The organism is Pseudoalteromonas rubra (assembly GCF_005886805.2).
Lineage (GTDB): Bacteria > Pseudomonadota > Gammaproteobacteria > Enterobacterales > Alteromonadaceae > Pseudoalteromonas > Pseudoalteromonas rubra_D.
In genome coordinates, this window is the sequence record NZ_CP045429.1 from 3,514,434 (window position 1) to 3,629,776 (window position 115,343).

At 48.5% G+C, this 115,343-nt stretch carries 102 protein-coding genes (2 of these 102 cut by a window edge); 61 read left to right on the plus strand and 41 right to left on the minus strand.

The genetic code is table 11. The features are described 5' to 3' along the window. Nucleotides 1-1,012, minus strand: the 5' portion of a protein-coding gene (locus tag CWC22_RS15280) for a hypothetical protein (RefSeq protein WP_138538611.1). The gene continues 524 nt to the left of window position 1, outside the view; 1,012 of the gene's 1,536 nt are visible here — the first part of the coding sequence; its start codon is at nt 1,010-1,012; its stop codon lies off the left edge, out of view. Between the two features lie 387 nt (nt 1,013-1,399). On the opposite strand from CWC22_RS15280, the gene CWC22_RS15285 reads away from it, so the two are divergent. Both CWC22_RS15285 and CWC22_RS15290 read left to right on the plus strand, forming a co-directional pair. Further along, nucleotides 1,400-2,668: a sterol desaturase family protein gene (locus CWC22_RS15285; protein WP_125562796.1), complete on the plus strand. Its 1,269-nt coding sequence runs from the start codon at nt 1,400-1,402 to the stop codon at nt 2,666-2,668. Nucleotides 2,669-2,712: 44 nt separating this feature from the next. Beyond that, a complete protein-coding gene (locus CWC22_RS15290) occupies nt 2,713-3,456 on the plus strand; it encodes a DUF1295 domain-containing protein (protein ID WP_138538610.1) in 744 nt (247 codons plus the stop codon). Between the two features lie 222 nt (nt 3,457-3,678). Here the strand turns inward: CWC22_RS15290 and CWC22_RS15295 are convergent, their stop codons facing one another. The 6 genes from CWC22_RS15295 to CWC22_RS15320 form a co-directional block, all read right to left on the minus strand. Further along, nucleotides 3,679-5,517: a winged helix-turn-helix domain-containing protein gene (locus CWC22_RS15295; protein ID WP_138538609.1), complete on the minus strand. Its 1,839-nt coding sequence runs from the start codon at nt 5,515-5,517 to the stop codon at nt 3,679-3,681. Between the two features lie 62 nt (nt 5,518-5,579). Beyond that, on the minus strand, nt 5,580-5,957 hold the full coding sequence (locus CWC22_RS15300) for an MmcQ/YjbR family DNA-binding protein (protein ID WP_125562802.1): 378 nt from the start codon (nt 5,955-5,957) through the stop codon (nt 5,580-5,582). A 62-nt stretch (nt 5,958-6,019) separates the two neighbouring features. Continuing rightward, the gene (locus CWC22_RS15305) at nt 6,020-6,667 is read right to left on the minus strand and encodes a GNAT family N-acetyltransferase (protein WP_230090580.1); all 648 of its coding nucleotides are present in this window, start codon (nt 6,665-6,667) and stop codon (nt 6,020-6,022) included. Between the two features lie 114 nt (nt 6,668-6,781). Then, nucleotides 6,782-7,237, minus strand: coding sequence for a GNAT family N-acetyltransferase (locus CWC22_RS15310; protein ID WP_138538608.1), 456 nt, complete (start codon nt 7,235-7,237; stop codon nt 6,782-6,784). 202 nt (nt 7,238-7,439) lie between these two features. Continuing rightward, a complete protein-coding gene (locus CWC22_RS15315; RefSeq protein WP_138538607.1) occupies nt 7,440-10,739 on the minus strand; it encodes a VPS10 domain-containing protein in 3,300 nt (1,099 codons plus the stop codon). Nucleotides 10,740-11,146: 407 nt separating this feature from the next. Continuing rightward, complete coding sequence (locus CWC22_RS15320) at nt 11,147-11,788, minus strand: LysE family translocator (RefSeq protein WP_138538606.1); 642 nt, start codon at nt 11,786-11,788, stop codon at nt 11,147-11,149. 206 nt (nt 11,789-11,994) lie between these two features. Between CWC22_RS15320 and CWC22_RS15325 the strand changes: the two genes are divergently transcribed. After that, entirely contained in the window at nt 11,995-14,322 is a 2,328-nt protein-coding gene (locus CWC22_RS15325) for a TonB-dependent receptor (RefSeq protein ID WP_138538605.1), read from the plus strand. Between the two features lie 49 nt (nt 14,323-14,371). Here the strand turns inward: CWC22_RS15325 and CWC22_RS15330 are convergent, their stop codons facing one another. Continuing rightward, complete coding sequence (locus tag CWC22_RS15330) at nt 14,372-14,725, minus strand: GFA family protein (protein ID WP_138538604.1); 354 nt, start codon at nt 14,723-14,725, stop codon at nt 14,372-14,374. Nucleotides 14,726-14,862: 137 nt separating this feature from the next. Here CWC22_RS15330 and CWC22_RS15335 point away from each other — a divergent pair, with 137 nt between their 5' ends. The 5 genes from CWC22_RS15335 to CWC22_RS15355 all read left to right on the plus strand — a co-directional run bounded on the left by CWC22_RS15335 (nt 14,863) and on the right by CWC22_RS15355 (nt 21,643). Next, nucleotides 14,863-15,480 carry a response regulator gene (locus tag CWC22_RS15335; RefSeq protein WP_171045082.1) on the plus strand — a complete coding sequence of 206 codons (618 nt, stop codon included), beginning with the start codon at nt 14,863-14,865 and terminating at the stop codon, nt 15,478-15,480. Nucleotides 15,481-15,614: 134 nt separating this feature from the next. Next, a complete protein-coding gene (locus CWC22_RS15340; protein WP_138538602.1) occupies nt 15,615-17,735 on the plus strand; it encodes a dockerin type I domain-containing protein in 2,121 nt (706 codons plus the stop codon). 59 nt (nt 17,736-17,794) lie between these two features. Then, nucleotides 17,795-18,436: a cohesin domain-containing protein gene (locus tag CWC22_RS15345; protein WP_138538601.1), complete on the plus strand. Its 642-nt coding sequence runs from the start codon at nt 17,795-17,797 to the stop codon at nt 18,434-18,436. A 401-nt stretch (nt 18,437-18,837) separates the two neighbouring features. After that, a complete protein-coding gene (locus CWC22_RS15350; protein WP_138538600.1) occupies nt 18,838-20,937 on the plus strand; it encodes a hypothetical protein in 2,100 nt (699 codons plus the stop codon). Between the two features lie 61 nt (nt 20,938-20,998). Continuing rightward, on the plus strand, nt 20,999-21,643 hold the full coding sequence (locus CWC22_RS15355; protein WP_171045081.1) for a cohesin domain-containing protein: 645 nt from the start codon (nt 20,999-21,001) through the stop codon (nt 21,641-21,643). 25 nt (nt 21,644-21,668) lie between these two features. Here the strand turns inward: CWC22_RS15355 and CWC22_RS15360 are convergent, their stop codons facing one another. From CWC22_RS15360 to ctlX, 3 genes are all read right to left on the minus strand, one after another. Then, complete coding sequence (locus tag CWC22_RS15360) at nt 21,669-21,920, minus strand: TIGR03643 family protein (protein WP_138538598.1); 252 nt, start codon at nt 21,918-21,920, stop codon at nt 21,669-21,671. Nucleotides 21,921-22,385: 465 nt separating this feature from the next. Next, a complete protein-coding gene (locus CWC22_RS15365; protein ID WP_230090581.1) occupies nt 22,386-23,846 on the minus strand; it encodes an alanine/glycine:cation symporter family protein in 1,461 nt (486 codons plus the stop codon). Nucleotides 23,847-23,885: 39 nt separating this feature from the next. Further along, nucleotides 23,886-24,800 (minus strand): citrulline utilization hydrolase CtlX, encoded by a 915-nt coding sequence (gene ctlX, locus CWC22_RS15370; RefSeq protein WP_125562826.1) that lies wholly within the window; start codon nt 24,798-24,800, stop codon nt 23,886-23,888. Between the two features lie 246 nt (nt 24,801-25,046). Here ctlX and CWC22_RS15375 point away from each other — a divergent pair, with 246 nt between their 5' ends. Both CWC22_RS15375 and CWC22_RS15380 read left to right on the plus strand, forming a co-directional pair. Further along, entirely contained in the window at nt 25,047-26,738 is a 1,692-nt protein-coding gene (locus CWC22_RS15375) for a molecular chaperone HscC (protein WP_138538596.1), read from the plus strand. After that, entirely contained in the window at nt 26,731-27,483 is a 753-nt protein-coding gene (locus tag CWC22_RS15380) for a J domain-containing protein (protein WP_138538595.1), read from the plus strand. The genes CWC22_RS15375 and CWC22_RS15380 overlap by 8 nt, the downstream gene beginning before the upstream one ends. On the opposite strand, the gene CWC22_RS15385 is transcribed toward CWC22_RS15380, so the two are convergent. Then, nucleotides 27,480-28,436: a bile acid:sodium symporter family protein gene (locus CWC22_RS15385; protein WP_138538594.1), complete on the minus strand. Its 957-nt coding sequence runs from the start codon at nt 28,434-28,436 to the stop codon at nt 27,480-27,482. The two genes, CWC22_RS15380 and CWC22_RS15385, sit on opposite strands and share 4 nt — an antisense overlap. Nucleotides 28,437-28,578: 142 nt before the next feature. Here CWC22_RS15385 and CWC22_RS15390 point away from each other — a divergent pair, with 142 nt between their 5' ends. The 3 genes from CWC22_RS15390 (at nt 28,579) to CWC22_RS15400 (ending at nt 32,809) form a co-directional block, all read left to right on the plus strand. After that, on the plus strand, nt 28,579-29,571 hold the full coding sequence (locus CWC22_RS15390) for a winged helix-turn-helix domain-containing protein (protein ID WP_171045080.1): 993 nt from the start codon (nt 28,579-28,581) through the stop codon (nt 29,569-29,571). A gap of 118 nt (nt 29,572-29,689) precedes the next feature. Next, nucleotides 29,690-30,445 carry a DsbC family protein gene (locus CWC22_RS15395; RefSeq protein WP_138538592.1) on the plus strand — a complete coding sequence of 252 codons (756 nt, stop codon included), beginning with the start codon at nt 29,690-29,692 and terminating at the stop codon, nt 30,443-30,445. Nucleotides 30,446-30,583: 138 nt separating this feature from the next. Continuing rightward, nucleotides 30,584-32,809, plus strand: coding sequence for a tetratricopeptide repeat protein (locus CWC22_RS15400; RefSeq protein WP_195879829.1), 2,226 nt, complete (start codon nt 30,584-30,586; stop codon nt 32,807-32,809). On the opposite strand, the gene CWC22_RS15405 is transcribed toward CWC22_RS15400, so the two are convergent. Together CWC22_RS15405 and CWC22_RS15410 are read right to left on the minus strand one after the other, a co-directional pair. Further along, a complete protein-coding gene (locus CWC22_RS15405; RefSeq protein WP_138538590.1) occupies nt 32,806-33,126 on the minus strand; it encodes an antibiotic biosynthesis monooxygenase family protein in 321 nt (106 codons plus the stop codon). The two genes, CWC22_RS15400 and CWC22_RS15405, sit on opposite strands and share 4 nt — an antisense overlap. Further along, nucleotides 33,123-33,455: an NIPSNAP family protein gene (locus tag CWC22_RS15410; RefSeq protein WP_138538589.1), complete on the minus strand. Its 333-nt coding sequence runs from the start codon at nt 33,453-33,455 to the stop codon at nt 33,123-33,125. The genes CWC22_RS15405 and CWC22_RS15410 overlap by 4 nt, the downstream gene beginning before the upstream one ends. An 80-nt stretch (nt 33,456-33,535) precedes the next feature. Between CWC22_RS15410 and CWC22_RS15415 the strand changes: the two genes are divergently transcribed. Then, nucleotides 33,536-34,237 (plus strand): ArsR/SmtB family transcription factor, encoded by a 702-nt coding sequence (locus tag CWC22_RS15415; protein WP_138538588.1) that lies wholly within the window; start codon nt 33,536-33,538, stop codon nt 34,235-34,237. Here the strand turns inward: CWC22_RS15415 and CWC22_RS15420 are convergent. Both CWC22_RS15420 and CWC22_RS15425 read right to left on the minus strand, forming a co-directional pair. Then, on the minus strand, nt 34,215-34,589 hold the full coding sequence (locus CWC22_RS15420) for a PH domain-containing protein (RefSeq protein ID WP_125562847.1): 375 nt from the start codon (nt 34,587-34,589) through the stop codon (nt 34,215-34,217). The genes CWC22_RS15415 and CWC22_RS15420 overlap by 23 nt on opposite strands. Before the next feature lie 80 nt (nt 34,590-34,669). Beyond that, on the minus strand, nt 34,670-34,852 hold the full coding sequence (locus CWC22_RS15425) for an alternative ribosome-rescue factor A (protein ID WP_138538587.1): 183 nt from the start codon (nt 34,850-34,852) through the stop codon (nt 34,670-34,672). Nucleotides 34,853-35,049: 197 nt separating this feature from the next. Here CWC22_RS15425 and CWC22_RS15430 point away from each other — a divergent pair, with 197 nt between their 5' ends. The 4 genes from CWC22_RS15430 (at nt 35,050) to CWC22_RS15445 (ending at nt 38,696) form a co-directional block, all read left to right on the plus strand. Beyond that, complete coding sequence (locus CWC22_RS15430; RefSeq protein ID WP_138538586.1) at nt 35,050-36,036, plus strand: alpha/beta fold hydrolase; 987 nt, start codon at nt 35,050-35,052, stop codon at nt 36,034-36,036. Nucleotides 36,037-36,118: 82 nt separating this feature from the next. Next, nucleotides 36,119-37,156 carry an NAD(P)H-dependent flavin oxidoreductase gene (locus tag CWC22_RS15435; RefSeq protein WP_138538585.1) on the plus strand — a complete coding sequence of 346 codons (1,038 nt, stop codon included), beginning with the start codon at nt 36,119-36,121 and terminating at the stop codon, nt 37,154-37,156. Nucleotides 37,157-37,282: 126 nt separating this feature from the next. Next, nucleotides 37,283-38,095 (plus strand): ABC transporter permease, encoded by an 813-nt coding sequence (locus CWC22_RS15440; protein WP_138538584.1) that lies wholly within the window; start codon nt 37,283-37,285, stop codon nt 38,093-38,095. Nucleotides 38,096-38,351: 256 nt separating this feature from the next. Then, entirely contained in the window at nt 38,352-38,696 is a 345-nt protein-coding gene (locus CWC22_RS15445; RefSeq protein ID WP_125562855.1) for a hypothetical protein, read from the plus strand. A gap of 149 nt (nt 38,697-38,845) precedes the next feature. Here the strand turns inward: CWC22_RS15445 and CWC22_RS15450 are convergent, their stop codons facing one another. Further along, nucleotides 38,846-39,922 (minus strand): ChaN family lipoprotein, encoded by a 1,077-nt coding sequence (locus CWC22_RS15450; protein WP_138538583.1) that lies wholly within the window; start codon nt 39,920-39,922, stop codon nt 38,846-38,848. Between the two features lie 425 nt (nt 39,923-40,347). On the opposite strand from CWC22_RS15450, the gene CWC22_RS15455 reads away from it, so the two are divergent. The 5 genes from CWC22_RS15455 to CWC22_RS15475 all read left to right on the plus strand — a co-directional run bounded on the left by CWC22_RS15455 (nt 40,348) and on the right by CWC22_RS15475 (nt 47,753). After that, the gene (locus CWC22_RS15455; RefSeq protein WP_138538582.1) at nt 40,348-40,668 is read left to right on the plus strand and encodes a DUF6482 family protein; all 321 of its coding nucleotides are present in this window, start codon (nt 40,348-40,350) and stop codon (nt 40,666-40,668) included. A 360-nt stretch (nt 40,669-41,028) separates the two neighbouring features. After that, nucleotides 41,029-41,328: a DUF3088 family protein gene (locus tag CWC22_RS15460; protein ID WP_138538581.1), complete on the plus strand. Its 300-nt coding sequence runs from the start codon at nt 41,029-41,031 to the stop codon at nt 41,326-41,328. A 120-nt stretch (nt 41,329-41,448) separates the two neighbouring features. Continuing rightward, a complete protein-coding gene (locus tag CWC22_RS15465) occupies nt 41,449-41,937 on the plus strand; it encodes a DUF523 domain-containing protein (protein ID WP_138538580.1) in 489 nt (162 codons plus the stop codon). Between the two features lie 200 nt (nt 41,938-42,137). After that, entirely contained in the window at nt 42,138-45,455 is a 3,318-nt protein-coding gene (locus CWC22_RS15470) for a leucine-rich repeat domain-containing protein (protein ID WP_138538579.1), read from the plus strand. Nucleotides 45,456-45,944: 489 nt separating this feature from the next. Next, the gene (locus CWC22_RS15475) at nt 45,945-47,753 is read left to right on the plus strand and encodes a cytochrome c peroxidase (protein ID WP_138538578.1); all 1,809 of its coding nucleotides are present in this window, start codon (nt 45,945-45,947) and stop codon (nt 47,751-47,753) included. A 117-nt stretch (nt 47,754-47,870) separates the two neighbouring features. On the opposite strand, the gene CWC22_RS15480 is transcribed toward CWC22_RS15475, so the two are convergent. Beyond that, the gene (locus CWC22_RS15480; protein WP_125562870.1) at nt 47,871-48,527 is read right to left on the minus strand and encodes a hypothetical protein; all 657 of its coding nucleotides are present in this window, start codon (nt 48,525-48,527) and stop codon (nt 47,871-47,873) included. Between the two features lie 226 nt (nt 48,528-48,753). Continuing rightward, entirely contained in the window at nt 48,754-49,323 is a 570-nt protein-coding gene (locus CWC22_RS15485) for a hypothetical protein (RefSeq protein WP_138538577.1), read from the minus strand. A 265-nt stretch (nt 49,324-49,588) separates the two neighbouring features. Between CWC22_RS15485 and CWC22_RS15490 the strand changes: the two genes are divergently transcribed. The 6 genes from CWC22_RS15490 (at nt 49,589) to CWC22_RS15515 (ending at nt 54,135) form a co-directional block, all read left to right on the plus strand. Continuing rightward, nucleotides 49,589-49,819, plus strand: a complete 231-nt coding sequence (locus tag CWC22_RS15490; RefSeq protein ID WP_125562872.1) for a helix-turn-helix domain-containing protein — start codon at nt 49,589-49,591, stop codon at nt 49,817-49,819. A gap of 122 nt (nt 49,820-49,941) precedes the next feature. After that, entirely contained in the window at nt 49,942-51,342 is a 1,401-nt protein-coding gene (locus CWC22_RS15495) for a DEAD/DEAH box helicase (protein WP_138538576.1), read from the plus strand. A gap of 117 nt (nt 51,343-51,459) precedes the next feature. Next, nucleotides 51,460-52,851 (plus strand): ATP-dependent RNA helicase DbpA, encoded by a 1,392-nt coding sequence (gene dbpA, locus CWC22_RS15500; RefSeq protein WP_125562876.1) that lies wholly within the window; start codon nt 51,460-51,462, stop codon nt 52,849-52,851. A gap of 163 nt (nt 52,852-53,014) precedes the next feature. Further along, nucleotides 53,015-53,272: a type B 50S ribosomal protein L31 gene (locus tag CWC22_RS15505; protein ID WP_010384175.1), complete on the plus strand. Its 258-nt coding sequence runs from the start codon at nt 53,015-53,017 to the stop codon at nt 53,270-53,272. A 5-nt stretch (nt 53,273-53,277) separates the two neighbouring features. Then, nucleotides 53,278-53,415 carry a type B 50S ribosomal protein L36 gene (gene ykgO / locus CWC22_RS15510; RefSeq protein WP_046003577.1) on the plus strand — a complete coding sequence of 46 codons (138 nt, stop codon included), beginning with the start codon at nt 53,278-53,280 and terminating at the stop codon, nt 53,413-53,415. 315 nt (nt 53,416-53,730) lie between these two features. Then, nucleotides 53,731-54,135, plus strand: coding sequence for an ExbD/TolR family protein (locus CWC22_RS15515; protein WP_125562878.1), 405 nt, complete (start codon nt 53,731-53,733; stop codon nt 54,133-54,135). 35 nt (nt 54,136-54,170) lie between these two features. Here CWC22_RS15515 and CWC22_RS15520 read toward each other — a convergent pair whose 3' ends face one another. Together CWC22_RS15520 and CWC22_RS15525 are read right to left on the minus strand one after the other, a co-directional pair. Further along, nucleotides 54,171-54,929 (minus strand): substrate-binding periplasmic protein, encoded by a 759-nt coding sequence (locus CWC22_RS15520; RefSeq protein ID WP_138538575.1) that lies wholly within the window; start codon nt 54,927-54,929, stop codon nt 54,171-54,173. A gap of 102 nt (nt 54,930-55,031) precedes the next feature. Continuing rightward, a complete protein-coding gene (locus CWC22_RS15525) occupies nt 55,032-55,418 on the minus strand; it encodes a hypothetical protein (protein WP_138538574.1) in 387 nt (128 codons plus the stop codon). Between the two features lie 225 nt (nt 55,419-55,643). Between CWC22_RS15525 and CWC22_RS15530 the strand changes: the two genes are divergently transcribed. Beyond that, nucleotides 55,644-56,492, plus strand: coding sequence for a spondin domain-containing protein (locus tag CWC22_RS15530; RefSeq protein WP_138538573.1), 849 nt, complete (start codon nt 55,644-55,646; stop codon nt 56,490-56,492). 227 nt (nt 56,493-56,719) lie between these two features. Further along, nucleotides 56,720-57,934, plus strand: a complete 1,215-nt coding sequence (locus CWC22_RS15535; protein WP_171045079.1) for a serine hydrolase domain-containing protein — start codon at nt 56,720-56,722, stop codon at nt 57,932-57,934. Between the two features lie 56 nt (nt 57,935-57,990). Here the strand turns inward: CWC22_RS15535 and CWC22_RS15540 are convergent, their stop codons facing one another. Continuing rightward, nucleotides 57,991-59,076, minus strand: coding sequence for a linear amide C-N hydrolase (locus CWC22_RS15540; protein ID WP_138538571.1), 1,086 nt, complete (start codon nt 59,074-59,076; stop codon nt 57,991-57,993). A 217-nt stretch (nt 59,077-59,293) separates the two neighbouring features. Here CWC22_RS15540 and CWC22_RS15545 point away from each other — a divergent pair, with 217 nt between their 5' ends. Continuing rightward, nucleotides 59,294-61,777, plus strand: a complete 2,484-nt coding sequence (locus CWC22_RS15545; RefSeq protein WP_171045078.1) for a family 20 glycosylhydrolase — start codon at nt 59,294-59,296, stop codon at nt 61,775-61,777. Here the strand turns inward: CWC22_RS15545 and CWC22_RS15550 are convergent. Then, nucleotides 61,774-62,712 (minus strand): LysR family transcriptional regulator, encoded by a 939-nt coding sequence (locus tag CWC22_RS15550; RefSeq protein WP_138538569.1) that lies wholly within the window; start codon nt 62,710-62,712, stop codon nt 61,774-61,776. The two genes, CWC22_RS15545 and CWC22_RS15550, sit on opposite strands and share 4 nt — an antisense overlap. Before the next feature lie 103 nt (nt 62,713-62,815). Between CWC22_RS15550 and chrA the strand changes: the two genes are divergently transcribed. From chrA to CWC22_RS15565, 3 genes are all read left to right on the plus strand, one after another. After that, complete coding sequence (gene chrA, locus CWC22_RS15555; protein ID WP_138538568.1) at nt 62,816-63,964, plus strand: chromate efflux transporter; 1,149 nt, start codon at nt 62,816-62,818, stop codon at nt 63,962-63,964. A gap of 164 nt (nt 63,965-64,128) precedes the next feature. After that, complete coding sequence (locus CWC22_RS15560) at nt 64,129-64,962, plus strand: mechanosensitive ion channel family protein (protein WP_138538567.1); 834 nt, start codon at nt 64,129-64,131, stop codon at nt 64,960-64,962. A gap of 131 nt (nt 64,963-65,093) precedes the next feature. Next, nucleotides 65,094-67,814 (plus strand): methyl-accepting chemotaxis protein, encoded by a 2,721-nt coding sequence (locus CWC22_RS15565; protein WP_138538566.1) that lies wholly within the window; start codon nt 65,094-65,096, stop codon nt 67,812-67,814. Here CWC22_RS15565 and CWC22_RS15570 read toward each other — a convergent pair. The 3 genes from CWC22_RS15570 to CWC22_RS15580 all read right to left on the minus strand — a co-directional run bounded on the left by CWC22_RS15570 (nt 67,811) and on the right by CWC22_RS15580 (nt 71,256). Beyond that, the gene (locus CWC22_RS15570) at nt 67,811-68,896 is read right to left on the minus strand and encodes a hypothetical protein (RefSeq protein ID WP_138538565.1); all 1,086 of its coding nucleotides are present in this window, start codon (nt 68,894-68,896) and stop codon (nt 67,811-67,813) included. The genes CWC22_RS15565 and CWC22_RS15570 overlap by 4 nt on opposite strands. A gap of 148 nt (nt 68,897-69,044) precedes the next feature. Continuing rightward, nucleotides 69,045-69,293, minus strand: coding sequence for a hypothetical protein (locus tag CWC22_RS15575; protein ID WP_010384156.1), 249 nt, complete (start codon nt 69,291-69,293; stop codon nt 69,045-69,047). Between the two features lie 82 nt (nt 69,294-69,375). After that, nucleotides 69,376-71,256 (minus strand): monovalent cation:proton antiporter-2 (CPA2) family protein, encoded by a 1,881-nt coding sequence (locus CWC22_RS15580; protein WP_138538564.1) that lies wholly within the window; start codon nt 71,254-71,256, stop codon nt 69,376-69,378. A gap of 327 nt (nt 71,257-71,583) precedes the next feature. Between CWC22_RS15580 and CWC22_RS15585 the strand changes: the two genes are divergently transcribed. From CWC22_RS15585 to CWC22_RS15595, 3 genes are all read left to right on the plus strand, one after another. Continuing rightward, complete coding sequence (locus tag CWC22_RS15585; protein ID WP_138538563.1) at nt 71,584-72,765, plus strand: acyltransferase family protein; 1,182 nt, start codon at nt 71,584-71,586, stop codon at nt 72,763-72,765. A gap of 266 nt (nt 72,766-73,031) precedes the next feature. After that, nucleotides 73,032-74,777 (plus strand): hypothetical protein, encoded by a 1,746-nt coding sequence (locus tag CWC22_RS15590; protein ID WP_138538562.1) that lies wholly within the window; start codon nt 73,032-73,034, stop codon nt 74,775-74,777. A gap of 314 nt (nt 74,778-75,091) precedes the next feature. Next, nucleotides 75,092-75,982 (plus strand): DUF2306 domain-containing protein, encoded by an 891-nt coding sequence (locus CWC22_RS15595; RefSeq protein ID WP_138538561.1) that lies wholly within the window; start codon nt 75,092-75,094, stop codon nt 75,980-75,982. An 84-nt stretch (nt 75,983-76,066) separates the two neighbouring features. Here CWC22_RS15595 and CWC22_RS15600 read toward each other — a convergent pair whose 3' ends face one another. Further along, a complete protein-coding gene (locus CWC22_RS15600; protein ID WP_230090582.1) occupies nt 76,067-78,136 on the minus strand; it encodes an alpha/beta hydrolase family protein in 2,070 nt (689 codons plus the stop codon). A 138-nt stretch (nt 78,137-78,274) separates the two neighbouring features. On the opposite strand from CWC22_RS15600, the gene CWC22_RS15605 reads away from it, so the two are divergent. Both CWC22_RS15605 and CWC22_RS15610 read left to right on the plus strand, forming a co-directional pair. Beyond that, on the plus strand, nt 78,275-78,790 hold the full coding sequence (locus CWC22_RS15605; protein ID WP_125562909.1) for a hypothetical protein: 516 nt from the start codon (nt 78,275-78,277) through the stop codon (nt 78,788-78,790). A 3-nt stretch (nt 78,791-78,793) separates the two neighbouring features. Beyond that, on the plus strand, nt 78,794-79,006 hold the full coding sequence (locus tag CWC22_RS15610) for a helix-turn-helix domain-containing protein (RefSeq protein ID WP_010384149.1): 213 nt from the start codon (nt 78,794-78,796) through the stop codon (nt 79,004-79,006). A gap of 49 nt (nt 79,007-79,055) precedes the next feature. Here CWC22_RS15610 and CWC22_RS15615 read toward each other — a convergent pair whose 3' ends face one another. Then, entirely contained in the window at nt 79,056-79,850 is a 795-nt protein-coding gene (locus CWC22_RS15615) for a putative porin (protein WP_138538560.1), read from the minus strand. Nucleotides 79,851-80,020: 170 nt separating this feature from the next. Here CWC22_RS15615 and CWC22_RS15620 point away from each other — a divergent pair, with 170 nt between their 5' ends. The 7 genes from CWC22_RS15620 to CWC22_RS15650 all read left to right on the plus strand — a co-directional run bounded on the left by CWC22_RS15620 (nt 80,021) and on the right by CWC22_RS15650 (nt 88,513). Then, nucleotides 80,021-80,692, plus strand: coding sequence for a response regulator (locus CWC22_RS15620; RefSeq protein WP_125562913.1), 672 nt, complete (start codon nt 80,021-80,023; stop codon nt 80,690-80,692). Next, nucleotides 80,689-82,137: a two-component system sensor histidine kinase CreC gene (gene creC, locus CWC22_RS15625; protein ID WP_138538559.1), complete on the plus strand. Its 1,449-nt coding sequence runs from the start codon at nt 80,689-80,691 to the stop codon at nt 82,135-82,137. The genes CWC22_RS15620 and creC overlap by 4 nt, the downstream gene beginning before the upstream one ends. Before the next feature lie 77 nt (nt 82,138-82,214). Then, nucleotides 82,215-83,558, plus strand: a complete 1,344-nt coding sequence (gene creD, locus CWC22_RS15630) for a cell envelope integrity protein CreD (RefSeq protein WP_138538558.1) — start codon at nt 82,215-82,217, stop codon at nt 83,556-83,558. Between the two features lie 291 nt (nt 83,559-83,849). Then, complete coding sequence (locus CWC22_RS15635; protein WP_125562919.1) at nt 83,850-84,173, plus strand: hypothetical protein; 324 nt, start codon at nt 83,850-83,852, stop codon at nt 84,171-84,173. 139 nt (nt 84,174-84,312) lie between these two features. Beyond that, nucleotides 84,313-86,190 carry a hypothetical protein gene (locus CWC22_RS15640; RefSeq protein WP_138538557.1) on the plus strand — a complete coding sequence of 626 codons (1,878 nt, stop codon included), beginning with the start codon at nt 84,313-84,315 and terminating at the stop codon, nt 86,188-86,190. Continuing rightward, the gene (locus CWC22_RS15645; RefSeq protein ID WP_138538556.1) at nt 86,187-87,884 is read left to right on the plus strand and encodes a HEAT repeat domain-containing protein; all 1,698 of its coding nucleotides are present in this window, start codon (nt 86,187-86,189) and stop codon (nt 87,882-87,884) included. The genes CWC22_RS15640 and CWC22_RS15645 overlap by 4 nt, the downstream gene beginning before the upstream one ends. 242 nt (nt 87,885-88,126) lie before the next feature. Then, nucleotides 88,127-88,513, plus strand: a complete 387-nt coding sequence (locus CWC22_RS15650; RefSeq protein ID WP_125562924.1) for a winged helix-turn-helix transcriptional regulator — start codon at nt 88,127-88,129, stop codon at nt 88,511-88,513. Between the two features lie 3 nt (nt 88,514-88,516). Here the strand turns inward: CWC22_RS15650 and CWC22_RS15655 are convergent, their stop codons facing one another. From CWC22_RS15655 to CWC22_RS15665, 3 genes are read right to left on the minus strand one after another with little or no spacing between them, the layout of a single operon-like run. Beyond that, a complete protein-coding gene (locus CWC22_RS15655) occupies nt 88,517-88,720 on the minus strand; it encodes a tautomerase family protein (protein WP_049865476.1) in 204 nt (67 codons plus the stop codon). Nucleotides 88,721-88,722: 2 nt separating this feature from the next. Continuing rightward, the gene (locus tag CWC22_RS15660) at nt 88,723-89,106 is read right to left on the minus strand and encodes a nuclear transport factor 2 family protein (RefSeq protein ID WP_138538555.1); all 384 of its coding nucleotides are present in this window, start codon (nt 89,104-89,106) and stop codon (nt 88,723-88,725) included. After that, nucleotides 89,106-89,714, minus strand: a complete 609-nt coding sequence (locus CWC22_RS15665) for a glutathione S-transferase family protein (protein WP_138538554.1) — start codon at nt 89,712-89,714, stop codon at nt 89,106-89,108. The genes CWC22_RS15660 and CWC22_RS15665 overlap by 1 nt, the downstream gene beginning before the upstream one ends. A gap of 188 nt (nt 89,715-89,902) precedes the next feature. On the opposite strand from CWC22_RS15665, the gene CWC22_RS15670 reads away from it, so the two are divergent. Then, on the plus strand, nt 89,903-90,802 hold the full coding sequence (locus CWC22_RS15670; RefSeq protein WP_138538553.1) for a LysR family transcriptional regulator: 900 nt from the start codon (nt 89,903-89,905) through the stop codon (nt 90,800-90,802). 21 nt (nt 90,803-90,823) lie between these two features. Here CWC22_RS15670 and CWC22_RS15675 read toward each other — a convergent pair whose 3' ends face one another. Both CWC22_RS15675 and CWC22_RS15680 read right to left on the minus strand, forming a co-directional pair. Continuing rightward, a complete protein-coding gene (locus CWC22_RS15675; protein WP_125562932.1) occupies nt 90,824-91,534 on the minus strand; it encodes a nitrilase-related carbon-nitrogen hydrolase in 711 nt (236 codons plus the stop codon). 16 nt (nt 91,535-91,550) lie between these two features. Beyond that, the gene (locus CWC22_RS15680) at nt 91,551-92,138 is read right to left on the minus strand and encodes an alpha-ketoglutarate-dependent dioxygenase AlkB (RefSeq protein WP_125562934.1); all 588 of its coding nucleotides are present in this window, start codon (nt 92,136-92,138) and stop codon (nt 91,551-91,553) included. A gap of 151 nt (nt 92,139-92,289) precedes the next feature. Between CWC22_RS15680 and rluA the strand changes: the two genes are divergently transcribed. Beyond that, nucleotides 92,290-92,943 carry a bifunctional tRNA pseudouridine(32) synthase/23S rRNA pseudouridine(746) synthase RluA gene (rluA, locus tag CWC22_RS15685; RefSeq protein ID WP_171045077.1) on the plus strand — a complete coding sequence of 218 codons (654 nt, stop codon included), beginning with the start codon at nt 92,290-92,292 and terminating at the stop codon, nt 92,941-92,943. Here rluA and CWC22_RS15690 read toward each other — a convergent pair. Continuing rightward, complete coding sequence (locus CWC22_RS15690; RefSeq protein WP_138538633.1) at nt 92,921-94,243, minus strand: M20 metallopeptidase family protein; 1,323 nt, start codon at nt 94,241-94,243, stop codon at nt 92,921-92,923. The two genes, rluA and CWC22_RS15690, sit on opposite strands and share 23 nt — an antisense overlap. Nucleotides 94,244-94,416: 173 nt before the next feature. On the opposite strand from CWC22_RS15690, the gene CWC22_RS15695 reads away from it, so the two are divergent. Next, on the plus strand, nt 94,417-95,619 hold the full coding sequence (locus tag CWC22_RS15695) for an HD-GYP domain-containing protein (protein ID WP_138538551.1): 1,203 nt from the start codon (nt 94,417-94,419) through the stop codon (nt 95,617-95,619). A gap of 7 nt (nt 95,620-95,626) precedes the next feature. Here CWC22_RS15695 and CWC22_RS15700 read toward each other — a convergent pair whose 3' ends face one another. Beyond that, the gene (locus tag CWC22_RS15700) at nt 95,627-96,736 is read right to left on the minus strand and encodes a general secretion pathway protein GspB (protein WP_138538550.1); all 1,110 of its coding nucleotides are present in this window, start codon (nt 96,734-96,736) and stop codon (nt 95,627-95,629) included. A 9-nt stretch (nt 96,737-96,745) separates the two neighbouring features. Beyond that, nucleotides 96,746-97,660: an ExeA family protein gene (locus CWC22_RS15705; RefSeq protein WP_010384127.1), complete on the minus strand. Its 915-nt coding sequence runs from the start codon at nt 97,658-97,660 to the stop codon at nt 96,746-96,748. A 92-nt stretch (nt 97,661-97,752) separates the two neighbouring features. Between CWC22_RS15705 and CWC22_RS15710 the strand changes: the two genes are divergently transcribed. The 4 genes from CWC22_RS15710 to CWC22_RS15725 all read left to right on the plus strand — a co-directional run bounded on the left by CWC22_RS15710 (nt 97,753) and on the right by CWC22_RS15725 (nt 101,741). Beyond that, nucleotides 97,753-98,856: a tRNA nucleotidyltransferase gene (locus CWC22_RS15710; RefSeq protein WP_138538549.1), complete on the plus strand. Its 1,104-nt coding sequence runs from the start codon at nt 97,753-97,755 to the stop codon at nt 98,854-98,856. Nucleotides 98,857-99,088: 232 nt separating this feature from the next. Then, a complete protein-coding gene (locus CWC22_RS15715) occupies nt 99,089-99,655 on the plus strand; it encodes a hypothetical protein (RefSeq protein WP_138538548.1) in 567 nt (188 codons plus the stop codon). A 356-nt stretch (nt 99,656-100,011) separates the two neighbouring features. Beyond that, a complete protein-coding gene (locus CWC22_RS15720; protein WP_138538547.1) occupies nt 100,012-100,857 on the plus strand; it encodes an alpha/beta hydrolase in 846 nt (281 codons plus the stop codon). Further along, entirely contained in the window at nt 100,854-101,741 is an 888-nt protein-coding gene (locus tag CWC22_RS15725) for a PD40 domain-containing protein (protein WP_138538546.1), read from the plus strand. The genes CWC22_RS15720 and CWC22_RS15725 overlap by 4 nt, the downstream gene beginning before the upstream one ends. A gap of 18 nt (nt 101,742-101,759) precedes the next feature. Here the strand turns inward: CWC22_RS15725 and CWC22_RS15730 are convergent, their stop codons facing one another. The 5 genes from CWC22_RS15730 to CWC22_RS15750 form a co-directional block, all read right to left on the minus strand. Continuing rightward, nucleotides 101,760-102,692, minus strand: coding sequence for a glycosyltransferase family 2 protein (locus CWC22_RS15730; protein ID WP_171045076.1), 933 nt, complete (start codon nt 102,690-102,692; stop codon nt 101,760-101,762). Beyond that, nucleotides 102,649-103,788, minus strand: a complete 1,140-nt coding sequence (locus CWC22_RS15735) for a polysaccharide pyruvyl transferase family protein (RefSeq protein ID WP_138538544.1) — start codon at nt 103,786-103,788, stop codon at nt 102,649-102,651. Before CWC22_RS15735 ends, CWC22_RS15730 begins: the two co-directional genes overlap by 44 nt. A 246-nt stretch (nt 103,789-104,034) precedes the next feature. After that, on the minus strand, nt 104,035-104,718 hold the full coding sequence (locus tag CWC22_RS15740) for a sugar transferase (protein WP_021032901.1): 684 nt from the start codon (nt 104,716-104,718) through the stop codon (nt 104,035-104,037). 2 nt (nt 104,719-104,720) lie between these two features. Then, a complete protein-coding gene (locus CWC22_RS15745) occupies nt 104,721-105,977 on the minus strand; it encodes a WecB/TagA/CpsF family glycosyltransferase (RefSeq protein ID WP_138538543.1) in 1,257 nt (418 codons plus the stop codon). Nucleotides 105,978-106,144: 167 nt separating this feature from the next. Then, the gene (locus CWC22_RS15750) at nt 106,145-106,894 is read right to left on the minus strand and encodes a hypothetical protein (RefSeq protein ID WP_125562958.1); all 750 of its coding nucleotides are present in this window, start codon (nt 106,892-106,894) and stop codon (nt 106,145-106,147) included. A gap of 268 nt (nt 106,895-107,162) precedes the next feature. On the opposite strand from CWC22_RS15750, the gene CWC22_RS15755 reads away from it, so the two are divergent. The 7 genes from CWC22_RS15755 to CWC22_RS15785 all read left to right on the plus strand — a co-directional run. Beyond that, nucleotides 107,163-108,788, plus strand: coding sequence for an LruC domain-containing protein (locus CWC22_RS15755; RefSeq protein WP_230090583.1), 1,626 nt, complete (start codon nt 107,163-107,165; stop codon nt 108,786-108,788). Nucleotides 108,789-108,800: 12 nt separating this feature from the next. Next, nucleotides 108,801-109,421, plus strand: coding sequence for a hypothetical protein (locus CWC22_RS15760; RefSeq protein WP_138538542.1), 621 nt, complete (start codon nt 108,801-108,803; stop codon nt 109,419-109,421). Nucleotides 109,422-109,566: 145 nt separating this feature from the next. Further along, complete coding sequence (locus tag CWC22_RS15765) at nt 109,567-111,066, plus strand: sigma-54-dependent transcriptional regulator (RefSeq protein WP_138538541.1); 1,500 nt, start codon at nt 109,567-109,569, stop codon at nt 111,064-111,066. 252 nt (nt 111,067-111,318) lie between these two features. Next, nucleotides 111,319-112,572, plus strand: coding sequence for a lipopolysaccharide biosynthesis protein (locus CWC22_RS15770; protein ID WP_138538540.1), 1,254 nt, complete (start codon nt 111,319-111,321; stop codon nt 112,570-112,572). A gap of 13 nt (nt 112,573-112,585) precedes the next feature. Further along, nucleotides 112,586-113,608, plus strand: coding sequence for a glycosyltransferase family 2 protein (locus CWC22_RS15775; protein WP_138538539.1), 1,023 nt, complete (start codon nt 112,586-112,588; stop codon nt 113,606-113,608). Between the two features lie 259 nt (nt 113,609-113,867). Continuing rightward, entirely contained in the window at nt 113,868-115,136 is a 1,269-nt protein-coding gene (locus CWC22_RS15780) for a polysaccharide biosynthesis/export family protein (protein ID WP_138538538.1), read from the plus strand. Beyond that, nucleotides 115,133-115,343, plus strand: the start of a protein-coding gene (locus tag CWC22_RS15785; protein WP_138538537.1) for a GumC family protein. 1,181 nt of this gene lie beyond the right edge of the window; 211 of the gene's 1,392 nt are visible here — the first part of the coding sequence; its start codon is at nt 115,133-115,135; the stop codon falls past the right edge of the window. The genes CWC22_RS15780 and CWC22_RS15785 overlap by 4 nt, the downstream gene beginning before the upstream one ends.

Consider the following 115,343-nt stretch of genomic DNA (forward strand, 5'->3'; position numbering starts at 1 on the left):
ACACAGCTCCGTCCGCGGTAATACGCAGCTCAGTAGAGGTAATCTCTGTGGTCAAGCCATCACTACCCAGGTCAACAATAATCGGCACCACGGTGGTACTATTTGGTGCAATGTAATAACTAGGCGCAAAGGCAGCACTGTGATCAACATTGCGGAACTGCTTTTGATAACTGGCACTGCTATAAAGCTGCGTATTTACCGGCTGCGAACCTGGGTTGGTAATGCTAGCCTGATAGATCATATACTCAGGGTGAGTATGAGAGAAGTCAGGCGCTGCAAGGTGAAAGCGCGTAGCATAACTGCCGGATGCAGTCTGGTTTAAACGCAAACTTGCCACCCCATTAGCATGCGTCAAAGTGGGAGCATGACTAAAAAAGGCGTCAACCTGCGCCTCGGTGAGCGTCGAGAAGTCTTGCCCTGGTGAGAACAATTCCACTTCGGCATTGCTTTGATGGCTCCCCTCTTCGAGTGTTATCTCAAGATTGTCCAGGTAGACGGTTTCATTGGGTAAAGCGTAGCTGTCAAGAAACCAGGTAACTTTGTGAATGGCTTTGCCCGCTAGCAAGGTTACCTGGCAGTCATGGGAATAAATACTGTCCTGATAGGTGGGTACTTCATCATTACGTGAAACATAAGACTCGTACACATTGCCATCGGCATATTCTATCTCAAACACACACTGCACTAGGGTGTCGGGGCTGCGGCTTTCACTGTCGGATAGTGGCATCGCGACATCAAACGACGCATTCAAACGACTCACCTCGGGGAGCGTTCGCATGATCAGCGCCTCAGTACCGACCCGATAATGGCCTTCGCTGGTCATCGCCAGACTCTTTGCCCCGCTGATGGGTGACAGCGGAGTTGCTGCAAACTGGCTCAATGCGCCGTCTGCTACAAACAAACCGACATAGCCATCATCAAAATTCTGACTGACCAGTGTTGTTGTGTCTGAAGCCTGAACCGCTGCGGCAGACGCCATCAACCCAAGCAGAGGTAATACATATTTAGTCATTGTTTTCATTTCCTTTTTTATATCCCGCACACCGTATCGGCCTGAACTGAAAAACATTGACCAAACACTCTATTTATATTCCTGAGCATAAAACAGCAGGGAATTTTTATTCCACATCCATTTTCTATTCACATTTAAAAAACACAATGTTAACCACCATTTTCTATTGGGCATTCGCCTACAACCCCTGTATACAAAGGGGGTAAGGTGTAATAGCAAGGAACAGTAAACAAAATTAGTGAAATTAAGGATAAATCAATGTTAATATAAATTTACAAAGTTATTTTATTCCATATGTCGATGCTTATGACATATGCATCATAAAAAGACAGCAAGCCTGTTGGCTGCTGCCCTCAACTAATTAAGACAACACACTAAGGGATTAACATGGATCTCAACTTTACCGAAGAAGTAATGTATACCCTGCCCTTTTATCTGGGCCCGCTTTTTATTCTGGCAACCATCAATTTTTTGCGAAAGCAAAAAAACTACCGCCTCAATGACACCCTAACCAATGCCACTATTGCACTGGGCAATCTGGGCTTGTCGTTTATCTTTTTGCTCGCCGTGGTTGCCCTGTACACCTTGGTCTACAACGAGTACAGACTGGTCGAACTGGATCAGAGCAACCCGCTGATTTATTTACTCGCATTCTTAGTTTATGACTTTTTGTATTACTGGAACCACCGCTTCCATCATATGATAGGGCTATTCTGGGCCGACCATCTGGTACACCATACGGCGGAGAATTTTAATTTTGGCGTATCCATCCGGATCAGCTATTTCACCGAACTGACCATGTGGATGACCTTTATCCCTATGGCATTTATGGGCATTTCGCTGGAAGTATTTCTGGCCGCCAGCTATACCCAAATTATCTGGGCATTTTGTATTCACACCAAATACCTGAAAAAAACCCCTCGCGCAGACAAAATTTTTAATACCCCCTCTTTGCACCGCGTCCATCATGCGCGTAACCGTCAGTATATCGACAAAAACTATGGGGGCATCTTAATCATCTGGGATCGCCTGTTTGGCACCTATCAGCGAGAGTTGGAGAGCGACCCGGTGGTATACGGTGTGCGTGAATCATACCCAAGCTTTAGTCCACTGGTGATCAACTCTTATTACCTCAAAACCATCTGGCAAAAAATTAAATGCTCACGTTCTGTGTTTGAGGTGTTGTGCTCTATTTTTGCGCCACCAGCCTGGCTTCCTAAAAACGCCAATAAAGCCGATTTCTACTCGCTCACCGCCAAAGTAAAGTCCAAAGACTTTAAGCCAAAAGACCCTTACATCTGTAAACGCACCAAATGGACTGCCTTCGTGCGCTTTAGCAGTATTGTGGTGCTGTTTACCTATCTGATGAGTTATTTTGGCGAGCTACCCACATTGCCTTTAGTGAGCCTGTCCCTGCTGTTTTTCTGGCTCTGTCACTTTAACGGCTTAGTGTTCGATGGCGCCAAGCTAGGCCTGCCTATGGAGGCCGTCACACAAGTGTTATATGGCCTCATTTTGTACTGGGCCATCGAGACCGGTCAAGCGGCCTGGATCACCCTAGGGACTGCCACACTGGCACTAATATCTCTGTGTAACTACGTCATCTATCGCACCCGTCCAACTGCGCCAGTGGAACTCAGCGCAGAGCTCCAGTAGATGATATCGACTAAAGCTAAGTTAATATGATTGAAGGAAAAAATATGGAAACAATAAATCAGAACTCGGACAGTCAAAGTGCCGGTGGTGGAGTCAATCGCGAGCATGGCCGCACCATAGCGCAAAGGTGGACCTTTGTCGGCCTGCACTTTGGCTTAGTGCTCTTCTGTGCCTGGCTGGCAGTAGCTGACGGCTGGACTCTGATTGGCCAAGTATTTGGCCAACAATGGACGCTGGTTGATAACGACAGAGCCCTGCTCATGCTGGCCTGTGTGTTTGTCTACTGGTTGCGCCATGCCATTACAGTACTCTACCTGCTGCAACGCAGAATTGACTGGGGAGAAGCTTTGGGTTTGCTGTGCTTCATGGCCTTTTTCGAAATAGGCCTGTTACTGGTCGGCGGTGGTGCATTCAGAAGCGAAGTGATCCCATTTGGTACTCTGGACATCGTGGCGCTGGTTCTGCTGGCCGTTGGCTCATATCTGAACAGTGGTTCTGAGATCCAACGAAAATGGTGGAAACAAAATCCAGCAAACAAAGGCCAATGCTACACAGAGGGTCTGTTCAAGTATTCAATGCACATCAACTACTTTGGTGATGTCGTGCTGTTCACGGGCTGGTGCTTACTCAGCTATAACTTCTGGACGCTATTGCTGCCCTTTTTTATGGCGTACTCGTTTATCAGTTTCCATATTCCGGCACTTGATGGCTACTTGTCTGAGCGTTATGGCGAGAAATTCGACCAATACGCAGCCAAAACCAAAAAGCTGATCCCTTTCGTCTACTAATACCAATTTGCTTAATTAAGTGGTCTATTTTGAGGCGAGAAAATAGGGTCGATAACAAGGCAAAAATTTTGCTATTTAGTTGTTCTAAATGAGAAATTTTTAACACTGTTAGCGTCCTATTTGCTCCTTCAAATAGACCAGGTATTAAGTGAAATTGATATAACCTTGCGTGTCAGGCTCAGCGGCCCTCATCGCCTCTGAGTCTGACGGGTAATACCCTACCTATCTGCCCGCAGCCATTAAATTGAGTGCCAGCAACTGTGCTTCATTCTGCGTTCGCCAGTCTGACGTCGCATGCTCACTGATATACTGCGCATAGAAATCACTGTTCACGCCTGACTCAACTGGCATCTGACATAACAGCAACGCCACATCAAGACCAATCCGGCGCTCTCCTGACAGCTGAGCCAGCTCAAAGGCACGCAACGCCAGGGGCAAAAGTTCACTCTCAGTTTGCACGGCAGCCGCGTACATAACTGACAGATAAGCATTTTCCGCATTATCCTGACGTACACTGGAGATCAGTGATTCAGCTTCCTCAAAACGCGCTTCACGCAAATAATAACGAACCAAAAATTTACGGCTGGACTGAGCCACCCAATGATTCGGTGTCAGTGTCGTATATTCCAGCACGCGCCGATAGTGTGGTTCTTTGTCAGCGGGCTTATCTGCAAAAATAGCATAGTGGAAAGGCACTTTAGCAAAGTGGTAAACCGGCAGCTCATAGTACCGCATTTTTTCCTCTGCCAGCCTTAAATAAAGATACTTATCATCATCTTGCTGGTTTTTACTTGCCATTATCGACAAGTAAGTCAGCGCATCTAACTCTCTGGCAATGTCCTGTGTCTGTCGGGCCAGTTGTGCGGAATGCAGCAGGCTCGCTTTAACCTGCTCATAATCCCGCTGCAAATGATGCAACCAGGAACGACTGTGCAAGACGTCTGCCTGAGCTCTCAGATCCTGGCTGATCTCCAGCGCCTGCAATGCGGCGTCCAGTCTTATCAGACTGAGGTCGACCAGGTTTTTGCGTAACAAAATCTCACCCTGATACGCCAGAGCGCGACCCTCTTGCTGTGAGTTAGCCTGCGCTTTGGCCAGCACGGCCAGTTTTTCAGCCATGGCCATTGCTTTCTCTAATTCCTGTACATCCAGATACGCATTAACCAATGCTCCCAGCAGGATCAAATCTTTAGGTGCCCGCTGGTGGGCCTGCGTCAACATGGCCAGCCTAAGATCGGGTGATTGGGTATGTTGCAACAAAGACGCGACAACCGGCTGACTGAGGTGCTGATAGAGCTTCTGCTGCACGGCTTGTGGAGTTGCGCCATGCAACACCCCCTGCCACTGACCCGCCGGGCCTTTGAGCCAGAAAGTCAGATACCAAAGCGCGTCAATCTGACGCGCACTGGCAGTGAGGATCACCGGATGCTGCGTTGTCACCTCTGGGTACAACAATTCCTGCGATGTTCTGAAATGCGCCGCAGAAAGCGTAGTAAGGAGCGTAAAATTCAGCTGCATGGTGTCTTGTAGTTGCCACTGTTCAGGCTCTGTGCCTTCAAATGGCAAATAAGTTATCGCAAAATGTGTCGATTGCACTTCATCGCGCTGCACCACAAAGATAAATGCCAGCAACACCAATAAGGAGATAAGCGATACTCCCAGCCAGTTGCTGACCCTGTGGCGTACTGGAGCGTCAGCGGGTGTCGCGGTCACAGGCGTATGAACAGTGTCCTGAGTGGTGAGTGAGTGCGTTACCGGCGCGGTGTTCACGGCTGTTACCTGGCGCTGCCACTGGTAGCCGCGCTTGGCAAAAGTTTTGATCGCATCGTTGCCAAATAAGGCGCGTAAATGACTGATATTCTGAAACACCGCCTGTTCAGAGACGACTTTGCCTTGCCAGACCTGATCCAGAATTTCCTCTTTACTCAACACTCTGTGGGTATTTGCCAGTAACAGAGCCAGTAATTTTGCTTCATTGTGGCGAATAGCAAGTGCGGTGCCCGCACGAAGCAATATCAAATCAATACTGTCGAACTCAAAGTCATCGAACTGGTAGCGCATAGTGTTATGTAATTGTTATTATCCTACTCGGAAACAAGAATAACCCAATTGTGATTAAAACACTAAAGGTGCAGCAATACAGCCTCTCGCTGTTTTTTGGACATCTTCTGCACCACCAGTAGAAACGAGTTATCGATCATGCGCTCAATTTCTCCGCGGGGCACTGAGCCGTCCAGGATCACCGTATTCCAAAGTCGCTTATTCATATGATAACCGGGGATCACAGCCTCAAAAATATCCCGCAATGCCTGTGCTTCATCCGGGTCACACTTCAAATTTAGCCACCAATGGCACGTTTCACCTTCGTTATATCTGCCCGGTGACAAGGTGGCGAACATTTTGTCTTTCACTTTAAACACATCCACACCTGGTCCAAAGGGTTGCCCGACAGAAGAAAAGGGTTTATTGAGCAGGTAAGTGTGGGCTTGTGTATGGTCCATGATCGATTCCTTTACAGATATATAAGCACACCATACACATTCACATAGCGTATGCCAATGTTCTAAACAGCAGGTTCGCACGCACCGTATGCCGCGAAGATATGTTCATAGAAATGCGCTTTATGAGCCATCAATAATGCAGCACGTTTATGGGGGAAATCAAACTCGAATTGTTTGTCATAACCGAGCTCTGCCATGCGGGTCATCAGGCGCGCATTGTCGGCTCTGGGTTCCAGCACAATGCGCTGAGTCTGTGGCTGACTTTGATAGATCAGATGACTGAGGCTGGTCATCCAGCCTCGAAAATTATTTGGTCCTCGGCAACTTTGCTCACCCACTAACAAATGTATCCCGCGGTCATAAGTGTCGGCTTCATAGTAGTGTGCCAGCTTGTCTTTCGCCGCCCAATATACCTCCAGATAAGCGAAAGGCTGCTCGTCAAGGTATCCTATCAAAGGCAAAGTGTGGGCATCGGCTAATTTGTCACTCAAATACTGCCATTGTTTTTCTTCACTCCAGGCCTGTTGCCAGAAATGCGCAATCCGGGGATCATTCATCCAGCGGCAAAAGCGGGGCAAATCATCGGGGCTGATCAGCTTGAGTGAAAATTGCTTATTTAAATAAGGATTAAAATACTCGGCCAGCACGGCCCCCATTTCCTGGGGTTTGTCCTGCTCAAGTCCGGTGGACCATAAATTTGAGATATTCATAAATAAAATAGTAACTTTGGCGGATAACACCTATGAGACGAACATCATACAGACAAATTTATGCCACACACCGAGTGACACATCCATGCCACATAGCAACAACGTAGCAGAGTCTTACGCTGTCTGAACCGGGCTCTTAATAACAAACCCACTTTCTACACCCGATTTGAATCCCACCTTTTCATACAGCTTATGCGCGCTGGCTCTGGTCGCGCCAGACAACAACATCACCTTATAACAACCCTGCTCCCAGGCACACAACAACGCCTTTTCGAGCACCTGCTCACTAAGCCCCTGACGACGAAACGACTCCGCGGTAATGACATGTTCAATGATGCCAAATGGGCGGCACCCGTTGGTAAGTGTCAGTACCACACCCAATTGACAAGTTGATGCCAGCTGGCCGTCTACCTCAGCAACCACGATACTCACTCCCGGGTTATTCAGCATCTCAGCCCAAGTCGACTCAAGCACCTGCTCGCTCATATGAGGATCATGTCCACGTAACTCTTTATACAATTTCACAATACCGGATAAATCTTGCTGTGTTGCCAATCGGATGTTTGTCATTTTTGCACCTCGTCCTTAATTTAATTTCAGTAAGCGTGTGTCCCAGGCCAGTAAAAGCACCACAGGACTCTGATTTACTTAACAGAGCGACTATTAATTTAACCAACTCGAGCTGAACATGTACACAGATGTATTCCTTCACGTGATAAAAGAAAAGGGCTCAGCTGAGCCCTTTTCTTAGTTTTCTAAATGTAGTGACAGATTAAATCTTTGGCAATGACTGACCTGGGACCCAAGGTGCCCCTTTGGCTTGCATTTGCTGCTCAAACGCAGGAATAGTCTCGCTCAGAATAGTCTGCAGTTCATTGCGGATCGCTCTGAGTTCTTCCGTTGCCAGATCCACACTAGTACGAATAGCAGGGGTCGGACCGTACGTCGAATAACTGGTACCAATCAATGCGTGGAACAAACGGTCACCTACTGTGGCCTCGTCATTCCAGGCACCCACCTGGTTTTTAGCAGGATTACCGTTCAGGCGGCTATCCAGTGCCAGTAACTGGTTGCGGATAGTCGCAAACTGGCTATCAAACTCACCAGGGGCGACTGAGGTACGATCCAGCGACTGTTCAAGCATATCCAGTCGCTTCACGGCTTTACCCAATGCCTGACCAGTAGCGCTGGCTACGCGCTGTACATTAGCCAACTCTTTCCAGAACGCGGCCACTTTTTCGCCATCAATGGCCTTTAGGGCATTACGCTGGTGCAGCTGCACCACTTTAAAGGTTTGTGGTGCCTCTAATTGGGTGATTTGGCCATCAACCTCTTTGCTCATGCTAACGCTGTAAGTGCCCGGCGTCACAAGTGGGCCTTGCGGGTCAGGTGAGAAATAATTGCCCTGTACGCCTATGGCCTGATGCGCAGGCCAACGCAGATCCCAGTTAACCCGATGCAGGCCTTTTTTGGTCTTACCCTGTACCTTACGGATCACATTACCCTGCTCATCACGAATAGTGAACCAAATGGCAGGTTGCTGTTGACGCACCTCAGCTTCAAGTTTTTCCCATGCTGGTACACCCACCGACTTATCGTCTTCTTTCAGTGCTTTTTCTGTTGCCTGGCGCTGTGCCTTGAGACTCTTGATGTCGTCTTTCAGATAGTAGGTAAAGGTGGCGCCAAAATCCGGATTCGGTGCACGGTATTTGTTACCACCCTGAGTGCCCACTTCACCACCACCGAGCGGGCTGCGCTCGATATACCATAGCGCATCACGGGTTGGGAATAGTAAAGATCCCTGCTCCAGCTTGTCTTCTGACAGGTTACGCAACGCCCGATAGTCATCCAGAACAAAGAAACCCCGGCCAAAGCTGGCCCCCACCAGGTCATTTTCACGACGCTGGATAGCCAAGTCGCGGAACGAAATCGTCGGAACATTACCCGTCAGCTCCACCCAACGCTTACCGCCATCGACAGTAAAGAACAAACCAAATTCAGTCCCAGCGAACAGCAGATCCGGGTCGACATGATCTTGTACTACACGCCAAACTAGGTGCTTGTCAGGTAAATTGCTAGCAATTGACTTCCAGGACTTACCACGGTTAGTACTTTTTAGTAAGTAAGGCTTATAGTCGCCGAACTTGTGATTATCCAGCGCAATATAAACCGTGTCAGGATCGAACAAGTCGGCTTTGATGTCATTGATAAATGCCGTATTTGGTACCTTAGGCAATCGCTTGACATCCACTTTACGCCAGGACTTACCCCCATTTTCAGTGATCTGAATATGGCCATCGTCGGTACCGGCATACAGCAGACCTTCCACCAGGGGAGATTCAGACAAGGATGTAATAGTGCTGTATTGTGACATCGCAAACATGTCCCAGGCACCATCCCAGCCCTGCTTACCACCCATGATAGGCTGATGAATTCGTTCTCGATTCTTAGTCAGATCACCCGAGATAGGTGTCCAGCTGTCACCACGGTCTTCCGACTGCCAAACCCTATGTGAGGCAAAGTACAACCGTGAAGGTTTGTGTGGACTAACCAGAATGGGGGCATCCCAGTTAAAGCGTTCAGGCTTTTCACCCTTACCCGGCTGAGGCTTAATATAAACTATCTCACCTGTGGTGCGATCGTAGCGGGTCAGGTTGCCCTGCTGCCATTGCGCATACACAATATCCGGGTTATCCGGCTCTGTGGCTGGCTGGTGACCATCACCAAACAACACCACTTTCCAGTCAGTGTTGAGAATACCGTGGCTGTTTAGAGTACGAGACGGGCCACCCTGAGTATTATTGTCCTGTGTCCCACCGTAAATATTGTAAAACGGCTTATCGTCATCCAGCGCCAGCTTATAATACTGAGTCACCGGCAGATTTTCGTGGTAGCGCCAGTGCACACCACTGTCGAAGCTTTCATATAAACCACCGTCGGACCCCACCATCATGTAGTTCTTATCACCGGCAATAAATTCCATGGCATGGTTATCACCATGCTTATCCTTTTCTTCCATCCGTTTAAAAGATTTGCCACCGTCTTTGGACTCATGCAAACGTACACCAGCCAGGTAGATATGATCAAAATGGTGAGGGCTGGCGTAGAGTTCCTGATAGTAATGTGGTCCGGTACCACCAGCAACGGCATCGGCTCCTTTAACCCACGACGCACCCCGATCAGCCGAACGATACACGGCGCCTGTACGGCGATTCAATTCAATGGCGGCGTACACGACATCCGGGTCTATTGGGGAAACTTCAAGGCCTATCTTGCCCATTTCTCCTTTCGGTAACCCTTGCGCCAACTTTTGCCAGGTTTTGCCACCATCTGTGGATTTATGTAAGCCGGAACCCGGACCACCGCCATAATACGCCGCTACGGTACGGTGCCGTTGCCAGGTAGCAGCATACAATACGTTAGGATCACGTGGGTCGATGGCCACATCGGTCACGCCGGTCCAGTCATTATCACCCAGCACTTTATCCCAGGTTTTTCCGCCATCGGTGGTTTTGTACAGACCACGTTGACCACCTTTGCTCCACAGTGGGCCCTGTGCAGCAACCCAGAGTGTATTTGAGTCCGTTGGATGTACAATGATCTCAGAAATATGACCGGAGTTTTTCAGCCCCATATTGGTCCAGTTTGCGCCACCATCATGGCTGACATAGATACCATCACCAAAGCTGACATGGCGACCGCCGACGTTTTCACCCGTGCCTACCCAAACGGTATTACTATTATTTGGGTCCAACACTACTGCACCGATTGAGTAAACGGGCTGATCATCAAAAATGGGTTGCCAGGTCACGCCTGCATTATGCGTTTTCCATACTCCGCCGGAGCCAACCCCTACATACCAGACACTGGTATCTTGGGGATCAATGGCGATATCAGCAATACGACCTGACATAAAGCCAGGACCAATATTTCTCAGCTCTAACCCTTTAAAAGTGGCTGCAGAGAGTACCCCTTCGTCTCCTTTTGCAGCTAGCCCAGGTAAGCTACAGAGCGCAGTGGCTGCACCGAACAATGCGATACGCATAGTGCGGCCAAGTTTTAGTTGATGCATACATTTTCCCTATTTTTATTTTTGGATTACCCAGAGTGTTACAACATAACACTTTGAGAAACTTATTAACCGTATGTTACTTCCTTAATTGGTGCAATAAGTGTGCGTTGGCGCTCAAATAAAACGCGATAAAAGCCCGAGGCAAGAAACCTAAAGGTTAGTTCTATACAACAAAATGGTATTTATAGGCATGATTTAACTAGAAAAGTAACTTTTATAGGGAAAGTGCGCATTATGTTGGGCCAAGTCTATCTTAGCAGCTTCTTGCTGCCCCTCTCAGATTCGGTAATGCCTGGCGCGACCGATTTTGTAAATTACTGTTAATTAGTCCGAGCAATGGATCAGCAGCGCCTGAATGGTTGAACTCCACATACCCGAACAAATACAGGTATTAGTAGGGACACACTCTAAACACCAGCTGGCTGCTTTTGTTTCATCAAGGCTACAGCCAGACCAGAGGCGATAAATGTCGCACCGGCTCCCACGTTCAGGCCCAACACAAAACGAGGTTTCTGTTGTAACCACACCGATAAATGCGATGAAAAAATCCCCATCAGTGCAAACCCAGCCGCTGTCAGCAAGGCGAACCAGACACCGTAGCCGAGCATCTGAGTTGTTACTGAGCCCAATTCAGGGTTCACAAACTGCGGCACAAACGCCAGCACAAAAATCCCCGGCTTAGGGTTTAGTGCGGCAGATAAAAAACCCATTGAGAAAATTCGTAGTAATGGCTGAGCCGGCGCATCGTGCAGCGAAAACAACTGGCGGGTCCGGAGCACCTTCACACCCAGCCAAATAAGGTAAGCCGCGCCAACCAGCTTGACCGCATAAAAGGCTATCTCCGAGGTTTGGATCAGCAAAGTCAGGCCAAAGGTTGCAGCCTGAACATGAAACAAGATCCCGGCACCTGACGATAGCCCGGACACAATGGCCGCCAGCCGCCCCTGACTCAAACCGCGCGCTATCGCCAATAAATTGTCTGGTCCCGGTGAGATCACTAATAGCAGGCATGCCAGGGTGTAGGTCAGGAAAACATCAAGAGGAAACATACAAGCTCCTTATCGTGGGTGTTTACTGAGCCTATATCTTATCGGGACATCGCGTCAATCGATTACATATCAGCCAGAGAAAGAAAAAGCCCATTTGGGTCCACATACGCAAATGATATTGGATATCATTTGTATTTTTAGAATAATCCAGTATTATTCCCGGGAAAAATTATTTATAACTCTCTTACTCTCTGGAAGCGTGACGTATGAAACTGAATATTTTGGCTAAATCTGTCGGATTGGCGCTGATCTCTGCCGCCACGGCATCAACTTCAGCCATTGCAGACGAAGCAAAAGAACTGGATGTTATCGTAGTACAAGGTCAGAAGATTGACCGTACTTTGCAGGAAACCCCAAGCAGTGTTGCGGTTGTTACCAGCAAAGATATGGAAAAGAATAACTTGCAGAATATCAATGATGTATTTGCAATGATGCCAAATGTCGCCGGTGACTTTAACCAGGGTTTCAGTATCCGTGGCGTCGATTCATTCTCAGTGTCCGGTGGGGGTAACAGCTTTTTGACCAGTATGTACCTGGATGGTGCACCACTGCCGTTTCGCATGGTAAAAAGCGGCGGTTTGTCTGTATGGGATCTGGCACAGGTTGAAGTATTCCGTGGTCCACAATCAACCCTACAAGGACGCAACGCGCTGGCGGGTGCTATCATGATGCGCTCACAAGACCCAACTTATGAACCAAGTGCAAAGCTAAAAGCAACGGTGGGTCAACATGGCCAGCAAGAGTATGCCTTTGCCGGGGGCATGGGTCTGGTAGAAGACATGCTGGCGTTCAGAGTAAGCTACGAAGACAAGCAAACCGATGGTGACATAGACAACATCACCCGGGGTGACACGGCAAATTTTGAAAACAGCGAAACATTACGTGCCAAACTACTATTTGAGCCAAACGACGATGTTGATGTGTTGTTCACGTATACCAACAATGACAACCGCTTTGGTGCTCAGTTCGCCCTGTATGACTTCGGTGGCACACCTTTTGACCGTCAGGTTGATTTCAACTCACCAATTTGGGAAGAAACTAAAACCGACATTTATAACCTGGAGGTAAGCTGGGATCTCAACGACACAACGTCGCTACACTCAGTCACAACCTATAACGAGTCTGACTATCGCTACAACTGGGATGGCGATATGCAGCCTACCCAGCTTGTAAAAGATAACTATGACCACCGTATCGATGAAACCTTCAGCCAGGAATTCAGAGTAACCTATGAATCGGATGCAATTCAGGCTGCATTTGGTCTTTATGCGTCACAAGTCGACGTGGATGATAAAGCACAAGGTCAGCGTCTGATGACCCTGGAGCAAGCGGTCAGAGCACCCGATCTGGTTACCGCAGTAACAGGCCTGCTAATGCAACAAGGCCTGCCTGCCGAAATGGCAGCACAAACAGCGGCAGCGGTTGCCCCATTCTACCCAGATATTGACCCAATTAATCTTGAACTCAATTATGGCCTGACTCAGAAAATCAAAACAGCCGCGATTTATGGCGACCTGACCTGGTCTGTTACAGAGCAAATTGACCTACTAGCCGGGCTGCGCTATGACACTGAAGAGCAAACTAATAGTGCCAATAATGCTTACAAGATCAATAACCCAATGCCAGATCCAGCTCAGGTTCCAGCACAAATTGCACCAGTTATTAGTGGCATCAATGCCTACCTGCACGGCTTTGCAGAAGCCGCTTCTGGTGTAGAGCCTGCAACCAAAGAAGACTTCAGCGCGTGGTTGCCAAAACTAGGTGCCACCTATCACTTTAACCAGGATATGTCGACCAGCTTCATCTACCAAAAAGGCTATCGCTCTGGTGGGGTAGGATTTAACGTCGCACGCTCAAATATTTTCAGCTACGACCCTGAATACACCAACAACTATGAGCTGTCTTTGCGCTCTGTGTGGCTGGATGGCAAACTGGTAGTCAATGCCAATGCCTTCTTACTGAAATGGCAAGATCAGCAGGTCATCAAGCGTTACTCTTCATCACCGTATGACACAGAAACCATCAATGCCGCAGAATCAGAAGTGAAAGGGTTTGAGACCGAAGTCTTCTACTACCCAAGTAACAACTGGTCTGTGACTGCAGGTGTGGGACTGGCAAAATCTGAATTTACGGATTTTGGCCACCTGACCGGGCGTGCGTTTGAAGATGCGCCTGAACTCACGGCGAATCTGGCGACTAATTACACCTTTGATAATGGCTTCTATGTGAATGTCAACGCCAAGTACACTGATTCAAGTACCGCATACCTGGATCCTGCCGCATCCCTGACCGCAGAAAAGTATGCGATTAATTCAGATCCTGTCAATGATCAACATACGATTGTGAATACGCAGCTGGGCTACAACTGGGATAACTACACCGTGCGCCTGGATGTGAGAAACCTGTTCGATAAAGACTATATCAGCACCTACTTTAAAGATGCCGATAATCAGGGTAACCCGTTCACCAGCTACGGCCAGATGTACCTTGGTAAATCTCGTCAGGTGTCATTAACACTGCAGATGGATTTCTAAACGTTTACAAACCCCCATATTTAAAAAGCCGCCATCGGGCGGCTTTTTATTACAACTGATTTTTGCCATCAAATTCAATAATCGAAAGCAAGCGTGGCTCCAGTCCATCTACACAACCTAAGTTCACTCGATAAGTGCCCGGCTCGTAAGTTGTGTCATGAAACGGGTAAATCCCACACACCTTGCAGAAGTAATGATTCACATCACAATCTCCCCAATGGTAAGTACTTAGCTGTGCTTTACCTGATAACAGTAAAAACACGTCTGATGTGAAGCTTTGCTTTGACATAATGGCGTTTTTTCTAATGCACACAGAGCAATTGCATTGTAGTGCCTCTGTGATCTGTTCGCTTTCAAACTCAAATTGCACTACTTTACAGTGGCAGCTTCCCGTATATTTCATTGTTTTTCCTTATATCATCCACAAACACTGTATATAAACACATGGAAAAGTAAAAGGGAACATTGCTCGGTGTGTTACAATTGGCCTAAAAAACTTTTGATTCCCTTATCTATCATAAAGTTAAAACATGGATGTGTATGAAAATCATTGTTGCCGACGATCACCATATTGTCAGGCAGGGATTGCTTGCTCTTTTTCAAAAAGCGCAAATTGGCACCATCATTGCCGATACCGGTTCAGGCGAACAGGCATGGGCTCTGATCCGCTTACATGAACCTGATATTGCCATTTTGGATATCACCATAGGCGACATAAGCGGGCTGAGTATCTGTCACCGCATACAGGCACATGAACTGAAAACACGGGTGATCTTCCTTACCGAGCATAAAGATATCAAAGTCATCGATCATGCCCTTGAGGCAGGGGCATCGGGTTACTTGCTCAAAAACGATACCTTTGCCACTTTGGTTGATGCCATGCAGGCCGTATATCTTGGTAAGGGTTACATCAGCCCCGCCAATAAAAAACAGCTTCATCATTACCGCACCAACAAATCTGATTTTGAGATCACATTCAGAGAAAAAGAAATAATCCGCCACATTGCTCAAGGACAGACCAATAAAGAGATTGGCGAAGCCCTGTGTATTTCGGCTAAAACGGTGGATGCACATCGTACCCGGGTTATGAAAAAGCTTGGGTTCAATAAAGCAGCCCAGTTAGTACGCTTCGCGCTGAAAGAAGGCATTTGCTTCTGATCTATTCTGCCAATTTAGGTACCTTAATAAGGTAAATACCCTATACCCTTTTTGTCATCGTGCCTCTAAGATAAGCCCGCGCAAACAAAGTGTTGAAGGATCCTCAACAATTTCAAATAATTAAGGACAAAAAAATGCACACTCATTTAACCTCGCTCGCTAAACGTATTAAACAGCAGGTCAGCCTGCCTCTTACCAAGTCTCCCTCAATGCTGCTAGTCGCTGCACTCTGCCTGCCATTAACAGCTTTAGCCCAAACTCCCACTCAAGCCAGTGACCCCATGCAACTCAACTCAACCAGCAGTAGTTACTCAAAAGGAGCTGCTGCGACGCAGCTAAAAGATGACAGTTATATTGTGACCTGGGTAGGCTCTACTTCCAACGGTGAGTACAGCAGAATATTTGCAAGACACTACCATATGGATGGTACACCCAAAGGTGAGCGCTTTATTGTGAACTCTCTTGCCTCCGCCAATGAACTCCCGGGTATAGTTAGTTTGGAAGACGGGGGATATGCCATCTCATGGCAACATAGTTATGACGATCTTCAGGGCTATACCCGTTTAAAATCCCTGGTAAAACGATTTAACGCACAAAGTCAGCCAGTCAGCTCAGAATTCGAAGTTGTATCAGATAAAACGCTCTACAAGACCAAGTCCGAGTTGGCGGCACTGACGAATGGTGGCATGGTCGTTGCTTTGATCCTTGGTTCAGATTCAGATGTCTATGTGAAGCTCTACGACGCAGACAACCGCAGCCAGGGAAGCTTTATCAGGGTACCACTTCCGAACTATACGAGGACGAGCAAAGTAAAAATTACCGAGCTTGATACAGGCTTTATTGTTACCTGGTTAAGCAGCAGCGGAAACCGCTACAACATTCACGGTCAACGCTACAATCAGTCCGGAGAAACCGATGGCGCAATGCTCACCTTCGCTGAAGGACTTTCTTCTATCAACTATAGCACTGAAACTTTGAGCAATAGTGACGTTCTCATCAGTTGGCAAGAATTGCAAGAAGACGGCCACATATACGCAAAAAGATACAACCCCAGTGCTGAAACTATAACAGAGGCATTTGTTGTAAATACCAGCCCGATAGTTAAAAAACCGTCCTCTATTAATCCATCAGCGGTACAAACGGCCCCCTCTGTTACGGGACTTGAGAATGGAAACTACCTCATAAGCTGGTTTAGCGACACCCCAAACAGCAACGGTGTAATTTATGCTCAGATGTTCAATGCTCAAAACGAGCAAAAAGGTGAGGAATTTCAAGTCTTTGCCAGCAGCAGTACGGCCACCAGCGCTTCCTTTGTTGAATCTCTCAATGCTGAGAAGGTTTTAATAGGTTGGACACAGGCATCTGCAGAGACGAGTAACTTTGATATCTTCACTCAGCAATATCAATATGCCGGCTCAGTAGCACAATCACTGGAGCTGGGTATGCCGACTGGCACAATATTAGAAGGCGATACCGTGCACCTGCCAATCAAGGTAAAGGGTGCTAATATCTACGGTTTAGATACCATCATCAATGTCAGTGACACCACCAAAGCCCGCATTTCTGGCGGGGATTATGGCGAGTTTTTACCCTCCGATGAGCGTCTATCCGTGCCCATGGGTATCAGCGACAATCAGTGGGATGGTGCACTGGCGCTGATGGCCCCGGCCACCGCCAAATCCGGCGAAGGTGACTTTGCCACTGTCACTCTGATTGCCGAGCAAGCCGGTACGGTGAACCTCACCTTGCAAGCGCAAATGACCGACCAGCAAGGCAACTACCTGAACCAGAGCAATACCGACTATACATTGTCCATCGAAGAGTCTGTGACTTTAACTGGCAATGTTGCCGACTTAGGCATTGCTGGTGACTTTATTTACGTCACCCTCTATATCAACGGACAGCGCGTCACCATTAACCCGGATGGCAGTTTCTCCGTGTGCGTCGGCCTGGGCGAGGTCACGATGTCTCTGAGTGCACCGGGCCACCTTACGGCCGAGAAACAGATCACGCTGACAGCGGGTCAGGCTGACATTGACTTCGGCCAGATCCCATTAGCTGGTGGTGACAGCAATGGCGATAACGTCATCGACATTGCTGACCTGACCCAGTTATTGGGTGCCTATCGCTCAGTGGATGGCCAACACAATGGCTATGTGATGGCGGCTGACTTTAATCGCGACGGCGCAATTAACCTGCAGGATTTAACCCTGCTGGGTGCCAACTTTGGCAAACAAGGACCACAAAGCTGGTAACACTACCTAAGAGGCTGCTGCGTTGCAGCCTCATTTACTTATTTATAGGGAGTAAAAGCATGAAATATATAATGTATATTGCCACGTTGCTAATGAGCATCAGTGCGCTTGCAGAGCCAGGGCGTATTTATCTACAGACCGCTAACCCACAAATTAAAATCGGCAGCGAATTTTATGTCGATGTGATGGTGGCAGATCTGCCTGATGTCTACGGCGTGCAATTAACCCTGAACTACGACGCCAAATCCATCACCTTGGTAGATCAGGACACAAAAACCAAGGGGGCTCAGCTAGAGCACGGTAATTTTCTTAACGCTAACGGTCTGTATGTATTGCGAAATCAAGCGAATACACAACAAGGAACAATACAGTATATCGTTAGCCAGGTTGCACCAACAAAAAGCGCTGCGGGTAGTGGGCGCCTTGCCCGGCTGTATTTTAGTGGACCCGCGGACGCCACGGATACCGAGCTATCCATTCAGGTTGCTGAGTTTGGTACGCGAAGTGGAGAAAAATACACGTACACACCTCATGCAGCTTTGAACCTGAGTTTTGATACCAACTACCAAATCCAGGCCAAACCCGGCATTGCGCTCAAAGCCTGGGGACTGGGATTAGCTGCATGCTTTTTACTGCTAGCATTGACGTCAACCCTGTTTCGCAGAAGCCGCTTAGAGACTAAAGCTCAGCCAACAACTTAAGATGACCTGGTATCGAGTTTCACCTTGATTTAATCTCGCAGCCCGCTTTAGGTATAGAGGCACGCTACTTTTAGACATATACCCAAAGCGAGGCTAATCCATCAAGCTTTTCAGTTCGTGTCGCCTGGACGAAGTCATTCTGCCGTTACGCTGACACGTTAGCAACACCAGAAACTCATCGATATTCAGAGCATTTGTTAAGTTAATACTAAATACCTAGTTAGCTTACGCATTCAGAACATTTAACACACGCTATTTAATGAATATATCCATCACTAACTTTTACCTCGCTAAAATTGTAATCCTTTCTTTTCATTATAATTATGATCATTTATCCTAGCAGCGTGCATACAAACTAGGCTCTAAAAAGAGACCAAACTATAATGTAAGGAAATAGTACTATGACACTTTTAAATACCCGCTCAAATACAACTCACCCGCCATCATCAATCAAAAAGTTTGCCCGCAATGCTGTCATGCTTGGCTTGCTTGGCCTGCCGTTACTCAGTAACGCGCAAGCACCTGTACAAGTTGGTGACCCATTTGTTGTCAATAATTGGAAGGACCAAACACAACGCTTCAATGAGACCGCCGTACTGAAAGACGGCAGTTATGTCACGATTTGGACCGGCAAAGACCCAATGTTTGGACAGGATCCGGTGTTCGCTCAACGCTTTAATGCAGATGGCACACTGGCTGGCACAGAGACTTATTTGAGCTACTCACCATCGCATCGCCACAACTCTGCTGCTATCAGCCCACTCAATGACGGCGGCTATGCTACAGCATGGGCGCGTTATAAAGACAATTCAACTGATTTGGTTATCCGCACCTTTGATGCGGACGGCACCCCAAGAATCGACGAATTAGTGATTAAATCTGTCCAGATGGACTTACTTGGCAGTCCGACAGTAACCACACTTAGCAACGGCGAATTTGTTGTGGCCTGGGCCCATGCCAATCCGATCGCAGCCAATAGCGACATCTATGCACAACGCTTTCTTGCCAATGGGACACCTGCCAGTGACGCATTTATTGTCTCCAATACCGTTGAATATGAGCAAAAACTTGTGTCGCTAACCGCATTAAGCGATGGCAAATTTATGGCCTCCTGGCATGGTCGAGGAATAGGTGATGACCACGGTGTGTTTATTCGTACATTCGCTGCTGATGGCACACCACTCACTGATGAAACCCTGGTCAATGACAATAGCGACGGCCAGCAGCAAACCGCAGCAATCGATACGCTGCCAGATGGTAGCGTTGTCGTGACCTGGGTAAGCTTAACAGCTGACAGCACAGACATTATGGTCAAACGTATGAATGCTGATGGTACGCCAGCTGGACAACAAACTATGGTAGATCAATCGACAGTTAACCTGTTCACCATCCCTTCAGTAGCTGCTCTGAGCGATGGCCGCTATGTGCTGTCCTGGCAGGGAGAAGACGATATTGCCAGCCCCTCTTATCTATATACCCGAGCGTATAACGCCAATGACACCGCAACCGGTGACAAAGTGACAATATCGAGTTTGCACTATGCTGGTGTACAAAATCAGGTAACCGCACTATCTGATAATGACTATATTATCCACTGGTCAGATGAAAATGTATTTACTAGCATGGACGTATTCGGCCAGCACATGACACTAAATGGTGGGCCTGCAACTGCACTGACACTCGAATTACCGCAAACCACAGTCCTTGAGGGGGATACAATTACCCTGCCACTCACTGTATCAGGCAGCGATATCTATGGTATTGATGCGTCAGTCCGTGTCAGTGCGATGTTCGATATGGCCCGCATCACCGGCGGTGAATATGGCGAGTTTTTACCGTCTGATGAACGCCTGTCGGTGCCCATGGGGATCAGTGACAAGCTTTGGGATGGAGCATTGGCTTTAATGGCCCCCGCTACAGCGAAAACAGGTGAAGGCCAGTTTGCCTCTATCCAGTTACTTGCAGAGCAAGCCGGTGTGATTGACCTGGTTGTCAACGCTAAAATGACTGACCAAGAGTCTAACTATTTACTGAACAATGAAACCACTTACTCTTTGATCATCAAAGAATCAGTGACCCTAACTGGAAACGTTGCAAACCTTGGCGTCACAGGTGACTACAGCAATATTGTGCTTCGCATCAATGGTCAGCTCGTCACTATTAATCCAGATGGTAGTTTCTCGGTGCGCGCACCACTGGGCAACGTAACACTGTCACTTGAGGCACCCGGATACCTGAGTGCCGAGAAGCAACTCAACTTCTCAGCGGGTCAAGAAGACATCGACTTTGGACAGATTGAACTCGTCGGCGGAGACAGCAACGGTGATAACCTCATTGATATTGCTGACTTGACGCAGCTACTGGGTGCTTATCGTACTAAAAAGTCAGACAACAACGGCTACGTTTCTGATGCAGATTTCAATGGAGACAATGAAATCAATATCCAGGACTTAACCTTAATGGGTGCCAACTTTGGCAAACAAGGGCCGCAAAGCTGGTAATACTCTTAATTCAAAAGGCCATAGCAATGCTATGGTCTTTGATGCTTATTGGGACAAAAAAATGATAAAGAGTTTGATGTTAAGCACCTCATTGCTGCTGAGTGTTGCCACCATGGCAACTGAAGGCAAGGTATTTCTTGAAACCTCTAACACACAAATCAAGACAACCAGCGAGTTCTATGTCGATGTGATGGTCAAAGACCTACCAGAGGTATATGGCGTGCAGCTATCGGTCAGCTATGATCCACAGACACTAACGCTCATTGACCAGAACCCAAAAATCGCAGGGGCACAACTTGAGCATGGCAACTTCCTGGATACAAAGCGCTTGTATACTTTGCGCAACCAGGCAACCCCTAAATCTAGAGAAGTACAATATATCGTCAGCCAGGTGGCCCCAGCTGAAAGCGCGTCAGGAGACGGGCGATTGGCGCGGCTTTACTTCTCAGCCCCGACAAACGCGACCAATACCGACATTTCTATCAAGCGCGTCGAATTCGGTACTCGACATGGTGAGAAACACATTTATCGAACAAACACCCCTCTCAACCTGAGTTTCGATGCACAATTTAGCCAACAAGAAAAACCCACTCCAGAGATGCCTGATTGGTTGTTGGTATTATCAACCTTGTTACCAGCCTCACTCATTGCATGGATTTTCTGGCGTAAGACAAAGTCTCAACGCAGGCCGGATCAGACGGCGTGAAGTCGATAGTTTAACAACCATACACTCATCGATGTTTATATTGTGTGGGGCAATACCCCCGAGACACAGAAGCCGGGCGTAGCTTGCTATGTTTAGTCACCCTGGCACTGACTCGTTGACGCCATAGCCTAAAACTGGATGGCTTTAGATTATGGCGCATCAGCCGGATAACGGCTGATTCACTCAACCCAAACTGGTCTTCGATAGCTTCGAACGGTGTTCTATCCTCCCAGGCCATCTCGATGACTCGGGATAGGTCATGGCTACTTAATTGCATTGTTTTTCCCACGATATTTTCTCTTGTTATATCGCTGAGCAATACGCACTACAGAGCACCGCGGTTTAATTAAGCCTGCTTTTTTTGCAATGGCCTGGATTAAGATTCTTGCTCTTTTGCACAACGGCCAATCAACGTAAGTACTCACCATCAATCAATTTCATATTACCAAAGTGACCAGCGCATGGATCTCTAAAATGACTCATTTCACCTTGCGCAAAGACCAAGCTAAAGCTTGACTTTGCACCACAACTCGCAAAAAAGAGATACTTAATCTCTGGCACGAGTGGGCACACCTCCATGTGAAGGGCTTCCGGCTAAACTTACTCAGCAGTAGTCAAAATGGCTCATTTCACCTTGCGCAAAGACCAAGCTAAAGCTTGACTTTGCACCACAATTCGCAAAAAAAAGAGATACTTAATCTCTGGCACGAGTGGGCACACCTCCATGTGAAGGGCTTCCGGCTCACCCGTCCATGGGTGAGCGTTCAGCAAGCTGCGAAGCTTTGCTTCGGTCTTGCTGAACCCAAACATCTTCGTGGAGAGTGCCTTGATAGTTGACTTTCGTGGGGTCGAAGTGGATTTTTTCAGCCGATTTTTTCTGGCTCTGGTAATCTTTCGTCAAATTCATGATGGTTGGGGTGAGCTGCACAATCGCGTAGATGTTCACCAGTGTCATCAAACCCAATGCCATGTCAGCAAGGCTCCAGACTTGCTGTAAAGTGGCGCTGGCGCCCCACAACACCATCGCTAAATACACGGCGGTGTAGCCCAACCGCCCGGCTTTGTTATCCAGCTTGAACAAGTGTAAATTGCTCTCCGCATAGGCGTAGTTAGCCACGACAGAGGTAAAAGCAAATAAAGTAATGGCGGCAGCAATCAGATAATCGCCGGCTTCACCAAAGTGTGCCTGCATTGCGTTTTGAGTCAGACTGATACCAGCCATTTCTCCGCTGACGGGTAAACCAGACAGTAACACCACCACGGCTGTACAGCTACATAACACCAGGGTATCAATAAAGACACCCAACATTTGTACATAGCCTTGCGCAACCGGATGATTAGGCACAGGCGTTGCACCAGCTGCGGCATGAGGCACACTGCCAGCCCCTGCTTCGTTAGAATACAACCCTCGTTGAATGCCATTTTTAATCGCAGCGCCCAAAGCGCCCGCCCCCGCTTCAGTTAAACCAAACGCTGACTGGAAGATATCCAGCAACATGGCAGGCACCTGAGCAATATTGATGAGCAATATGAGTAAGGCCGTTGCAACAAACGCGAGACCCATAAAGGGCACAATCAACTCAGCAAAACGGGCAATGCTACGCAGGCCACCGTAGACAATCGCGCCGGCAAGAATTGCAATCACCAGCCCTGTGTATAAGGGGTTAATGGTGAATGTATTATGGAGTGCTTCGGCAATGGTATTGGCTTGCATGGCGCTAAAACTAAAGCCATAACCCAGGAATAAACACAGGGCAAACACCACTGCCAGCTTAGGTTTGCCAAGCCCGGCCCGAATATAATAGGCAGGACCACCACGAAACTCCCGATGTTCATCGCGGACTTTATAAAGCTGGCCCAGCACACTCTCCGCAAATCCAGTCGCCATGCCAAGCAAGGCAATGACCCACATCCAGAATACTGCCCCACTGCCGCCCAGAGAGATTGCCATCGCTACCCCGGCCAGATTACCTGTGCCGACCCGGGCAGACAGGCCTGTACACAAGGCTGCAAAGGAACTGATCCCTGAGCTGTCACCACTCATGCTGCCCTTCATCACACTGAACATATGACCAAAGTGGCGAAACTGCACCCACTTCAGCCGCCAGGTAAACCAACATCCGGCAATCAGTAACAGATAAATGAGTATCTGGCCCTGCCCCCACAGAAGATTATTAATTGGGTCAACGATAAATGCCATCATACTCACCTGCCTGTTGTTATTGTTTTGTTGTTATTTATTTTAACGCCGGGATAAATGCACACCGGCCAGCATACAACGTACCGAGCCTCCGGCCAGTTCAATGGCAGACACCTCCAGCGGTAATAACGTCACGCATGATCCAAGCACAGCGATTTGCTCGGCTGTCAGCGCATCATACGCGGTTTGTGACAGCGCCAGTATGCGCCCGCTGTCTCCGTTTAACTCCAGTGCATTACCACAAAACGCATTGATCTGAGCCTCACTCAACTCTATCAGCTTTTTACCGGCAAGCTGCAACCTTTGTTTAATTTCTGCACGCCGTCCTGGTTCGACTATCATCTCAAAGCCGCCCAACGCGTAGTCACTCCCCACGCACAACAGTACATTGGTATGATAGACAGGCACTCCCTCTTCACTGAGTGCATCGAACACCATAGGCTCAAAGTTAAAGTGACTGCAAAAGCGTTCCAGCACATGCGAATCGGTGCGTTTTGAGCGCGCGGTGTAGGCAACACGCTCAATATGATCCAGCACCATCGCACCGGTGCCTTCCAAAAACAAGTCGTCATATTCCAGGCCAGAATAATCAATCACATCCTGCACCCGGTACTCACGTTTCAATAGCTCTATAATGTCTGTTCGTCGCTCCCGGCGGCGGTTTTTAGCATACATGGGATAAATGGCAATTTGCCCGCCCGCATGAGTTGAAAACCAGTTGTTGGGGAACACTGAATCAGGCGTATCAGTGCCCAAATCTTCAAACAAGTGCACCCGCACACCCGCTTGTTCGAGCTGTTCAGCGACCCGAGATACCTGCTCGTAAGCCATCTGGCTGATATCACCATCAAACTGCTGAGCCTGAGATTGAAAGCTGTTATCGGCCCGGGTTTCTTCATTGGGCAAAAAACAGTGTGGCCGGATCATCACAACGGCACTGGGGGCTTGTGGGAACATAACTTAAATACCTCTAATACTGACACTAAAAACGTGCGCCGCTTTTATCCGTGAAAAAAGCAGGCAAATGGCTTTGTACACACCAGCAAACAAACCAGGTGTATTAGCTAGACGTATAAACTACAGAATACTTTTTCACCAATTAACGTCCATAAAGAAAACAGCCGCAAAAACTATAGCAGTGATTTACTACCTTACCCAAAGCACATACACTAGGCGCTGGCTTTACGAATTCAGGAAGTAGTTATGATCACGGTAGGTATCGACTTAGGCACAACCAATAGTGCAGTCAGTTATTGGGATGGTGAAAAAAGTGTATTAATTCCAAACTCTCTGGGTGACTACCTGACCCCATCAGTAGTCGGGGTGGACAATAGCGGCGAGGTATTGGTAGGGAAAGCGGCCAAAGAGCGGCTGATCTCACACCCATTAAAAACCACGGCATTATTCAAACGCTATATGGGCACACAGCGCACTGTGACACTTGGAAAGCAGCATTATACCGCCGCTGAGCTATCATCACTGGTGCTTAAATCGCTAAAAGCCGATGCCGAAGCCCAATTATCACAACCTGTTACACAGGCAGTGATCAGTGTACCTGCTTATTTCAATGACTATCAACGTAAAGCCACTAAACTGGCCGCAGAACTGGCCGGGCTGGAAGTGCTGAGACTGATCAACGAGCCCACAGCCGCGGCACTGGCATATGGTCTGCAATCGCAAGAAGATGACACCCATTATCTGATCCTGGATTTAGGTGGCGGTACCTTTGATGTCACCATTCTTGAGTACTTCGATCGTGTCATGGAAGTCAAAGCATCGGCCGGTGACAACCATCTGGGCGGCGAAGACTTTACCGGTTTACTGATCTCGGATTTTTTGCGTCAGCATCAGTTGGAGCCAGAACAGCTAAATGAGCACCAACAACAAAACCTGACCCGGCTTATCGACGAGTGCAAATGCGGTTTAAGCAGCGAAAAACACGCCCAGTTTGACATAGAACTCAGCAACCAGACCTTGCGCTATGAATTAACCGAAGAGAAGATGCGCGAAATCTGCCAGCCACTGCTCAATCGCTTACTGACCCCTATTGAACGGGCGTTTAACGATGCCGGACTATCTCCCTCAGACATAGATCATATAGTCATGGTGGGCGGCGCATCACGTATGAATATTTACAAACAATGCCTGATCAAAGCACTAAAATGCTTCCCCACGACTCAGCTTGACCCGGATCTGGTGGTGGCACTCGGTGCTGGCATACAGGCCGGCCTGGTTGATAAAAATGAAGCACTCGATGATGTAGTATTGACGGATGTATCCGCCTTTAGTCTGGGCACTGGTACCCACAATGAACACGATAATGATGGCAAGGTGGGCAACTACTTTACCCCCATTATTGAGCGCAATACGGTACTGCCATGCAGTAAAGAAAATACTTTCTTCCCTATCCATAAATCCCAGGAACAACTGTTAATAACGGTTTATCAGGGGGAAAGCCGATATGTCAAAAACAACATCAAACTCGGCGAAATTGACGTACCATTGCCAAAGGCAGATAACATCGAAGACAAATTAGTCCGGGTACGCTTTACTTATGATGTTAGTGGCCTGCTGGAAGTGGACATTACCGTAGAACACACTCAGCAAACCATCAGCCAGACCTTTGAACAATCTTCCTCTGTGTTGTCGGACAAAGAAAAAGCCCAGCTGAAGGACAAAATGCAAAAACTCAAAGTCCACCCAAGAGACCAGCAGCGCAACCGCTTACTGATGGCTAAACTGGAACGTATCTATGAGCAAAGCCGTGCCCAGTACCGAGAACAAATTGCTGAGTTGATCACATTCTGGGAAGCCGCTTTAGGCTCTCAGGATAACCAGCGTATTGATCGGGCTTATGAGGAAATCACTCAGTTTTTAAAAGAGTTAGGTGAATAAAGTGACAGAAAATCCCTGGGAAGTACTGGGCATCGACCCCAGTGCAGACAAAAAAGCCATAAAACGTGCTTATACAAGTAAGCTCAAGTTGTGTAAACCCGATGAAGATCCAGAAGGGTTTCAGCAACTGCGTGCCGCCTATGACGCAGCACTGGCACATTTGGAGGCACAGCCCCAGCAACGTGTAAAGTTAAGCTCAGCAGACGAACAGCCGTCAGAACTCGCTGAACCTGAAGCCGTCAAGCCAGAGGTTTTGCCGGACACAACCCCGGCGATGCACTTTGAAACACCCCAGGCACAACCCGGCACGCCGCCTCAGCTTAATTCGGAGCTGCAGGAGTTTGACACTGAATTAGCACAGCTGCTGGACAATTCATATCGCCGTAATCAACAAGGGGCCTGGCAGTTGCTTATTGAGCACCCAGTCTGTGTCGATTTACAAAGTCGTCGGGCCGCCTCGCACCGGATATTCCACAGCGTGCTGAACTATCAAAAGTCAGAACGCGCAGAAGTCACTCCTCTGGACATAGAAGTGTTGGTATTTCTGAACCTGCACTTTGACTGGGCGGAAGATCAAGAGCTGGAGCAACAGGTGGGCCATCCCGACTTTTACAATATGACCCACAAAGAGATGCCAGAACCAGAGGTCCGCATCGAGCCGGTGGGTGATACCAGCAACATTGCCAACCTGTTTATTGGCCTGACCATACTCTGTGCCCTTGGCCTGATCATGATTTCTATCTAGGCATCTGACACCTCAGCGCTCTGCTCCACTGACTGAGAAGACAGGCTGCGACTACGTCTGCGCCACCAGGTCGCCAGCACAGAGCCGCTGACATTGTGCCAAATTGAAAACAAGGTACCGGCCAATGCACTGGCGGGGGCAAAAAACTTCATCGCCAGTGCAACCGCCAGTCCGGAATTTTGCAACCCCACTTCCAGAGCAATCGTACGGCAACTCGTTTCAGGCAGACCCAGCCGCTTCGCCACCAGATACCCTAGCGACAAGCCAGTCGTATTATGTAGCACCACCGCCAACGCAACAATTGGCCCAATGGTTGGTAAGGTTGCCGCATTTAATGCCACGACAATCGCGATGATCAGCACGATTGCGGCCACTGAAAATAATGGTAAAAGCGGAACAAGCCGTTGAATAGAGGCACTGAAAAAATAATTCAGAAGTACACCTGTTAGCACAGGGAACAACACAATCTTTAGTAAATTCAGCATCATGCCTGCCAATGGAATATCAACTACCTGACCTGCCAGCAACTCAACCAGCAGTGGCGTCAGCACCACCCCTGCAAGGGTACTCATGGCCGTCATGGAAATAGACAAGGCTACATCACCTTTGGCCAAAAAACACATCACGTTGCTAGCCGTGCCACCTGCGACACAGCCGACCAATACCATGCCTAAAGTCAGATCTGCATCAAACTGAAACAACAAAGCAATCAGTAAAGCGACCAATGGCATCACGCTAAACTGCAACACCAGGCCTATCAGTACCGCCTTAGGTTGATTCAGTACATGACGAAAGTCCGCCGGTGTCAGAGTTAACCCCATCGTCAACATAATAAATGCGAGTAAAGGAATGATGGAGGCCTTTAAAGCGACAAAGGGCTCAGGTGTATAAAATGCAAAAGCACTGAGCAAAATCGCCCAGAGTGGAAACAGTTGGATGATAAAACGCAACATATAGGGCGCTCAGTATGGCAATCAAGATGACTCAGTTATACCGTAATTGACCGGGAAAACAAATCCTGCCTCTGTGGCTCGTTTTTTATCACCTATATGATAAGGTTAGGTCCTGTATCGTGGATTTATGCGAAGGACTGACATGGCCGAGTACCGCTTTTTATCTTATCGTTTTGATTGCCAGACTCATACACTAAAACAAGGAAAACAACCTCTGGAGCTGCGCCCCAAAGCAGCCAAAGTACTGAGTTATTTGCTGCAACATGCCAATACAGTGGTCTCCAAACAGGAGATAATCGAAGCCGTATGGGGTCATCCTCATGTGCAGGAGCATCGCCTGTTTCAGCTGATCAGTGAACTCAGAAAGCTGGCCCCCGAACAAGACCTGATCCGCACCTACCCTAATCAGGGTTACAGCTGGCAGGTAAAAACCAAAGTGGTTTTGCCGCCCTCGCGTAACCGGGTTGCCCTGGCGGCCTCCTTGCTCCTGTCTGTTAGCGTCGCCAGCGGCGCTTATCTAAACAGTCAGCCTGCGTCCACCAGCACACCGACGCTACTGCCAGCCTTGTCGGCATACCACAAAGCCATCGTGGCTTTTGAGCACCAGAAGTACCCGCAGGCGCAGCAATGGCTGACTTTCAGTTTACAAGAAAATCCAGAGTCAATTGAGGCCCAATTGCTGCTGGCCGAAACCTTATTACAAATGAATGAAACAGCGCAGGCACAGCACTATGCCAGTCAGGTAGTTCAGCACACGGCGGTTAATAGCTATTACTTTTCACAAGCGTCAGATCTGCTCAGCCGGCTCTCTGTCAGTCAGGCGCGCTTCTCCGAGGCGCTAAACTTTGCCATTCAGGGACAGCAGGCCATCGATCAGCAAGCAATTTGCAGCGCAGTGGTCATGCGACAGCGCATCGCCGATTTGATCGTCGCGCAACCGGAATCGTTACAGTCTGCAACACTGCACAGTGCAACAGCACAACTCACTCACGGCTCTGCGCCTACACACACAGCGCAAAACATCGACTCGCAGCAGTCCGAACTGTGCAAACAGCTCACCCAGCCTGGGCCAACTTCGAAGCGACTGTGCACACCGTCCAGCGGTGTTCACATAGGTCGAGAGAGGCTTGCTTAACCAATTGATTTAATTGCTTTGATAGAAGTTTATAGGTCATTTTAAGGCGAATTTAAAAGCCATTACCAGCCAGCTTAGTTATAACCGGGGCATCTTTTTTGTCAGCTGGATATTTACTATGACCTTGTCTACTTCTCTTTCAACGTTTCTGCTTGGCACAGCATTACTGAGTGCCTCTCCTTTGGCCGCAGAGCCAACCCCCCCCACGACAGCCAAAGCAGGCTCCCCAAAAGAAAAAGCAAAAAATAAATTACGCGCACTGGTTGGGACAAACATCGATTTTGAACTGCACCCTTACTCAGATGACTTCTTTCGCCTGACACTCGGCAATGAACACCTGCTGTTGTCAAAAGATGGCAATTACCTGTTCAGTGGTCGTGTTATTGATGTGCGCAATCGGGTTGATCACATCGCCAAAATACAACAAATTGCCAATCAACAAAAAATGGCTGATGTGCCTTATGAGCAATTATTAACCTACCCGGCACAGGATGAAAAATACCGCATCACAGTGTTCACCGACATCGACTGCCCCTACTGCCGTAAATTTCACAAGGAACTACCTGCGCTTAATCAACAGGGCGTTACGGTCCATTATGTGATGATACCCAGAGGCCGAGCAGGCAGCCCTGCCTACCAAAAAACGGCAGCAACGCTCTGCGCTGAGCGACCTAATCAGGCTATGGATGCCGCAATGCGCAGTACACCAGCGCCTCTAGAAAACACAGAGTGTGAACACTCGCTGGATACCCAGGTTTCACTGGCGCAACAGTTTGGGTTTCAGTCGACACCGACTATCCTGCTACCCAATGGTGAAGCGGTCCCGGGTTACGTACCAGCCAGAGAACTGGTGGCGCGGCTGGCGCAGCGCTAGCCCTGGCTCTGCCACTCTGAAAGGCAGTGTAATTGGCATTCCGACACAAACGGGTTATTATTCAATCATTCATAGTGGCCCTTGCCAGATCCAAATGGCGCGAGAAATACGGGTAGTACGATCGGAAGTTCGATGTTAATGATGCGCTTACAGAGCCTGTTCAGGCTAGGATACCGAGGCTTAATTCGCTACACCTTGCTGGCGTTGCTATTGTGCTCCTCTGTGGCTCAGGCGTTTTCCATTACAGAGGCAAAACGCCAACTGGACGACGCGCAAAACCTCAGAAGCGGCTCACCTCAGTCTGCGATCAGGTCGCTGGCCCAACTCGCGGATGAGCCGGCACTGAAGTCGTATCCGGAGGAGTATTACGAAACGTTAATGGCGCTGGCTCACACCCTGATCAGTCAGGGCGACTACGATAAAGCGCAACAGCGTAGTGAACAACTACAGCACTTCGCCATCGCGCAAGGCAATCCCTACCACCACGCCTATTCCTTTTTGTTATTGGGATTTATTGCGGACAACCAAAGCCGATTTGATCAGGCCCAAGCCTATTATAACAATGCGCTCGACACCGCGATTGATGCCAATGATAACGAAATGATTGCCCAATCATATGAGCGCATTTCTGCGGTACTACGGCGCCAGGACAAGTACATCGAAGCACTGAAAGTAGCTCAGAAGTCCATCAATGTACTCAGTATTCTGGGAGAAACTGAAGTCTACGCCAGAGCGCTGGTTAACCTGGGGATTATTCAGACCGCACTGGGGGATCATGAGAGTGCGCTGGAAACCTTCACCCGCTCTTTTGAGCTCAGCCGTGAGCTGAGTTTTGACAAAGGTATCGCCGACTCCATTTATGAATCTGGCGTGGTGTATCAGCGCATGGAAAACTACCCGGCCGCGCTGAAGCATTTTAAGATGGCGCATGAACTCGATGAAAAATCGGGTAACCTGATGGATATAGGCAACAGTGCTATGCGCAGCGGGTTTATGGCACTCGAGACCGGCGACCTGAAAGAAGCAGAATACTTCGCAACCAAGTCACAAAAGCTCTATACACAGATAGACTCAAAAAGTGGCCTGACTCGCAGTTACAACCTGCAAGCCCGGATAGCACTCAAATCGGAGCAAACAGCACTGGCAACAGAGTATGTGGAGCAATCGCTGGAGATTGCCAATAGTTATAACCTGACCGGCTATTTAGTTGCTTCTCAGCTGACTCAGGCACACATCGCTGCGGCCTCACAAAATCACGAGACAACACTTGAGCGGGCCCATCAAGCCCTTGCCACAGCAACGCTGATTAATGACAAAGACGGCCAAATCAAATCCTATCAACTGCTGGCAGACACTTACCAGGCTATCAAGGATCCGCAAAATGCCCTCGACGCACACCTGAAATTCACCCAACTCAGAGATGACCTGGGCAACAGTCAGCACAACCTGACACTGGCCGCATTGCAAAGCCGGGTTGAATTTATTCGCAAACAACAAGAAATCGAAACACTCAATCTCGACCGGGCATTGAAGGACACCCAACTCAGAGAGCGGGAGTGGCAACTCAAGGCATGGTGGTTCGGCACAGCTGGGGTGTTTATGCTGGTGCTCGCGATTGGTTATCGGCAAGTCAAAAAACGTAAACTGGCTGCCGAGCGCGCGGCCCTGCTGCAAGAAGTGGTCGACAAGAAAAATGCAATGCTGGCAGATGTCTCTCACGAGATCCGCACACCGCTTACGGCACTGCAACTGCAGGTTGAAGCCTTACAATTTAATATCGCCCAGGACGTCGACGCTTCATACAATACGATCAATCGTAAATTGTCAGATATTAACCGTCTGATCTCAGACATTCACCAGCTGGCCATGGCCGATTCACAGAGCCTGTATCTCAATCTGGTGCAGTGTAACCTCACCGAAGTGATGACACTCTGGGAGCAGGAGTTTGCTCAATTCTCGCAAGGAAAAGGCTTTGATTGGGAAGCCAGTATTCAGCTAACCGGCGCAGTGACCGTGAGTTGGGACATGGATCGCATTAAGCAGGTACTCACAAACTTAATCGCCAACAGCACCTTGTACACCGACAAGCCTGGTAAGCAGCGGCTCAAGGTCTGGCAACAGCATAAGAAAATACACATTACCCTGGAAGACACTGCTCCGGGCGTGATTGATGAACACCTGAGCGAAATATTCGAGCGATTGTTCCGGGTAGAAAAGTCCCGGAGCAGGCGTACCGGCGGCTCGGGTCTGGGCCTGGCCATCTGTAAAAGCCTGATTGAAGCACATCATGGTAAAATTGTGGCCCAGCATAGTGAGCTGGGCGGATTGAAAATCGTGATAGTGCTCCCGACAGAGGTTAACTAAGGCGCTTGCTCCCGGTCTTGACTGCCATAATCGCGCACTACTTGGGCGACCCGAATACGGTAGTGCTGAAACATGCGCTGTCTACCCTGCTGCTGCGCCGCCCGATGCTCCTCCTGCATTCGCCACTGCAGTACAGCCGCTTCATCCCGCCAAAATGACAATGAGAGCAACTGTTCAGGGTTGTTCAGACTTTGATACCGCTCAATTGATATAAATCCGTCGATGTTTTGCAGGCTGGGCTTAAGATCTGCCGCGATATCCAGATAGGCCTGTCGCTTGGTCTGGTGAGGCATTACCTCAAAGATAACGGCTATCACAATGCATTCACTCCTTGCAGATAAGTTTGTTCAATACAGGATAAGAAACTGCGCTTTTCCTGCAAAATAAAGCCTGCTTCTAGGGCAAAGAGAAAATTGGCCCGTCCTTGTTGATTCGCTTTCAGGCGCACACGGTACGCCTCATATTCAGCCAGGCTGGTAAAGCTGATCAGGCCATAAGCAACAAAATTAGTGCCCTCATAAGGCGCAAAATAGCCAACCAGTTCACCACCACATCTCGGGATGATCTCACCCCAATTGCGGGCATATTGCTCAAACAAGTCCAGCTTACCCGGGTCAATCCGATACTCAATAAAACAAGTGATCATAGTGCATTGTCTCCTCTTGCGTTTTTCGGCACTATATCGACTACTCAATGTCCATGCTTCGGCCTATATCGAACTATCTAATGCACGATCCCGACATCACAGTAATTGCCAGCTTGATTGGTGAACCTACCAGGGCACGTATGCTCCTTGCCTTAATGTCGGGTAAAGCCCTGACAGCAACAGAGTTAGCACTTGAAGCAGACATCACTGCGCAGACGGCAAGCAGCCATCTGTCAAAACTGGTTGACAGGTCACTCATTACAGTCAGAAAACAAGGCAGACACAAATACTTCCAACTTAAAGGTCAGGCTGTTGCGGGTTTGATTGAACAGCTACTCACACTCAGTAGCAGCACAGTACTGAAAACCAATAGTGGGCCAGACGACCCTTATCTTCGACAAGCACGCGTATGTTATGACCATATTGCGGGTGAACTGGGCGTTCAGCTCTATGATGCGCTGGTCGCGGCGAACTACATAGAAGATAAACAAGCACAGACTTTGCTGACACCCAGAGGCACTGCATTTTTTGAGCAGCTGGGCGTCTGTTTTAGCACCTTTAAAGAGAAAAAACGGCCGATCTGTAAATCATGTTTGGATTGGAGTGAGAGACGCAATCACCTGGCAGGTAGTCTGGGAAACTGGATCCTGAATGATGCACTTGAACGAGGCTGGCTGAAAAGAGTACCCGATTCACGAGTACTCATTTTCAGTGATGAAGCGCACAGTAAACGCTTTGCTAAAACCTATGGTTTAAAACTCACAGACAATACTGAGAAATAATTTTATAGACCTGATTAATGTTGTCGCCTGCTTTGAATTCTTTGGTTAGTGGCTCAGGCTCAGAACCTATCCAGATTTTCAGCTCAGCGTCCAAATCAAAATGACCAGCCGACTCCTTACTGAACTTAGTGATTTTGCTATAGGGAATGCTGAGCATTTCCACTTTAGAGCCGGTGACACCTTGCTTGTCCACCAGGATAAGTCGTTTGTTAGTAAACACAAACATATCCCGAATGACTTTATAAGCCTGCTCAACGCTTTCCCCGTCTATCAGGGTATCATTTAATAGCTTGTCTAGCTCATCGCTGTCTACTTCACTGGCATTACCCAATAATCCACTTAATAGTCCCATCTGATTGCTCCTTTTATTTAATCAGCCACAAGCTTAGTAACATAACATCCGTTTGTCGAAAGCCTTATCTTATTGCTCGCCTAAGTTGCAATAAGGTAAGGCTCTCGGCCTTGATGCTTGTCTTTTCGACGATAGCTGCCTTTGCCTTTTTTACTTTTCTCAACTTTGCTTTTGAACAATGGACTGGTTACCAATGCTTTCAAGGCATTGTCTTTAATGTCGCCACGCTGATGGTCGTGGGACTGGCTGCGTTTGCTTGCCATACGTAGTATACTCCTGAATATAAGATGAAATATTAGCCAGTTTTGGCTGCGCTGATTATTGATGTATTTAGACCGCTATGCAAGTACATTTTAGTGGCAAAACATAAAAATCTTTTGCTTCCTTTACGCTGCAAATCAAGAATGTAACTCTCTATGAGCTATACTTTTTTTCAAAGTTGAATGACTCTGTTAAACCTATGCGTAGCATTAAAACCTCAAATGGTCTCACTCTGAGCTATCAGGACTGTGGTAACCGACATGCACCAACCATTATCCTGATTATGGGACTGGGCGCGCAAATGACCGTATGGCCCGATGAGCTGTATTTTGGTCTGGTCGAAAGAGGGTTTAGAGTGATCCGCTTTGATAATCGCGATACCGGATTATCGAGTCATCTTGACGAACATGGTACCCCCAACCTGTTCAAAACCTGGTTACGTCGTAAGGTCCCTTTTGGTAAGCAGGCGCCCTATTCACTGGAGGATATGGCAAACGATGTACTGGCGCTGATGAAAGCGTTAAAAATCAAAAAAGCACACCTAGTTGGCGCTTCTATGGGTGGCATGATTGCACAGATCCTGGCGGCCAAACAGCGCAAAAAGGTACTCAGCCTGACTTCAATTATGTCTAACGCTAACAACCAGTTAATCTCTGGAAAAAGCCTAGGAGTATTATTAAAACTGGCTCGCCTGGCACCGCGTAATAACAGCCCTCAGGCCGCGATTTCTTATAATGTCAGACTTAACCAACTGATTGGGAGCCCAGCCTACCCGCGAGACGAACAGACTCTGCGTGAGCAAGCGACCATGCACATCAGCCGAGCCCACAACCCGGCCGGGTTTAAACGCCAGCTTGCTGCCATTACGGCCAGCGGTGACAGGCGCCATTTGCTCACCCGGATTAAAGCGCCCACTTTGGTGATCCACGGCACCCACGATCCCATTTTTCCGCTCACAGCAGGCCAGCAAACTGCCGCCGAAATTCGCAAAGCAAGACTCAAAATCGTTGAAGGTCTGGGCCATGACTTTCCGCCTATGCTGATGGGAAAAATGGCAAAGTGGATTGCAAAGCACGTGAAAAAAGCCGAACTCAAACGGCTAAAAAAGAAACGGAAGAAAAAGACGGCTACTGAGCAAGTCGAACGACTATCAACACAAACGAGTAAGCCCGACCCGTCAAGCTAAGCCTGGTTTGAAATATTCGCTTTTCTTATGTACTACTTTCCCGGTATGCTTACAACACATCAGACCAGTTCAAATCATCAACATGAAAACACGTATTACCCATTTGCTTGGCATAGAAAAGCCCATCATTTTACCCGGCATGAGCTGGATCTCGGTCCCTGAACTTGTAGCGGCCGTATGCAACGCCGGTGGGCTGGGGATTTTAGCCACCGGGCCACTGACACAAGAGCAAACACGCCAGGCCATCGCCAAAATTCGCACTCTGACCGATAAACCCTTTGGCGTTGGAGTCACCTTACTGATGCCCGGCGCAAAAGAAAATGCCAAGGTCGCTTTGGCTGAGCAGGTGCCGGTGATTAACTTTTCTCTGGGCAAAGGTGACTGGATAGTGGAAGGCGTAAAACGCTACGGCGGTAAAACCATTGCCACTGTGGTCACCGAAAAGCACGCACTGGCTGCACAAAAAAGCGGTGCCGATGCCTTGCTGGTCACCGGTCATGAAGCCGCAGCCCATGGTGGTGAAGTAACGTCGCTGTGCTTAGTGCCTAATATTGTCGAACTGGTCGACATCCCAGTGATCGCAGCAGGCGGGTTTTCCGATGGCAAAGGCTTACTGGCTGCTCTGGCATTGGGCGCTGATGCCGTAGCCATGGGCTCTCGCCTGGCTACCAGCACGCAAAGCCCGGTCCATCAGAATGTCAAACAAGCGGTGGTTGACAAAAAGGTGGCGGACACCATTTACTCTAAAAACTTCGATGGCCTGTATGCCCGGGTAATGAAAACCCCGATGGCAGAAAAAGCCACCCGCCGTCCCATGAATCCCATAGTGGCAGTCTTTAAATCCTTTAAAGCGTCAAAAATGGTCGATATGCCGCTGTGGAAATTACTACTGGGACTACTGGCCCAGTTCGACAAAATACGTATGCTGACTCTGTTTGGTGCCGCCACAGAAAAACTGGAAGCCGCCACCATAGCGGGCGACCTGGAAAACGGCGTACAGTTTATTGGCCAGTCTCAGGGAATGATCCGCGATATCGAACCCGTTGAGGTACTGATGGAACGCATTATGGTTGAAGCAGAAGCCGAGCATACCCGGATCAACAAACTCATGATGCAATGACCTTAAGCTCAAATTCGCTCTCGCTAAACAACGATGCATGTTAGCCAAGCGATGGGGTGCTCTTAAAGGGTTGTCTGTGTAATAATTAACTGTAATTAAAACACTTAACCTTATCCAGACACCCAGATGCAACAGGTAATCGACATCCAGTGGTGGCAGCTGGGCTTATTCAGCCTGACCTTGCTGCTGCCCTTTACCATTAACGCGCTGTACCAACTCAAGATTGGCAAAGAAGCCGTTATCGGACTCATCCGCATGGTCGTGCAGTTATTGCTGGTCGGCCTGTATCTGGAGTACCTGTTTACGCTCAACAACTTGTGGATAAATCTGGTCTGGTTACTGGTGATGCTACTGGTCGGCAGCAGCGCAATTATCAGTAAAGCCCGCCTCCCCAGGCGACCGTTATTTCTGGCTGTCTTTACGGGTTTATGTGCAGGACTGTTACCTTTGCTGGGCTTCATTACTGTAGTGGTTGTTCAGCCAACCCCGTATTACCATGCTCAGTACCTGATCCCACTGGCAGGCATGTTGCTGGGCAACAGCCTCAATGCCAATATTGTTTGCCTGCAACACTTTTTCGACGCCTTTAAAACCCGCTGGTCTGAGTATGAAGCCGCGCTCTCACTCGGGGCACCCGTGCGCGCAGCCACCCTGCCCTTTGTACAAAACGCCCTGCAAAAAGCGCTCGCGCCTATTCTCGCCACCATGGCCACCACAGGCCTGGTCTCACTGCCCGGCATGATGACCGGTCAGATCCTTGGCGGTGCCAGCCCCATGGTAGCCATCAAATATCAGGTGATGATCATGATAGCCGTCTGGGTCATGATGAGTGTATCTATCACGATGTGCTTGTTTATTGCCGTACGCAATGTGATCAGTCCGCAGGGCAGACTAAATTCTGAATGCCTGGGGCTGGAAGCAAACAAACATAGAACATAATTAAACCCATAAACAATAAACTCGCTTCCAGCGTACCTGTCACCGTTTGCATATTTATTAGTATCGCACGCATGGGCCTGTTATCTCTGATTCGCGAAGCGGCTTGAGCTATGGATTGATTTATGGAACAATTCCGCACTTATTTACCCACTTCATTTATTGTGAGCCTGCTGATTTATATGTCAGTTAAATGCTGTGCACTTAGCACCATCAAAAATAGGCTCAATGCATCCAAAATTCATTCAAAGGAATAATTATGAATCTTTTAAAAAAAATATCTGTCTCCCTCGTTTTCCTGGTCAGCCTTCCAGCCTTTGCTGATTCTTTTTGTACAGGCAAGGTTACAAAGCTAGGTGTTGGCCGTCATGGAGTCGTTTATGTGTCTGGTCCTGGCGGTTTGCCCGTCGTTTATTTGTGTAATCTTCAGGGTAAGAGCAATGGTATCGAGACTGAAAGTTGTAAAGCAATGTACAGCTCACTGTTGGCTGCGAAGGCGCAAAACAAACCAGTAAGCATTACATTCAACCCTAATATTGGCTCTTGCTCAGGCTTAAGTTCTTGGCGATATGCGCCAAATGTCAACTGGGTTATTTCTGAGTAATATAACCTGAGACTATTCGCCAATGGCTCACTTGTAACTGTTGGCGCTTCCCACCTTCATATCGTGAAGCCTTTATATTAAATGGCTACCTGAACCTGTAGAGCGAGAAAGCAGCAATCGATCAGTTTAGTGCTCACATTGCTGTATGCCTAATTCCTGACTTGGTTATTCCCAAAGCTACAATCTTGCTTGGAGCGCTTAAATACGTTTTTCATCCAAACCTTCTGGTTTTTCGCTGTTTTTACCTGCTCAGGTAAAGCGTAAATCAACAACAAATAGTCACCCGTTACCATATCTTTGTCACTAAATGAGGGCGAGTTGGCATCTGACACCATAACGGGTTGAATCACAGCAGTCTGATTATTTCTGCGTAACTTCAACCTCTCAACGGTGCCCAGACCTGATGCTGAGTGGAAATGGCCGTTCAAATGAACCAGTTTATGCTTCGGATGAGCAGCCAATGCCCTATCAATTGACTCCGCCATGGTGTCATCACGTACCACCTGAGCATGGTAAGTATTCAGATAAGGTTTAGTCCGCTTTGAGTGCTTGTCAGTGCTTTGGGCGTCAGGCTTGTTACCCATTGACCCGGTGAACTTTTCAAAATAGGCGCCTTCCTCAGGCATATAGAACGAAGCAGCTATTTGATTTTTTCGTTGGGCAGGTAATTTATCCAGCACACTGAGACCCTCTCTACCGGTACACACAACGATGTCTTTTGGCGCATTGGCAGCAATGACTGGCAAGCCTCGTTGTTTTGCCATTTCTACCACTGGACGATAACTGCTTTTATAGTTTTCCCAGGCGCGCGCAAAATGACGAAGAGACCACTCACCTATCTTGCCACTCAGGTAGTCATCAACAATTGGTTGTACATCACGTTCAAATTGCTCCATCGATAAAATCACTTTTTCACCGCTGTCCAGCATGCGTTGGTAAATCACAGCTTGTGCAAGGTGATTACCGGGATGACCATGGTTTTCTCCAATAAAGACAACATCATATTCAAGAAGCCCACCATTACTGAGGCTGAGATCGACCACAACGGGCTTACCACTTCTTACATCAATGAGTTCATAGTCATACAAATTAACCAGCGGTCGAGTGAGCTGCCATCTTCCTTCCGTTGCGATTAATTTCTGTGAAGGTGACGAATTATGATTAAGTGAACAAGCACTTAAAAAAGTAAAGGTGATGACAATACAAGCCGTACAAAGTTTGTTCACGAGACCCGTTCCTCCTGAAAAATAATATCAAAATATCTGCCAAAGAAGCGTAACTGGCGCCTTACAGCTAATAAAAGTCCCAAGAGTTTGATCTTAGTCTTTGTAACGCTCGTACAGCCTTTTGTTATACCCATTTGCTTAGTTAAGTGCGCCATTTTGAGGCGAGAAAACATCGTCAATAACTAGGCAAAAATCTTGCTATTTAGTTGTTCTCAATAAGAAGTTTTTGGCATCGTTAGCGTCATATTTGCTCCTTCAAATTGAACAGATAGTAAGTGAAATTGGTATTCGTAAATTGCATAAACAAGCGACCCTGATTCAATACTCCTAGCCTGCACGACAAGCTTGGCTATATTGCTGAGAGTAACCGGAACTGAGCCATTACTCAGGCACAAAATCAGACATTCATATACGGTGACGAAGACATGAAGGTATTCTATAGAGACTTGGCAGCAAAAAAAATTGATAAGCTGGTCATTAACTCGCTTGATCAGGCGCTGTACCAGGCAATAGTCATCATAAACGGCGAAGAGCATATCGTCTGGCAAAATGAAAAAACAACGTTATTAACCCGGAATTTAACAGAGATGCGGGAATACTTTGAACAATTTGATATCCATGAAATAGCGCTCAGACACGAAAGTGCTTACGACGAAATGATAGGTTCAGAGCCAAAAAAGAACAGCAACAGGTTAGAAGTCCCACTCGGTAAAAGCCCCTACGCTTTACCAAAACACTTACACTGAAGCTTTGCGTGAGACAGGCAAACATTTCTCTTTTCTAAAAAGCCCCTGGCGCTCCGCCATCTATCTGCTCGACGCGCCTTGCTCCTGAAATAAAACCAGCATGCGTATTGAAGTGAATAATAAGAACACGAATGGTGGTGGCGGTAACTAAGCAAACTAATAAGTAACCTCTACATCACCGATTAGACTGCTAAATTACCACTCTCCAGATGCTTTTATTTGAAAACAAGCACCGACCCCACCTCCATCACAGTGCTGAATATATAAACGCTCTCAGTGTTTACTAAAAGTCTATTTTAGACTTCCTTTCAGTATGTTAGGATTAACTAACCAATCAATTGTGCGAGTGTGGCGCAGCCCATGAAACCAAAATTATTTGTTCTGAAAATGCCGTTCGAAGACGGTCCCGGAAAAATGTGGATTTGTTCACATTGCGCATTAATAGAAGGGGCGTTATCGGCCAATCCGCATTGGCTAGAGGCTATTGATGTTCGTCGTATCGGCTTTGCAAAACCTCGCAGTGAAGTTGTTGCACTTTTAGGTGAAGACAACCAGTGGCTGCCTGTTCTCATTTTAAACAAGCATCATACGATTACTGATCCTGTGGAGATAATCAATTACCTGGCAGAACAATTTGGCGGTGCCAGTGTACACCCCTAACTCAGAGGTAATGGCCTAAAAGCTTAGTTCCGATTAGCTATGGCTATAGGTCATACCGAATATAAGACTGGCCACCTCAGTCAATTACCCAGACTTGGGCTGTTTAGAAAGGAGTTACTGTTGGAAAAAGTGCTTGTAAGTGCCTGCTTGCTTGGCAACAAAGTTCGCTACAATGCCAGCTGTTTGTCGATCCCCGATGCTGATTTACACTGGCTTCAATCAAATATGACACTGGTTGCGCTTTGCCCTGAAGTATCAGCGGGGTTACCCACACCCAGAGCCCCGGCTGAAATCACAGCAGGACAAGGTCTGGATGTGCTCAACGGCGCTACCAGGGTAATTGAGAAAGATGGCACTGACGTCACTGCAGCATTTATTGAAGGCGCAGAAAACGCATTGGCACTGTGCCAACAACAACAAATCAAATATGCCGTGCTGGCACAAGGAAGCCCTTCCTGTGGCAGTGCAAAAATCTATGATGGCACATTTAGTGGCGTCAAAATCAATGGTTCAGGCGTAACGGCAGCATTATTGACCCGCAATGGCATTCAGGTTTTCAGCCAACATACAATATCTCAGCTGCGAAATTTGCTACACAGGCTGAGCTAGCAATTGAAATAATAAAAGCATGCGGCAACACTGAAACTCCCAGTGTTAACAAGGGATCTAATAATAGTTTCATAATTTACTACATTTACTATATAGTTTTTTCAGGTACAGGATTACAATAGGCGAAAACAATGCCAATACAGCGCCCTATAGGTCGCTGCAATACGGCAATCTAACAATAAAGCCTCTGGAGTACCCAAGTGACACACAGATCTATTTTCCCTGCGGCAGCTCTGCTCTCTCTTTTCTTGAGTGGCTGTGGCGGTAGCAGTGACAACACGAATGATACAAGTCAATCTGCTTCAATCGAAACCTTTACCCTGAACACCAATATTACCGGCTCCGGTAGCGCTACGCCTGCAACGCGAGAAGTGCCCAAAGGAGGCACTGTTCATTTAGTATTAGAACCCGGCGAGGGCTATTACACGGACTCTGCGACAGGGTGTGGCGGCACACTGACTGGTAATCAGTATATCATTGAAAACATGCAGGCAGCCTGTACTGTTGATATTGAATTTAAACCTCGTATAGCTATCAGTGAACTGGATCTAGACCCAGCATTGGCACAGTGCTTGGCCAACCATGGTGACTATCAGTACGCTGACGAAGTCACTTATTTGTACTGTGATCAACCTGTCAGTAACGCAGACCCCATCAAGCACTTTAGAAAGCTCCAATCTCTAGACCTGTACGGTCAAGACCTGGTAAATCTGGACGTCTCAGAAAACCTGGAGCTAAGCTCATTGACGATTTCAAGCGCACAGCTTGCGGCACTTGATGTATCAAACAACACGAAACTCGCGCACCTGTACGTGAATGACAGCCAGGTCCAGTCTTTGGATGTATCCAAAAATATCGCTCTTCTAGACCTGAGAATAGACAGTGGACGACTTACAACCCTGGATATCACACAAAATAAGCAGCTCTATTCCTTATCCGTAAACGCTGCTCAATTAGAAACGCTGGATGTGTCCAACAACCCTGACTTAGTCTCTCTGGGAATAAGCAGTCAGGTGCTATCCGATCTTGATCTCAGCACTAACCTAAACCTTGAAGGTCTGAGTCTTAACAATACGCGACTAACCACTCTGGATCTCTCTGACAAGACCAAGCTTGTTCACCTTTGGATTAGTAACCTGGCAATCACAGCGCTGGATCTATCACACAATTCAGCACTCTCTAGTGTGTATCTCTACGACACCCCGCTGAGTAGCCTGAACTTAGCAAACGCATCGCAATTGAGAAATCTGGAAATGATTAGCAACCGGATAACCAGTCTGGATCTCACTGATGCGACACAGCTGGAATATTTGTGGATATCCGACAATCAACTTACCCAACTTGATCTCAGCAAGAATAGCGTCCTGACAAGTGTCGATCTGTCCGGTAATGCGTTAACCACAATTGACCTGTCCAACAACCCAGCTCTGACCATTTTAAATCTGGCATCCAACAATCTCTCCACCCTGGACTTGTCAGGACTGCCTAACCTCACAGAGCTCAACGTACAAAACAATCAGCTAAGTGTGTTGGATATCTCTCGCAACCCAATGCTTGGGGCGCTTCACTTGTCGAACAACCAGCTAACGCAACTGAACTTTCCAGTGAATAATTCACTGACTGAGCTGGCGGTGTCTGGTGATGAGTTTACCGAGTTGGATTTTTCAAACTTCAAAGCCCTCACAAAGCTGTCTGCATCAGGCGCTCAGCTGAAAACCATTACACTAGACCAAAATACGGACCTGGAGGAACTCACGGTATTCGCATATAGTTTGCAACAGTTAGATGTTTCCAAAAACACCAAACTCACCAGATTGCAAATCGAAAGCGATGCGCTTATTGAGCTGGACGTAAGCAAAAACACAGCGCTGCAAACACTGCAAATATACAACTCTCGACTCACTGCGCTGGACCTCTCTAAAAACACCTCGCTGACAGAGTTGGCTGTCCTGGCGTGGGGCATACAAAACCTAAATATTCGTAATAACCCATTACTTGAGAAGTTGTCAGTTTCAAGTGAGCAGATCACCATGCTCGATTTATCCAATAACGCACAGCTGAAGTACCTGTCAGTATCTGCCACGCAGCTAACTCAGCTGGATGTTTCTGCCACTCCCAACTTAAAAGAACTCAGAGTAAACAGTGCTCATCTGAACAACCTGACACTCTCTGAGTTAAAACAACTAGAAGACCTGAAACTGAGCTCTATGCCAATAAGCACTTTGGATTTATCCGCTCATCCTAAGCTCATTGACCTCGACATTAACAGTTTGCCCCTTAACAGTCTTGACCTGTCTAAAACACCGGCACTTGAGCGTCTGTCAATCTGGTCGACACCACTTACCAGCCTTGATCTCTCACACAATGCCAAACTGGTTTACCTCTCAGCCGATTTCAATGCACTGGAACAACTGGATATCTCCAACAACACAGAGTTAACTAGCCTGTCAGTAAGCAGCAATGCACTGGCCCACATCGACTTATCTGCCAACACACAACTAGAGTTTGTGAATTTGCCTTATAATCATCTTACGCAATTGAACATTGCCAGCAACACTGTGCTTAATCACCTTGATGCTGATGGCAACCAACTGACGTCATTGCATATTGCAGATCTGCCCCTGCTAGAATCGGTATATCTGAGCAGCAATCCACTGGATACTTTGAAAATCACCAATGCGCCTTCTCTGGCTTATCTCAATGCCAGTGACAACCTGCTCAATTCAGTTAGCCTATCCGGTATCGCTGCGCTCAAAACACTCAGGCTTGCTTACAACCAGTTGACAGAGCTGGAACTATCTGCTGCCTCAGCACTAGAGACTTTAGATACAAATTCAAATCAACTCACTAAATTGAACCTGAGCAACAACCCAGCTCTTACTTCCCTGAATGTGGAAAACAATCAACTGTCTTCTCTGATTGTGGGCAGTCAGGATTCTCTTACTGAGCTACGGGCAACATACAACCAGCTGACAGAGCTCAACCTAACGGCGGCCCCATCTCTTGTTACGCTGGAATTAGACAACAACCTGTTGACGCACCTGGATACCACGGCAAGCACAAGACTCTCGTCAGTGAATGTAAACTACAACCAGTTGGCGCAGCTTGACCTCGCATCCAACTCAGCTTTGAAGAGCTTGTCAGTCTACGGTAACCAACTCAGTAAGTTAGATATATCTGGTCAAGCCGAGCTCACTTATGTTGATGCAAGAAACAACAATATCGCTCAGCTAAACCTCGCCAATAGTGCCGCATTAGAGTACTTACTGGCAGAAAGTAATCAACTAACGGAGCTAGATACATCGGATAACAGTGCGCTGACTGAGCTAAACTTGGCAAGTAACCAGATCACGTCACTCGATTTAACAAATAACAGCCAAATAAACTACCTCAATTTGCACTACAATGCATTGTCACACATCGATGTCAGTTCAATTGAACAAGTGTACTACTTTACACTCGACTCTGGCGTAACTTGTACCGGCGACATGTGTTCATTTGCCAATTACGTCTATTGATAACCTGCTAAACAGTAACTGGCACACAAAGTGTGTCAGTTACCCACACAACAGCCTCTGTGATTGCCGCACAATGCGACGCTTAACTTCATCCGCACATTCACATAACTGGCCCGAAGTGCCATCACTTAAGAATGCTTCTCCCTTCTGAACCGGGTAATCGTATTAACTAGCTATTGTTTACAATGAGCCAGACTAATTACCTAGTCTCATTACAGTTTATCTTTGCTGCGCATCACCCACCTTTGAATAAATACTCTAGTAAAAACCGACAAAAAAACAGAAAAAAGGATGGTTAAAAACAGAATAACTACACATTTCTTCCTTATTTCATTCCTACACTAATGTTGGAATGACAATTTTTTATTCCACACAATAATGACTTTTCTGATCGCACGTGAGGAAAGCTATTCACACTCTCAATTACGTTATATGTACAGCTATACCTGAGCGCTACCCAACCAGGTTTGGCTGTTAAGGAACCTATCCATGAAATCAAGACAATTTTGGCGATGGTTGCTGCCCTTGTGCTTATGCTCTGCACTGGCACAAGCGGACACCAACACACTGCCCACGCCACAGCAGTTAACCGCAAAAGTGCACAGCAGTAATCAGGTTGCACTGACCTGGCAAGCCCCCGAAGACACCAGCAACATTAGAGGCTATCGCATTTATCGTGATGGCAAACGTATTGCCCGCACCACACTAACCTTTTATCAGGATAACAGTGCAATGGCAGGCACTGAATACAGCTACTTTGTTCAGGCTTTTGCCAAAGGCAGAGACAAAAACAAGCTCATCAGCGATCCTTCAAACACCGAAACAGTGACCACCCTGTCGACCGACAGCAATGATGGCATGCGTAATGGCTCAGTGATCAATATTGGCATTGCTCGCCTGGTCGATTTGTGTGGCACCAATGACCTCAATGCCGTCCCCGATGACCAGCTGGACACTTGTATGGATAAAGTCATTGCGCACTATGAGTTGCAGCAGGGACTGGAAGATATGCAGGCGTATGTTGCACGCTATCGTCGCCAGGAAGATCCGCAATTAATTGCCCTGGGCAAAAGGCTGTTTTTCAGTAAAGCACTGAGTCAGGATTACGATACCTCCTGCGCTTCATGCCACCACCCGGCACAAGGCTGTGGCAGTGACGGCTTGTCTTTATCTATTGGCGTCAATGCCGAAAACCCGGACGTGATGGGACTGGGACGTACCGATGGGAGTATGATCCCTTCAGTTGGGCGCAGTTCACCCCAGATCTGTAACACCGCCTTATGGGTCAACAGCATGTTCTGGGACCAACGCGTTAAATTACGCCAGAGCAACCGGGAAAGCGAAGTTGGCCTGGTATCAACCGCGCCGATTATGACACCCGAAGATGAAGTTACCCGACTGATGAATAGTCAGGTTGCGAATACCGACCCATTGCGTTTGCTCATGGCACAGGCACATTTCCCGGTGACAGCCGCCGCTGAAATGGGCGATCCAAGCAGTTTTGAATCGCCGCAAGTCTACCGTGAATTTATCGCCTCTCGCTTATCCGATGAATGGAAAAGCCATTTTTCAGCAGCCTATGGTGATGAACAGGTTAACTTTTTGCGCATCGCCAGAGCCCTTGCCGCCTATCAGGCCTCGTTCCTGTTTATCGACAACCCTTTCTTCAATTACATAGAAGGCGATCTGGCCGGTTTGAATAATACCGAGAAACGCGGTGCCTTGCTGTTTTACACCTCCGCAGGCTGTGCAAACTGCCACGATGGCGTGATGTTTACACCCGAAAAAACCCGCGGTCCTCTCTACCCGCAAATTGGCCCGAACGCCGTGGCAGATGGCAACGCTAAAAACCAGTTCCGGATGCCCAGTCTGCTGAACGTCGGGATCACTGCCCCTTATGGTGACAAAGGAGTCTTCCAGACACTGGAACGCGTTATTGAACACTACAATGATGTAACCGGCTCTCTGGAAAGCTTCTATCACAATGTAGAAACCTGTCAGTTACCTCAATTTCAGCACCTGACGACAGACCAATGCCGCCAGATTGTTGGCGGAGGCGAAGACTTTGTACTGACACTGAATGCTCAGAACCGGGCCATCTCCGACCGCGGCGACGAAGCAATCATCAAACACTTCACCAGTGATGAAATTCATTATCTGGCAACTTTCCTACGCTCACTGACCGATCCGAATGCAGTGGCTGGCAGTAATGCCATAGAAGTCCTCGTTCCACCTCGGGATGGTGGGCCTGATGGCCATCAATTTGATGCCATAGACAAAAACGGTAATTCACTTTAACCCCCAACCAAAAGGGCTGCACATCGCAGCCCTTTTATAATACCAATTTCGCTTAATACCTGTTCAATTTGAAGGAGCAAATAGGTATAAAATCACATTAGCTCGTCCGGTTAAGCCTTACATATAACTCTCTGCATCATAGAAAAGCGGCTTCAACGTACCGCAATTAATGAACTTGTAGGTTAACTCACCCTCGCTGGGCACCCGCTTGGAGGCGCGGAATTTTTGCAGACAGGCGCCAGTTAAATCAACGAAGATCAAATGATTGAAACTGGGCTTTTGCTGGATCTTATGCACATATATCCGCTCCGTTTTATTGATTTCTATGACGTCATATTCATGCCATTGTGAAGCAGGTTCCAGTTTACTTAGCTTGCGGGCAAATAGTTTATCACTCAGTACCAGTTGTCGTTCGGGATACACCAAACGACCCCCACGGGCATAATGGCCCTCGTATACATCGGCCATAATCGTCACTTCTTCGCCGCGCTCAAGTCGCTGTAAATTAAACGGCTCTGGCTTAATGGTGATGAGTTTTGAGTCACGAACCAGGCTTAAAAAAGCCACATCCGGATTTTCCAAACGATATACCACATGTATGTCGTTAGGTAAGCTGTATGATGGAAAGTTCGTGGCGTAAATACGGGAGCCTCTGTTCATCAATGCCATCCCATGCTCCCCCTTATATGCGGGATTAAGCGGCGGGGCTTGTTTTTCATTGGCTAAGGCCGTGGCAGTAAAGAATAACGTCGCTAATAACAGAATCACGTGCATTGTCAGTGTCCTTGTGGTGTTTTCACTCAGTATAGCAAGCAATCACAAACACACTCGGGGCGGAACCGCCATAATCCCTCTGTAGCCTGGAATATTTACACATTGCACAAGACAACCTGTGTACAAATCCAGTTCCAATCACCCGTTCAAGCAAAGCAGCACATGAAAAAGCCGCTCAGACTCAGTCTGAACGGCCCATTATCAACGTTGCCAAAAAGTGTATCGGTTATGGCTTAACCGGGATAAGGTTAAAATTCTCTAGTCGACCTTCCAGGTTGCGGTGCGCTTCAATCTCAGCAAAGAACGCCTGGCCATTGCGTGTCGCTGGCTTAACGACTGAGTAAAAGACAAAGTTCAGACCTGCAACAACCTGTTGCTGTGCAGCCAGGATGTCATAATGTACGCCAACCAGCGACTCTATCTGCTCTGCAGCCGCTTGCTCAGCCTCAGTGAAATCATCACGCAGTGCAACACCGTCAAATGAACCAATAGGCGGCACAAGTACAGGGCGGCTTAATACGCGCTCTGCCGTTTCTGTGTACTTGTCATCCAGCGCATGGATCACGATAACTTCAAGCTTGTTTACTTTTGCCACACCCGGTGCAACAACCGGCTCAACCAAACAATAAAACGCATAGTTAGTGCCATTCACCAATTGCGACTGACCAGCCAATGGGGTGATTTTAACACCGTCACGCTGATTGATGTGCTCAAACGCATTGATAAAGTCTTTGCTGAAATCTTTCGCCAGTACAACTGCACCATAGGCACCCAGGTTATGAACTGTTTGAGACATAATAGTTTCCTTATTATTTCCAGTAATCCCGCACCATGCGGGGCTTATTCAACTGGCCCTCAGTGTAGATGCGAATGAACCGCTTTGTGGTATCAGTTCAGTATCAGTTTGGTATCAGTTACCCAACCTTGAAACCTAAGCCATTAGGGTGAAAAAAAGCTGACAGCCTGTAGCATAATCTGAACACCTGAAGTGTTAATGGTATGTGGCAAAAGGCTCCAATGGCTGCTAGCCTTTGATCCCAAATTCAGTCAGGAGCACCTCAATGGACGGCAGAGTGAAACTCAATTGTCATCGGCTCAAGGAACTTAGAAAAAGCCTGGGCCTGAGTCAGGAAAAATTGGCCTGTGCTTGCCAGGATCAGGCTTTGTGTGTGTCTATTGCCACACTGAAACGTGCCGAATGTGGCAGTCGCGTCTATTATCGCACCGCTGGTGACCTGGCACGCTTTTATCAGATCCCGGTTGCAGAGCTGCTCAGTGAGCAACCCGGCTGACTCTCTGCCAGCTCACCGTCGCCCGCAATAGCGGCCCCGGCAAATATCAAAGGGTGACAAAAATTGCTATGTTGGGGTAAATCTTGTACTCTTCCGGCCCGCATTCTTCAGAGTACACAATCATGAGCTTCAGCAGTCTCGGCTTATCTCCAGAAATCAATCAAGCCGTAGCCGATCAGGGCTACTCAACGCCAACCCCCATTCAGGAGCAAGCGATCCCCGCTATCCTGCAAGGGCGAGACATCATGGCGGCAGCCCAGACCGGCACAGGTAAAACCGCAGGCTTTACCCTGCCAATGCTGGAACTACTCAGTAAAAAACCAAAGGTCCAGGCCAATCAGGTCAGAGCTTTAATCCTGACACCCACACGCGAGCTGGCCGATCAGGTCTGGCAAAGTGTTGAGCTGTACAGCAAACATCTGACCTTATCTTGTCAGGTTGTCTATGGCGGGGTCAAAATCAACCCTCAAATGATGAAGTTGCGCAAAGGCGCCGACGTGCTGGTTGCAACGCCTGGCAGACTACTCGATCTGTACCAGCAAAATGCTGTGAAATTTGATCAACTGGAGATGTTTGTACTCGACGAAGCTGACAGAATGCTGGATATGGGATTTATTCATGATATCAAACGTCTGATCAAACTACTGCCACAGCGTCGCCAGAACCTGCTGTTTTCAGCCACCTTTTCTGATGAGATCCGCAATCTGGCAAAAGGCCTGATCCAGGATCCGGTTGAGATATCCGTGGCACCAGCAAACAGCACCGCCAAAAGCGTAATCCAATGGGTGTACCCGGTTGATAAAAGTCGCCGTACAGCACTGCTTAAACACCTGCTGACGACCCATGACTGGCAACAGGTACTGGTCTTTACGCGCACCAAACATGGGGCCAATCGCCTGGTACGGGATCTGGAGAAAAGCAAAATTAACGCGGCAGCCATTCATGGTAACAAGAGCCAGAGTGCGCGTATGAAAGCACTTGCGGGCTTTAAAAGTGGCGAGTTGCGTGTGCTGGTGGCCACCGACATCGTCGCGCGAGGCCTGGATATCCAGGAGCTGCCACATGTTGTCAACTTTGACTTGCCAAATGTGTATGAAGATTACGTGCATCGTATTGGTCGTACAGGCCGTGCAGGCGCGACAGGTGAAGCCGTTTCCTTTGTCAGCGAAGACGTCGCCAGTGACCTGTTTGGCATTGAGAGACTGATCCAACAACTGATCCCACGGGTTGTTGAACCGGGCTTCGAGCCACAAAACCCGGTACCAGAGTCAAAGTTAGACACACGCCCCATTAAACCCAAAAAACCTAAAAAGCCCAAGAAGCCGAAAACCAATACGGCTCAGCAAGGTGGGCAGAACGGCCAGGCCAACAAACCAAAAAGCAACCAAAAACCGGACGCTGGCAATGACAAACAAGGCGCGCCAAAACGTCGCAGAAGACGCCCAGCTAACAGCCAGAATAAACCGGCGAGTCACAAACCGGCTGCACAGAAAAAGTCCAACCCGACTAGCGGAGCGAAGTAAAACGTTTAACACGCTAACTTTGCAGCAAAACACGATGCCACCGGGCAAGACATACCATCGGGTAGTCTGCTTCCGTGGCATGTTATACTTACCCTTTCAACCAAAAAGAAACCAGCTATGAGCACCTCCACGCCATTTTCCAGCATCAATTTGTCCCCTGCTTTGCAAGAAAACCTGACCTCTCTGGGTTATCACACCATGACCGACATCCAGGCTCAGACACTGCCACAGATCCTGGCCGGGAAAGACGTCATCGGTCAGGGCAAAACCGGCTCGGGAAAAACCGCAGCATTTGCCCTTGGCCTGCTTCATAATCTCAAGGTTAAGCGCTTTCGGGTGCAGGCGCTGGTTGTTTGTCCTACCCGGGAGCTGGCGGATCAGGTCGCTGTGGAGATCCGTAAACTGGCACGAGCCATTCATAATATTAAAGTGTTGACCTTGTGCGGCGGCGCCCCAATGGGACCACAAATAGGCTCTCTGGAGCACGGCGCGCACATTGTGGTTGGCACACCCGGACGTATTGAAGAGCATTTACGCAAAGGTCGCCTGAGTTTAGATGAGGTCAATACCTTTGTGCTGGACGAAGCGGATCGCATGCTGGAAATGGGCTTTGAAGAAGCCTTGGATTGTATCGTCTCACACTGCCCACAGCAGCGCCAGAATTTGTTATTTAGTGCCACTTATCCGGCGAAAATAGAACAGCTGGTTGGCCATATTATGCGTGACCCGGTTAAGGTTGAAGTGATCGCGCAACATGACCACAGTACCATAGAGCAGCATTTCTATGAGGTGGCCGACAACGCCGAGCGTGACACCGCACTGCATAAGCTGTTACGACAGTTTCAACCTAATGCTGCGGTGGTATTTTGTAATACCAAGGCCCAGTGTCAGGACATCAGCGAGATGCTTCAAAACTATGGTTTTGACTGTGCAGCCCTGCATGGTGACCTGGATCAGAAAGATCGGGATAAAACCCTGGTACGCTTTGCTAACCGCAGCTTAACTGTGCTCGTTGCGACCGATGTTGCAGCTCGAGGCATAGATGTGGACCATGTCGACATGGTCATTAACTACCACATTGCCCACGACCCTGAGGTCCATGTGCATCGCATTGGCCGTACAGGTCGCGCCGGAAAAACCGGGGTAGCCTGCTCGCTGATGAGCTACAAAGAATCGCACAAAGTGAATATGCTGGAAGACTACCTCGACTTGCGTATTGAACCCACTGCACTGCCGGGCGAGCAGGTACTCTCAGCTCAGATTAATCGCGCGCCTATGGTCACGATACAAATTGATGGCGGCAAAAAAGCCAAGTTACGCCCGGGCGACATTCTTGGGGCACTGACTGCCAATCAGACCTTACAAGGCGATCAAATCGGTAAAATCAAAGTCACCGCCATGTCCTCCTATGTTGCGGTAGAACGCAAGTACGCCAATCAGGCAGTCAAAATGATCAGTGAAGGGAAAATGAAAGGCCGTAATTTCCGTGCCCGTAAGCTCACTCGCTAACGATCATAGTTCTTTTAAGTGGTGGCAGCTTATCCATTAAAGCCGCCACACTCACTCTCATTTGGCCCAACCACAAAGACACGATTGCGAATTATTTTCATTTACTGTTTTCATTGCGGTTTTGTTATGATATAACACACGCACTGAATTATTGGAGAAGAAAATGAAGCCAGATATCCACCCTGATTACCACTTAGTTGCCTTTCACGATACCTCTGTAGACAAGTATTTCATTGTTGGTTCTACTATCAAAACCGACCGCACAGTAGAAGTAGATGGAGTGACTTATCCCTATGTGCCTATCGATGTGTCGAGCGAGTCTCACCCTTTCTACACAGGTAAACAAAAACTGGTTGCCAGTGATGGCCGTGTTGCACAGTTTAACCGCCGCTTTAAGAATCTGGCTGGTAAAAAAGGATAATCACCATGAAAGTACTCAGCTCGCTAAAAAGTGCCAAGTCTCGTCCAGGCTGTCAGGTAGTTAAGCGTCGTGGTCGTGTGTATGTGATCTGCAAGGATAACCCGCGCTTTAAAGCTGTTCAGGGCAAGAAGAAAAAGCGCTAACTAAAAAGTTTAATACAGTCGGCTCGTGAGCAGCCGGCTGCCTGCAACGCCCGCCAGCATCACTCACCAGCGACATGAAACAAGCAACTGCAGCCGACTTATGCAGCTGGCTGGTTTCCAGTTCCCCCAAATATCACTGTGGTCATAGCCCAGCGCCATAGGCTCCCATGTACAACGACACGGCAGTCCGTATTCAGCCTTGCAACCACCGCCCTTGAGCAAAGTAAAAGTTTGTAAACATTAACGGTACATTAAATCAAAACTAACAACCGGGGTCTACGCTGAAAGAGAAACAACAAAAAAGGACCTGTAATTATGGTAAAAACTGCACATCAACGTACTCCTTCTGACGTCACCGTAGACATGAACCCCATGCTGGATATCGTATTTATCCTGCTGATTTTCTTTATTGTCACCGCCAGTTTTGTCAGAGAAAGCGCCCTGCCGCTCAACCGGACGGATCAAGCGGTCACCTCTGTGGTGCCCAGCCTGACGCCGGTATTTTCAATCGATGCTAAGAATCAAATCTACCTGAACAATCGGCAAATCGACCTCGACAGTGTCAGTATTAACATTGCCCGTCTCGGCGCAGAAGGGGATATCACCAGCATCAGTTTGCGAGCACACCCTGACAGCCAACATGCCACACTGGTTAGTGTACTCGATGCGATCAAAGCCCAGACCAGTGCGCCCGTCTCTTTGGGCGAAACACTGAAATAAACTTAACGGAGGCCCGGCAGACGTGCCGGGTCAACTCATTGTTTTGCGACCTGCACATACTTAAACCACTTTTGCTGTATACCTGCCAGCTTGCCGTTACTGCTGATCGCAGCAAAACCATCCCGATAGCGGGCCACCAGTTTGGGGTCGGAGTCAATATTAAAAGCAATACTGAGATTGGTATTAAGCTCTGTCAACTCCGCAACCTTGTTTAGGGTATTAAAGTCCATACCCGCCTTATTCGCTCGCTGCCAGATGGTTTCTTCGGTGCCCACCACCAGATCCAGGCGATCTTTTTCCAGCATTTGCAGTAATTGCTCTTCATAACTGAGCGGTTTGAGATTTGAAAACTGTTGTTTTGCCAGGTAGTGGGCAACATTAGACCCCCGCAGTACAGCCACCCGATGCTGTTTAAGCAACATCAGAGCGTCTGATTGCACGGGAAAGCGACGTTTCAGGCCCCACAAATAAATGGGGTCCGTCTGCACTTCCCCAATCCAGTGAAACAGCGGACTGCGTGCCTGAGTATGAACAATAGAGTAAATGAGCACATTTTCGGTCGTGACCGCGGTCTGATAGGCCCTTGCCCAGGGCATGACGGTAATATCCGGCACATCGCCCACCTGCTGGCACAAAGCATGCAAAACCTCGGTCATAAAACCGCCTAACGAGCCGTCCTCATTCTTGATTTGATAAGGGTACAGATATTCAGTGACCACCTGAACGGTTGCACCACTGGCTGGTCGCCCGGTGCTGAGACACAGCGCCAAACACAAGAACAACACCCACTTCATAACGCCCCCGGTACAACAATGGCCTTACTGTTAGTCTAGGGGCTTAGGTTATTATTGCAAATTACACACTATTAAATACCAGATGTGCTCATATGGCCCGGGTTACTGCACCTTCTTCCAGATTTCCCGCTCCACAAACTTGCCATTTTCGTACAGCTCATGGTGCCACAAATCGCCTTCCACTTTATAACTGAAGGCCATCGTCCTGCCCAGCAAAGAGGTGACGTTGCCGTACTCATAGGTCTCAATAAACCTGTCTCCCTTCAGCACATAGGTACCACCGCCAGCGTATTTGAACTTTCCCTGGCTCTGGGTGATATAGCTATGATGCGTGGGCGTGATTAACTTCACTGAGGTTAATTCCGGGGCTTTGGCAGACACAATGCCCTCTTCCGTGGCATAGTGCCCTTCAACAAACTCCCAGCTACCCAGTAATGGATTAGCCAATGCCGAGCCGCTCAGCAGCGCCGTTAAGATCAGAGGTTTCATAATAGTTCCTTGAATAACATAATGTACGTATGAGTTTTACATACCTGAGCCGGAAAAACAGTTGAGGATCTCTCAAGTCGGTACACGCAGCATATGGCCTGCTTAAGACATCTATAGTGCCGATGTATCAGGCTTAAAGTGCACATTTTTTACTCACCTCATGAAATAGACCAGACGGTGTTCAGGTCTTGTTATCAGACCCTGACTCACACACACGAGGCTGATATGAGCACAGCAAACACATCACTTTGCGCCCTAATTCTGTTCACCCTGACTGCATGCGGTGGAGGAGGCGGTGGTGACACAACCCAAACCAACGCCAGCAATAATACGAGCAATGAAACAAGTACAGATACATCAAGCGATACAAATACTACTACTAATACGTCAGACAATAATGCAGGGAGTTCAGGCGACAACACGAGCACAGATACAAGTACAGACACCACTGAGACAGCGCAAGCCGAAGATACGGTAACGTATCAGCTTACCTTTACCAGAACCTGGGAAGCCGACAACTTTCCCACCAATTTCCCGGGGAATTCACACTTCTCCCCCCTCGTCGGCCTGACACACAATGCAGACGGCTTCATCTTTAAGCCCGATACTGCGGCATCAGCTGGCATGGTTAGCATGGCTGAAACCGGTTCCAAGTTTCAGCTTAAAGAGGAAATTAGCGCTATCCAGAATGCCGGGAATTCCAACTACCTGATTGACGAGTCGGGTGTGTCAGGCAGTGCCAAAAGCGTGACTTTTACGTTTGAAGCGAGTCAGGCGTTTTCGTTGCTCAGTGTGGTGTCTATGGTTGCCCCCAGTCCCGACTGGTTTATCGGCCTGGAAAGTTTGCCCTTGTTCACAGACAATCAATGGCTTGAAAGCCAGACGATCCAGTTGAAGGTCTATGATGCCGGCAGCGACAGTGGTACACGTTTTGGGTCAGCCAATCAGGCTACCAGCCCAGCCGAATCCATAATGCTACTGACCAGTGACCCCACGGACAGCGACTTTTCTGCCGGTGTGCACAGTGACTCAGGCGCCTATATTGGCATGATTGAAATAAAACTCATGCAATAATATCGCCACTGTCTTTTTCTCAGACGGGCAGGCTGTGATCTTGAACAGTTGCCCGTTTCACGCCTCCTACAGTAAAAGTAAGTTTAACTTTCAGGTAGTTAACTAAAAACCCAGTTCTTATTTTCCCACCTTCCTTGTTTGTCCTTATCGATCAGGACACCTTTTTGCGAATGCGTTGTTATAACCGGGCTAAAACAACAAATGGCAACGCACTAAGGGGCAATATTATGAAACTCTCCTCTTTTATACTCTCTACCGCCTGTCTGGCACTTACTGGATGTGGCAGTGATAACACCGTGACGCACACCTCAAATCCAAAATCAGCAGCGATGCCCGTGTCGCTCAGCGAAACAAAAGAAACCATCCGCTTTGATATCAACACCGACTATCAAAGTTTGCTTGATCAGGTCGCCGCAGCTGGTTTAACAGGCGTATCTGTCTATGTTGCCACACCCGGTTGGTCCGCAACCTATACTAGCGGTCTGGCCAATCAGGACACTCAGGTACCGCTTAGTCCACAACACCTGTTCCGTATAGCTAGTAATACCAAGAGCTTTGTTGCCACACTCACTCACCTGATGGCAGCACAGGGGCAAATTGATCTGGACAACAGTATCAACACCTATTTGCCAGACGACATTACTACCCGACTCCCTAATACCGGTACCATCACAGTGCGCCATTTGCTACGACATACCAGCGGCCTGAAGGATTATCTGAGTGTGCCGCAGTTCTGGCATAAGACAAAAGCAGAGCCCAATCACGACTGGCAAGTGACTGAAATGCTGAGTTATGTTTATGATGAGCCCGCACAATTTGAGGTCGATAGCCGCTTTGACTACTCCAACACAAACTACCTGTTACTCGGGATCATACTGGATGACTTACTGGGCTATGATCTGGCGATTGCAATCCGCCAACAAATACTCGAACCACTGGGCATGACCGAAACCTATTACTATCAGCGGGAACCTTTGGGCGCAGAGCTGGTTCACGGCTATGAACTGGAGGATGGTACACTAAAAAGTTATCGACACATTAAACTCGGGTATCGTGCGGCAGATGGCGGTATGGTCAGTACACCCAAAGACCTCAGCCGATTTTTCAGCGCCTTTGGCAAAACCCAGGCCCCGTTTACGGCTGCGATTAAAGCACAAATGCTCAATAACCTGAGCACAATGGATACAACCCGGGAGTATGGGGCTGGTATTGTGCGCAAAACAGAGCACAGTACTTTTTCGTCGTTGTCAGGCAAAGTAGCCTACATGCATGGTGGCTACAATAACGGTTATATATCCAGAAGCTATTATTACCCACAAGAAGACGTGAGCATCAGTGTGTTCTACAACCGCGTATTTGACCGCCACACCGAGCAGGACAAACATAAGATGGTCGATAATTTTCGTGAAGCATTGCGTGCCAAAGTCTTCGCAGAGCTATAAACATGCTATCAGCCGGCGTTCAAACCGGCTGCTCCCTCACGCCTGACGGAACCAGATTAACAGATGACCTCAAGGGACACGTCGCTATGGCGCTCCAGATTCAGGTAAGGATCAATTGCCGCAGTCATGAGCGCGTTAATCTTGCCATCAAAATGATGATTTTCAACCGCCCCACTTTTTGACACTGTGATTAGGTCCAGTTTTTGTACCGGTGCTTCGAAGTCGGCATTCGCCAGGTCAAACCAGACAACATTCAGCGTCCGGGCATTACTGAAATAGTAAGCCGGTTCACTGTGACTGGCATAAGTAGACCAAAGCGTATTGGAGATATTGGGGCTGTCACTAACCGTAAAGTTGTAACCCAGAGGTACAGACGCATTTGCAGCCACAGTTCTGGCCTGAGCCAGTGCGTCATCAATGTTAGTGGGCTCATCCATATGGTGCAGATAAAACGTTGCGCGTTCAAATCGATCCGTTGAAAAGGCGCCCCCCGGGATGGTGTGGCTTGGGTTGCTGTTTTCCGCGGACCATTGCCAGGCCCAGTAATCATTTATTTTTAACTGCTTATCAAAGCTCGGCTCATTGGTCATTATCTGATAAGCACTGCTTTCATAACAAATAAACTCTCCGTCTACCACTTCAATAATGGCTGAATTGCCGGTGACATCTGACACAGACAGGTGTAATTGCGCCGGTTTACCATCGCTGTTGGGAACCGCAGCGCCCACTAGCAGGATATCCTGTTTGCTAAACGCCTTCACAACCTCTTTTACAAAAACAAAGTTATCCAGCACATACTGCACCCACCGCAACACACTCAACTGCTTTTTGTGCGCACGGAAGGATGCCTGACCATAGCTGGCACCAGAGTCATACAGTACATTCGCCACTAACCCCATTGAGTTCAGGCCATCAGACGCGGCCCAGCCACTGCGTTCATCCCCTACCATGGCTACGATGCTGCTATACGCCGAGCACCATTTGAGCGCCTCATCCATACAGCCATCTGATTCCGCCAGACCGGTTTTACTCAGCCCCTTATCAAACGCAAAAAAGCTGGTTGGGAGTGGATACATCCAATCCATATTACGGGCCGTCGCCAGATAGTCACGCTGACCATTATTAAATACTCGGGTACACATCTCACACCTCACTGTGTGCCATGGCTATCGTTTGATAGCAGGCTCTGTTGTTCATTTCGCAGATATTAATCTGAGTTCACCCGTAAAAACATTACGCAGGATTACAGCCTGGATCTGAGCATTTACCCGCCTGATTGAAAATCTCTCATTTGCACTGTTCCCATAAACACGATTTTATAGACCTCTTTTTGATCGGTATTTCAGGGAAATGATCGCTATGATAGTTCGACTCAAGACTTTGCTGTGCGGGGTTATATTAAGCCTGCTCATGCTATCTGCCGAGATCGCCAGAGCGAAAGACCATGCAGCCATTTTGATGCCTGTGCCCACTTCACTGGTACAGCCAGGACAATCGCTTACGATAGATCGTCCGCTGATATTGTCGCTCACCGGTCTGTCTTCGCAGCGCAGTGCCTTTGTAAAGACTTACTATCAACAACAGTTCTCTGATTTTGGCTACCAGGTTACGTCTGTCACCTCTGGATCAGCACTCCCCATCAATGTCATTGTGCAAACTCCGCAAACCGGTACCAGTCAATATCCCCAGCTCAACCACAATGAAGACTATCAATTGCGTATCAACCACACAGGTATTGATATCAGTGCCGCCTCTGATTTTGGCGCGCTGCAGGCACTGGCAACCCTCAGTCAGTTACTCTATTTTGCCCGTGACAGCCGCGAGCTGGCCCTGCTACAAATAGACGATAGCCCCCGTTTTCCCTGGCGTGGACTGCTGCTCGACAGCGTCCGCCATTTTCTTTCTATTCCGGCGATTGAACGGCAGCTACGCGGCATGGCTGCCGCCAAGTTGAATGTATTTCACTGGCACCTGACTGATGATCAGGGCTGGAGATATGCCTCAGCAGCTTATCCAAAGTTGCATCAACTCGCGTCCGATGGCCAGTACTATACGCAGGCCGAAATCAAACACATCGTTGAGTACGCCAGCAACCTTGGGATCCGTGTAGTGCCAGAGTTTGATGTCCCCGGTCACGCCTCTGCCATTGCGGTTGCCTATCCTGAACTGATGACACAGGTGAAGCCCTATCAGATGGAAGATGGCTGGGGTATATTTGAGCCTTTGTTAGACCCCAGTAAGCCTGAGGTGTATGTCTTCATTGATGCAATCGTTGCAGAGCTGGCTGAACTCTTCCCGGACCCCTACTTGCATATTGGCGGCGATGAAGTACACCCAAAACAGTGGCAAGACAGCAAGCGGGTCCAGGCGTATATGCGCACACATAAACTCAACACTTCCGCCGACCTGCAAGCGCATTTCAACACCAAAGTGCAGGCTATCTTACGCCGGCATAACAAAAAAATGATGGGCTGGGACGAAATATTTCATCCCGCCCTGGACAAAGATGTGATGATCCAGTCCTGGCGTGGTAAAGCAAGCCTGAGTCAGATTGCCGCACAGGGATACCCGGCGTTGTTATCCGCGGGATTTTACATCGATCAGCCTCAGCCGACTGCTTACCACTATCGCAATGAGCCGTTTGATACCGATCTGCACACAGCACATCCGCTCAACGACAACGAAGTCATTCAGGCCTGGGACTTCACCATGCCCAGACTCAAAGGCAGTGCCGTGCGTGGTAAACTGGTGCTGGTGTCCTCTCAGCAAACACTGAATCATGTATACCTACAACTCAATGATCGTCCCTTTAAACAAGCCCGTCTGGATAGCCGGCTAGTCCCGCTCGGAGCGGGCTTATCACGACTCAACGCCACCATCGATAGCTGGATGGGTCCAACCCGTGCGGAACTCACACTGAACCCGAGATCAGGATTATCTGGTCGGATCCTGATCGGCAACGCTGTCTATCCGGTAACGGGAAAGTTAGATACACACTTTACCCAGGCAGACTTTACCAATATGCCTTTCCAGAGCGCGATGAGCGCCCAGGCACAAGGTAATATTCTGGGTGGAGAAGCAACCCTCTGGAGTGAACTGGTTACCGAACAAAACCTGGATGTGCGCAGCTGGCCACGTCTGTTTGCTATCGCAGAGCGCCTATGGTCTCCACGTCTGCACACCGACTCCGAAAACATGTACCACAGATTGTTGTCCATCTCTGACTTTGCCGATGCCATCGGCCTGCATCATCAAAAGCAGTTCAGACAGGGGCTCAAAAGACTACTGGCCAAACACGATAGTCCTCACAGCCTGGCTTTGCTGATGCGCTTTGCGGAGCAGCTTGAACCAGCCAGCTACTACACACGTCATCATATTAAGTATCAGCAAGGCTTGTATCACCAAAACGCACCATTAACACATTTAGTCGACTTTCTGCCGGTAGAAAGCCCGGCTCTGATCCGGCTCTATCAACAACTAACACAATTCAGACAGGGCGACAGCAATGCATTGCAACACATCACCGAGACGCTAATAGCCTGGCAAGCAGACTATCAACTGCTTGCGTCTTTGCTCAGCAGCACGCCAGCTCTGAAGGCGCTCTCCAAAGTGCTGGAGCAGGCCAGCGACATCAATAAAATTAGTCTTTCAGTACTACGCAGTTGTAAAGCTGGTACGTCAATATCAGCCACCAGGGTTGAGCAATTGTCGACGCAATTGCGTGACATTCAAAGTCAAGCCTCGGAGATTGTCGTGGCGGCTGGGTTGTTCAGCGAGCATTTATTGGCAACTTGCCAGGGCCCAGTCCGAACTGAAATAGCAACGATTGATAGCCTTCATTAAGGCTCTATCAGATCATCTGGTGCAGTTAATACTGTCTGTACCAGCGCTCTGAGCCAGGCATTTTTGTCATCACCCGTTCGCTTACTCAACCACAACATTGCAATATCAAAATCCGGCACACGCAGCGGCGGCTCAAAGTATGTCAGCCCGGCATCCTCACACGCCAACTGAGCCATTTTTAGCGGTACAATGGCCACCAAGCGTCGTTGGCTGAGCAAGCGCTGTATGGTCAGGAAATTGCGACTGGCCACCGTCACCCGGCGTGTCAAGCCAGCCCTGGCAAGCAACTGATCGACCTGAGTTGTTAAGCGGCCATCCGGGCTCACGAGGGCATGCTCCGTCTGTGCAAAAGTAGTCATGCACATGGGTAGCTCTGTGGTAAATACAGCCGGATCCACCAGACAAACGTGACGCTCGGTGTACAGAACCTGACTGCTAAATGCCTGATCTGGTTCAGTGATACTGCCAATGACCAGATCCAGTTTTTCCTGTTCGGTCAGTGTCATGTAGTTACTACGATTCACGTTTACAAAACTTACTTGTGCATGAGGCGCGGCGGTGCGAATACGGTCGTATATCACAGGCGCAAAATTCAGCTCTGCATAATCCGTCAGACCAATGCGACATACGCCTTCATACTGCTCCGGAACAAAGTATTTTTTGTGCAGCAAGCCATCCGACACCGTATCCAGCAGCTGCTCAATTAAAGGCGCTATCTGATGCGCGTACTCTGTCGGCTCCATGGTATGCCCTTTACGCTCAAACAACTCGTCATCCAGAAGGCGTCTAAGCCGTGCCAGAGCATGGCTCATCGCTGACTGGCTGACACAACCCTGCTCAGCCGCCATACTGACACTGCGGCAGCGGTATAAATAAGCGAAGGCAACCAGTAAGTTCAAGTCTACCTGCCGCCATGGCACATCACTAAAGCTCACAGCTCAATCCCATATTATTCATAGTTAAAATCAAAACTATTAATTTGAATCATTCTACGTCATTTTTTACTCTAGCGGCAATTGTGATAACAGAGCGCGCATTATGTTTGCTATTTTTAAGACCTTCTTTTTACTCGGCTGGATAAGCTTTGGTGGTCCGGCAGCACACATAGGTTACTTCCGCCAAACCTTTGTGGAAAAACGCAAGTGGCTGGATGACGCCGATTATGCTCAGCTGGTTGCGCTGAGTCAGTTTTTGCCCGGCCCCGGATCAAGCCAGGTCGGATTCGCTCTGGGCTACAAACGCGGTGGACTAAGTGGTGGCTGCGCGGCCTTCATCGGCTTTACGCTTCCGTCAGTCATTATCATGGTGCTGATGGCGCTCATGGCCAGCCAGGTGACCGACACCAGTGTGTTTCAAAACCTGGTGCACGGGCTTAAGCTGCTTGCCATTGTGGTTGTCGCCGACGCCGCCAGGGGGATGTACAAGAACTTTTGTAAAAGCTCCCTCACTGTCGGTGTGTGTGTTATCACGGCCATCGCCCTGCTGTTACTCCCGGGTCTCTTTACGCAAATGGCGGTGCTGTTGCTGGCAGCCCTGATCGGCGTCTTTTACCTGCGCGGTAGTGCCCAAAAGGTGCACTCTAGTGCCACTTTCAAAGCAAGCTGGTTGCCTTTGGTGGTGTTTGCGGGCTTATTTATTGGTCTGCCTTTTGTCGCCCACCTGAGTCCCTCAGCAGCCCTGTTTAATGATTTTTACCAAGCTGGCAGCCTGGTGTTTGGCGGCGGTCACGTGGTGCTGCCACTACTGCAAAACATTGTCGGTGACATCCTCAGCCAGGATACCTTTTTGACAGGATATGCCGCTGCACAGGCAGTGCCCGGCCCAATGTTTACGGTTGCCACTTATCTTGGCTACGCATTAATGCCAGCAAATCCCGTCACAGGCGCATTGGTGGCAACTTTAGCTGTGTTTCTGCCTGGCTTTTTGTTACTACTGGGCGTGCTCAAGAACTGGCAACAACTCGCTAACCGACCCGCAGTGGCAGGCGCGCTGAGTGGTGTCAATGCTGCTGTGGTTGGCTTACTGGTGGCTGCACTGTATCAACCCGTCTTTACCAGTGCAGTAACTTCAGCACAGGATATTGCTCTGATCCTGGTCGGCTTTTATCTGTTAAAACACCTCAAGCTGCATATCGTTTGGCTGGTCATCACCTTTATGGTGGCCGGAGTCGCTCAGGGATTTCTCTGATACCATTCAACGCGGTGGTCTGTGGGCCACCCCCTTTCGCCTATTACTCAATCTTGGCAAGATCACCCTCTTCAGGTTGAACTATCTCGTATCTGCAACTAGTTTTTAAACGCATAATTGTAAATGCTCTGTGACTCTCTCAATTATTTTACCGAGGTAGGTGTATGGAAAGCTTCTTAGAAAAAATCGATATCAATCAATATTTACCTGTCGCCGTTGACTGGGCAACCAATCTGGTACTGGCATTATTAATACTGATCATTGGCATCTGGCTGGCGGGCAAGGCTTATAAAGCGGTTGTCTCTGTGGCGAATCGCTATGACAAGCTCGATGATACTTTATTTAAATTTTTTGGCAGTGTTGCCAAGTACACTGTGTTGGCCTTTGTCGGCATCGCAGTGCTCAATCGGTTTGGTGTACAAACCGCCTCGATCATTGCTTTGCTCGGTGCCGCAGGACTTGCGGTAGGGCTGGCACTGCAAGGCACCCTATCCAACCTTGCGGCGGGCGTCATGCTGTTAATTTTCCGCCCCTACAAAGTCAACGACTTTATCGACACAGCAGGGCAATTTGGCAAAGTGACTGAAATTGATATGTTTACGACCATATTGCAAACCTTCGACAACCAACAAATCGTGATCCCCAACAGCCATATCTGGGGCAGTAAAATCGTTAATCACTCACATCATGCAATTCGCGGTGTCGATATGCGTTTTGGCGTTGCTTACAGTGAAAACACGGATGAGGCCAGGGCTGTGATCCAATCCGTGTTGCAGGCACACCCCCATATTTTGTCGGATCCGGCTCCGTTTGTAGAGGTGGAGTCGCTCAATAACAGCTCAGTGGACTTTTTAGTCAGACCATTTTGCGACGGCGCACATTATTTTGATGTGCTTTACTCCGTGCCTGAGCAAGTGAAAAAAGCCCTCGATGAAGCCAATATAGAGATCCCCTTCCCTCATCGTAAAGTAATTCTGGTCAACGAAAGCGACGCCTGACTTTGCTAAGTATGGATCAGCCTGTTGACGGGCTGCTCCATATACAACCGTATCTCACTCACAAACTTGGGGGCCCTGTTATTCCTTGTCTATAGTGTGTATAGATAATCCACTACATACTAGGATGTGATATGGCGCTCTTCGGCTTTTCAAGAACAAAAACAACAGAACCACAAATCACCCTACCGCAAACATTGCCTTGGCTAAAGCTCGACCGACACGGTAATATTCTCGCCACCAGCGAGGCTTTTAATACCGCACTGGCATTTTCGAGCAGCGCCCCACCCAAGACATTGTCAGCACTGTGCAATCATCACAGCGACTACCAGACGTTACATAACGCGCTGCAAAAACGTCAACATAGCAGCGCGCAAGTCTGCACCATGCACAATGTCGAGGGCACAGAGTTTCACGTCTCAGTACAATTGTGTCCGCTGGATGAATCACACAGCTTTGCCGTGATCCACGATGTGACAGCGCAGTATCAACCTTTGGTGGACGCCTCCTCAGCCACACAGGCCTTGTCAAACGCGCAAGCCTGGGCAGAGCTGGACCTGCGAGGCACGGTATTGAATGCCAACGAGCATTTCCTATCCCTGGTGGATGCCACAAGACAGCAGTTGGTTAATCAGCACTATCAGCAATTTGTGGTCAATGAACAGCTCAATGCCGCTTGCTGGGAAGCGCTTTGTGAAGGCCAGACGCTTGAGTGTGACCTAAAATGGCAAACTTCGGAGCAAACATTTGCCTGGCTGCATGCCAAACTGGTTCCGGTGCCGGATCCACACCAACGCACAGCGAAAGTCTTGTTGTTAGCCAGCGATATCTCTAAGCAAAAACATATGACAATCAATCTCAACAGTCAGATTGACGGGATCCGCAATGCCCAGGCAGTTATCGAGTTTACCCTCGATGGCACGATAGTAACGGCCAATCAAAATTTTCTTGATGTGATGGGTTATCAGCTTGAAGAGATCCAGGGTCAGCACCATCGCCTGTTTGTCACTACAAAAGAAGCTGCCAGTGATGAGTATGCGGCATTCTGGCGGGCTTTAGGCCGAGGTGAGCTTCAATCTGGCGAGTTTAAACGGGTCAACAAACACGGGGAAGCGGTCTGGATCCAGGCGCACTATACCCCCTTGTATGACGAGAATGGTCGGCTCTGGAAAATCATGAAGTTCGCCTCTGACATAACCGCAGATAAACTGAATGCCTTTGAGGCACAAGGACAAATCGAGGCAATCAATCGCTCTCAGGCGGTGATCCAATTCAATTTAGACGGGACCATTTTAGACGCCAACGACAACTTTTTGAGTGCCATGGGTTATAGCAAAGAGGAAATCATCGGTCAGCACCACAGGCTGTTTGTTGAGCCCAAATATGCTCAAAGTGAGGAATATCAGCAGTTTTGGCAAGATCTGAAGAATGGCCATTTCCATTCCGGTGAATTTTTTCGACTAGGCAAACATGCTAAACCTATCTGGATCAGTGCAACTTATAACCTGATCCGTGATGATGAGGGCAACCCGCTGAAAGTGGTTAAATACGCCATGGATATTACTCATCAGAAGCAAATCACAGCGGATCTGGAAGGGCAAGTACAGGCCATTCATAAATCTCAGGCGGTCATTGAGTTTGAAATGGACGGCACCATACTGTGGGCCAATGACCTGTTTTTAGCAACAATGGGCTATACACTCGACGAAGTCAAAGGCCAGCATCATCGCATGTTTGCCACCCCGGAGCAGGCTCAGAGCAACGAATATCAACAATTCTGGGCACAGCTCAATCGTGGCGAATTTGACTCGGGGCAGTATATGCGGATAGCCAAAAATGGCCAGGAAATCTGGATCCAGGCAACCTATAACCCAATCCTGGATCAACATGGCCGCCCAGTCAAAGTGGTGAAATATGCCACAGACATCACCGCGCAAAAGCAGGCTGTGCAACATATCAAAAACGCCATTTTTGCACTTGAGCAAGGCGATTTAACCCACCGGATCACCGCTGAACTGGGAGAGGACTTCTCAGTGCTGACGCAGGCAATGAATGGTCTGTTCGACAAGCTCAGCGAGCTGGTGCAGACCATCAATAACGGGGCAGCTCAGGTGTTTGATATCGCCCGACAAATCGCCTCCAATAATGAAGAGCTCAATAGCCGGGTAGAAAGTCAGGCAGCCAGTTTGGAAGAAACCGCCGCCACAATGGAGCAACTTACAGCGACGGTGAAAAATAATGCGATCAGCGCAACCACAGCGTCGGAACGGGCAGCCGTTGTCCGTGAAAAAGCACTCAGTGGTAAACAAACCATTGAAGATGCCATCAATGCGGTTGGTAATATTGAAAGCTATAGCCGAAAAATCTCCGACATCGTTGGCGTGATTGATGAAATTGCCTTTCAAACTAACCTGCTGGCACTCAATGCCTCGGTTGAGGCCGCCAGAGCGGGCGAAGCTGGCAGAGGGTTTGCCGTGGTTGCCAGTGAAGTGCGTAACCTGGCACAACGCAGTGCCAGCGCAGCCAAAGAAATTAAAGCGCTCATCAAAAACAGTGTTGACGCCGTCACCGAAGGCAGCAAGTTGGTTTATGATTCTGGCACGACTTTCGATGAGTTGACTCAGTCAATTGCGCAAGTCAGTGACATGGTCTCGAACATTGACGATGCCAGTAAAGAGCAAGCATCTGGTATCGCCGCGGTATGCTCTACCATTGCACAAATGGATGGCATTACTCAACAAAATGTCTCCCTGGTCGAAACCACGTCAAAATCGGGCAAAACCATGGAGAGTCAGGCCCGGGTGCTGACCGATCAGGTTGCCTTTTTCAATCTGGAAGACAGCCGCTTATCTTAGCGGCTGTTCGGTTGATACTCACGAATAAAACTGTATTCAAATTTGCCCGTATTAAGATCAGCGCAAACGGGCTCAAAACCGTAGCTGCGAATGCTGTCAATTTCTGCGCTGATGGGAGACTCATCGGTCAGCTGAGCCAAGCCATTAATTAGCATCAATGCCTGGTTTTTATCATAGCGACAACCAAACTCAATGGTTTTAAACAGCTTAGCATAGTCATCACCAAGCTCTGCCGCCTGCTCAATTTGCTGACTTCCCTGACTCCCCCCGTTGATGATGCCGAGAATGAACAAAGCACGGGGTTCAGCCCTTTGCTCCATCAAATGGCTCAGGATGGTTTTCGCTTTGAACTCAGAGTGCACAAACTGGCCCTTATTTCTGCCATATTCATCTATCCGATAGCCGCTAAAATAGGCGTAGGCATAATGCAACGCTTGTCTGGTTGAGAGGGCTTTAAGACCCTGAGGTGTGACGTCAATTTCGTTTTTCTGAGCGCGCAGTGCTCGCTGTTGTTGCTGTTCGTCTAGCTCCTGTGCAATCAATAACTGCTCCGCTGTCGTGACACCATATATTGCCATCAAGCCAGTGGCCAGCGAGGTAATCAGTAAAACGGGTAACACAATGAACCAACGGTTTTTCAGCTTTTTCCGACTTGCATGCTGCTGTTTTTCCGCGAGCTCAAAAAAGGCCCGGTGCTCAGAAAATGGTACCTTTTTACGCGCCAAGTACACACTGGACCAAACACCAGTGACATATAAAATACCCAATACCATCAGCCAGGTATCGTTACTGACGATTAATTCCAATGCCAGGGCCAGAAAAACCAACCAGGTATGCAGTACAAAGGCGATAACACCAAATACTTTCTGATAGCCCCGACCATGAAACCGGATCACTAAGCCGACCAGCACACCACTGACGGTCAGCATCAAGGGACCTAAGTCTGCGTTTAATGTAAAAGCACCAAACCAGGCAAATAAAATGGGAAACACCCACAATCCACCAGCAATCGCTGCACCCAGCGCATTTTGCTTATTGAGCCGATGTTCAACTTTGGCTAGCTCTTCACAAGGAACCTGCATCTGACTTTCCTGTTTTTATTGTAGTTTTGTTTTTTATTATACCAATCCGCATAAAGCATTGGCCGGTGTAGGGGTTTCCCACTGTGGGCCCAGAGGGTGGCAGATGTATACAAATCAAAATGACCCGATACATCTGTTCAGCACACGATTAGTGCGCTTTCTTAGGCCCCTGACGGACAAGATCCTTACCATTATCAAACACCTCTTGCGTCACCCAGCGACCCAGGATCAACTGATGATTATCATCCAGCACAGCAACAAATGGCCGGCCATTACTATTATTCGTCGCCAACGCAACACCTGCTGCGTTATTCAGACCTAACCCACCACTTTCCACCAGCTGTAAAAACGCTTCCAATTCGTCCAGTGTGCTGATCAATTCTTTATCGTCAATCATGTTTCGTACTCAGTTGTCGCTAAAAGCGTGTAGCATATCAGGTCTGCCACTGTCTGCACCAGCATTGATACGGTGATCCTCATTAGCCCTGTTTCGTGACGTTATCGCTGCTCTGTCCACTGGTGTGCCCGGCTTGCATGGCTGCTTTGATTGCCTCCTCAGTCTGGATGAAGAGCTTACGAAAATCATGGTCGTATTGCTGGCCATCACTACCATGTTGCCAGGTATCGTAGAGCCGCTCTGATGCGGCCTGCTCGGTTTCCCAGAAGGCCTGTTTTTTCTGCGCCGCAATCTCTGACGCAAAGCCCAGACAGGTAAGCGCCTGTGCCCCCAGGTCGAGCGCCGAATGGTACGTTTCACTGACAATCACATCCGCGCCAGCATGTTTCAATTCGTAGTGATGGCCTCGGTCAAATGCTCTGGCCAGCACTGTCACTCCAGGGTGGCTAAGCTTGACCGCCTGCACCAGTGCCTTCGCATTTTCTCTGTCGTCAATGGCAACAACCAATAAGGCAGCTTGCTCAATACCCGCGGTATGCAGCAATTCAGGCCGTGTGGCATCGCCAAAGTAGGCCTTAACCTGAATGCGGCGCATTGACTCCACCTGAGTTGCATCCAGGTCCATCACCACCGTGTGAACGCCATTGGCGATGAGTAAACGATTAACAATTTGCCCAAAACGACCAATGCCCGCGATGATCACCTGCCCGTGTTCATCAATCTCATCATACCCCTGCTGATTGGTCGTATGTTGATATCGGGGTAAAATCACTTTGTCGTAGAGAATAAACAAGGTCGGTGTCAAAAACATAGACAACGCCACAACCAGCTGCAGCAAGCTCACTGTTTCGGGTGGGATGACATGGTTTTGCAGTGCGTAGCTTAACAGCACAAAGCCAAATTCTCCGGCCTGAGACAAACTCAGCGCAAACAACCAGCGATCGCTATTGTGGATTTTAAACACCATAGCGAGCCCCCACAGTACTGCGGCTTTTACCAGCATCACGGTCAGCGTCAGGCTCAGGATCAAAAGTAAGTGCTCAGAGAGTATGGCAAAATTGATCCCTGCCCCCACCGTAATGAAAAAAAGCCCCAGCAACAGACCTTTAAAAGGCTCTATATTTGATTCAAGCTCATGACGGAATTCGCTGTTCGCCAGCACCACGCCGGCCAGAAAAGTCCCCAGTGCGGGAGACAGCCCAACCAGACTCATCAAAGTCGCGATGCCAATCACAAGTAACAACGCGGTTGCGACAAAGATTTCCCGTAACCCGGAGTTAGCAACATAATGGAACAAGGGACGACTCAGATAATGACCTATCACAACCACACCGGCGATACTGGCAAAAATAGCCCCCGCGTAGGCCCAGGTCGGCAAACCTGCAACCAGACTCAATGTTTCATGATGTTCCGCTGTGGTTTGCAGCGCTTGCGCTGCACTCATTAACTCAGGTAAGGCCAAAACAGGGATAAATGCCAGTATCGGTATCACAGCGATGTCCTGCATCAGTAACACAGAAAACGCATTTTGCCCGCCCTCGGTTTTCGTCAGACCTTTCTCATTCAATGTTTGCAGCACAATGGCTGTCGACGACAAAGAAAAGACCAGACCAATTGCCACCGCAATGGAAAGTGGCTGACCCAGTAGCCAGGCTATAAAAGCAAGCAAAAGAGCACTTGTAATCACCTGCAAGCCGCCGAGCCCAAGCAGTCTGTGACGCATTTTCCACAGCATCTGAGGGTGTAACTCCAGCCCCACCAAAAACAACATCATCACCACGCCGAACTCAGCAAAATGCTGTATTGTCACCGTTTCTTTACCGACGATACCTGCCACAGGGCCAATCAGCACACCCGCTATCAGGTAACCCAATACGGAGCCAAGCCCCAGGCGTTTTGCCAGTGGCACCATCACCACCGCTGCAGCCAGATAAATAAAAGCCTGAATAAAATAACCGGTCATGCGAGGGGGCCCTCCAGAATTAGGCACAATGACATCAAACAGCTATCGCAGCCGTTGATGGATGGCTGCAGCTTGGGTTGTTGCATACTCAGGTATCTCAATTTTACGAACGGACCCCTAAACTTTAGTACGAAACAGGTGACTGTGCTGGCACTGCACACTTCAATCTTGCAAGCATAACGGTGCCTAAATGCCAGTTTAGCTATCCGGACAATTTTGAAACATCCTGGCGCATATTTTTTATGCCACGCGGTGTCCCTAGATCAGTATTCTCCCGGGCTGTTTGATGCTAATCTGTTCACAGTCGCAGCTTTAAGGATAAACGTTATGCACACTTCCCCTCGTTTTCACTACATAGATAACTTGCGCAGCCTGGCACTTTTGTTGGGCGTGGTGTTCCATGCAGCGCTGGCCTATGGCCCTTACTTTTCCAATATCTGGTTTACCGCCGATCCCAGTAACCATGTCGCCTTCGAATACTTTGCCATCTGGTCACACCTATTCAGAATGCCGCTGTTTTTTGCCATCGCAGGGTTTTGCGCCGCATTGCTGATCAGTAAACGTGGTGGTAATGCCTTTATCAGCAATCGCCTCAAACGCGTTTTTTTGCCCTTTGTGATATTTTTTCCGCTGACCATGCTGGTACTAATTCATGCACTTGGCTGGGGCGCAGAGATAGTTCATGAAAAGCCGGGCCTGTTTACCATTTTTCAGTCCGTCGAAGAACCGCTCATCTCCACCATGCACTTGTGGTTTCTGTGGAACCTGACCCAGTTCTGCTGCATTATCTGGTTATTACAAAAATATACTCATGTCTATCAATCTATACTCGCCTTTGTCGTCCGCCCCCTGTTTTTAGGGGTGGCTTTGCCGCTATTGCTCACGTTTGCCATGCACCAACAGCTGGTGCCATTCCCGGCACCCGATAAGCTGTATCCGCAACTCTGGTCCTTCGGATTTTATGGCATCCTGTTTTTGATCGGTGCCGGGCTCTATCATCATCATACCCGGGTAGAACAATACGCCAGATACTTTACGCCTTTACTGATACTGGCTTGTGTGTCATTACTGCCTTACTTTTACCTGATGGACCCTCCCCCCTCCATAGAGACCATCATACGGGCAGCGAATACCGGAGACATGACACCTGAGCACATCAATCTCTACACCGTGCTGGCACAATCGGTTGCCATCGTTAGCTGGACCGGTGTTGCCTTTCTCGCCGGATATAAATGGCTCAATCAATACAGTCAGCTGAACAAGTATATGTCCGACGCGTCATACTGGATTTACCTCATCCATGTACCGGTACTCATGTACATCCAGTTTCCACTGAGCAATACCACGCTGCCATTGTTGCTTAAGCTCATCATTTCCGTGACCGCCACCCTAGTAATTGGCTTGGTTAGTTACCAGCTATTGGTCAGGCATACCTGGATAGGCATTCTACTCAACGGAAAAAAAGCCAAATCAAGCGCCTCCTCTCAAGGTGCTGAATCTATGTCTTAAAAACACCTAGGCCTGTAATATGAGAGCTAACTTTCTTTTTATCTTGTCATTCAGGTGGTACCAGCCAGACCAGCCTGAGTGTCCTAAGAGCAGCATATTTGCTCTGCTTAGTCGGGCCTATGTACTTAGAGAATAATAAAAAGCAAGCTCCACCTGCACAGAGTAAATATCACGACCTCTATACAGGTGCGACTTAATTGTCACTATCACAATTAAGTCGCATTAATGGTAATTAAAATCTAATAACAGCGAAACTGAGAAGTAATATGAGTGAAAAAGGAAATCCCCAGATTAGCAGAAGGCAACTATTCGGCTTAGCAGGCATGGCCTTAGGCAGTGCCGGACTGGCAACGCTTTCTAAAAGCGCATCAGCGCAAACAACGGACGTTTCTGAGCATGTACTCTCCTTTGATAATACCGCAGAGATGAGAGCAAGCACTGCGCTCAAAGCCGGAGACACTGTTTTTACAAAAGGATACTACCAGGCCGGTGACGGTGGTCATGCCTATTACCTTATTCGGCAAGGCAGTCAGCAAAACGAAGATAAGGGTAAGTATCACAATTGTACAAACAATAAATTCGCAGAGTTACAGCTCAATGGTGTTGCCAATATTCTATGCTTTGGTGCGAAGGGTGACAATCAGGAAGAAAGTGCTTTGGCGAATCGTCATGCTATTCTCGCCGCAGCCAGCGCGTTACCAGAATCGGGTGGCACCATACTCATACCCAGCGTGGGTACTGCGAAGTACCGTATCGATGCTAACTGGCCAAATCATGGTGGTGTAACCATAAGACGTAGCAATATCACTTTGATTGTTGAAAATGGCGCATTACTGCACTCATTACACAATGGCACGGGTGCTGACGGACATGTCATTGGATTCGCTGGCGAAGCCCATGCCCCAATTGAAAACTGCCACATTTGTGGCGGTGGTGCCATTGCAAGTAACACAAGCTCAGGAGTCGGAGCAGAGAATGCGATTGGGTTTACTAACGTCGTCAATTTTTCTTGCATTGGTATGACAGTGCCACACTCTGTCTTTAAAGGCATAACTGCGCAGGGAAATGTACACAACGGTATTATCTCCGGCAATAGAATCGGTCAGACGCGCTTTGATGCAATTGCCATCGAAACAGACACACACTTCGATAACGATTACTTTGTTATCGAGAACAACACCATTGAACACGCAGGCGTTGGCTATACGGAACAAAGTCCGGCAGTTGCCGGGATTAAATTTACCGCGGCAAGTAGCCTCAAATCGTTTAATGTGATCACACAAAATAACAGAGTGAAGAAAAGCCTGCACTATGGCTATTCCTACAATTTATGCGACACGATTAAAAACCATAGCGATATATGCGACGAGGCAGGCTTAGATGGGTTTGAGTGGCGGTCATGCAACGACATTAATGCTCATGTTACTTCAAAAAACTCCGGCAGGGATGGTATCAAACTTGATTCCTGTGGTAGCCAGATCAATGTTGAATGCAACATAAGTTGGCCTTCAAGATATGCAATCAACATCTTACGCCCCAGGTCACTCCATGTTTTAAAACCATTTATATCTGGCAACAAGCATCAATATCGTTTAAGCACAACATCTGATCAAACAATAAATACGCCATCCATCCATATTATCCATCCACAGTTTGCGGATAATGCATGGGGCAACAATGGTGGCTATTGGACGGGTGATATCATGCCACATGTTGATTTTGGAAACCGAGTCTCCAGATTAATACTGCCCGAAAGCACAGCCCCCGACGTTACAGCCAGTACATTGTATACCGTCAACAATGAGCGCGGAGTACTAGTTTCAAACCTAACAGGAGCAAATGCACCCGACAAAGAGGTTGAGCTATTTTTCGTCAATACAAATACTACGCTTGAGCATGCAAATGGGAACCTCAGACTAAAAGGCCACTCAAACGTCACACCACCTGTGGGCGGAAGCATTAAATTGAGATTCATTAATAATTTATGGCATGAAACCTATCGCAGTTTCTAGTATCGCCTCAGCGCATGCTGTAAAACTAAATTGCTGACATAAGCACCATTAACCTATTGGTTACTCTAATATAGTGGGGTCAACCAATAGGTTTTTTAAATCGCCACTAGGGCACATCTGAATCTGCATATAAAAAGTAGCTCAAAAGCGAAAAGCCCCCCCAATACATCCACCTATAAGAACCACAACCAATTGATAAAAATACTTATTTTTATCTGATACAAACAATTTGGTATGAGCAGGCCCATTCGAACGACTGAACATCCTCTTCACGGCACACTTGAAAGCATATTCACAGTTACGAGGCCGTCACAATGGACAAAACACTTAATACGACTTCCGGGTCGGAAGCAATTCAAGAAGCAAGCGCAACCACATCGAGCAAAGGTATATCAACGCGCACTGCTGGCAAGACGCTCAGTTACACTGCCATATTCTGGTTTATTTCTGTGTTACTCGGGCAATGGTTTTTCTTTTATTACATCATTAAGTTCTACGGATTTTCTGTGATCAATGACAACATGGAAATCTGGAACCGCTGGGAGGTCATGGGTGCAACCCCTTATCATGTGGGTGACTTTGCCGGTAACCTGGCATTTGCAGCGCACACAATCGGCGCAGGCATCGTTGCCTTCGGTGGCGTATTTCAACTTATTCCTAAAATGCGCAACCGCTTCCCCACTTTTCATAAAATCAATGGCTACGTCTATCTGCTTACCGTCATTCTGTTGGCTTTCTCAGGGTATTACCTGGTGTGGTTCAGAGACGCCAGCCCGATCGAACTTGGCGATATAGGCACCAGCATCAATGGTTCTTTGATCCTACTGTTCTCTTATTTAACGGTACGCAGCGCAATTAAAAAAGACATCGCGAGCCACAGAAAATGGGCTATCTATTTGTTTCTTGTGTCAAATGCGCAGTGGTTCCTGAGAGTGGGCGTGTTCAGCTATCTGGTCACCGGTACCACCCTGGATCTTAATCCCGCATTTGGCGACCCCTTCTTCCCTATGTGGACCTTTGGCTGCTTTTTAATCCCGCTACTGACAGCCAAGCTCTACTTCTATGCACAGCAAAATCGCAATGCACAGGTAAAGTTAGCAACCAGTGTCACCTTATGTGTACTCACACTCCTTATGCTCATCGGCATCATGGGCTATACACCATTTCTGCTATCCGTTATGTCTGAAGACCCTATCTCCTTCTGATGCCTCAGTACTGACACAAACACAAAAAGCAGGGCGATGGTATCATCGCCCTGCTTTAGTTTAATAAAGCATGTTTAACCGGTGTTATAACTGATTGACATCGACACGCAAAGTATCCAAATGTGCGCTGATGGCTGGATTAACCGTGTTAGAGGTGCCGCCACCCAAGTGTTTAGCAAAAAAGCGCTCCATTGCCACGATAGAGGCCAGTTTATTGTTTTGCTTCATAAACCCATGCCCTTCGTCTTTTGCCAGAATATATTCGAGGGGGTGATTTTTGGCGGCCAGCGCTCTGGCAATATTATCCGACTCAACCTGTGTCACACGTGGGTCATTTGCCCCCTGGACCAGCATCAAAGGCGCTTTGATTTGGTCAACAAAGTTAATCGGTGAGCGTGATTCCATATCAGCTCTGTCTTTTGCAATCTCAGGATCTCCGACTGAGACATACCAGGTCCCCAGATAAGGGCGGTAGTGTGCCGGGAAAGACTCCATCAAAGTCACCAGGCTGGATGGACCAACATAAGAAATCACGGCTTTGTATACGTCTGGTGTAAATGTCGCACCAGCGAGTGCGGCATACCCGCCGTAGGAAGCTCCCATAATACCCACACGCTGTTTATCAGCAATGCCCTGCTCTATCAGGTAATTTACGCCATCCGTTAAGTCATGCTGCATAGTACCTGTGCCCCAGTTTTTCTCGCCCAGCTGAATAAAGCGCTTACCGAATCCCAATGAACCACGGAAGTTAGGTTGCAGCACGGCATAGCCGCGGTTAGCAAAATAATGCGCCACAGGGACGAAATAACCGCTGCTGTAGCCCCACTGATCTCGCGCCCAGGGACCGCCATGTGGCAACACTATGGTAGGGAGATTTTTCTTCAAGTTCTTAGGTAAAGTCAGATATGCCTGGATTTCAACACCATCTGATGCCGTATAAGTAATAGACTTTCGATCTCCCAGCAACTCAGGATCAAACCCTGGAGCCTCATTCAACAGACCTGTCAGCTTATCCTGAGTCGGATAATACGCATATTTTTGATCCGGGCGGTCAGCAAAAGACACCGTCAGTAACCACTGATCTTCCTTATGGTTTATTTTATCTACTTTTAATTCAATATCTTGTGAAAAGCGGCTCTGTATTTGTTGTAACGCTTTAGCCGCACTATCGGTCAGTGGGTAATTGCGCAGCTTACCGCCATAATAAGATACTATCAGTGGTTGCCCTTGCTCATCGAACACAACGTGGTGCAGATCAGAGCTTTGCTGGGGGTCAAGGTGAACCGTCTCTGTCGACTTAGTCGCTAAATCCACTTTAATCAGTTCCTGTTTATCGCGTCCTTCAATGCTGCCTGCAATAAAAGCGGTATTGGTTTGCTCATCAAAGCTGATGATCTCCAGGATCTCTCCCGGTTCTGTGGTCATCACCTTGAGCCAACGCCCGTCTGTGAATGTGTACATGCTTCTGGAATTATCAGCGTTGAGCGCCAAACCCAGTGCCACCTGACCCGATTTATTCAGCTGTGTCTCAAACAGACTCACGCTGTTAGTCTGAGTTTGTGTCAGTTCGCCCTTATCCACCGTCAGGTGAAAGTAATCAATGCGCTCAGGTGTTACGTGATTGGCGGCGACAGCCAAAATATTTGCATCCTGCTCAGACTGTCCCAACAGCATGTAATCGACCTCATCATTATGCGTGAGTCTCATCATAGTGCTGGCTGTCAGATCTGTGCTGTTCAGCGCTAGTTTATAAACCTGGCTATTTTCATTGCCCTGATGATCCTTAGAAAACAAGATCTCGTTGCGATTGGCGGACCAGATAAAACTGTCAACCGAATCGATGAGGTTAGTCACAGGTACAGGTTTCGCATCAGGCTTATCGGCAGCCACCACAAATAGATTATGTGCGCCGTTGTGCATTTTCAGAAATGCGATCCACTGGCCATCCTTTGACATCGCAATCGACTTTTTCTCACTGGTGCTGAATAAACTCTCCACATCCACAAATGCCGAAACATGCTGAACCGACTCTGCCTCACTCACTGGCTGCTTGTCGCTCAGCGTACAGCCTGACAACACAGCCGTAGTACCCAGTACGGTACTCAGTGCAACACTCAACGCTAATCTGGTTACTGTGCATTTATTTTTCATCATGTCACTCCTTCTCTTTGTTGAAAATATCATTACACGGATTTTTATTATTGTAAAACGATAATTTATTTTCTTTTTTCAGAAAATAGTTTCTGTGTGATATGATTCTTATCAAGAACAACATAGAAACATGGGATCTTTATGGTCAAATCGACAGACAAAATTCAGCGCTGGTGCGGCACCTTCCGCGCTGTGGTGTTGGGTATCAGTGGCTTGGTATTTTCGTTTCTTATTTATCACCTGATCATCAATGGTCAGGTACGGTATATCGAAAGCGAGTCATTCAATTTATTGTGGGAAAGTGGGCAAGTCAGTCACGGCATGTTGTTTAGTCTCACTCTCCCCTTGCTGGCTGGGATGCTACTCAGTGTGTACTGGATAATCAGGCTATTAAAACTCTTTAGTGGCGGACAGTTTTTTCATAATCACTGCTACACCTGCTATCAGGGATTTATCTGGACAAAAATTGCATTGGTCCTCTATTCGTGTGGCCTGAATTTTTTTCTGGATTACTGGTATCACACGCTCTACCACTCAAATCAGGTGGTGCTGAAAATCCCTTTTGGTGAGCTCACGACGCTCGGACTCTTCGCTGTGGTGGCCTACCTGCTTAAAGCAGCAAAAGAAATCGAAGATGAAAACAAGGAGTTCATTTAAGCTATGGAGATTGTTGTAAACTTAGATGTGGTGATGGCAATGCGCAAAGTGTCATCCAAAGAACTGGCCAAAGCCATAGGGATCACCGAAGCAAATTTGTCTTTGCTCAAACGCGGTAAGGTGAAGGGGGTACGCTTTGAAACACTGGCACAGATCTGTCGATATTTAGACTGTCAGCCCGGCGACCTGTTAGCCTTTAAACCAGACGAAGCGTGATTATTTAACAGGGTTGCAGGCCGCTGCAACCCTGTTTTATGCGTGGGCCTTAAAATTGCGCCACAAACTGCAAGCTGGTTTCTTCACCCGCATCACGATCTATATATTCAGCTCTTAGGTAGTAGCTGTCATTAAAGAAGTACTTACCTTCCAGTGCTAAATCAGAGTCATAAGAGCCTACGCCCACAGCAATATTACGGTTAAAGTAATAGTTCACCAAAGCATTGGTATACGACTCATCGGTGTATCTTAAATCGACCTCATGATGGGATATATCCACGCTGATATAACGCTCGGCATCCAGATGCATAAAATAACGGCCAGATACCGTGTAATTGTCCATCTCATCATCTGTATCTATAGTTACACCTAAATAGTCGGTGTCATTGAGCTGATGATTGTACTCGGCTTTTAACCAGGTGCTGTCAGCCCCCAGATCAGACTCATTGCGGCGAACACTCAGCTTCAGCTTGTCGTTATACAGATACCCGATCCCGTAAGTGTAATGATCGTCAATTTCACCGAGGTCACTGACTCGACCAACCACGAATACTTCTTTGCTAAAATATCCCTCACCTGCAAAAGAAAAGCGGTTCATGTACTCATCATTGTAGTAACTCAGGCCAACATTGCTGTCGGTATCCAGGTAGCCATAATCGTCCCAAACACCTGAACTTTGCTGCGGAGCAAAGAAATAACGGCTGCTTATCATCAACGCATCATTATCATACGTACGGTCCTGATCGGTATAAGTAGCACTGTTAAACCATTGTTTAGTCTCAGTAGCGTGGGCTGATGTGGCGGTGATGACGGCAAGTGCCGCAAGTGTGAATAGCTTTTTCATAAAAAACCTTTATTTCCATATAGTAAAGCAGTATTGCTCACCACTGTAGTAAGCGCGGCGCATAGTATAAAAGCGAAACTGAATGCGCAATGACTTTCCCCGATTTTACCGAGTTTTGCTTTGCAGGTAATATGTTAGCCCGACGCGCTGAGCAAACTGAATTTTAATATATGACGATAGTAATAATTGAAGACGAGCCTGCCATTGCTGATACGTTGGTCCACATTCTTGAAATGGACGGGTTTGAAGTACACTGGTTTACAACCGCCGGGGCTGGCTATGAGTACTTACAGCAACACCCTGCCGAGCTGTTGATCCTGGATGTTGGCCTGCCAGATGGAAACGGCTTTGACGTGTGTAAACAGCTGCGTCAGTTTTCCGCTATTCCGATTATCTTTCTTACGGCACGCAGTGATGAAATTGACCGGGTGGTTGGATTAGAAATTGGCGCGGACGATTATGTCACTAAACCCTTTAGCCCCAGAGAAATGCTCGCCCGGGTCAAGCTCAGACTTAAAAAACTGCATCCACCTGTGACAAATATGGCGACGGAGCAAGTACCAAAGTGGCAAGCCAGAAACTTTGATTATTACTACAAAGGATCGGCACTTGGCCTGACAGCATTGGAATTCAAGCTGCTTGAGGCGCTAATCACCCAGGCACCTCGTGTTCTGAGTAGAACTCAGCTGCTGGATGCAACACAAGCGCCGGCTGACTGTGGTTATGAGCGTAACATCGACAGTCATATCAAAACGATTAGGCGTAAAATGAAGCGTTATGACTGTGCTGCGCCATTAAAAACCAAGCGAGGATTTGGCTACTACTTCGAGGATCCAGCGTGAAGGCTCGACACTGGCCACGTATCCCTCTGGGGCTGAGATTTTTCATGCTCTATCTGATCTTAGTCCTGCTAACGACTTATGTGATTAGCAATACAATGCTCAGAGAGATTAAGCCAGCCATACGTCAGGCAACCGAAGAAACCCTGATCGATATGGCCAATCTACTCGCGGTTGTTGTCGCAGAAGATCTGGCTCAGGGCACCACCAGTAACAGTCGCTTAGTTGAACTGATGAAGATATACGGACAGCGAGAAGTCGATGCGGCGATTTGGGGAGTGGAAAAGACCACTATGTCACATCGCATTTACCTCACGGATCATCGCGGTATTGTGGTGGCTGATTCCTGGCAGCAAGATGTCGGCACAGACTTTTCGCAATGGAACGACGTATACCTGACTTTGCGCGGAGAATACGGCGCCCGCTCCAGTGCAACCGATCCCGATGATCCTCTGTCAACGGTTATGCATATTGCTGCCCCGGTGATTTACCAGGATCAGATCATAGGCAGTCTCACCGTTGCTAAAGCAAATCGCTCGGTACAGCCATTCATCGAACACAGCCAGCAGCGCATCGTAAAATGGCTCGCTCTGCTGAGCTTGCTCGCACTTCTTATCGGTGCTCTTATCGCCTGGCGGATCAACTCAGCAGTAAGTAAACTCGCTGACTATGCCAGAAAAATGGGCCTGGGCAAGCAAGCCGAAAAGCCCCAATTCAGAGTCTTTTACGAATATCGCCAACTCAGTGATGCAGTGGAACAAATGCGTAATCAACTCGATGGTAAGGTCTATATAGAGCAATATGTTGAAACCTTAACACATGAATTAAAAAGCCCATTGTCCGGTATCAAAGGGGCCAGCGAACTATTACAGATGCCGTTGAGTGATGATAAGCGCCACCAGTTTGCACACAATATCGAGCGCGAAACCCAGCGAATGCAACAGCTGATCGACAGGCTTCTGGAGCTGGCCAAACTGGAGCAACTGCCCACTTTGAACACCCGACAATCCGTATCAATTGCATCGCTGCTTAACCAGTGCGAACAAATACTGACTCATCGGGTGCTGCAAAAATCGGTCACCTTCACACTGACACAAGATCACAGACAAGTGATCAGCGGCGACCCCTTCCTGTTACAACAAGCTATCCTTAATCTGCTGGAAAATGCCCTGGATTTTGTCCCCTTACATGGAGAGATATGCCTGTCCGTCACTTCTGCCGGCAACACATGTTCGTTCAGCATTTATAACACTGGCCCCGCAATCCCCGACTATGCATTGCCCAGATTATGTGAGCGATTTTACTCCCTGCCTCGTGCCAATGGCGCAAAAAGCACGGGACTTGGTCTCAATTTTGTGGAGCGAGTTGCCAGACTGCATCATGGTGAGCTGACCATCAACAATCGCGCACAGGGTGTGGAGGCCACACTCACCATTAAAACTCCATAGAGTCTCCACATCCCCCCCACTCTAACGCCAATCATCTCGGTTAACCTGTTAGTACATCAGGCCTAACCGAGAAACTTATGACACAGCCAATTACCGAAAAAACAGGGATCAAATTAGCCATCATCGCTGCAATTATTTTATTGCTGATGATCCCCATCGCCATGATCACAGACTTGATCGACGAACGTTCTGCCTCTGAGCACACTGTACAACAGGAAATTGCCCGCAGCACCAGTGGCACCCAAGCTCTGATTGCCCCCTTTATTTACGCTGAATATGAAACCTCAACTGAACTCGATGGCGTACAGACACGCATAAAGCACCAACGTACCTTACTTCCCGAACAATTGACAGTACAGGGGACCCTCGACACATTCGAGAAGTATCGCAGCATATACAAGGCACAGCTTTATCGTGCAGATTTAACACTTACTGGCCACTTTGATCCCAAACAGCTGGACGATCTAGCCGATCTTACACCCACCCGAGTAGCCTTAGTGTTAGGGGTTAGCGATATCCGGGGGATTGGCCTCAACACCCAAATCTCACTCAATAGACAGACATATACGTTGCACCCCGGCACCACGTTAAGTGCTATCGAAGAAGGCGTGCACATTACGCTGCCCATCTCAGCATTGCGCGATAAAGACCTGGAGTTTGATATTCAATTCGATTTGCAGGGGATGACTTCACTGTCGATCGCCCCATTAGGCGCACGTACTGAGATCTCATTAGAAGCCAACTGGCCACACCCCAGTTTTCAAGGAGAGTACCTGCCAGTTCACTCTGAAATCACTGCAACGCACTTTAACGCCAGCTGGCAAACCAGCTATTTTGCCACCAATATGAAAGAGCTATTTTCGCGTTGTATTTTTAAGCATCAGTGTGCGCAGTTAGAATCACGCAATATGGGCGTGCGCCTCGTGGAGCCGGTTGATCATTACCTGAAAAGCCACCGTGCCACAAACTATGCTCTGTTGGTGATTATTTTAGTGATATCGAGTTTCTTTCTATTGGAGCTCAGTAAGACCAAAGCCATCCACCCGGTACAATACGGGTTTGTCGGGCTATCATTAGCGGTATTTTATCTATTACTGATTTCTCTGAGTGAGCATCTGGGCTTTGGCTGGGCCTATGCCCTATCAGCACTTGCAGCCATCCTGCTACTGGTAAGCTACATTTGGGGTATACTGCAAAGCGCGAAGCTCAGTGCCTGTTACCTCATTGCGCTGAGTGCGCTGTATGCCATGCTTTATGCCATGTTAAGCGCTGAACATTATGCACTGCTGCTAGGTAGCCTGTTGTGCTTTACGGTACTCGCCACGATCATGCTCGCGACCCGACATGTGAACTGGTATGGCACAGCTCAAGCCTCCACTGAAAAACTCCCAGTTCAACACAGCAATTCACCCGCTCCATAATCACCAAGGCATGTTGCAGATTTAGTCCGACATCACCAGCTTGTCATCAGTTAACACCACTGTTCTGTGATGACAAGCGTATCTGTAAAAGCAATCAAAGCGCTATTAATGCATGAGTTGATGTGGCGATGATAGCGGCAAGGAACGCAAATTTAAGTAACGCTCATAAAAGCTCAAACCTCTTTAAAATACAGTAACTTGATTGCACCACACCAAATGAAATAGAACATACTTCTATTGCTAACCTCCAATAAAAGGTACAATTACCTTTTACCCAAAAAAGGACTAACCATGTTAAAAAAAGCAACAATACTAGCTCTAGCCATCATGACATTTAACACCACAGCCAGTGTAACGAATCACAGTGGTGAAATCGCCAACATGAGAACCTGGGTATCCGGTTCAAATACTTATGGTGTCTGGGTTAGTTTGAAAAACAATCCAAGTATTTGCCCTGGTGGTTTTTACCTGCCTCACACGTCTGACAATAAACAACTGGTTTACAGCACGTTACTCGCAGCACGTCTTTCTGGCAAAACCATCATGATTCAGGCTGCTGACAGCAGCACCTACAAAATTGGCGATCGATGCCGCATTAACTACGTGATGCTTTAAAAAGCGTCAATCTGGGTGTTTTAACTAAACACCCTCATACTTCTCGATGATCCAAATAGCATAACCCCGTCCAAACTCATTATTCCTCCACATTTTTGCGATATACTAAACACTGGGTAAGATTAGATTAGGAAACACAATGCGCCATTTAACACGTGCCATTTTAGCGAGCGCTATGCTCACCACACTAGCGGGGTGTGATCTTGGGGGTGACGATAAACTCCCTATCGTAATCCCGGTTGAACAGAGCAAAAGCAATATTGCCATCACCAAAATATCCACAGGTCCACTAGAAACGCTGGAACCCAATACTGCTGTGCGAGTCTTCTATGATGTAGACATCAGCGGCTTTAAGGATATCGACGTTGACGTGCACTTTTACCTGGTGCATGCAACAGAATTAGACACGTCTGATGGCGAAGAAGCTGAAATCGAAGAAGTCCATAAAGTTGGCGCATTGGAGTTAACTCAGGTCACTGAAGGCAGTCACAGTTTTGAAACGGAAATCACCATTCCGGATACCCTGCTGGGTGGCCATTATCACTTAATCGCACAAATTGACCCACATGATGATCATGCGGAAGACATCGAAGAAGACAACCATCCATCAGTTGATCACGAACCTTTCTCTGATGGCGAGTTCCCATTCGCTGATCTACAGGTACGGGTACCAGAAAGCCATGACTACAAGCTGCTAAACGCGGAATTTGGTCAGCAAGCATTGATCCTCGATGTACCAAATAATGCCGATGGTACCAGCGAGCATCATTCTGATCTGGTCGGTTACCTGACTGCAGATTACGAAGGGGGCAATCTGGGCAGCACAGCTATCACAGCAGAAGTTTTGGTAGAGGGTAACTGGCAACCGACCCACTTCTGGAATACCGAAAACGCCGCTTATGAGGCGCAACTAACGCATAATTTTACTGCGGGCTTGCACGATGAGCACATTGGTTTTGATATTGCACTAGATGACGCGCTGCTCACTCAGATTTACCAGGGCTACGACGCCACCCAGGAGCAGTCTTTACAGATCCGCTTCACTTTAACGGACTTGGCTCAGGGTGCCGAAACCATCACAGACAACAATGTGATCGAAACTGAGATCCCGCTGTACTTCTTCACCGGTGACGACACGGACACCGAGCAGAGTCTGGCAAAGCGTGATGCGCAATACGCAGTGGGACTGGCTAATATTAAGCTGGAGAAAGAGTTTGATAAGTCTTATGGCAACAAGTCTAAGTTCAGTGTCGGTGTTGATTTAAGCGGCCAGCTGTTTATTGTGCCAACCGGCGACCCGGGCGGCCGGATCACAGGTGAAGGCGTCGTAGAAGCATATTTCTTTAATGCGCAAAACACCTTATTCAGCATTTCATATGACGGTAGTGCCTATATCAGTGGACAGAACACGGGCTATGCATCTGAAATGATTATCTTCAATAATGTTGCGTTTGAAGATGAGAAATACACCACGAAATACGAAAAATCCTGGGAAAAGTCCTGGGAAGAAGAAAAAGTCCTCGCACAGGCGCGCTTTACCATAGGTCCAGTGCCTATGAGTGTTGAAGCCGGTGTGACCGGCAGCCTGGGCTTTGAACTGACAGTTGGTTATAACGCAGAGCTGTATGCCGAAGGTGACTTGTTTCATGTTGACTTTAATGCCTTTGGTCGTGGTGGTGTAAATCTGGGCTTAGTCTCTGCTGGTATCCAGGCGATTTTAATCTTAATCGACAATACCTTTGCCATGGAGTCCAATGCAGGTTTTGCCCTAGTCTCTAACGGTAACAAAGCACCACATATTTATTATGGCCTTGAGCTGAAGAACGACCTGGATGTGATTTCAGGTAAATTTGGTTTATACGCCGAAACCATTGGCGTGAAATGGTGTAAGAAATGGGGGATCCCTTATCCGTGTGGTAAGAAAACCCACCGCTACGACCTGTGGCTATATCAAACACCAAGTGTGTATAACAAATCCTGGACTTTGTACTCCAAAGAGGACGAAATCGAACTATGACCCCGTGTCGATTGACTCTGCTTGCAGCGCCCTGGGTGGCGCTGACAAGCGCTCAGGTAATGGCTGGCACACTGTGCCAGCCGCAATACCAGTTTGACATCAAAAGCCAAACCTCTTTTGACTATGTTAAGCTGCAAAGTGCTCCACAAACTTCTATGGTGCATTTACGCGGTAAACTGTCGCTTAAACCGGCGCAAAAAGGTGATGAACGAAACTGGTGGGCGATTAAAGCCGATCAGGTCGCTGCGGTTCAGGGCAAAGAACGTATGCCTTTGCCCAGTTATGAACACCCGTTTGCCTTTAAACTCACAGACAACGGTCTGATCAGTGACTTTCACTTTGCGGGTGAGCTCGACCAGCAGACTCAGGACAAGCTGAAGGGATTAGCTTATTATCTTCAATATCAAAGAGATATTAGTGAGGTAAGTAAAGAGCCCGACACTCTGGGCCAGTATCAACCCGCTTACCAGCAAGTCGATAAGCAGTTAAAAATGGTCAAACGACATTACAGCGACTTCGATAGCACTCAGCTGACGACCTTTAACCGTATCGACGTACTCGATTCTGCACACCTGATCACCCCAGATAGCTGCTTTTTGGTGCACCGCGAAGGTCAGGAGGCGCTGGCTCTGACAGGCACCGATCTGCGATTTGGCTCGCAACAAAGTTATACCCTGACACAGCTTAGCCAGCCTTATAACAGTGCCTTGTACGAGTTGGGTACCGACCTGACGACCTGGCAACCTACCCCAGCCGAACTTAGCGAAGCCGAAAAGGCACGTCTCGCAGCTGAACTACAACAGCTGATCACCGGTCAGGATATCACGCAAATAGACGCACATACGCTGTCAATCTTGCTGAAAAAGTACGACGCTGTCATAGGCACTTTGTCCCCGTTGATGCTTTCAGGCACACTCAGCGACAAAGCTCAGATGCGCCTGTTCAATGCATTAGGACAGCTAGATTCTGCCTCCAGCCAGCAGTTACTCAGCCAGCTGTTACAGGCTGAGAAACAACCTCTTACTCAGTTTCGTGCATTGCGCGCACTGACCCAAGGTCATGCACCATTGTCACAACAAGCCACAGACATGCTACTGGAAATGCTGACAAATGGATTCAGTACCTTAGATGCCGAAGTCGAGTCCAGTTTCTATATGACATTAGGTACCTTACTCAACAACCGCAGTGCATCAGATACCGCTATGCAGCTAAGTCAGGCAATCACTGAACAAATCACGCTGGGTGACAACGAGGGTAAAACTGCCAACCTCATCACCGCTTTAGGGAACAGCCGTGATCCCCAGCATGAATCGCTGCTCAATGCGCATCTGTCTGACAGCAGTGCCCGTATTGAGAAAGCCTCTATCCGTGCGCTGGGCATGATGCAAACCGACACGGCTTATCAAAATCTGGAACAACACTTTTTTAATGCCCCAGCGCGCAACAAGAAAGCGCTGATCAGTGCACTAGGGAATTACCAGATGAGTGCTAAAACCAGTGACACCGTACTTAATATGGCGGTGAATGATCAGGATGATGCGATTCGTCTGGCCGCTATCAAAGCATTAGCGACTCAACAGCAAAAAGACGGCATCAAACCCGTGTTGCGTCAGGCGTTGAAAAACGAAACCTCGCGACGCAACTTTAAAGCCATCATTAAGTTGTTACACAGTGAAGAACACAAGGCGCAATAGCGCCTTTTGTTCACTGCTCCAGCCAAGCCACGATACGATACCATACCGCACTTCCCTGCCGTACAAGTTTTCTGACCTTTCACTTCCCAAAGCTGCCCTTTTAATAATCCGACATATACAAGCATAGTAAGCACTTTCACAACCCGAGTTACTTATGTATACTAAAGCGCATTAATGAATATAATAGGCATTATCTTACGCTTCGATGTATGAGCCATTTTTTAACGAAAGGAAACCACATTATGACCAACACAAGCGCCCCTGCTCGCCGGGTATTTGAACAGAACGAGCGGTGCCCAATCCGCAATGTGGTAGCACAAATAGGCGATAAGTGGTCAATTTTAATCCTGTTTGCTTTGGTTGATGGGCCTGACCGGTTCAATGCCTTAAAATCAAGAATTAAGGGCATATCACAGCGCATGCTGACACAGACCTTGCGTGATATGGAACGCGATGGCTATGTCAAACGCACCGTTTATGCAGAAGTACCGGTTAAGGTTGAGTATGAACTCACCGAGCTGGGACGAGGGCTGGCAAAGTCGGCCTGGCAACTGGTGTCGTGGGCCGACGATCACTTTGATGAAATCACCGCAGCCCGTGCCCGTTACGATGAAGCCAGTCAATCATGAGCGTTAAGTCTGTCGCTGCCTGATCGCGGTAACCTGTTCAAAGCCAATGCCCCAGTTATCAGTCGAGACTTCATCAATGACCACAAAGGTGGTCTCCGGGCTTTTCCCTAATACATCGACCATCAACTGGGTCGTGCCTTTGATCAGTGACTGCTTCTGTGCGTTTGTCACCCCTTCATCGGTGACGCGAATATGAATATAAGGCATAGCTACTCCTGGTGAGTGTGTGGTAAATCCGCATACATTTTGTTGACTATCCGCCACCGGCCCTGTTCTTTCAGCAAGCCCAGAAAGTCAACGTAAGTATGTTCAAACAACGGGCATAACACCTTGACCATGGCCTGTTGTCCAAGCAAGTCTACCGCCAGCACCTGATAGGCAAATTCATCGCCTTTGTCTGCTGGTGAGGTGCGATGGCTGACCAGCTCTAGCCACTCATCCAGACTGCGCCTCAAACCCGGCGCTTTGAGCCAGCAGTCAGGATGAAACAACGGCCACAATGCCTCACGATTACCTTCATGTAACCCCTTGAAATAACATTGTACTATGGCCAGGACCTGACTCAGATCCGCTTTCATTTCAGCGTGCTCCATTATGCCCCCTGCGCCTGTTCAGCTTGCAACGCCGCAACAAAGCTTGGCATGCTGGTTACTGCTTCAATCATCTGTGCAGTGCGCGGAGGGAGTGTGATTTCGACCTCAAATGCGGCCCCCCAGCGCGAGTAAACTGCCAGCAAAATATCGGCGACTGACGCATGCTGCCCCCCTAAAAATGGCTGAGATTGCAACTGAGATTCGACCTGTAGCCATAGCTGATTGATCCCCTTTGCTGCTGCTTCAAACAGCTGCTGGCGCACAGCGCCCTGCTCCATGACACGCGCGATAAAAAACAACCTGGAATAGGCCGGATGCATAGTGGCATTGGCAAACAACAATTGCTCAATCGCTCGGCGGCGAGCAGGCCCCGGCTTAGTGGGCAGCAACTGGCTGGGATGCTTGCGGGTGAGATGTAGCATAATCGCAGCCCCTTCAACCAGTTTTTCGTCTCCATCTATGAGTACCGGGACCTGTTGGGCAGGATTCACGGTTGAAAAATCGCTGAGGGTATCAGCGCGGATAAGCATCACATCCTGCTCCAGCTCACGTAATATGGTGTTCACAGCGAGTGAACAGGCTTCCTGAATGTAGTAAAGAGTGTACATAATCATTGTCCTTCTGGTCAGATAATACGGACGAATTTGACGCACTTCGTCTGTGGTTATTTTCAACACCTCTAGTCTATGACTTGCGCTTTGTTTGATATATAACCACAAAAGAAACCAAGTGTTCACACACAGGAAACAGTGTATGGTTGACTCACTAAGTTCCACGATAGGTAAGGACAATTAAAATGAACAAGCTACGTGCCATTGAGCTCTTCGTGAAACTGGCGGAGGTGGGCAGCTTTACCCAGGTTGCAGAACAATTCAGCACATCAAAATCAATGGTCAGCAAAGAAATAAGCCGTCTTGAGGATCAACTGGGCGCACGTTTGTTGCATCGCACCACCCGCAATATCCAGTTGACCCAGGTCGGTGAGGGTTATTTGCAACGTGCCAGGGATATCCTCAGTAAACTGGAGGAGGCAGACACCTTTGTTCAGTCGACACAGCAGGCTCCCAGAGGGAAGCTTAAAATAAATTTACCTATGGTTCTGGGGATCACCGATCTTGGGAAAATGTTTGCGGACTTTATGCAGGCTTATCCGAGTATTGAACTCGACATTCATCTTGGTGATGAGGATATTGACCTGGTTGAGCAAGGGTTTGACCTTGGTCTGCGTGCCACCAGCCGACCCATTGACAGTCATTATATTGGCCGTGAAATCACCCGGTTTGACTACCACATTTGCGCCAGTCCGCAATATCTGGCGACCCACCCAGACATTACACATCCTCGCGATTTGACGGAGCATAACTGCTTTGAATACCGATATTTTAAAGGAAAAAATATCTGGCCGCTGGCTGAAGGCGTCAAAATTACTGGCACATTAAAAGCGAACAATGTTCTGTTTATGCTGGAAGCCATTAAAGCTGGCCTGGGGATAGGTATATTGCCGGAGTTTGCCTGTCGGCATGCCATTGATGCCAAAGAAGTGGTGAGTATTCTGCCGGATAGTAACAAACCGCAACTCACCCTGCTCGCCCTCTACCCAGCCCGTCACCACGTACCAGCCAGCGTGTTGCAATGCATCCAGTTTTTACAGCACTGGTTTACACACCAGTATCCAAACAACCAGCGCATCATTTGAGCGCAGCACCACTCACCAGGATCACACCGGGATATCGATTATCCGCAATTGTTGAGACTCGTCTCCCTGCGCCAGTACAGCCCCTTGCGGGTCAACAATAAGGCTGTTGCCAATGAAACGGACACCCGTACTACAGTCATGGTCCATACCCAGACGATTGGCGGCTATCACATAGACACCATAGTCTTTGGCCGCCTTTTGGATAACTTCCAGGCTGTCCTCCCCGCAAAAGTTAGATGGATTAAGAATAATCTGCACGCCTTGTTGTTTAAGCGCCTCCAGCCCATCTTCAAACCAGATGTCGTAACACAATAAGACGCCGATTTTGACCCCCTGAACTTCATACACGCAGAAATCCTTACCTGGCACAAATCGTAACTGATCCGTTGACGCTAGATGCACTTTGCGGTGAATGCCAAGTAAACCGTCTGGACCTGTTAGCAGTGTACTATTGTAGAGCTGCCCCTCATGGCATTCAGCCAGGCCAGCAACAATGCAGGCCGACTTTTCCTGAGCCAGAGTTTGCAACAACAACGAAGATACCCCCTGATACAAATCTTCTGCCAGCTCACTCACTTGCTGACGATCGAAGAATATACTCCCCGTGGTGCACAATTCAGGGAGCAACAAGAGATCAAACTCATGAGACATCATCAGCGCTTGCTTGATGGCATCGCGGTTTTGCTCAGGCTCAGCAAACGCCACGTCAAACTGAAAGAAACCCACTTTCATCACACTTCCTTACTTATCAGATCTGGTCAAATTGGCGAAACGTTAGATTAAAACGGGGACCAGCCCCTTCTGGTGCCCGAGGTACCGCATGTTGATAGCGTGACTGAAAGCCCTCCCCCATAATAAATAAGGAGCCATTTTCCAGCTCAACCGAGTGCACCTCCTGATGATCTTGTGTATTACGTATCAGGAAGGTGCGTTTTGCACCTATGCTCAAAGAGGGAATAACATTCGTGGACCCAAACGCTGGCAAATCACAGTGAAAATCCATGCACTCTTCTCCGTCTGGATAATACAGGCATACACATACAGGAAAAACCAGCCCGGTCAGCTCTGTCAGGCGCTGATGGATCTGCTCAATTAAAGGAAACCAGGGTTGTTGCCTGCCATGGAAAAGTCCAAACTGACCCGAATGCGCAAGTGTCGGCTCCAGCAAGTTTACTTTCCAGGGCAAAATTTCCGCTTCTGATCCATCCCCCATGGTAATGGTTTCAGGCTGTGACAGGTCAAAGTGGTCTGTCAGCCACTGAAACAAAGCCTGACTTTGCGCGTCAGTTAAAAAATCGGGGTCGTAACTCGAGTCGCATTGTAATGACAGCGTCATGGCACATTCCTTTTGGTATTTCTGCGTTTGACTTTTACTGATCCTGCCTGTGCTGTCAATAACAGAGGGTTACATCTTTTGTAATTGGCCTTTTGCAGTTGCGCTAGGTAGAATGTCGGCCCTTGAAATAAATGCCAGTCGCAGGTTAGCCGTGTTAGTGAATTACGCTCCCCCTACCAACCCTTATCTTGACATTCTGTATCAGGACGAGCATATGCTGGTATTGAATAAGCCCAGTGGCCTGTTGAGCGTACCGGGGAAAGATCCGAAACACTGGGACAGCGTGATCAGCCGGGTTAACCTCGTCTACCTCAATGCGAAAATTGTGCATCGTTTGGATATGGCAACATCCGGAGTACTGTGCCTGGCGATGAACAAAGCCGCGCATCGCTTTCTCAGTATTCAGTTTCAAGACCGACTCACTGCCAAACGCTATATTGCGAGGGTGCATGGTCACCTGCAACAAGCCAATGGCTCAGTGGATCTGCCGCTGATCTGTGATTGGCCGAACCGCCCTAAACAAATGGTCTGTCATGAGACAGGCAAGCCCTCCTTGACACATTTTGAAGTGTTGTCACAAGAAACGCACGCCACCCGGGTTAAGCTAACGCCTATCACCGGGCGTTCGCATCAGTTGCGTGTTCATATGCTTTCGCTGGGCCACCCAATTTTAGGCGATCGCCTCTACGCTCAGGGCGAGGCACTTGCTGCGGCATCACGACTTCAGCTTCACGCCGAGATGCTACAGATACGTCACCCCGACAGTGAAGACATGATGACCTTTATTGCCCCGGTGCCGTTTTAAACAAATCCAGCGCGCTGGCCGTCATGGCGCGCACGCCAGTTTGAATGGTCAAAGGGTAGTCCGGCGCAAACTTGCTGGAATGCAGAGACGGCAAAGACTCTCCTGAGAATTGGGCCTGCCGGTATGCTTCAGGCTCCACACCACCCAACCAGAATATGGTTGCCGGGATGTTTTCCGGTGTACGACCGTACAGACCAAAATCTTCTCCTGCCATCACAGGTTCTGCTTTAACGACATGCGCATCGCCCAGCTCCGAACGAATACTTTGCTCCACTCGTACCGCCAGTTCAGGCGTGTTATACGTCGACGGAATACTCTCTTCTTCGTGCACATACACGACAGGCGCAAGCTCCGGTGGCAGGCCGGCACTTTGCGCAATGCCTTTCGTTATGCGTTCCAGCGCTGCAATTTGTTGCTCGCGTACCGCCGGATCATAAGAGCGTAAGGTCAGTTGAAGCTTCACTTCGTTAGAGATGATGTTGTGTTTAGAGCCCCCATGGATCGAGCCCACCGTAATCACCGAAGGCTTTAAGGGTGATATCTCCCGACTGGTAATAGTTTGCGCAGCCAGCACAATGCGTGACGCCAGTACCACAGGGTCAATCGTGGTGTGTGGATAGGCACCGTGCCCGCCTTTACCACGCACAGTAATGTCTACCGAGTCGACATTGGCCAGTGCATAGCCTGGCGCTATGGCCACCTGACCTGCTGGCAGCGAGGCACTGACATGCAGGCCAAGTACATGATCGGGCTTAGCAAAACGGCTAAACAAACCTTCTTTAAGCATGGCTTTTGCACCAGCCCCGACTTCTTCTGCCGGTTGTGCTACCATCATCAAGGTCCCCTGCCATTGATCACGGTTATTAGCCAGTTGCTGCGCGGTACCGATAAAGCTAGTCATGTGAATATCATGACCACACCCATGCATCACACCCACCTCATTATTGCTGGCATCTTTCACTCTGACTTTAGAAGCGTAAGACTTGCCGGTTTGCTCTACGATGGGCAAGCCATCGGTGTCCGCACGGATCATCACAGTCGGCCCTTCGCCATTGCGTAGTAGTGCCACAACGCCGTGTCCGCCAATGTTTTCAGTCACCTCAAACCCCAGCTGCCTGAGCTCTTTGGCAAGACGCTTAGCGGTTTGCTCTTCCTGATACGACAACTCAGGGTTCTGATGCAGGTGCAAATACAGCGCTTCAAGCTCAGGCAACGCCCGGGCGACTTCAGTGTTCAGTTGATAAGCCACTGCGCTGTGACTTACCAGCGCCAGCGACAATGCAGATAGTAGTGTTTTCATCATTGTTATTCTTACTGTTTTTTTGGATTTATCAGCTTGCGAATAAATCGCATGAATTGCAACCACTTTGCGTTTTCAGACTCAGTGTGATGTTAATAAACTACCCGATCCGGCCTTTATTTATGCCTAACCTTTGCTAAGCTTAAAGTCTGAACAATCATCTCAACTTGGCCGTGAAAACGATTACTATCAACGACTTAAAACCAGGCATGTTTGTTGTTGGTGTCACCCAGCAAGCGGGCAATGTGCGGGTCAAAAGCCAGGGCTGGGTACGCACCAAAGGTGCCATTGGTGCACTGCAAAAAGCCGGCGTGCTGGAAGTGGAAATCGACCCAGACAAAACCCTGCAAACCAAGCAGCAAAAGCAAGTGCAGTCGGATGAAAGCCCTCATGAGGCTGATGTCACTGTACATGATCCGTGGCACAAAACCACCAGTGTCGAAGCCGAGCTGGATCTGGCCACCACTTTGTACGAAGAAGCCAAAGGGTTGCAGGAAAAAGCCTTTGCGGATGTCAAAGCGGGAAAAGCCATCGCCGTTGACGAGTTTAAACAAACCGCATCTGGATTTATTGATTCCATATTTCGTAATCAGGATGCTCTGGCCTGTATTGCCCGGATCCGCGAAAAAGACAGCTACTTACTGGAACATTCACTGAACGTATCCATTTTAATGAGTATTTTTGCCAAGCACCTTGGCCTTGAGCGTGACATCATAGAGCAGCTGGCCACCGGTGCCTTATTACATGATATTGGCAAAATTAAAATTTCCAGTCAGATCCTCAACAAACCCGGAAAACTCAGTGATGATGAGTACCGCTTAATGATGGAGCATGCCAAATACAGTTATGAGATAGTCGGGGAGAGTGGCTTAGGTCAGATAGCGACTGAAATTGCTGGCTTTCATCATGAGCGCCTGGACGGCAGTGGCTACCCCTATGGTAAAAAGGCCGATGCGCTTTCTCAGTATGTTCGCATGGCTGCCATTGTTGACGTATACGATGCCTTAACCGCGGAGCGTGTGTATAAGGTAGGCCTGACACCAATCCGTGCCTTTCGTATTTTAAAAGAGGGCACACCCGAGCATTATGACGCCGATCTGTTGGCGCACTTCATCAATTGTATCGGCGTATACCCAGTCGGTACCCTGGTGAAGCTCAAAAGTGAACGCATTGGCATTGTAGCTTCAAGCAACCCGCAAGAGCCGCTCAAGCCAGTTGTGAAAGTGTTTTATCATGCCAAAAACATGCTTTATACCGAAGTAAAGGACATAGACTTGGCTGATAAGCGGGTAACTGATGAACTAGAAGCGGCGATAAAACCGGAAGAGTTCAGCATTGACCTGATCCGATTCTTTCGCCATACCATGATGCCCTGAGTGGTAACTACTCTGCCGGCCAATCCTGCATGGCCTGCAGCGTAAACTCTATACCATCAAAGTCAAACATAGCCTGCTCCGGTGTGATCTCCACCAGTTGTAGCGCGCCCATATTATCGCCTTCATATAACTCTCGGTTATTCAGCTTGATCCAGCGCTTTTCAGCGTCAGTGGCATAAATATGTGCCTGATAGCGTAACTTTGGCAAACTATTTTGTAGCTGCACAGGCAACAACTCAACTGGTGTAGCCCGTGCCGATCCTTTGGTACTGGATAACACCTCAGAAGCAATCTGTTCAGATTTCGGTGCAGTGTCTTCAACTGCCTGCTCGAATGCTTTTTTCAGTTCATCTGGCACACCAGCCAGTGCCTGAGCTTCCTGACGCTCCGCTTCTTGGCGAGCCGCGTTAGCGCGGGCTTGCTCCAGAGGCACACCAAGTACCCGGTAGCCACTCAAATCTTCTAGCGGTTGCTGTATCGGCTGCCCCTGATTGGGCGTAAACACCGCAGCACTATTGGCTTGATAAGCCTGTTGCGTCGCCGCATACTGATTCCCGACGGGCTGCTGCACAATCTGGCCATTGGCTGAAACGGGTACCAGCTGCTGTGAATAAACCGGCTGTCCCTGCGAATCAAAACCCACCTGAACAGACATCCACTGATAGTGGATCTGACGCTGTGCGCTATGCATCACAGGGTTAACAGCGCTATTAACCGGTTGGCCAATAATTTGTCCCGGCTGCACAACAACCGAATTACCAACCGGCACCTGAGTTACTGGCGCAGGTACTGTAGCGGGCACTGCTGTCTGAGTTTGAGTTTGAGTTGTTTGAGCCTGTGGGCTGCTTTGTGTGTTGGCTTGCGTATCAGCTGCCACAACGGTTCCATCATCATTTTTGTCTGCTGTACTCACCAGCTCTTCGCTTTGGGGTACGTTCTGAACCGCCTCTCCAACAAAATAACCGGCACTCAGCGAGCACACACTGATCAGCGCCCCACCCAAAGTAAGGCTCAAACGGCGATAAAAACGGACCTGTTGCTCATGACGTGATTGTTGATAATCCTGCTCAGAGTCGATTTGTTGAGATTGTTTTAATGCATTGATTAGGTACGACATATCACACCACTAAAAAATATAAGAAAGACCGATGCCACAAATAAACATGGCAGCTACCCAACCAGACACCAGCACCGGCATATTCACCGACTTCTTACTGGACTGTGGCACCAGATCCAACGGCAGGGCCTCTTTGGCAGCCTGCACTGCAATCGCTTTGGTGACCAGTTGCTGTTGTGCGGAATACGCGCCCAGCAAACAGCGGTCTGCCAGTAAGTTAATTAGCCTTGGGATCCCGGCAGTAACCTGATGCATGTAAGCAATGGCCTGAGGCTCAAACAGGCTGGTCTGACAGCCAGCCTTATTAAGGCGATGCTTCACGTAAGCAAAGACCTGAGATTCCGTCAGCGGCAATAAGTGATAGCGTGCCGTAATCCGTTGTGCCAGCTGGCGCAATTCATTACGCTTTAGCAGCTGCTGTAATTCCGGCTGGCCCACCAGCACAATCTGCAACAGTTTTTTATGGTCGGTCTCCAGATTAGTAAGTAATCGCAACTGCTCCAGCACCTCAGCGGCCAGGTGTTGCGCTTCATCAATGATCAGCATGGTGTGACCACCCTGATGATGGTTATCCAGCAACCGCGCCTTAATCACATCGGTGAGAGATTTGAGGGTGGCATTATCCGCATCATAGTCAATATTCAGCTCGTCACAGATGCTTGCCAGCAATTCCATTTCCGACAACGCCGGGTTCAGAATAAATGCCACCTGCGTGGAATCAGGCAATTGCGCCAGCATGCTGCGGGTTACGGTTGTTTTACCTGTGCCAACTTCACCGGTCAGCAACACAAAGCCTCCGGCATCACCCAGGCCATAAGTCAGATGAGCAAGCGCTTCCTTATGGCGTTCGCTTAAGAACAAAAACTCCGGGTTTGGTGCTATCGAAAACGGTTTTTCGGTCAGACCAAAATAACGTAAATACACGGCTCGTCTCTTTCTTGTTAGAATGGGGCCTATAATGGCAAAAAAACAGCACAAGTGAAAACCTTGTTTGTATTTTCAATACGGAATTTACCATGAAAATTTACCTGGTCGGCGGCGCAGTACGTGATGAACTCCTTGGACGCCCTATTCTGGAACGCGATTACGTGGTCGTTGGCAGCACACCTGAGCAAATGGAAGCACTTGGTTATCAGCAGGTTGGCAAAGACTTCCCGGTATTTTTACACCCAGAAAGTAAAGATGAACATGCACTCGCCCGGACTGAGCGCAAGCAAGGTCAGGGCTATACCGGGTTTATCTGTGATTTCGCGCCCAGCATCACACTGGAAGAAGATTTAATGCGTCGCGACCTCACTGTCAATGCCATTGCCCGAGATCAAGATGGCAGTCTGATTGACCCGTATCACGGCCAACAAGATCTCGATGCGCGGGTACTGCGCCATGTCAGTAATGCGTTTGGAGAGGATCCGTTGCGGGTCTTACGGGTTGCCCGCTTCGCCGCCCGTTACCATCATCTAGGTTTTACCATTGCCCCTGAAACACAGGCGCTGATGCAGCATATGGTGGATAATGGCGAATTGGCAACACTCACCAAAGAGCGAGTGTGGCAGGAAATTGAAAAATCACTCAAAGACGGTGCCATCGAAGTTTTTTCTGAGGTATTGGCCAGCCTGAGTGCACTTCCTTTGGTAATGCCATGGCTGAATGATTGGACAGGTGCCGACAGTCAATGCCTCAAAGCCCACATTGCTCAGCTTAATCCACAAGATAATGACTTCCTGCTGATGAGTTTTGCCTTATGGCAATGTCAGGCGCAACTGGACGGTTACAATCTGGAGCAGGACTTTAAAATCCCTAAAGCCTATTGTGAGGCTCTGCGCGACCTGCAGGCAGTATTACCTGTATTACAAGGCGCCCAGTGGCAGCCGCAGACCATTATGCAAATTTTCAGCTTACTGGACGCATCACGCCGCCCACAGCGACTAACTTTGCTCTGTAAAATTGCCAAAGCACTTAGTACTGAGCTGGCCAATCGTTGCGATATGCTAGCGCACGCCCTTTCGCTTGCTGCAAATGTAAAAGCACAAGATGTCATTGCACTAGGCTTTAAGGGGCCACAAATCAAAACCGAAATGGACAAGTTAAAATTACAGGCCATACAAGTTTTGTTTGACTGATAAAAGTAACCACTTACCATTAAGAAAAGCCAACCTACCTCTTGTACAGTCATAAGCCTCAGCGATGGCGATGACTGTACTCCAACACCCATAACATCAGTTATCAACGCGCCTGCCCGCGCAACACCAGCACGCACAATATGCGTTTCCAAAATTGATACCTTTCTATTGCAAAAAGAACAACAACTGAATAAAATTCGGCCCCTTTAAAATTACAGTAGTCCGATTTAAGATGAAAAAAGCACTTCTGCCTCTATTTGTTTCACTCACGCTTGCAGCTTGTGGCGGCGGCTCTGATTCAGACAACAAGGTAACCGATACATCGTCAAAAACGCAAACAAACACCACTACCAGTACTGGTAATACACAGACTCCTGAAAAGTCTGACGAGTTTGCACCTATCGCTGGCGTTTACGATGCCACTTACCAAGGCGATAAGGCGATTGTTGTGATCACTGCTGCTGGTGAATATCAGGTTTTTGATGATCTGAACGACAGTGTCGGCGGCAATAAAGCCTGTTATGCGGCACCGTCTGATTCCACCCCTAACAAAAAGTTCAACGGCCTGAGCTTCGAATATGATGAGAACCTGCGCCACTTTAAGCTTAAAAACGCAAACCCAAGCCTGGCGTTTGAGGTAGATGAATACAAAACGCTTCAGTACATTATATATGGTGGCAACATCACTGTTGGCAGTGGCTCACTCGTAGTCGGTTCAGCCAGTGAGAAAGTCGTTATTTCTCCTCGCAAAATGACCCTGACGGAAGCAGACATCACTGCGCAAAAATGTCAGCAATGACCTTCCCGGCTGGCACCCACAAAAGGTGCCAGCAGCCAATTTTTAGCTTAGCGGCGCGTCCCACTTAAGAATTCATGTAATGGCTAGCAGGCACCATTATCACAGTTATACATCTCAACAACTCATCCAATTACACGCATCACATTATCAATAATGACCCTGCTATCTAGCAGCCTTCACCGTCCAAGCTCAGATAAAGACTCATAAGCAATTGATATATATAATTTTAAAATAAAAGAGCCTAAATTCAGCCTAACATCAAGGTAACGTCATGCCTTTTATCTCAGCCTGGATACAGTGTGATTTCAGCACATCTGCTGTTGTAACCAAGCACGAGAACATCGAGAGGAATTCGCATGATAAAACGCGCCCTGACACTATCACTGTTACTGCTGTCTTTTAACCTGCTGGCCAGTATGAAAACGGTGCCCTATGAAATACCGCGAACTCAGGTTGTGCCGCTGACTCAAACTGATACGAACCACCAATATCAACTCATCATCCAGCTTCCGGAAAATTACACAGCGGAAAAACACCATCCCGTACTGTATTACACCGATGCCGCCTGGCATATTGAAATGCTGGCATCTGCCGCCTACTTTCTAATGGAAGACGCCATTCTGGTCGGGATTTCCTGGCAAACCAATATACCAGCTCCTCTGATGAAAGAAGAGGGAGCCCATGTCAGCCGCTTTAGAGATTACTCTTTTGCACCGTCGAGCAACCCCGAGAATCAGGCAAAATACCAGTTTGGCGGGGCCAACGCACACATCGACTTTATCCGCAGTCAGGTCAAGCCCTATATTGAACAACACTATCGCGTTAAACCCGACAGCGACAGTTACTTTGGATACTCTATGGGTGGGCTGTTTGGCGCTTACACACTCCTGACACAGCCCGATACCTTTGACAATTATCTGCTGGGCAGCCCTTCAGTATGGCGGCTGGCGCAACTCATCAAAACCCGCAATAAAGCCTTGAGCAAAGCGAAAGCCAATGTTTATCTGTCCCATGGCACGGAAGAAGCCAAGCTGAGCCCGCACATAAATGACTTTTATCAATTTTTAAATCAGCAGAATAACCCTTCTATGCATGTGGAACTGGCCGTCATAGATGGTACGCACCAAACTGCCGCGCCATTGACCGGTGTCCGTGCCGTCAAATGGCTATCAGAACGCGCTTCAGAAGGGGTATCGCTATGAAATCCAACGCATTAATAATCGCCATGGCCTGTATAACGTTTGCAAGCGGACAATCTCACGCAGAAGCGGAATTCGCCTCCACCAAGGGGCCTCTGATGGGCCAGACACCACCCGGTATGATTGCCGAACCCTTTGCGCCGGGCCTGATCTCCAAAGGTGACTGGGAACTTGAAGGCGTGTTTGCACCTGGCATGCAGGAGTTTTATTTTACCCTTGACCGGGGCGTCTATGCGGGTCCTGAAAAAACGGGCTTTCGTCCAACCGTGATTGGCTTCAGACAACAAAACAATCAGTGGGTCAAGTTCACCGAGTTTTTACGCACCGGCGAAGTCAGCTTCTCACCCGATGGTCAGCGCATGCATATGGCAGAAGACTACCGGGATCGTCAGGGCAACGGCTGGTCAGAGCCCCGGAGTTTGGGCCCGATGTTTGACCGCGAAGACTGGGGCATTATGCGCTTGTCCGCTTCCAGCAAAGGCACTTATGTCTTTGATGATTATAAAAGCAAGGTAGTACGCATTTCTGAGCTAGTGAAGGGTCAGCGACAAGCACCACGGGTCATGAGCAAAGTGGTCAATTCGGGTGAAATGACCGCCCACCCTTTTATTGCACCCGATGAAAGCTATCTGATCTGGGACAGCAAACGCAAAGACGGTTTTGGTGATTCCGACCTCTATATCAGCTTTAAACAAAAAAACGGCAGCTGGGGGCCCGCAATCAACATGGGCCCTGCCGTCAACTCAGATAAATGGGATGCCTATGCCACGGTCACACCCGATGGTAAGTATCTGTTATTTAACCGCGGTGTTAGTGACGACAACAAGAATGTTGATATCTATTGGGTGGATGCCAGCATCATTGACACCCTCAGAGCACGACAGTAAATAGCACATGCGCCGTTATCACCGTATCAAACCCAGTGACATGCGTGATAACGCGCCTTTTGTCAGGCTCAGCAACAGATAAGCACTCCAGTGCAATGGCTTGGCACGTGCTACCGGGTTGGCCAGCAAGCGTAGTGCATGGCCATACAAACGATGCCTGATATTACGCTTGGCCAAATCACAGATATGCGTGGCAACGTATTTATGCGCCATGGCTATGTGCGTGACCTCGCCATTTTTAACGGCTGTCAGCAAGCGCTCTGCAAAAGGACACAGCTGCGTTGGCGGCGCTTTATCGCAGGCACTGCCTGGCGCTCCGAGAAAATAAAAACTCTCAATGGCCGGAGAATACGCAATGCGCGATTTCAAGGCAGCCTGAACATAAAAGCTCTGATCTTCACCCATCCATTCTCCTACCGGGAAGCCGCCCAATTGATTGAAGGCCCCCTTCTCAACCACCAGACTCGACATAGTAAAAGGCAAGTCGCCATTGGCCGCTACCTCAAAATAATTGTCCATCTCATACCCTTCTGGCGTCCAGTCGGTCAGAGCGATTTTGGCGTCGATGTACTCGCCATTATCGAGCACCTTCTGATAGCGAGAGGCGAACAGTCCGGCCGCAGGAAAACGTTGGATCAATTCTGCCATGCGTGCCAGAAAGAACGGACTCCAGGTATCGTCGGCATCAAGAAACGCCACATAATCTGAAGAGGCAACTTTAACGCCGTTATTGCGTGCAACAGAGACACCCTGATTAGCCTGACGTACCAACCGTAGGTTTGGCAGACCCAGATCAATCACTTTTTGCGGGCTGTCATCGGTAGAGCCATCGTCCACCACTATGATTTCCGCAGCCTGATAATGCTGTGCATGAACACTTTGCAGTGCCCGGACAATGCACTCGCTCTTATTGTACAGTGGAATAACGACTGTGAATTGAATAGTGTTCATAGTTTTCGCTCCAGTTAGAAAGAGATAAAGTGATAGCCTGGTTAAGGGCCAGACTGGGGGCATCGAAGCCGCGCTCCAGGCCGCGATACATCACCCGAAATAAGGTATCCGGACTAAATTCATTGGCGTCAAATGCATACTGCGCCGGCAAGCCAATTTGTTCACACCACTGTGTGCATTTGGCGTGATATTGCAGACTGATAAACGGGGTTTGTGTCATGTAAGCGTATATCTGCGCATGCAGTCGCATACCAATCATCACCCGGAACATCGCCATACACTGTAAAATACTGGCAGGGTTCGGCACATAGCTGACCCGCTTCACATTCACATAATCTGGCAGACGAGCGACTATTTTATCGTGAATGGCTCTGTCGCTGCCTTTTGTTTGATCATTCAAATCAACCAGATAAATGTCTTCGTTAGTAAAACTCCATACAGTCGTGATCAGGTCAACCGCTTTCGCAATACGACGCAACTCGTTGTGCTCATTCACATTGCCAAACGCATCGATAGATTGTGGGCAAAAATTAAATGCAATCCCCTGGCGCTTAACCGGATTCAATTTGCCTTGCAGGTGATGCAGTAAAGAAGGCGCAAGATCAAATGTATGCTTCAGGTTCGCATGAGGCGCCAGCGCCTCGGCAATGTCATAGCTTTGTTTGTCACGTAAGGTAACCAGTCCACATTCGTACAGGAACTTTTTACATTGGTTTTCATCATCCAGGGTCTTGAATGGCTCAATGCCAACGCCCAGTGCCATGGACTGCTTACGACCACTCAGTGCCATCATATGACGCTTAAGTGCAATGTCACGGCTACTATGTAGCACAGAGCCACCACCAAAAATAACGTGCTGTGCCCCATACGCATGACGGTAGTGCCATAACCGCTGGTGACCACGAAACAGCAGTGGCTGCTGTCCAACACAGCCAATCTGATTCACCAGTGCGTCATCGTCAGGCGCGCTGACAGTGACCTGTTCACTGCCCAGAAAATGCCGGGCTCCCATTGCTGATGCCAGCATAAGCGCATCGTCACCGCTGTTGCGCATGCCGTAGTAGCCGACAATATATGCTTTGTTTTTTGCTGCCATTGTGATGCCTCGTTAAGTTAATATACTTAGGTATTGCAGCTCTCGTGCCAGGATTTAAGTTATTATTTTTAAATGATTTATTGAAATATTAAGCAGATTGCGAATGCTTAATTTGCAAAAGGCGATGCGTTGTCTGGAGTGAATTACCAAAATAAAAAAGCTGGTTTGCAAAAAGAAAGCCACCGACTAAGCGGTGGCTCTACATGAAAAGACAGGTGTGATCCACAATGTGCTCCCTCAATGAATTTAGTAGGCTCCTTTGGCACCAATGACGCAAGGAATGGTCTTAAGCAAAATGGTGACATCATTCAGCGCACTTTGCTCACTGATGTAGCGCTTATCCAGCTGCACCTGCTGTGCAAAAGTCGTGTCGGCGCGGCCGGTGACCTGCCATAAGCCAGTCAGCCCCTGCTCACTGTTAAGACGGCCTAACTCGTGTGGTTGGTATGCGTGTACTTCTTTTTCCAGCGCTGGGCGCGGACCTATCAACAGCATGTCTCCCCGTACCACATTCATCAGCTGGGGTAACTCGTCGATTGAGTACTTGCGAATGAAAGCACCAATACGGGTAATACGCGGATCATTACGATATTTAGCGCACACACCTTCACGGTCGCTTTGTGCCGGGTCTGGATTGCGAAAGCGTGGATCTTCAGGCATGTACATAGAACGAAACTTATACATGGTAAAACGGCGGCCCAGTTTACCTACCCGAACCTGTTTGTATACACATGGCCCCTGACTTTCCAGCTTGATCAGCGCTATAAGCACCAGTAAAAACGGGCTGAGTAAAAGTAATCCAGTAATCGCAGCCAGGCGCTGTAAACAGGCTGGAATACCATGGTGACGACCATCTGTTTTGGTTTGCTCAGAAGCAGATGATGACATTGTATTGTACTGAGTTGCAGTGGTTTTTTTGATGCTATACATGATTAAAGTCCTCGCAAAGCTTGTTGTAAAACATAAACACGGAATAGAAAAATCGGGTTACCGAGCACATAGCGGTTAAACTTGGCTTTGGGCTCCTGGATCAGACGCCAAACCCATTCAAGGCCCAGCTCTCTCATCCACATGGGAGCACGCGCTATATTGCCTGAGAAAAAATCGAATAAGCCGCCGACCGCCAGCGCACACTGCGCCTGGAGTTTATGCTTGTTGTTATCTATCCAGAGTTCCTGGCGAGGTGAACCCAAGGCGACCAGTACAATGTCGGCACCGCTTTGATTAATACAGTCGACAGCCTGATCATCATCATCAAAATAACCATGGTGCACACCCGCGATACGCAAGCCCGGGTATTGCTGGCGCAAGTTGGCAGCGGCTTTGTGTGCAACACCGGGCTGTGCACCAAGTAAAAACAGGGACCGTTGATTTTCAGCGGCAGCCTGACAAAGCCCAGGCAACATGTCGGTGCCATTGTTGTTGTCGGCCAAGTTCATGCCCGCTTTTCGAGCCGCGATCCGCATACCTGAGCCATCAATAAAATTCCGGTCGCTGTTTTGTAAAACCTGATATAGCTGTGCGTTACCAGCCGATAAATTCACCGAGTTAACATTGATGTAGTAAGCCGACTGGCACCCCTGTGTACCTGTTTCCGCCGACCCTTTTACGACCCAATCCACTGCAGCCTGCATGCGCGTATTGCTAAACGGAATACCAAACAATTCACTGCTCGACGGGGTACTTGCCGATTTGCGATACAAACCCAGACACAAGATCACCTTAAATACTAATAAAACATCTGCAAACAAAGACTGGTTATGCTGCGCATGGAGCAACGCGAGTGGCTTATCCGCACTGAGCCCGGTCAGGCTATGCAACCAGAGACAATCGAATAGTCCAGGCTGACCGCAGGGAGAGTGTAAACGCGCCACACGGGGCATGCTCACGCCGTCACGTAGCAGCGGGTTACCGACGAACCGAATACGACCACTCACAACATTTAACAGCACTGCGCTGCGCTTGAATACGCCGACCTGCCAGCCGAGCAACGACACAGGCTGAGCACTCACATCGATCCAGGTCTGGCGTCTCAACGGCGCTTTAAAACAGATTAGCGCAGCCAGCGAATTGAAGCAGAACAACGGTACTAAAGCGGCAACTAACAGCAATGCAGCGCTGACTCTGAGTGCTTTGCGAGCACCTGACTCACTTGCGTGTGTTGAGTGTGTGGTTAAGTAAGTAGACATCGCTTCCTCCGCTGTTCAGTTGATTACATCGAATAGATAGCGAGGACCATGCCAAAATTTAAAGTGTTGATTTAAATTGAATTTTAAGTTTTTCTGGGGTTCTATTCTCAGCTAAATTGCATTGCATTTTGAGAATTTTCTTATTTTGAAAAGCGTCGATGTGACGCTTATAAGGAGGAAAAATAACCTGGATACAACGTCTGGATTTGGCTCAGCGCCGCTGGAATGCGCAGTTGCACCACAGCGAGCTTATCCGCTTGCTCGTCCGGGCGGGACAGACTATACCCGAGCAACAGACGTGAACATTTGAAAATCAACGTATGGAAGCATTTATCCACCACTGAGCATTTCAGCGGTCCGTAATTAAAGTGACGAATATAGTCATCCAGGTGTGGCTCACAGGTGTTATTCCAGCGTCGCTCCAGCTCACCGACGCCCTCACAATCCTGTGCATAATGGATCACATGGCCATTTTCTCCCCAACCAATTCCCCGGGATTCAGCCACCGGCTCGGTCATCGCAGCTATCAGTGTATCCAGCCACTCAATTGCCTGTGGGCAGTTGCGCATCAGCATCACGCCTGAGTTAAACGCCCCACTGTAACCCCGAGCCAGAAACAGGAACTTTTCGGCGTCATCCAATTTATCCAGTGCCGGGCACGCAGGCTGGATACAGGCATCCGCATCAACAAACATCACCTGTTGATAACCCGCCTGTAACGCCGCTTTCAACAAAAACAACTTCAGCCAGCAGCACTCAGCGCCCAGCCGATTCAGCCAGGGCCGTGTGACGACCACATAATCATAGCCCATGCGCCTGGCATAGAGACGTTGACTGTTCAGATAACGTCGGTAACGCCACTGATACCCATTCAATGCCACGCTAAATATTAAAGTGTCTGTTTGAGACGATTGCATACCGACCTCCTTTATCTTCCCTCTCTCGTGAAGCAAGTATTGCACCGTTTATAGAAAACACCGCATAGGCTGGCTTTTCATGCTCTCGGTTAATCGCTGTCGGTCAGCATTTTCTTGTTTGCAAAGCGCAATGCAGTGCAATTTGCAAAAAACCCCGATACCACAGAACGAAAAATCATAATCAACTGATAAATAACAACTAAATTTTTGGCACACTTCATGAAATATCCAACTCAGAAGTACAAGATTGAATTTAACTGGAGCGAATATGATGAAACTGCTTAACCCACTTTACCCTTTGATGGCCTCCGGGCTAATATCCTTTGCAGCCTCTGCAGTCGAACAGATAGATGGTCAATATGTTTGGCAATTTCAGTCTGGCGAAGCCTGGCCTTCAGGCTACAACCAGTCTACCGGCAAGCCCGACTCGATGATCTATGCACGTGACGAATACAGTCCGGAGTTCTTTCAGCGCATTCAAAACGCACTGCCTGAAGCACGAATCAATGAAGCCTTCATTACAGGTGACGAAGGTTCTACCATACACCTGGTTGAAGACGCTGAAGTGTTTGTGACATTTATCCACGAAGGCGCGGGCTACAAAAACTCCTTTGGTTACTTTACCTTCGACCCGGAGAATCCGCCGCAATCACCTGAAGAGGTGCAGGAGACCATCGTCTTTCCAAACCTCAGCTACCCACATCTGACCAATGGCCACCGGGTCAGTATTGGCGAGTTTCCGGCAGGCACCAGCATTGGCTTCTTTATTGCAGCAAACGGGTTTTGGTATTACACCGGTGTAAAACCATTTAAAACTCCCTACTACTACTCATTGTCTGATCTCAACCCGGAAAGCAACGAAACCTTGCGTCAGCACTGTGTATTGCTATTGGATGAAGAGCAGCAGGAAGTAGTCATCGGCTTCGAAGACTTACCCCGTACCTGGGGAGACAACGACTTTAATGATGCGGTATTCAGCGTAAAAAGCTCACCCGCTACTGCCATATCCGCCCTCAACCTGACCGTTATGCCGGAGCAAAACGACAGCGATGCCGATGGCATTGAAGATGAGCTGGATGAATTCCCCAACGATTTTGACCGGGCCTACAGTCAATATTATCCGAGCGCAGAAGGCGTCACGACACTCGCTTTCGAAGATAACTGGCCTGCACGCGGTGACCACGACATGAACGACCTGGTAGTTAAACAACGCATTCGCTTTACCTACAATGCCGATAATCAGATCAGCGGTTTCATCATCAATGGTTGGATCACGGCGCGCGGTGCAGCCTACCAGAATGGTTTTGGGCTACGTCTGATGAACAGTAATCCGGCACTGATTAAACAAGCCACACTCACGGTCGACGGTGAAAGCTATGACAAAACGGCAGAGGACGGACAAACCAACGCCGTGTTGTCATTGTGGAGCAATACCCATGTCTTTACCACCACAGGTCAGTCTGGCCAGTGCCAGCACTTTAATACGGTGATGACCTGCGACTACTTTGAACCTGTACCATACACCTTCGATGTTAGCTTTGAACAAAGCCTGGATGCAATGAGCATCAACGATTTCGATTTCTTCCTGTACAGAACCCAAGATCGTTCACTGGAAATCCACATGGCAGATTTCCCGCCAACAGACAAGTTTGATGCTAACCGCTTTAGTACAGCCGATGATACCTCAGACGCACAAGCGGGCCGCTACTTCAGAACAGCCGAGAATCTGCCCTGGGCCTTAATGATCAGTAATGACTGGCACTACCCCAGAGAATATCTCGACGTAATCTGGGCGTATCCTGCCTACGAAACCTGGGTGGAAAGTAATGGCGAACAGGCTCAGGACTGGTTTATGACCAACGAACGCACCACCCACACTTTCAGCGCACACTAAGAGGATATGACCATGAATACATTAACTAAACTTTCGGCTTTAACCTTGGTTTGTTTCACTTTAAGTGGCTGCGGAGGCGGTGGTGGTGAAGGTGGCTCAACGGGCACCTCAACCAGCAGCAGTAATACGGCCACAGCACCGGCAAATAACACCAGCACACCTGCGTCAACCCAGACCACACAGAGTCAAAATCAGACACAGAACGACGGCGCAGCAACACCAGTCGAGCCGACAGAGCCTGCACCAAGTTATGAGCCGGACCCGACATTGCTGGACAGCCAGGCTGAAACCTCTAACGACTTGCATGTCAAAGCAGATTTTAACTTCAGTACCAGTAAAACAGTGACCTTAGATCTGGGTGGCCAGGATGTGCTGGGGGACAGTCTGGCCAATAAGATGGTGAAAGTCTATGCCATGCATGAGGTGGTTGAAAGCTATGAGGACGAGGCGATGGCCGACAAAGCCTTGCTGGCAACGGCACGCTTTAACAGTGCCGGACAGATCACCATGACACTGGATATTCCGGTTAATTACAAAACCCTGCTGATCAGCGTAGATGGTATGTTACAGAGTAATCATTTACTCACCGAGCTGAATATGCAAGCCACCACAGTGGCACATCAGTTCAATTAAACAATGATAGTTCCTCGCAAAACCGCCTGTGCGTCTCTTCGCAGGCGGTTTTATTGTTCACCGTAAACTCCAGTATATAAATGCTTCAAATTGTCTAAGACTGTGTAATACTTCTATTAACACGCGTTAACTCAGGCAGGATTACATGGAACCGGTTACTAACATTACCTTGCTGTTCGTCGATGACGAACCCCTTATTCTACGCTCCCTCACCCGCGCGCTTAAAAATGAGCCCTATAAAGTGTTCACCGCGTCAAGTGGAGAAGAAGGCCTGGCCTTGTTAGAACAACACCCTATCGACGTCGTTGTTTCAGATAAAATGATGCCCAATATGTCTGGCATTGAGTTTCTGGCTCAGGTCGCCGAGCGCTTTCCGGACACCATTCGCATGATGCTCACCGCCTTCACCGAAGTGGAAGACCTCATTGATGCCATTAACCAGGGCAAGGTATGGGGCTATATGCAAAAGCCCTTCGACATCGGCAATATCAAACTCACACTCGAGCAGGCCGTTCAGACCAAAATGTTGGTGGCTGAAAGGAATATGTTGCGGGCCAGCTTGCAGCGCTATCATAGCTCAATCAAGTCGCAGTTTTATCGCTTTGTTGGGGGCTCTATTGCCATGCAAATGGTGTATAAAGCCATCGAAAAAGCCGGTCCCAGTCAGGCCAATGTATTTATCACCGGGCCCAGTGGGACGGGTAAAGAGCTGGCCGCCGATGCCATTCACCGCGCCAGTACACGCAAAGATAAGCCGCTGGTGTGCATCAACTGTGCGGCGATCCCCAGTGAACTGATGGAATCAGAAATCTTTGGTCACATCAAAGGCGCATTCTCAGGAGCAGTCACTAACCGCGATGGCGCAGCCACACAAGCCGACGGCGGCACCCTGTTTTTAGATGAAATCGGCGAAATGGACATGAACCTGCAGGCTAAGATCTTACGCTTTGTCCAGTCAGGTACTTTCCAGAAGGTCGGCAGCGGCAAAGAAGAAAAGGTCGATGTGCGTTTTATCTGTGCGACCAACCGCGAGCCGCATCAGGCCATTGCCGACCAGCGGTTACGTGAAGACCTGTTTTACCGTCTGAACGTCATTGCCATTGACTTGCCCGCATTGCATGAACGAGATCACGATGCCTTGCAAATTGCGCAGCACTTTTTGAGCAAGTTCAGTGAAATCGAAAACAAAGTCTTTGTTGGTTTTTCAGCTGCCGCCGAACAGCTCATCGTAAATTATGACTGGCCGGGTAATGTACGTCAGCTCGAAAACCTGATCCACAGCTGTGTGGTGATGTCCGATGGTCCCCTCATCACCGAAGACACGTTACAAATGCAGCTTAAGCTCAAGCCGAGCGATGCCCAGGCTTTGCTCAATGGCCAATCTGGTAGCGCCTCTGCAACTCAGAGTACACCAATGCCGCAACCGGTGGCGGTGCAGGAAAATGGCTATGCTGCCCCTCAGCCACCAGATGCCCCTTCTGCCAATCAGATTTGTTCACTCGCCGAGGTTGAGCGTATCGCCATAGAAAAAGCCATTGCAGCCTGTGATGACAATGTGGTCAAAGCAGCCAGTTTACTCGAAGTCAGCCCCTCAACGCTGTATCGCAAAATACAGCAATGGGGGGACAATAAAACCGGCGCCTGACCCCCTCAGGCACGCTATCTATGCAGATTGCAAATTGCAAAATCGCCATTGCAAAATGCGATCTGCACTCCTCCCCCGTGACTAAATTTGTTCAGTCTATGGCCTTCGAACTGGGCGTCACCATCTCAACCAACCTATTAAAACCATATAAAACAAACGATTAAAATCAATTCTCGGTTTATTTTTTGTACTCACCCGTCTTGGTACGAATTTTGGTTAGTAAAGGTATCTGATAAAAAAGAGCGCGATACCATGACTCATTCATCCAGCACAATGCGGACCCTGCTCAGCAACACGTCGTACCTGATTGGTGCAGAAGTGGTTGCCAAGGCTTCGCGGCTGATCAGCATCATGGCCATGGCAGCCTGCTTGTCTGCGACCGAATATGGTACAGCCATGCTTGCGCTGACACTGCATGAAGTGCTGAGACTACTGCTTCGCTCAGGCGCGGGGGCACAGGTGATCCGTGCCAGCGATGATGAATTGCCCGCATTTTTAAAAAATGGGTTATTACTTCAGTGGCTGCTTTGTGGCGCTTTGTGTGTGGTGCAAATACTTGTTGCACTGGCGAGTACTTGGATATTTCCTGGCCAGGACATGACGCACCTGGTCGCCCTGATGGCCCTGACTTACCTGGTCTTCCCGTTGGTGTGTAATCAGGTCTTTCTGATGCAACGCCGAAACCAGATGGGTTTGTTTGGCCTGATCAGCAGCGTCTGTATCATCACCGAAAACCTCGCCCTGGCCGCTGCACTTTATCTTGATGCAGGCCTGCTGGCCGTCGTGGTTGGTAAATGGGCATTCACGTTACTGTGGCTTGGCTGCTTTGCCTTCATGCAGTCTTCGCCCCTGGCTGGCGCCTACAGTCGGGCCGTTTTTTCCCGGCTGCTGCGGGCATCAACGCAACTGGCTGGCAGTGAGATCCTGCGCTCACTGCGTGTCAACATGGACATGTTTGTGGCGGCTCGCCTGCTAACCCCAGAGCTGTTCGGTTTATATAGTTTTGCTAAAAGTGTGGGCGTCGGGCTGGCCATATCCGTGGCCCAAGCCTACACCACCGCGCTCTACCCGTTTGTCTGCAAACTAAAAAATACAGGCAGCTTTGAGCGCAGACATCGTCACCTGTTGCTGGCCATCACAGCTTCTGTCTCTGTCATTTTCATTGTTCAGGCGTTACTGGTGCCCTGGTACGTGCCGCTGTTATTCAGCAACAACTGGCAGGGCAGCTTTACCACCAGCGCACTGCTGTGCCTGATAGCGACAACGACCGTGTGGGTAGATAGCTACGCAGTGATGCTTCGCGCTAATGGTCGTTATGCACGAGAGTGCCAGCTTAACGCATATTGTTTACTGATTTCTCTGGCAGGGCTGTTAATGATACAGCCAGGTCAACCCGTTTTACTTGCTGCTGTTTTGGTCAGTTGCAGTGCTTTGTGGCTGCTCTTTCCGGCGGCAGACATTGCGCTGAAACACTTCCACGTCAGCGCAGCAAAATCTTCTTCATGATCCGGAGCCCATTATGACTAACTATGTAATTAACTCAAAACCCGTTGTCAGTATCATCATCCCTATGTACAACGTTGAAAAGTATATCGATAAATGTATCTGCTCGGTACTTAACCAGACCTATCAGAATTTTGAAGTGATCTGTGTTGATGATGGCTGCAGTGACAACACACTCAGCTATCTTAGGGACTATAAAGATCATCGCATCAATATCATTCGTCAGCAAAATCGCGGCTTATCCGGGGCCCGTAATACCGGGATCCGTAATGCACGAGGCGTTTATATCGCCTTGCTGGATGCCGACGATTATTGGGCGGTTGATAAGCTCGAAAAACACATTGCGCACCTAAATCGGAACCCTCAGGTTGATGTCAGCTACTGTCCTTCGCTGTTTGTCGATGATGACAATAAACAACTGGGCATTGGCCAGTTTCCCAAGTTGAACAACATAGATGCCAAGACCATTTTTTGTCGTAACCCCGTTGGTAATGGCTCTGCACCGGTGATCCGTGCCTCTGCGCTGGAAAAAGTGGCGTTTCACGATGAGACCCGCAGCTGGAGACAGTACTTTGATGAAAACCTGAGACAGTCTGAAGACATTGAGATGTGGCTGCGCCTGGCACTATACACTCAGGCCACCTTCGCCGGGATCCCTGAGGCGTTGACTTATTATCGCGTCAACGCCAGTGGCCTGTCAGCCAACTTGCAAAAGCAATATCAGAGCTGGGAAACGGCGGTCAATAAGCATCGCCGTAGCCATGCGCAGTTTTTCAGACAATGTGGGTCGCTTGCGCGCGCTTATCAGCTCAGATACCTGAGTCGTCGTGCCGTGCAGTCGCGTAACACATCAGCCGCAATAAAGCTGATACATCAGGCGTTATTCACAGATATTCGTATTCTGTTCGAAGAGCCTGGCCGCACAGCACTCACCTGGTGTTGTGCCCTGACCAGTCTGTTGCCAAAATCGCTGTACGATCGAGCAGAAAAACTGGCGATGCGCACTGTGGGCCAGTCGAATAAACACCCTGCGGGCTAATCCTTCGCTCCCGGGCCAAAATGATCATCTGCTTGTCGTAGCAACAAACAGGTGATCCACCTCGCTCCTAAGGCCCTTAAGCCAGCTTTTGCTGGCTTCTTTTCATTTTGAAACTGCTTTGCAAAATACAAAAAACCACGCAAAAATCCGCCCCAAAAAAACTTAAACATTTGATTATTATAAATTTTAAAAGTTGGCTCAAATTATGCTCCTCTCTTATTAAGACCACTTTGAGAGACAGACCTCCAAGGAGCACATTATGAGACCAGCCACTTCAATCACAGCCCTGATGACCCGCACTTGTGCGCTCGTACTGTGTGTGCTTGGTACAGGATGCACACTCAGCCCGGACTATAATGACGAGGACTTCTACGGCATGCCGCATGCGGTTGGCACGCAATTCGGTCAGTCTAACTCCGTGTTTGCCTCTCGCCTGACCTGCACCGACGCGGACAACTTTGCAGCCGCAGCGAATTATCGCATCGACCAGCCTATTCCACTTGCCGCACCAGGCCTGAATCCTTATGAATCCAGTCACCGTGGGGTATTCGGCGCTGCACCACTGAGCCCGGGTGACCTAATCCAGGTCAGAATGGAATACGGTGAGGGCTTCAATGGTGACTATGTACTGGACAGCTCTGGCGCACTGACACTGCCCGTTATCGAGCCCATCTATGCCGCGGGCCTGACCACCAAAGCGCTGGCACAAAAAGTTGAACTGGCGCTGATCCGGGCCAAAATTTTCCGTGCTCAAACGTTAGATGTCACGGTAAAAGTAAAAACCTGGGCGGCCATTGAAGTCCCGGTGTCTGGCGCAGTGTTTTCACCGGGCCGGGTCACCATCAATGCAAAATTACCTGAGCAGTTATTAGATCAGCAAGTCGCCGCGTCAGGTGATCACTCTAAGCAGCGTCTGCTGTCTGAAGCGATACGTGCTGCTGCCGGCGTACGTCCTGATGCCAAGCTGGACCAGGTGATTCTGGTACGCCAGGGCTGGCGCATTGAAGCAGATTTGACCGGCATCATGACCGGACAGCCCGTTTCTGACCACGTACTGATTGCCGGCGATCAGGTCATTGTACCGAGCACCGGGTGTTTTCAACCAAATCTGGTAAAACCGTCGCAAATCACGCCCAAAGGGTTTCGGGTCTTTATGTCTAACCTGATTGACTCGTCGATGAGTAACGCCAATGCGGCAATCGGTCGTTTTTCCAGTAACCTGCCATATGGCACCCGGTTATTGCAGGCCGCAATTTCAGCCAACTGTGTGGGCGGTAAAGAATACACCAATGCACCACGTCGCGTCGTACTGGTCAGCAACCACCCATTGACAGGCCAAACCCAGGTCGTCGAGCGCTCCGTAGAAGAACTGATGCGGATGTCTTATCGCGACCATGTTAACCCTTATGTCATGCCGAATGATGCGATTGCCTGCTATGATTCAGATATCACTAATTTGCGTGATATCGCAAAGACGCTGCTCGATATTGTGGCACCCTTCTCTTTGTTGAGTAAGGAGGACTCATGAACACGCAACTACAAGTAACCACACCGTACTCACGGTTCAGGGCGGCGGTTTACCGCACCCTTCACAAACCTTATCTGGTGACCTGCCTGGTCAGCTATGCTGTGATTTTGCTGCTGGTTTTCGCTTACCTGCAACAACCCGCAAAATACCGCAGCGACCTGGACATGGTGTTACCTGGCACAGGCGCAAACAGTAATGTATCGCTTG

Excerpts from the sequence above, each read along its gene's own strand:
- CWC22_RS15530 (WP_138538573.1), top strand. The coding sequence starts at position 55,644 with ATGAGCACAGCAAACACATCACTTTGCGCCCTAATTCTGTTCACCCTG.
- CWC22_RS15545 (WP_171045078.1), top strand. The coding sequence starts at position 59,294 with ATGATAGTTCGACTCAAGACTTTGCTGTGCGGGGTTATATTAAGCCTG.
- chrA (WP_138538568.1), top strand. The coding sequence starts at position 62,816 with ATGTTTGCTATTTTTAAGACCTTCTTTTTACTCGGCTGGATAAGCTTT.
- CWC22_RS15735 (WP_138538544.1), bottom strand. The coding sequence starts at position 103,788 with ATGGCAGCAAAAAACAAAGCATATATTGTCGGCTACTACGGCATGCGC.
- CWC22_RS15485 (WP_138538577.1), bottom strand. The coding sequence starts at position 49,323 with ATGTCTCAAACAGTTCATAACCTGGGTGCCTATGGTGCAGTTGTACTG.
- CWC22_RS15340 (WP_138538602.1), top strand. The coding sequence starts at position 15,615 with ATGCACACTCATTTAACCTCGCTCGCTAAACGTATTAAACAGCAGGTC.
- CWC22_RS15720 (WP_138538547.1), top strand. The coding sequence starts at position 100,012 with ATGATAAAACGCGCCCTGACACTATCACTGTTACTGCTGTCTTTTAAC.
- CWC22_RS15440 (WP_138538584.1), top strand. The coding sequence starts at position 37,283 with ATGCAACAGGTAATCGACATCCAGTGGTGGCAGCTGGGCTTATTCAGC.
- CWC22_RS15330 (WP_138538604.1), bottom strand. The coding sequence starts at position 14,725 with ATGAAATATACGGGAAGCTGCCACTGTAAAGTAGTGCAATTTGAGTTT.
- CWC22_RS15310 (WP_138538608.1), bottom strand. The coding sequence starts at position 7,237 with ATGACAAACATCCGATTGGCAACACAGCAAGATTTATCCGGTATTGTG.
- CWC22_RS15565 (WP_138538566.1), top strand. The coding sequence starts at position 65,094 with ATGGCGCTCTTCGGCTTTTCAAGAACAAAAACAACAGAACCACAAATC.
- CWC22_RS15675 (WP_125562932.1), bottom strand. The coding sequence starts at position 91,534 with ATGAAAGTGGGTTTCTTTCAGTTTGACGTGGCGTTTGCTGAGCCTGAG.
- CWC22_RS15325 (WP_138538605.1), top strand. The coding sequence starts at position 11,995 with ATGAAACTGAATATTTTGGCTAAATCTGTCGGATTGGCGCTGATCTCT.
- CWC22_RS15305 (WP_230090580.1), bottom strand. The coding sequence starts at position 6,667 with ATGAATATCTCAAATTTATGGTCCACCGGACTTGAGCAGGACAAACCC.
- CWC22_RS15425 (WP_138538587.1), bottom strand. The coding sequence starts at position 34,852 with ATGGCAAGCAAACGCAGCCAGTCCCACGACCATCAGCGTGGCGACATT.
- CWC22_RS15390 (WP_171045080.1), top strand. The coding sequence starts at position 28,579 with ATGGCCGAGTACCGCTTTTTATCTTATCGTTTTGATTGCCAGACTCAT.
- CWC22_RS15385 (WP_138538594.1), bottom strand. The coding sequence starts at position 28,436 with ATGTTGCGTTTTATCATCCAACTGTTTCCACTCTGGGCGATTTTGCTC.
- CWC22_RS15620 (WP_125562913.1), top strand. The coding sequence starts at position 80,021 with ATGACGATAGTAATAATTGAAGACGAGCCTGCCATTGCTGATACGTTG.
- CWC22_RS15715 (WP_138538548.1), top strand. The coding sequence starts at position 99,089 with ATGAAAAAAGCACTTCTGCCTCTATTTGTTTCACTCACGCTTGCAGCT.
- CWC22_RS15640 (WP_138538557.1), top strand. The coding sequence starts at position 84,313 with ATGCGCCATTTAACACGTGCCATTTTAGCGAGCGCTATGCTCACCACA.
- CWC22_RS15285 (WP_125562796.1), top strand. The coding sequence starts at position 1,400 with ATGGATCTCAACTTTACCGAAGAAGTAATGTATACCCTGCCCTTTTAT.
- CWC22_RS15595 (WP_138538561.1), top strand. The coding sequence starts at position 75,092 with ATGGACAAAACACTTAATACGACTTCCGGGTCGGAAGCAATTCAAGAA.
- CWC22_RS15295 (WP_138538609.1), bottom strand. The coding sequence starts at position 5,517 with ATGCGCTACCAGTTCGATGACTTTGAGTTCGACAGTATTGATTTGATA.
- CWC22_RS15365 (WP_230090581.1), bottom strand. The coding sequence starts at position 23,846 with ATGATGGCATTTATCGTTGACCCAATTAATAATCTTCTGTGGGGGCAG.
- CWC22_RS15395 (WP_138538592.1), top strand. The coding sequence starts at position 29,690 with ATGACCTTGTCTACTTCTCTTTCAACGTTTCTGCTTGGCACAGCATTA.
- CWC22_RS15445 (WP_125562855.1), top strand. The coding sequence starts at position 38,352 with ATGAATCTTTTAAAAAAAATATCTGTCTCCCTCGTTTTCCTGGTCAGC.
- CWC22_RS15765 (WP_138538541.1), top strand. The coding sequence starts at position 109,567 with ATGGAACCGGTTACTAACATTACCTTGCTGTTCGTCGATGACGAACCC.
- CWC22_RS15355 (WP_171045081.1), top strand. The coding sequence starts at position 20,999 with ATGATAAAGAGTTTGATGTTAAGCACCTCATTGCTGCTGAGTGTTGCC.
- CWC22_RS15775 (WP_138538539.1), top strand. The coding sequence starts at position 112,586 with ATGACTAACTATGTAATTAACTCAAAACCCGTTGTCAGTATCATCATC.
- CWC22_RS15560 (WP_138538567.1), top strand. The coding sequence starts at position 64,129 with ATGGAAAGCTTCTTAGAAAAAATCGATATCAATCAATATTTACCTGTC.
- CWC22_RS15475 (WP_138538578.1), top strand. The coding sequence starts at position 45,945 with ATGAAATCAAGACAATTTTGGCGATGGTTGCTGCCCTTGTGCTTATGC.
- CWC22_RS15750 (WP_125562958.1), bottom strand. The coding sequence starts at position 106,894 with ATGCAATCGTCTCAAACAGACACTTTAATATTTAGCGTGGCATTGAAT.
- CWC22_RS15360 (WP_138538598.1), bottom strand. The coding sequence starts at position 21,920 with ATGCAATTAAGTAGCCATGACCTATCCCGAGTCATCGAGATGGCCTGG.
- CWC22_RS15780 (WP_138538538.1), top strand. The coding sequence starts at position 113,868 with ATGAGACCAGCCACTTCAATCACAGCCCTGATGACCCGCACTTGTGCG.
- CWC22_RS15345 (WP_138538601.1), top strand. The coding sequence starts at position 17,795 with ATGAAATATATAATGTATATTGCCACGTTGCTAATGAGCATCAGTGCG.
- CWC22_RS15410 (WP_138538589.1), bottom strand. The coding sequence starts at position 33,455 with ATGATCACTTGTTTTATTGAGTATCGGATTGACCCGGGTAAGCTGGAC.
- CWC22_RS15690 (WP_138538633.1), bottom strand. The coding sequence starts at position 94,243 with ATGAAAACACTACTATCTGCATTGTCGCTGGCGCTGGTAAGTCACAGC.
- CWC22_RS15570 (WP_138538565.1), bottom strand. The coding sequence starts at position 68,896 with ATGCAGGTTCCTTGTGAAGAGCTAGCCAAAGTTGAACATCGGCTCAAT.
- CWC22_RS15420 (WP_125562847.1), bottom strand. The coding sequence starts at position 34,589 with ATGGGACTATTAAGTGGATTATTGGGTAATGCCAGTGAAGTAGACAGC.
- CWC22_RS15610 (WP_010384149.1), top strand. The coding sequence starts at position 78,794 with ATGGAGATTGTTGTAAACTTAGATGTGGTGATGGCAATGCGCAAAGTG.
- CWC22_RS15650 (WP_125562924.1), top strand. The coding sequence starts at position 88,127 with ATGACCAACACAAGCGCCCCTGCTCGCCGGGTATTTGAACAGAACGAG.
- CWC22_RS15730 (WP_171045076.1), bottom strand. The coding sequence starts at position 102,692 with ATGAACACTATTCAATTCACAGTCGTTATTCCACTGTACAATAAGAGC.
- CWC22_RS15520 (WP_138538575.1), bottom strand. The coding sequence starts at position 54,929 with ATGAAGTGGGTGTTGTTCTTGTGTTTGGCGCTGTGTCTCAGCACCGGG.
- CWC22_RS15615 (WP_138538560.1), bottom strand. The coding sequence starts at position 79,850 with ATGAAAAAGCTATTCACACTTGCGGCACTTGCCGTCATCACCGCCACA.
- ykgO (WP_046003577.1), top strand. The coding sequence starts at position 53,278 with ATGAAAGTACTCAGCTCGCTAAAAAGTGCCAAGTCTCGTCCAGGCTGT.
- CWC22_RS15725 (WP_138538546.1), top strand. The coding sequence starts at position 100,854 with ATGAAATCCAACGCATTAATAATCGCCATGGCCTGTATAACGTTTGCA.
- CWC22_RS15760 (WP_138538542.1), top strand. The coding sequence starts at position 108,801 with ATGAATACATTAACTAAACTTTCGGCTTTAACCTTGGTTTGTTTCACT.
- CWC22_RS15680 (WP_125562934.1), bottom strand. The coding sequence starts at position 92,138 with ATGACGCTGTCATTACAATGCGACTCGAGTTACGACCCCGATTTTTTA.
- CWC22_RS15655 (WP_049865476.1), bottom strand. The coding sequence starts at position 88,720 with ATGCCTTATATTCATATTCGCGTCACCGATGAAGGGGTGACAAACGCA.
- CWC22_RS15515 (WP_125562878.1), top strand. The coding sequence starts at position 53,731 with ATGGTAAAAACTGCACATCAACGTACTCCTTCTGACGTCACCGTAGAC.
- CWC22_RS15455 (WP_138538582.1), top strand. The coding sequence starts at position 40,348 with ATGAAGGTATTCTATAGAGACTTGGCAGCAAAAAAAATTGATAAGCTG.
- CWC22_RS15590 (WP_138538562.1), top strand. The coding sequence starts at position 73,032 with ATGAGTGAAAAAGGAAATCCCCAGATTAGCAGAAGGCAACTATTCGGC.
- CWC22_RS15495 (WP_138538576.1), top strand. The coding sequence starts at position 49,942 with ATGAGCTTCAGCAGTCTCGGCTTATCTCCAGAAATCAATCAAGCCGTA.
- CWC22_RS15600 (WP_230090582.1), bottom strand. The coding sequence starts at position 78,136 with ATGATGAAAAATAAATGCACAGTAACCAGATTAGCGTTGAGTGTTGCA.
- CWC22_RS15460 (WP_138538581.1), top strand. The coding sequence starts at position 41,029 with ATGAAACCAAAATTATTTGTTCTGAAAATGCCGTTCGAAGACGGTCCC.
- CWC22_RS15660 (WP_138538555.1), bottom strand. The coding sequence starts at position 89,106 with ATGGAGCACGCTGAAATGAAAGCGGATCTGAGTCAGGTCCTGGCCATA.
- CWC22_RS15430 (WP_138538586.1), top strand. The coding sequence starts at position 35,050 with ATGCGTAGCATTAAAACCTCAAATGGTCTCACTCTGAGCTATCAGGAC.
- CWC22_RS15585 (WP_138538563.1), top strand. The coding sequence starts at position 71,584 with ATGCACACTTCCCCTCGTTTTCACTACATAGATAACTTGCGCAGCCTG.
- CWC22_RS15635 (WP_125562919.1), top strand. The coding sequence starts at position 83,850 with ATGTTAAAAAAAGCAACAATACTAGCTCTAGCCATCATGACATTTAAC.
- CWC22_RS15300 (WP_125562802.1), bottom strand. The coding sequence starts at position 5,957 with ATGGACCATACACAAGCCCACACTTACCTGCTCAATAAACCCTTTTCT.
- CWC22_RS15435 (WP_138538585.1), top strand. The coding sequence starts at position 36,119 with ATGAAAACACGTATTACCCATTTGCTTGGCATAGAAAAGCCCATCATT.
- CWC22_RS15315 (WP_138538607.1), bottom strand. The coding sequence starts at position 10,739 with ATGCATCAACTAAAACTTGGCCGCACTATGCGTATCGCATTGTTCGGT.
- CWC22_RS15645 (WP_138538556.1), top strand. The coding sequence starts at position 86,187 with ATGACCCCGTGTCGATTGACTCTGCTTGCAGCGCCCTGGGTGGCGCTG.
- CWC22_RS15740 (WP_021032901.1), bottom strand. The coding sequence starts at position 104,718 with ATGTATAGCATCAAAAAAACCACTGCAACTCAGTACAATACAATGTCA.
- dbpA (WP_125562876.1), top strand. The coding sequence starts at position 51,460 with ATGAGCACCTCCACGCCATTTTCCAGCATCAATTTGTCCCCTGCTTTG.
- CWC22_RS15400 (WP_195879829.1), top strand. The coding sequence starts at position 30,584 with ATGATGCGCTTACAGAGCCTGTTCAGGCTAGGATACCGAGGCTTAATT.
- CWC22_RS15490 (WP_125562872.1), top strand. The coding sequence starts at position 49,589 with ATGGACGGCAGAGTGAAACTCAATTGTCATCGGCTCAAGGAACTTAGA.
- CWC22_RS15415 (WP_138538588.1), top strand. The coding sequence starts at position 33,536 with ATGCACGATCCCGACATCACAGTAATTGCCAGCTTGATTGGTGAACCT.
- CWC22_RS15755 (WP_230090583.1), top strand. The coding sequence starts at position 107,163 with ATGATGAAACTGCTTAACCCACTTTACCCTTTGATGGCCTCCGGGCTA.
- CWC22_RS15320 (WP_138538606.1), bottom strand. The coding sequence starts at position 11,788 with ATGTTTCCTCTTGATGTTTTCCTGACCTACACCCTGGCATGCCTGCTA.
- CWC22_RS15580 (WP_138538564.1), bottom strand. The coding sequence starts at position 71,256 with ATGACCGGTTATTTTATTCAGGCTTTTATTTATCTGGCTGCAGCGGTG.
- CWC22_RS15665 (WP_138538554.1), bottom strand. The coding sequence starts at position 89,714 with ATGTACACTCTTTACTACATTCAGGAAGCCTGTTCACTCGCTGTGAAC.
- CWC22_RS15605 (WP_125562909.1), top strand. The coding sequence starts at position 78,275 with ATGGTCAAATCGACAGACAAAATTCAGCGCTGGTGCGGCACCTTCCGC.
- CWC22_RS15710 (WP_138538549.1), top strand. The coding sequence starts at position 97,753 with ATGAAAATTTACCTGGTCGGCGGCGCAGTACGTGATGAACTCCTTGGA.
- CWC22_RS15290 (WP_138538610.1), top strand. The coding sequence starts at position 2,713 with ATGGAAACAATAAATCAGAACTCGGACAGTCAAAGTGCCGGTGGTGGA.
- creD (WP_138538558.1), top strand. The coding sequence starts at position 82,215 with ATGACACAGCCAATTACCGAAAAAACAGGGATCAAATTAGCCATCATC.
- CWC22_RS15700 (WP_138538550.1), bottom strand. The coding sequence starts at position 96,736 with ATGTCGTACCTAATCAATGCATTAAAACAATCTCAACAAATCGACTCT.
- CWC22_RS15350 (WP_138538600.1), top strand. The coding sequence starts at position 18,838 with ATGACACTTTTAAATACCCGCTCAAATACAACTCACCCGCCATCATCA.
- CWC22_RS15480 (WP_125562870.1), bottom strand. The coding sequence starts at position 48,527 with ATGCACGTGATTCTGTTATTAGCGACGTTATTCTTTACTGCCACGGCC.
- CWC22_RS15375 (WP_138538596.1), top strand. The coding sequence starts at position 25,047 with ATGATCACGGTAGGTATCGACTTAGGCACAACCAATAGTGCAGTCAGT.
- CWC22_RS15670 (WP_138538553.1), top strand. The coding sequence starts at position 89,903 with ATGAACAAGCTACGTGCCATTGAGCTCTTCGTGAAACTGGCGGAGGTG.
- CWC22_RS15505 (WP_010384175.1), top strand. The coding sequence starts at position 53,015 with ATGAAGCCAGATATCCACCCTGATTACCACTTAGTTGCCTTTCACGAT.
- CWC22_RS15770 (WP_138538540.1), top strand. The coding sequence starts at position 111,319 with ATGACTCATTCATCCAGCACAATGCGGACCCTGCTCAGCAACACGTCG.
- ctlX (WP_125562826.1), bottom strand. The coding sequence starts at position 24,800 with ATGTTCCCACAAGCCCCCAGTGCCGTTGTGATGATCCGGCCACACTGT.
- CWC22_RS15575 (WP_010384156.1), bottom strand. The coding sequence starts at position 69,293 with ATGATTGACGATAAAGAATTGATCAGCACACTGGACGAATTGGAAGCG.
- CWC22_RS15745 (WP_138538543.1), bottom strand. The coding sequence starts at position 105,977 with ATGTCTACTTACTTAACCACACACTCAACACACGCAAGTGAGTCAGGT.
- CWC22_RS15335 (WP_171045082.1), top strand. The coding sequence starts at position 14,863 with ATGAAAATCATTGTTGCCGACGATCACCATATTGTCAGGCAGGGATTG.
- CWC22_RS15525 (WP_138538574.1), bottom strand. The coding sequence starts at position 55,418 with ATGAAACCTCTGATCTTAACGGCGCTGCTGAGCGGCTCGGCATTGGCT.
- CWC22_RS15540 (WP_138538571.1), bottom strand. The coding sequence starts at position 59,076 with ATGTGTACCCGAGTATTTAATAATGGTCAGCGTGACTATCTGGCGACG.
- CWC22_RS15535 (WP_171045079.1), top strand. The coding sequence starts at position 56,720 with ATGAAACTCTCCTCTTTTATACTCTCTACCGCCTGTCTGGCACTTACT.